This is a genomic window from Serratia sp. CoH_134_PS_4, assembly GCF_058190535.1.
On sequence record NZ_JBXWKI010000007.1, the window covers coordinates 1 to 115,343 of the forward strand.

Annotated in this window: 105 protein-coding genes and 4 tRNA genes (1 of these 109 running past the window's edge); 31 read left to right on the top strand and 78 right to left on the bottom strand. The window is 54.4% G+C overall.

What is annotated here, in order from left to right; all coding sequences use genetic code 11:
* Window positions 1-69: 69 nt before the first annotated feature.
* The 5 genes from hemG to AC2FCQ_RS12505 all read right to left on the bottom strand — a co-directional run bounded on the left by hemG (window position 70) and on the right by AC2FCQ_RS12505 (window position 5,371).
* Window positions 70-603: a menaquinone-dependent protoporphyrinogen IX dehydrogenase gene (gene hemG / locus AC2FCQ_RS12485; RefSeq protein WP_265556371.1), complete on the bottom strand. Its 534-nt coding sequence runs from the start codon at window positions 601-603 to the stop codon at window positions 70-72.
* Window positions 604-625: 22 nt separating this feature from the next.
* On the bottom strand, window positions 626-2,077 hold the full coding sequence (gene trkH / locus AC2FCQ_RS12490) for a Trk system potassium transporter TrkH (protein WP_012004734.1): 1,452 nt from the start codon (window positions 2,075-2,077) through the stop codon (window positions 626-628).
* A gap of 34 nt (window positions 2,078-2,111) precedes the next feature.
* Complete coding sequence (locus tag AC2FCQ_RS12495) at window positions 2,112-2,726, bottom strand: IMPACT family protein (RefSeq protein WP_404760571.1); 615 nt, start codon at window positions 2,724-2,726, stop codon at window positions 2,112-2,114.
* Window positions 2,726-4,057 (bottom strand): Xaa-Pro dipeptidase, encoded by a 1,332-nt coding sequence (pepQ, locus tag AC2FCQ_RS12500; protein ID WP_209637662.1) that lies wholly within the window; start codon window positions 4,055-4,057, stop codon window positions 2,726-2,728. Before pepQ ends, AC2FCQ_RS12495 begins: the two co-directional genes overlap by 1 nt.
* Before the next feature lie 117 nt (window positions 4,058-4,174).
* On the bottom strand, window positions 4,175-5,371 hold the full coding sequence (locus tag AC2FCQ_RS12505; RefSeq protein WP_490308335.1) for an MFS transporter: 1,197 nt from the start codon (window positions 5,369-5,371) through the stop codon (window positions 4,175-4,177).
* 233 nt (window positions 5,372-5,604) lie between these two features.
* Between AC2FCQ_RS12505 and fadB the strand changes: the two genes are divergently transcribed.
* Together fadB and fadA are read left to right on the top strand one after the other, a co-directional pair.
* Window positions 5,605-7,794 carry a fatty acid oxidation complex subunit alpha FadB gene (fadB, locus tag AC2FCQ_RS12510; RefSeq protein ID WP_209637666.1) on the top strand — a complete coding sequence of 730 codons (2,190 nt, stop codon included), beginning with the start codon at window positions 5,605-5,607 and terminating at the stop codon, window positions 7,792-7,794.
* Between the two features lie 10 nt (window positions 7,795-7,804).
* Complete coding sequence (fadA, locus tag AC2FCQ_RS12515) at window positions 7,805-8,968, top strand: acetyl-CoA C-acyltransferase FadA (protein ID WP_209637668.1); 1,164 nt, start codon at window positions 7,805-7,807, stop codon at window positions 8,966-8,968.
* Between the two features lie 171 nt (window positions 8,969-9,139).
* On the opposite strand, the gene fre is transcribed toward fadA, so the two are convergent.
* The 3 genes from fre to pepE all read right to left on the bottom strand — a co-directional run bounded on the left by fre (window position 9,140) and on the right by pepE (window position 12,202).
* On the bottom strand, window positions 9,140-9,841 hold the full coding sequence (gene fre, locus AC2FCQ_RS12520) for an NAD(P)H-flavin reductase (protein WP_209637670.1): 702 nt from the start codon (window positions 9,839-9,841) through the stop codon (window positions 9,140-9,142).
* Between the two features lie 50 nt (window positions 9,842-9,891).
* Window positions 9,892-11,412, bottom strand: a complete 1,521-nt coding sequence (ubiD, locus tag AC2FCQ_RS12525; RefSeq protein ID WP_209637672.1) for a 4-hydroxy-3-polyprenylbenzoate decarboxylase — start codon at window positions 11,410-11,412, stop codon at window positions 9,892-9,894.
* Between the two features lie 64 nt (window positions 11,413-11,476).
* On the bottom strand, window positions 11,477-12,202 hold the full coding sequence (gene pepE / locus AC2FCQ_RS12530; RefSeq protein ID WP_490308336.1) for a dipeptidase PepE: 726 nt from the start codon (window positions 12,200-12,202) through the stop codon (window positions 11,477-11,479).
* Window positions 12,203-12,446: 244 nt separating this feature from the next.
* On the opposite strand from pepE, the gene rfaH reads away from it, so the two are divergent.
* Complete coding sequence (gene rfaH / locus AC2FCQ_RS12535; RefSeq protein WP_490308337.1) at window positions 12,447-12,935, top strand: transcription/translation regulatory transformer protein RfaH; 489 nt, start codon at window positions 12,447-12,449, stop codon at window positions 12,933-12,935.
* 46 nt (window positions 12,936-12,981) lie between these two features.
* Here rfaH and hemB read toward each other — a convergent pair whose 3' ends face one another.
* From hemB to udp, 12 genes are all read right to left on the bottom strand, one after another.
* Complete coding sequence (gene hemB, locus AC2FCQ_RS12540; protein ID WP_209637678.1) at window positions 12,982-14,004, bottom strand: porphobilinogen synthase; 1,023 nt, start codon at window positions 14,002-14,004, stop codon at window positions 12,982-12,984.
* Window positions 14,005-14,018: 14 nt separating this feature from the next.
* Window positions 14,019-14,801 (bottom strand): 3'-5' ssDNA/RNA exonuclease TatD, encoded by a 783-nt coding sequence (gene tatD / locus AC2FCQ_RS12545; protein ID WP_265556380.1) that lies wholly within the window; start codon window positions 14,799-14,801, stop codon window positions 14,019-14,021.
* Window positions 14,802-14,852: 51 nt separating this feature from the next.
* Complete coding sequence (gene tatC, locus AC2FCQ_RS12550; protein ID WP_404760575.1) at window positions 14,853-15,623, bottom strand: Sec-independent protein translocase subunit TatC; 771 nt, start codon at window positions 15,621-15,623, stop codon at window positions 14,853-14,855.
* 3 nt (window positions 15,624-15,626) lie between these two features.
* The gene (tatB, locus tag AC2FCQ_RS12555; protein WP_490308338.1) at window positions 15,627-16,187 is read right to left on the bottom strand and encodes a Sec-independent protein translocase protein TatB; all 561 of its coding nucleotides are present in this window, start codon (window positions 16,185-16,187) and stop codon (window positions 15,627-15,629) included.
* 3 nt (window positions 16,188-16,190) lie between these two features.
* A complete protein-coding gene (tatA, locus tag AC2FCQ_RS12560; protein WP_020824842.1) occupies window positions 16,191-16,454 on the bottom strand; it encodes a Sec-independent protein translocase subunit TatA in 264 nt (87 codons plus the stop codon).
* An 80-nt stretch (window positions 16,455-16,534) separates the two neighbouring features.
* The gene (gene ubiB, locus AC2FCQ_RS12565; RefSeq protein ID WP_037423531.1) at window positions 16,535-18,166 is read right to left on the bottom strand and encodes a ubiquinone biosynthesis regulatory protein kinase UbiB; all 1,632 of its coding nucleotides are present in this window, start codon (window positions 18,164-18,166) and stop codon (window positions 16,535-16,537) included.
* Window positions 18,163-18,771, bottom strand: a complete 609-nt coding sequence (gene ubiJ, locus AC2FCQ_RS12570; protein ID WP_209638124.1) for a ubiquinone biosynthesis protein UbiJ — start codon at window positions 18,769-18,771, stop codon at window positions 18,163-18,165. Before ubiJ ends, ubiB begins: the two co-directional genes overlap by 4 nt.
* Window positions 18,772-18,784: 13 nt before the next feature.
* The gene (gene ubiE, locus AC2FCQ_RS12575; RefSeq protein WP_209637686.1) at window positions 18,785-19,540 is read right to left on the bottom strand and encodes a bifunctional demethylmenaquinone methyltransferase/2-methoxy-6-polyprenyl-1,4-benzoquinol methylase UbiE; all 756 of its coding nucleotides are present in this window, start codon (window positions 19,538-19,540) and stop codon (window positions 18,785-18,787) included.
* A gap of 79 nt (window positions 19,541-19,619) precedes the next feature.
* Window positions 19,620-21,167, bottom strand: a complete 1,548-nt coding sequence (rmuC, locus tag AC2FCQ_RS12580) for a DNA recombination protein RmuC (RefSeq protein WP_209637688.1) — start codon at window positions 21,165-21,167, stop codon at window positions 19,620-19,622.
* A 140-nt stretch (window positions 21,168-21,307) separates the two neighbouring features.
* Entirely contained in the window at window positions 21,308-21,838 is a 531-nt protein-coding gene (locus tag AC2FCQ_RS12585) for a DedA family protein (RefSeq protein WP_209637691.1), read from the bottom strand.
* 86 nt (window positions 21,839-21,924) lie between these two features.
* Window positions 21,925-22,707, bottom strand: coding sequence for a tyrosine-protein phosphatase (locus AC2FCQ_RS12590; protein WP_209637693.1), 783 nt, complete (start codon window positions 22,705-22,707; stop codon window positions 21,925-21,927).
* Window positions 22,708-23,025: 318 nt separating this feature from the next.
* The gene (gene udp, locus AC2FCQ_RS12595) at window positions 23,026-23,787 is read right to left on the bottom strand and encodes a uridine phosphorylase (protein WP_209637694.1); all 762 of its coding nucleotides are present in this window, start codon (window positions 23,785-23,787) and stop codon (window positions 23,026-23,028) included.
* A 508-nt stretch (window positions 23,788-24,295) separates the two neighbouring features.
* Between udp and AC2FCQ_RS12600 the strand changes: the two genes are divergently transcribed.
* The gene (locus AC2FCQ_RS12600; protein WP_209637696.1) at window positions 24,296-25,132 is read left to right on the top strand and encodes a dienelactone hydrolase family protein; all 837 of its coding nucleotides are present in this window, start codon (window positions 24,296-24,298) and stop codon (window positions 25,130-25,132) included.
* Window positions 25,133-25,226: 94 nt separating this feature from the next.
* On the opposite strand, the gene metE is transcribed toward AC2FCQ_RS12600, so the two are convergent.
* On the bottom strand, window positions 25,227-27,518 hold the full coding sequence (gene metE / locus AC2FCQ_RS12605; protein ID WP_490308339.1) for a 5-methyltetrahydropteroyltriglutamate--homocysteine S-methyltransferase: 2,292 nt from the start codon (window positions 27,516-27,518) through the stop codon (window positions 25,227-25,229).
* A gap of 90 nt (window positions 27,519-27,608) precedes the next feature.
* Between metE and metR the strand changes: the two genes are divergently transcribed.
* On the top strand, window positions 27,609-28,559 hold the full coding sequence (gene metR, locus AC2FCQ_RS12610) for an HTH-type transcriptional regulator MetR (protein ID WP_209637700.1): 951 nt from the start codon (window positions 27,609-27,611) through the stop codon (window positions 28,557-28,559).
* Between the two features lie 33 nt (window positions 28,560-28,592).
* On the opposite strand, the gene AC2FCQ_RS12615 is transcribed toward metR, so the two are convergent.
* Window positions 28,593-29,456 (bottom strand): carboxylate/amino acid/amine transporter, encoded by an 864-nt coding sequence (locus AC2FCQ_RS12615; protein ID WP_209637702.1) that lies wholly within the window; start codon window positions 29,454-29,456, stop codon window positions 28,593-28,595.
* Between the two features lie 155 nt (window positions 29,457-29,611).
* Here AC2FCQ_RS12615 and AC2FCQ_RS12620 point away from each other — a divergent pair, with 155 nt between their 5' ends.
* On the top strand, window positions 29,612-29,941 hold the full coding sequence (locus tag AC2FCQ_RS12620) for a hypothetical protein (RefSeq protein ID WP_209637703.1): 330 nt from the start codon (window positions 29,612-29,614) through the stop codon (window positions 29,939-29,941).
* Here the strand turns inward: AC2FCQ_RS12620 and ugpQ are convergent.
* From ugpQ to AC2FCQ_RS12675, 11 genes are all read right to left on the bottom strand, one after another.
* A complete protein-coding gene (gene ugpQ / locus AC2FCQ_RS12625) occupies window positions 29,938-30,684 on the bottom strand; it encodes a glycerophosphodiester phosphodiesterase (RefSeq protein ID WP_209637705.1) in 747 nt (248 codons plus the stop codon). The two genes, AC2FCQ_RS12620 and ugpQ, sit on opposite strands and share 4 nt — an antisense overlap.
* Window positions 30,681-31,757: a sn-glycerol-3-phosphate import ATP-binding protein UgpC gene (locus AC2FCQ_RS12630; protein WP_490308340.1), complete on the bottom strand. Its 1,077-nt coding sequence runs from the start codon at window positions 31,755-31,757 to the stop codon at window positions 30,681-30,683. Before AC2FCQ_RS12630 ends, ugpQ begins: the two co-directional genes overlap by 4 nt.
* A gap of 16 nt (window positions 31,758-31,773) precedes the next feature.
* A complete protein-coding gene (gene ugpE / locus AC2FCQ_RS12635) occupies window positions 31,774-32,619 on the bottom strand; it encodes a sn-glycerol-3-phosphate ABC transporter permease UgpE (protein ID WP_209637709.1) in 846 nt (281 codons plus the stop codon).
* The gene (gene ugpA / locus AC2FCQ_RS12640) at window positions 32,616-33,503 is read right to left on the bottom strand and encodes a sn-glycerol-3-phosphate ABC transporter permease UgpA (protein WP_209637710.1); all 888 of its coding nucleotides are present in this window, start codon (window positions 33,501-33,503) and stop codon (window positions 32,616-32,618) included. Before ugpA ends, ugpE begins: the two co-directional genes overlap by 4 nt.
* A gap of 162 nt (window positions 33,504-33,665) precedes the next feature.
* Window positions 33,666-34,985: a sn-glycerol-3-phosphate ABC transporter substrate-binding protein UgpB gene (gene ugpB, locus AC2FCQ_RS12645; RefSeq protein ID WP_209637712.1), complete on the bottom strand. Its 1,320-nt coding sequence runs from the start codon at window positions 34,983-34,985 to the stop codon at window positions 33,666-33,668.
* Window positions 34,986-35,300: 315 nt separating this feature from the next.
* A complete protein-coding gene (locus AC2FCQ_RS12650; RefSeq protein WP_490308341.1) occupies window positions 35,301-36,488 on the bottom strand; it encodes an aminotransferase-like domain-containing protein in 1,188 nt (395 codons plus the stop codon).
* A gap of 102 nt (window positions 36,489-36,590) precedes the next feature.
* Window positions 36,591-37,292: a high-affinity branched-chain amino acid ABC transporter ATP-binding protein LivF gene (gene livF, locus AC2FCQ_RS12655; RefSeq protein ID WP_209637716.1), complete on the bottom strand. Its 702-nt coding sequence runs from the start codon at window positions 37,290-37,292 to the stop codon at window positions 36,591-36,593.
* Window positions 37,292-38,062, bottom strand: a complete 771-nt coding sequence (gene livG, locus AC2FCQ_RS12660; protein WP_209637718.1) for a high-affinity branched-chain amino acid ABC transporter ATP-binding protein LivG — start codon at window positions 38,060-38,062, stop codon at window positions 37,292-37,294. The genes livF and livG overlap by 1 nt, the downstream gene beginning before the upstream one ends.
* Complete coding sequence (locus AC2FCQ_RS12665; protein WP_209637720.1) at window positions 38,059-39,342, bottom strand: high-affinity branched-chain amino acid ABC transporter permease LivM; 1,284 nt, start codon at window positions 39,340-39,342, stop codon at window positions 38,059-38,061. Before AC2FCQ_RS12665 ends, livG begins: the two co-directional genes overlap by 4 nt.
* Window positions 39,339-40,265 (bottom strand): high-affinity branched-chain amino acid ABC transporter permease LivH, encoded by a 927-nt coding sequence (livH, locus tag AC2FCQ_RS12670; protein ID WP_209637722.1) that lies wholly within the window; start codon window positions 40,263-40,265, stop codon window positions 39,339-39,341. Before livH ends, AC2FCQ_RS12665 begins: the two co-directional genes overlap by 4 nt.
* Before the next feature lie 309 nt (window positions 40,266-40,574).
* The gene (locus tag AC2FCQ_RS12675) at window positions 40,575-41,690 is read right to left on the bottom strand and encodes a branched-chain amino acid ABC transporter substrate-binding protein (RefSeq protein WP_209637724.1); all 1,116 of its coding nucleotides are present in this window, start codon (window positions 41,688-41,690) and stop codon (window positions 40,575-40,577) included.
* 406 nt (window positions 41,691-42,096) lie between these two features.
* On the opposite strand from AC2FCQ_RS12675, the gene panM reads away from it, so the two are divergent.
* From panM to AC2FCQ_RS12690, 3 genes are read left to right on the top strand one after another with little or no spacing between them, the layout of a single operon-like run.
* Complete coding sequence (gene panM, locus AC2FCQ_RS12680; protein WP_209637732.1) at window positions 42,097-42,489, top strand: aspartate 1-decarboxylase autocleavage activator PanM; 393 nt, start codon at window positions 42,097-42,099, stop codon at window positions 42,487-42,489.
* On the top strand, window positions 42,486-43,703 hold the full coding sequence (locus tag AC2FCQ_RS12685) for a DUF3142 domain-containing protein (protein WP_490308342.1): 1,218 nt from the start codon (window positions 42,486-42,488) through the stop codon (window positions 43,701-43,703). Before panM ends, AC2FCQ_RS12685 begins: the two co-directional genes overlap by 4 nt.
* Window positions 43,690-45,771: a hypothetical protein gene (locus AC2FCQ_RS12690; RefSeq protein ID WP_490308343.1), complete on the top strand. Its 2,082-nt coding sequence runs from the start codon at window positions 43,690-43,692 to the stop codon at window positions 45,769-45,771. The genes AC2FCQ_RS12685 and AC2FCQ_RS12690 overlap by 14 nt, the downstream gene beginning before the upstream one ends.
* 59 nt (window positions 45,772-45,830) lie before the next feature.
* On the opposite strand, the gene rpoH is transcribed toward AC2FCQ_RS12690, so the two are convergent.
* The 4 genes from rpoH to ftsY form a co-directional block, all read right to left on the bottom strand.
* Window positions 45,831-46,688, bottom strand: coding sequence for an RNA polymerase sigma factor RpoH (gene rpoH / locus AC2FCQ_RS12695; protein WP_020824815.1), 858 nt, complete (start codon window positions 46,686-46,688; stop codon window positions 45,831-45,833).
* 315 nt (window positions 46,689-47,003) lie between these two features.
* Window positions 47,004-47,957 (bottom strand): permease-like cell division protein FtsX, encoded by a 954-nt coding sequence (ftsX, locus tag AC2FCQ_RS12700; RefSeq protein WP_490308344.1) that lies wholly within the window; start codon window positions 47,955-47,957, stop codon window positions 47,004-47,006.
* Complete coding sequence (ftsE, locus tag AC2FCQ_RS12705; protein WP_020824813.1) at window positions 47,947-48,618, bottom strand: cell division ATP-binding protein FtsE; 672 nt, start codon at window positions 48,616-48,618, stop codon at window positions 47,947-47,949. The genes ftsX and ftsE overlap by 11 nt, the downstream gene beginning before the upstream one ends.
* Before the next feature lie 5 nt (window positions 48,619-48,623).
* Window positions 48,624-50,318, bottom strand: coding sequence for a signal recognition particle-docking protein FtsY (ftsY, locus tag AC2FCQ_RS12710; RefSeq protein WP_490308345.1), 1,695 nt, complete (start codon window positions 50,316-50,318; stop codon window positions 48,624-48,626).
* A gap of 222 nt (window positions 50,319-50,540) precedes the next feature.
* Between ftsY and rsmD the strand changes: the two genes are divergently transcribed.
* Together rsmD and AC2FCQ_RS12720 are read left to right on the top strand one after the other, a co-directional pair.
* Complete coding sequence (gene rsmD, locus AC2FCQ_RS12715; RefSeq protein ID WP_209637743.1) at window positions 50,541-51,161, top strand: 16S rRNA (guanine(966)-N(2))-methyltransferase; 621 nt, start codon at window positions 50,541-50,543, stop codon at window positions 51,159-51,161.
* Window positions 51,151-51,423 (top strand): DUF1145 family protein, encoded by a 273-nt coding sequence (locus AC2FCQ_RS12720; protein ID WP_006317223.1) that lies wholly within the window; start codon window positions 51,151-51,153, stop codon window positions 51,421-51,423. The genes rsmD and AC2FCQ_RS12720 overlap by 11 nt, the downstream gene beginning before the upstream one ends.
* On the opposite strand, the gene AC2FCQ_RS12725 is transcribed toward AC2FCQ_RS12720, so the two are convergent.
* Window positions 51,424-51,789: a DUF2500 domain-containing protein gene (locus tag AC2FCQ_RS12725; RefSeq protein ID WP_265556394.1), complete on the bottom strand. Its 366-nt coding sequence runs from the start codon at window positions 51,787-51,789 to the stop codon at window positions 51,424-51,426.
* A gap of 161 nt (window positions 51,790-51,950) precedes the next feature.
* On the opposite strand from AC2FCQ_RS12725, the gene AC2FCQ_RS12730 reads away from it, so the two are divergent.
* Window positions 51,951-52,577, top strand: coding sequence for a lysoplasmalogenase (locus AC2FCQ_RS12730; protein ID WP_490308346.1), 627 nt, complete (start codon window positions 51,951-51,953; stop codon window positions 52,575-52,577).
* A gap of 35 nt (window positions 52,578-52,612) precedes the next feature.
* Here the strand turns inward: AC2FCQ_RS12730 and AC2FCQ_RS12735 are convergent, their stop codons facing one another.
* A complete protein-coding gene (locus tag AC2FCQ_RS12735) occupies window positions 52,613-52,990 on the bottom strand; it encodes an AprI/Inh family metalloprotease inhibitor (protein WP_490308347.1) in 378 nt (125 codons plus the stop codon).
* A gap of 55 nt (window positions 52,991-53,045) precedes the next feature.
* Window positions 53,046-54,509 carry a serralysin family metalloprotease gene (locus AC2FCQ_RS12740; protein WP_209637755.1) on the bottom strand — a complete coding sequence of 488 codons (1,464 nt, stop codon included), beginning with the start codon at window positions 54,507-54,509 and terminating at the stop codon, window positions 53,046-53,048.
* Between the two features lie 670 nt (window positions 54,510-55,179).
* On the opposite strand from AC2FCQ_RS12740, the gene AC2FCQ_RS12745 reads away from it, so the two are divergent.
* The gene (locus AC2FCQ_RS12745) at window positions 55,180-57,495 is read left to right on the top strand and encodes a zinc/cadmium/mercury/lead-transporting ATPase (protein ID WP_209637757.1); all 2,316 of its coding nucleotides are present in this window, start codon (window positions 55,180-55,182) and stop codon (window positions 57,493-57,495) included.
* Window positions 57,496-57,559: 64 nt separating this feature from the next.
* Here AC2FCQ_RS12745 and tusA read toward each other — a convergent pair whose 3' ends face one another.
* Complete coding sequence (tusA, locus tag AC2FCQ_RS12750) at window positions 57,560-57,805, bottom strand: sulfurtransferase TusA (protein ID WP_209637759.1); 246 nt, start codon at window positions 57,803-57,805, stop codon at window positions 57,560-57,562.
* A 399-nt stretch (window positions 57,806-58,204) separates the two neighbouring features.
* Here tusA and AC2FCQ_RS12755 point away from each other — a divergent pair, with 399 nt between their 5' ends.
* From AC2FCQ_RS12755 to AC2FCQ_RS12765, 3 genes are all read left to right on the top strand, one after another.
* Window positions 58,205-58,870 carry a 7-cyano-7-deazaguanine/7-aminomethyl-7-deazaguanine transporter gene (locus AC2FCQ_RS12755; protein ID WP_209637761.1) on the top strand — a complete coding sequence of 222 codons (666 nt, stop codon included), beginning with the start codon at window positions 58,205-58,207 and terminating at the stop codon, window positions 58,868-58,870.
* Window positions 58,871-58,913: 43 nt separating this feature from the next.
* On the top strand, window positions 58,914-59,348 hold the full coding sequence (locus AC2FCQ_RS12760; protein WP_490308348.1) for a GNAT family N-acetyltransferase: 435 nt from the start codon (window positions 58,914-58,916) through the stop codon (window positions 59,346-59,348).
* An 80-nt stretch (window positions 59,349-59,428) separates the two neighbouring features.
* Window positions 59,429-59,992, top strand: coding sequence for a DcrB family lipoprotein (locus tag AC2FCQ_RS12765; RefSeq protein ID WP_209637766.1), 564 nt, complete (start codon window positions 59,429-59,431; stop codon window positions 59,990-59,992).
* 52 nt (window positions 59,993-60,044) lie between these two features.
* Here AC2FCQ_RS12765 and glpC read toward each other — a convergent pair whose 3' ends face one another.
* The 3 genes from glpC to glpA are packed head-to-tail and all read right to left on the bottom strand — an operon-like array spanning window position 60,045 to window position 64,145.
* Entirely contained in the window at window positions 60,045-61,244 is a 1,200-nt protein-coding gene (glpC, locus tag AC2FCQ_RS12770) for an anaerobic glycerol-3-phosphate dehydrogenase subunit GlpC (RefSeq protein ID WP_404760591.1), read from the bottom strand.
* Complete coding sequence (gene glpB / locus AC2FCQ_RS12775; RefSeq protein ID WP_490308411.1) at window positions 61,241-62,512, bottom strand: glycerol-3-phosphate dehydrogenase subunit GlpB; 1,272 nt, start codon at window positions 62,510-62,512, stop codon at window positions 61,241-61,243. The genes glpC and glpB overlap by 4 nt, the downstream gene beginning before the upstream one ends.
* Window positions 62,502-64,145, bottom strand: a complete 1,644-nt coding sequence (gene glpA / locus AC2FCQ_RS12780) for an anaerobic glycerol-3-phosphate dehydrogenase subunit A (RefSeq protein ID WP_404760592.1) — start codon at window positions 64,143-64,145, stop codon at window positions 62,502-62,504. The genes glpB and glpA overlap by 11 nt, the downstream gene beginning before the upstream one ends.
* A 365-nt stretch (window positions 64,146-64,510) precedes the next feature.
* Here glpA and glpT point away from each other — a divergent pair, with 365 nt between their 5' ends.
* Both glpT and glpQ read left to right on the top strand, forming a co-directional pair.
* Entirely contained in the window at window positions 64,511-65,866 is a 1,356-nt protein-coding gene (gene glpT, locus AC2FCQ_RS12785; protein ID WP_037426293.1) for a glycerol-3-phosphate transporter, read from the top strand.
* A gap of 231 nt (window positions 65,867-66,097) precedes the next feature.
* Window positions 66,098-67,177 carry a glycerophosphodiester phosphodiesterase gene (gene glpQ, locus AC2FCQ_RS12790; RefSeq protein ID WP_209637771.1) on the top strand — a complete coding sequence of 360 codons (1,080 nt, stop codon included), beginning with the start codon at window positions 66,098-66,100 and terminating at the stop codon, window positions 67,175-67,177.
* 152 nt (window positions 67,178-67,329) lie between these two features.
* On the opposite strand, the gene yigL is transcribed toward glpQ, so the two are convergent.
* On the bottom strand, window positions 67,330-68,130 hold the full coding sequence (yigL, locus tag AC2FCQ_RS12795; protein WP_209637773.1) for a sugar/pyridoxal phosphate phosphatase YigL: 801 nt from the start codon (window positions 68,128-68,130) through the stop codon (window positions 67,330-67,332).
* An 11-nt stretch (window positions 68,131-68,141) separates the two neighbouring features.
* Window positions 68,142-69,179, bottom strand: coding sequence for a lysophospholipase L2 (gene pldB, locus AC2FCQ_RS12800; protein ID WP_265556400.1), 1,038 nt, complete (start codon window positions 69,177-69,179; stop codon window positions 68,142-68,144).
* A 135-nt stretch (window positions 69,180-69,314) separates the two neighbouring features.
* On the opposite strand from pldB, the gene rhtB reads away from it, so the two are divergent.
* The gene (rhtB, locus tag AC2FCQ_RS12805; protein WP_209637778.1) at window positions 69,315-69,935 is read left to right on the top strand and encodes a homoserine/homoserine lactone efflux protein; all 621 of its coding nucleotides are present in this window, start codon (window positions 69,315-69,317) and stop codon (window positions 69,933-69,935) included.
* A gap of 125 nt (window positions 69,936-70,060) precedes the next feature.
* Here the strand turns inward: rhtB and rhtC are convergent, their stop codons facing one another.
* The 3 genes from rhtC to pldA all read right to left on the bottom strand — a co-directional run bounded on the left by rhtC (window position 70,061) and on the right by pldA (window position 73,561).
* Window positions 70,061-70,687 (bottom strand): threonine export protein RhtC, encoded by a 627-nt coding sequence (gene rhtC / locus AC2FCQ_RS12810; protein ID WP_209637779.1) that lies wholly within the window; start codon window positions 70,685-70,687, stop codon window positions 70,061-70,063.
* Between the two features lie 12 nt (window positions 70,688-70,699).
* A complete protein-coding gene (recQ, locus tag AC2FCQ_RS12815) occupies window positions 70,700-72,532 on the bottom strand; it encodes an ATP-dependent DNA helicase RecQ (protein WP_314590897.1) in 1,833 nt (610 codons plus the stop codon).
* A gap of 150 nt (window positions 72,533-72,682) precedes the next feature.
* Complete coding sequence (gene pldA / locus AC2FCQ_RS12820) at window positions 72,683-73,561, bottom strand: phospholipase A (protein ID WP_209637783.1); 879 nt, start codon at window positions 73,559-73,561, stop codon at window positions 72,683-72,685.
* 201 nt (window positions 73,562-73,762) lie between these two features.
* Between pldA and AC2FCQ_RS12825 the strand changes: the two genes are divergently transcribed.
* Both AC2FCQ_RS12825 and rarD read left to right on the top strand, forming a co-directional pair.
* Entirely contained in the window at window positions 73,763-74,233 is a 471-nt protein-coding gene (locus AC2FCQ_RS12825) for a thioesterase family protein (RefSeq protein ID WP_037426267.1), read from the top strand.
* A gap of 64 nt (window positions 74,234-74,297) precedes the next feature.
* A complete protein-coding gene (rarD, locus tag AC2FCQ_RS12830; RefSeq protein WP_209637787.1) occupies window positions 74,298-75,185 on the top strand; it encodes an EamA family transporter RarD in 888 nt (295 codons plus the stop codon).
* An 8-nt stretch (window positions 75,186-75,193) separates the two neighbouring features.
* Here the strand turns inward: rarD and AC2FCQ_RS12835 are convergent, their stop codons facing one another.
* A complete protein-coding gene (locus AC2FCQ_RS12835; protein ID WP_490308349.1) occupies window positions 75,194-76,252 on the bottom strand; it encodes an AbrB family transcriptional regulator in 1,059 nt (352 codons plus the stop codon).
* 110 nt (window positions 76,253-76,362) lie between these two features.
* A complete protein-coding gene (gene corA, locus AC2FCQ_RS12840; protein ID WP_265556405.1) occupies window positions 76,363-77,313 on the bottom strand; it encodes a magnesium/cobalt transporter CorA in 951 nt (316 codons plus the stop codon).
* A gap of 445 nt (window positions 77,314-77,758) precedes the next feature.
* Between corA and AC2FCQ_RS12845 the strand changes: the two genes are divergently transcribed.
* Entirely contained in the window at window positions 77,759-78,232 is a 474-nt protein-coding gene (locus tag AC2FCQ_RS12845) for a WbuC family cupin fold metalloprotein (RefSeq protein WP_209637794.1), read from the top strand.
* Window positions 78,233-78,370: 138 nt separating this feature from the next.
* Here AC2FCQ_RS12845 and uvrD read toward each other — a convergent pair whose 3' ends face one another.
* The 6 genes from uvrD to lptM all read right to left on the bottom strand — a co-directional run bounded on the left by uvrD (window position 78,371) and on the right by lptM (window position 84,118).
* Window positions 78,371-80,533, bottom strand: coding sequence for a DNA helicase II (gene uvrD / locus AC2FCQ_RS12850; protein WP_209637796.1), 2,163 nt, complete (start codon window positions 80,531-80,533; stop codon window positions 78,371-78,373).
* 179 nt (window positions 80,534-80,712) lie between these two features.
* Window positions 80,713-81,429: a 5-amino-6-(5-phospho-D-ribitylamino)uracil phosphatase YigB gene (gene yigB, locus AC2FCQ_RS12855; RefSeq protein ID WP_490308351.1), complete on the bottom strand. Its 717-nt coding sequence runs from the start codon at window positions 81,427-81,429 to the stop codon at window positions 80,713-80,715.
* A complete protein-coding gene (gene xerC / locus AC2FCQ_RS12860) occupies window positions 81,429-82,340 on the bottom strand; it encodes a tyrosine recombinase XerC (protein ID WP_490308352.1) in 912 nt (303 codons plus the stop codon). Before xerC ends, yigB begins: the two co-directional genes overlap by 1 nt.
* Window positions 82,337-83,041 (bottom strand): DUF484 domain-containing protein, encoded by a 705-nt coding sequence (locus tag AC2FCQ_RS12865; RefSeq protein WP_209637801.1) that lies wholly within the window; start codon window positions 83,039-83,041, stop codon window positions 82,337-82,339. The genes xerC and AC2FCQ_RS12865 overlap by 4 nt, the downstream gene beginning before the upstream one ends.
* Window positions 83,038-83,862, bottom strand: a complete 825-nt coding sequence (dapF, locus tag AC2FCQ_RS12870) for a diaminopimelate epimerase (RefSeq protein WP_209637803.1) — start codon at window positions 83,860-83,862, stop codon at window positions 83,038-83,040. The genes AC2FCQ_RS12865 and dapF overlap by 4 nt, the downstream gene beginning before the upstream one ends.
* A gap of 58 nt (window positions 83,863-83,920) precedes the next feature.
* Window positions 83,921-84,118, bottom strand: coding sequence for an LPS translocon maturation chaperone LptM (lptM, locus tag AC2FCQ_RS12875; protein WP_314590912.1), 198 nt, complete (start codon window positions 84,116-84,118; stop codon window positions 83,921-83,923).
* 78 nt (window positions 84,119-84,196) lie between these two features.
* Here lptM and cyaY point away from each other — a divergent pair, with 78 nt between their 5' ends.
* Entirely contained in the window at window positions 84,197-84,517 is a 321-nt protein-coding gene (cyaY, locus tag AC2FCQ_RS12880; RefSeq protein WP_209637807.1) for an iron donor protein CyaY, read from the top strand.
* A gap of 46 nt (window positions 84,518-84,563) precedes the next feature.
* On the opposite strand, the gene AC2FCQ_RS12885 is transcribed toward cyaY, so the two are convergent.
* Window positions 84,564-87,116 (bottom strand): class I adenylate cyclase, encoded by a 2,553-nt coding sequence (locus AC2FCQ_RS12885; RefSeq protein ID WP_209637809.1) that lies wholly within the window; start codon window positions 87,114-87,116, stop codon window positions 84,564-84,566.
* Window positions 87,117-87,432: 316 nt separating this feature from the next.
* Between AC2FCQ_RS12885 and hemC the strand changes: the two genes are divergently transcribed.
* The 5 genes from hemC (at window position 87,433) to AC2FCQ_RS12910 (ending at window position 92,302) form a co-directional block, all read left to right on the top strand.
* The gene (hemC, locus tag AC2FCQ_RS12890; protein WP_490308353.1) at window positions 87,433-88,374 is read left to right on the top strand and encodes a hydroxymethylbilane synthase; all 942 of its coding nucleotides are present in this window, start codon (window positions 87,433-87,435) and stop codon (window positions 88,372-88,374) included.
* On the top strand, window positions 88,371-89,111 hold the full coding sequence (gene hemD / locus AC2FCQ_RS12895) for a uroporphyrinogen-III synthase (protein ID WP_490308354.1): 741 nt from the start codon (window positions 88,371-88,373) through the stop codon (window positions 89,109-89,111). Before hemC ends, hemD begins: the two co-directional genes overlap by 4 nt.
* A 23-nt stretch (window positions 89,112-89,134) precedes the next feature.
* A complete protein-coding gene (gene hemX / locus AC2FCQ_RS12900) occupies window positions 89,135-90,259 on the top strand; it encodes a uroporphyrinogen-III C-methyltransferase (RefSeq protein ID WP_209637814.1) in 1,125 nt (374 codons plus the stop codon).
* Between the two features lie 3 nt (window positions 90,260-90,262).
* The gene (gene hemY / locus AC2FCQ_RS12905) at window positions 90,263-91,456 is read left to right on the top strand and encodes a protoheme IX biogenesis protein HemY (RefSeq protein WP_265556408.1); all 1,194 of its coding nucleotides are present in this window, start codon (window positions 90,263-90,265) and stop codon (window positions 91,454-91,456) included.
* Window positions 91,457-92,059: 603 nt separating this feature from the next.
* Window positions 92,060-92,302: a hypothetical protein gene (locus AC2FCQ_RS12910; RefSeq protein WP_265556409.1), complete on the top strand. Its 243-nt coding sequence runs from the start codon at window positions 92,060-92,062 to the stop codon at window positions 92,300-92,302.
* Between the two features lie 31 nt (window positions 92,303-92,333).
* Here AC2FCQ_RS12910 and AC2FCQ_RS12915 read toward each other — a convergent pair.
* From AC2FCQ_RS12915 to trxA, 19 genes are all read right to left on the bottom strand, one after another.
* Window positions 92,334-92,410 (bottom strand) — tRNA-Pro (locus tag AC2FCQ_RS12915).
* Between the two features lie 76 nt (window positions 92,411-92,486).
* A tRNA-Leu gene (locus tag AC2FCQ_RS12920) sits at window positions 92,487-92,573 on the bottom strand.
* A gap of 43 nt (window positions 92,574-92,616) precedes the next feature.
* A tRNA-His gene (locus AC2FCQ_RS12925) sits at window positions 92,617-92,692 on the bottom strand.
* A gap of 64 nt (window positions 92,693-92,756) precedes the next feature.
* Window positions 92,757-92,833 (bottom strand) — tRNA-Arg (locus AC2FCQ_RS12930).
* A gap of 135 nt (window positions 92,834-92,968) precedes the next feature.
* A complete protein-coding gene (gene thrP, locus AC2FCQ_RS12935) occupies window positions 92,969-94,372 on the bottom strand; it encodes a bifunctional threonine/serine APC transporter ThrP (protein WP_209637818.1) in 1,404 nt (467 codons plus the stop codon).
* Between the two features lie 370 nt (window positions 94,373-94,742).
* Window positions 94,743-95,483 (bottom strand): lipopolysaccharide N-acetylmannosaminouronosyltransferase, encoded by a 741-nt coding sequence (gene wecG / locus AC2FCQ_RS12940; protein WP_209637820.1) that lies wholly within the window; start codon window positions 95,481-95,483, stop codon window positions 94,743-94,745.
* A gap of 18 nt (window positions 95,484-95,501) precedes the next feature.
* A complete protein-coding gene (gene wzyE / locus AC2FCQ_RS12945; RefSeq protein ID WP_490308355.1) occupies window positions 95,502-96,878 on the bottom strand; it encodes an ECA oligosaccharide polymerase in 1,377 nt (458 codons plus the stop codon).
* Window positions 96,875-97,960 (bottom strand): TDP-N-acetylfucosamine:lipid II N-acetylfucosaminyltransferase, encoded by a 1,086-nt coding sequence (locus AC2FCQ_RS12950; RefSeq protein WP_490308356.1) that lies wholly within the window; start codon window positions 97,958-97,960, stop codon window positions 96,875-96,877. Before AC2FCQ_RS12950 ends, wzyE begins: the two co-directional genes overlap by 4 nt.
* Complete coding sequence (wzxE, locus tag AC2FCQ_RS12955; RefSeq protein WP_209637827.1) at window positions 97,957-99,207, bottom strand: lipid III flippase WzxE; 1,251 nt, start codon at window positions 99,205-99,207, stop codon at window positions 97,957-97,959. The genes AC2FCQ_RS12950 and wzxE overlap by 4 nt, the downstream gene beginning before the upstream one ends.
* Before the next feature lies 1 nt (window position 99,208).
* The gene (gene rffA / locus AC2FCQ_RS12960; protein ID WP_209637829.1) at window positions 99,209-100,339 is read right to left on the bottom strand and encodes a dTDP-4-amino-4,6-dideoxygalactose transaminase; all 1,131 of its coding nucleotides are present in this window, start codon (window positions 100,337-100,339) and stop codon (window positions 99,209-99,211) included.
* The gene (gene rffC, locus AC2FCQ_RS12965; protein ID WP_490308357.1) at window positions 100,326-101,051 is read right to left on the bottom strand and encodes a dTDP-4-amino-4,6-dideoxy-D-galactose acyltransferase; all 726 of its coding nucleotides are present in this window, start codon (window positions 101,049-101,051) and stop codon (window positions 100,326-100,328) included. The genes rffA and rffC overlap by 14 nt, the downstream gene beginning before the upstream one ends.
* A complete protein-coding gene (gene rfbA / locus AC2FCQ_RS12970; RefSeq protein ID WP_490308358.1) occupies window positions 101,029-101,910 on the bottom strand; it encodes a glucose-1-phosphate thymidylyltransferase RfbA in 882 nt (293 codons plus the stop codon). The genes rffC and rfbA overlap by 23 nt, the downstream gene beginning before the upstream one ends.
* A 51-nt stretch (window positions 101,911-101,961) precedes the next feature.
* Window positions 101,962-103,035, bottom strand: coding sequence for a dTDP-glucose 4,6-dehydratase (rffG, locus tag AC2FCQ_RS12975; protein WP_209637835.1), 1,074 nt, complete (start codon window positions 103,033-103,035; stop codon window positions 101,962-101,964).
* The gene (gene wecC / locus AC2FCQ_RS12980) at window positions 103,026-104,288 is read right to left on the bottom strand and encodes a UDP-N-acetyl-D-mannosamine dehydrogenase (RefSeq protein WP_490308359.1); all 1,263 of its coding nucleotides are present in this window, start codon (window positions 104,286-104,288) and stop codon (window positions 103,026-103,028) included. Before wecC ends, rffG begins: the two co-directional genes overlap by 10 nt.
* The gene (wecB, locus tag AC2FCQ_RS12985) at window positions 104,285-105,415 is read right to left on the bottom strand and encodes a non-hydrolyzing UDP-N-acetylglucosamine 2-epimerase (protein WP_209637839.1); all 1,131 of its coding nucleotides are present in this window, start codon (window positions 105,413-105,415) and stop codon (window positions 104,285-104,287) included. Before wecB ends, wecC begins: the two co-directional genes overlap by 4 nt.
* A gap of 84 nt (window positions 105,416-105,499) precedes the next feature.
* Window positions 105,500-106,552, bottom strand: a complete 1,053-nt coding sequence (gene wzzE / locus AC2FCQ_RS12990; protein ID WP_209637841.1) for an ECA polysaccharide chain length modulation protein — start codon at window positions 106,550-106,552, stop codon at window positions 105,500-105,502.
* A gap of 20 nt (window positions 106,553-106,572) precedes the next feature.
* Window positions 106,573-107,670: a UDP-N-acetylglucosamine--undecaprenyl-phosphate N-acetylglucosaminephosphotransferase gene (gene wecA, locus AC2FCQ_RS12995; RefSeq protein WP_265556419.1), complete on the bottom strand. Its 1,098-nt coding sequence runs from the start codon at window positions 107,668-107,670 to the stop codon at window positions 106,573-106,575.
* 314 nt (window positions 107,671-107,984) lie between these two features.
* Entirely contained in the window at window positions 107,985-109,244 is a 1,260-nt protein-coding gene (gene rho, locus AC2FCQ_RS13000) for a transcription termination factor Rho (RefSeq protein WP_037422810.1), read from the bottom strand.
* 578 nt (window positions 109,245-109,822) lie between these two features.
* Complete coding sequence (gene trxA, locus AC2FCQ_RS13005; RefSeq protein WP_209637845.1) at window positions 109,823-110,149, bottom strand: thioredoxin TrxA; 327 nt, start codon at window positions 110,147-110,149, stop codon at window positions 109,823-109,825.
* A gap of 117 nt (window positions 110,150-110,266) precedes the next feature.
* Here trxA and rhlB point away from each other — a divergent pair, with 117 nt between their 5' ends.
* Window positions 110,267-111,553: an ATP-dependent RNA helicase RhlB gene (gene rhlB, locus AC2FCQ_RS13010; RefSeq protein WP_209637847.1), complete on the top strand. Its 1,287-nt coding sequence runs from the start codon at window positions 110,267-110,269 to the stop codon at window positions 111,551-111,553.
* Window positions 111,554-111,559: 6 nt separating this feature from the next.
* Entirely contained in the window at window positions 111,560-113,056 is a 1,497-nt protein-coding gene (gene ppx / locus AC2FCQ_RS13015; protein ID WP_209637850.1) for an exopolyphosphatase, read from the top strand.
* Between the two features lie 31 nt (window positions 113,057-113,087).
* On the opposite strand, the gene rep is transcribed toward ppx, so the two are convergent.
* Entirely contained in the window at window positions 113,088-115,112 is a 2,025-nt protein-coding gene (gene rep, locus AC2FCQ_RS13020) for a DNA helicase Rep (RefSeq protein WP_490308360.1), read from the bottom strand.
* Window positions 115,113-115,330: 218 nt separating this feature from the next.
* Here rep and ppiC point away from each other — a divergent pair, with 218 nt between their 5' ends.
* Window positions 115,331-115,343 carry the beginning of a peptidylprolyl isomerase PpiC gene (gene ppiC / locus AC2FCQ_RS13025; RefSeq protein ID WP_037422904.1) on the top strand. The gene runs 269 nt beyond the window's last position, so the window shows 13 of its 282 coding nt (coding positions 1-13); its start codon is at window positions 115,331-115,333; its stop codon lies beyond the right edge, outside the window.

Here is a 115,343-nt window from a genome sequence, read left to right on the forward strand (position 1 = left end):
CCCCTAAATGCAAAAAACTTTTCAAGCGCGTTTTTTTTCAACAAAGCGCTGAACAAGTCAGCGTTTTCGTCACTTTTCATACTGAATTTGCCCAAACTCCTGAGCAAAACGGTCCACCATTTGCCAATCGGTATACTCAACTTCTTTACTGGTATCTGTTTCGCCGCCTGTCATACGCATAATAAGTTGGATCATGACGCGATCGAACCAGCGATAACGTGGATAGCGTAGTGCACCGGCAAACACGACACACTGTTTTGGCTGCCAGGGTGAGGACAACAGAAACTTGCGGGTATAAGCATTGGTCTGAGGCGAACGCTTGTCCGCCTTGCGCGCTGTCAGGTTGACACTAAAGAATGCACTTGGCATCTGGTTCAGCTGCTCGGCATGTTGCTTAACAAACTTAGCCAACGTCGGATGGAAATGGCCATAGCGTATTGAGGCACCAATCAACACCTGCTGATACTGGTTAAGGTCAACATCATCCGCTTGTTGCAAGTCAATCACGTCGCAGCGCAAGGTGTCCTGCAATTTGTTTGCTATATAAGAAGCGATAGAGCGTGTTTGCCCATCGCGGCTGGAATAAAGAATCAGTGCCTTCACGGCGTTACTCCTTCTATCAGGATCATTCGCGCCAGAACGTCGGCGTAAACAGAACCAGTAGTGTAAAGACTTCAAGGCGCCCGAACAGCATTGTCAGAACCAGGATCCACTTCGCCGGCGCAGGCATAGTCGTAAAGTTATCCGCCACCACCCCCAACCCCGGCCCCAGATTGTTCAACGTCGCGGTTACTGCAGCAAAAGCAGAGAAATCATCAACGCCGGTAGCAATGATTGCCAGCATGCTGACGATAAAGACCAACGCATAAGCCGAGAAGAAACCCCATACCGCTTCAAGGATACGTTCCGGCAACGCCCGGTTACCCAACTTGATGGTGTAAACAGCATTGGGATGCACCAACCTTTTGAGCTCACGTGAACCTTGTAGATACAGTAACAAAATACGGATCACTTTCAGCCCGCCACCTGTTGAACCGGCACAGCCACCAATAAATGCAGAGCACAGCAACAACATCGGCAGGAATAACGGCCATTTGGCAATGCTGTCCGTGGTGAAACCCGCCGTTGTCGCCATCGACACGACTTGGAAGAACGCCTGGTTGACCGTTTCCATACCGGTTTTGTATACACCATGCCCCCATAGCACCGCGGTGCACACCACCACCAACGTCAGTTGCACAGCAATAAACATACGGAACTCAGGATCGCGCCAATAGACTTTCAGGCTGCGGCCACTCAGTAAGGCAAAATGCAAACCGTAGTTACAACCAGAGATAAGCAGGAAAATAGCAATAATGGTGTTAATGGTTGGACTGGCGTAATAACCAATACTGGCATCATGGGTAGAAAAACCCCCAATGGCGATAGTCGAGAAACTGTGGCCGATGGCGTCGAATACCGACATACCCGCCCCCCACAACGCCAATGCGCAGGCGATAGTCAGTAACACGTAGATCAGCCACAGAGTTTTAGCTGTTTCTGCAATACGCGGACGCATCTTGTTGTCTTTCAGCGGGCCGGGCATTTCTGCACGGTATAACTGCATGCCGCCGACGCCAAGGATTGGCAGTATCGCGACTGCCAACACGATGATCCCCATCCCGCCCATCCACTGCAACATCTGGCGGTAGAACAAAATGGCTTTTGGCAGTGAGTCCAGCCCCACCAGCGTGGTGGCACCTGTCGTTGTTAAGCCGGAGAAGGATTCAAAGAAAGCGTCGGTCAACGACAGGTTAGGCCGTTCCGAGAATAAAAATGGTAATGCCCCCACGCTGCCCAGCACGGTCCAGAATAGCACCACGATCAAAAAGCCTTCGCGTGGCTTCAACTCATGCTTTTGTTTGCGATTGGGCCACCACAGCATCAACCCAATGGTCACCGCCACAAAGAAGGTCTGGCTGAATGCCCGCCCTGCCCCATCGCGGTAAATCAATGCCACCAGACCAGGAATAAACATCGTCCCGGAGAACAGGATGACCAACAGACCAACGATACGGGTTATAGCGCGAAAATGCATTTCAGCACGATCCTTAGCAATTCAGTTGGGGGAATTATTGCGAAATGGGGGTTAATTGCAAATTACCGCGACTGAGATCACGTAATTTATTCCCAAACGCTTCAACCACGGTTACCGGTAAGGTCAAATGCAACAGGACGGAAGCACCATACTCCCCCTGCACAATCCGCCCTTCAAATTGCTGCAACAGATTCTCTACCAATGCCAACTGCGCATAGTCGCATTGCAAAGTATATTCGGCCTGCGGGATCTTGTAACTGACGGCTAACTGCTTTAATGCTTGCTGCACACCACTGCCGTAGGCGCGTACCAACCCCCCCGTACCTAACTTGATACCGCCATAGTAACGTACTACCACAGCGGTGATTTCCCCTATACCACTGCCCATCAACTGCGCAAGAATAGGTTTACCCGCAGTACCGGAAGGTTCGCCGTCGTCGGAAAACCCTAACTGTTGTGAGTCAGTCGGAGGCCCGGCGACAAATGCCCAACAATGATGACGGGCTGTCGGGTGTTCATCACGAACCTGCTGGATAAACGCCTTGGCCTCATCAACCCCACCAGTCGGTGCCAGCAGGGTGATAAAACGGCTCTTCTTTATTTCCTCGCTGACGCTAACGGGGCCTGCAGGGATCGGATAAGGCTGCATCAGGCCAGGTTCAGATCACGTGTCATGTTCTCGATACGCTTTTCGTGGATCACGATATTGTCTTCAATACGGATACCACCATAAGGTTTCAGAGCATCGATGCGATCCCAGGCAAAGTGCTGGCTGAATTCGCCGCTACGCCATGGCGCTAACAGTGACTCAATAAAATACATGCCCGGTTCAATGGTCAATACCATGCCCGGTTGCAATACACGGGTGCAACGCAGGTACGGATATTTGGATGGTGCAGCCAAGTGAGTGCCCTGTTCATCCTGCATGAAACCCGCAGAGTCATGTACCTGCAGACCCAGTGGATGGCCCAAACCATGTGGCAAGAACGGCGTAGTCAGCCCCTGCTCTACCATCGCCTCTTCACTTATGCCACTCACCAGCTTGTGACTCTTGAGTAATTTGGCGATGCGTTGATGCATCTGAACATGGTAATCGGTGTAGCGTACGCCCGCTTTGATGGTATCCATCAACGCCAGTTGTTCGTGGTTGAGATCTTTTACCAGCTGAGCGAAGTCACTGCCGCTCTGGCCTGCGTAAGTTCGCGTCAGATCAGCGGCGTAGCCGTTATATTCCGCACCGGCGTCAATCAGGAAACTCAGCACGTCGGCCGGAGGCTGGTGATCCAGCGTGGTGTAATGCAGCACCGACGCATGTTCATTCAACGCGACAATGTTGTCATAAGGTACATCGGTGTCACGATGCCCAGTTGCCGTGAGGTAAGCCAGGTTGATATCAAACTCGCTCATACCCGAAAGGAAAGCTTCATGGGCAGCGCGGTGCCCCATCACTGCGGTTTTCTGCGCCTCACGCATGCAGGCCAGTTCATAACCGGTTTTGATTGAACGATGGAAGTCGAGGTAGTTCAACACGGCTTTCGGGTTGATGTTTTCCGCAGAGATGCCGAGATCGCGAGCACGCTGTTGTGCATAGCCAATATAACCCACACGTTCACGCTGGGCAGGCAGTTGCTGCCCGATGTCATCGGCATTGGCCAGCGGCATCAACTCAACGGATTTGGTCCAGAAACTCTCAGGCAATGGCTCAACACTGTGCCAATAATCGACCGGCGAATAGAACCACAGCTTCGGTTTGTTAACGCCGTCTACCCACAGCCAGCAGTTTGGAACTGAGGTAACCGGCACCCAGGCTTTAAAATGCGCATTCACTTTGAACGGGTAACTGCGGTCATCCTGGAAAATCCGTTGCAGTTCTCCAGAGTGGATCAGCAGCGCGTCCAGTTTATTGCGCGTTAACACTTCACGTGCCCGTTTTTGCAGCTCTGCCAGGTGGTCGTTATACAAAGAAGCCAATGTTTCCATCACAATACCCTTTTACATACCATTAGAACGGAATGCCTCATCTTAGCACACCGTTCCAACGCACCAACCTCATCACTTCGGGCATGCGGGGCGGTTCGCAAATCGTTGTAAACGTCGTTACATCCGTAGCTTAACAATTAGCCAGGCGATCAGACCAAGCAACGCGATCGCCATAGTCCACAGGCCGTGATGTTCGAGAAAAACCGCGCCGGCAGCAGCAATACCCGCCAGACACTGCTGTAGAAAACCACACAACGCCATGGCATAGGCACCCTGTTCTTTGGCATCGCTGACGGCCATCGCCATGCTATTAGGAAACAGCACCGCCTGGCCAAAAATCGTCAGGCAATACAGCGCGATGAAGATCGTCATACCGGAAAGCCCAATCAGCACACCGCTCCACCACAGCAGCATTATCGCGGCGGTCGTTACGGCGACGATGCTCGTCCCCACCTGCATCAGCCGTTTACCGCCAAAGCGTGCTACCGTCCGGTTTACTGCCATTGCTCCGGTAAAGTAAGCCACGCCGACCACCAACCCCAACGCGCCAAAAGCGGTAACGTTCAGACCAAACCCCTGCTGCATGATGAACGGGCTCACCTCCTGCAACGTTACCGTGGTAGCAAACCCCAATCCGCCGACAATGGCTGGCCACAAGAACCCTGGGCGACGCAGAATGTGCCAATAGGTTGCTGCCATCACCGGACGCTGGCCCCCAGAACGACCCGCTTCCAGCGGTAACGTCACCATCAGCAACAGGATCGCCAGCCCGGTCAGCCCCATCAAGATAAAGCCCATTTGCCAGTGTGAATACTCGCTTAGCAACCCGCCAATAAACTGCCCGCCACCCAACGCGACGATAAAGGCTATCGACAGTACCGAGAGGCGCCTTGCCAACTCATCACCACTCCAGTTATCACGAACAATAATGCGCGCAATGATCGCAGCACCACCGGCGGCAACCCCCTGCAGCGCCCGCAGCACCAATAACTGAGTGCCGTTACTGCAAAACGCCAGCAGTACGCTGCAACTGATAAATATCCCCAAAGACAATGTCAGCGGTAAACGGCGGCCAAAGCGATCGGCCGCAGCGCCCCAGAACAATACCGGCAGGGCAGCACCAAGCACGAATATGGATATCGAAAGCTCGGTGGCGCGGCGCGTCATCGCCAGTTCCTGCATCACCGTCGGTAATGAAGGCAAATACACCGTCGTCGCCATTTGCGCCATAAACACCAGCAGACAGGCCAGCGTCATGGTTCTGGCAGGAATACTCCAGAAACCACTGTGTTTTACACATACCGCTTTACTCATTTCTCACCTCTGCTTGGATAACACCCTGCACCGGCAAGTCTATGAGGGCTTTTACACTCCGACAAATCACCATAATGCATAAAATATAATTTATTTTTAAATCATCAACCTACCTCAGAGCCATGTGATCCGCCCTGCAAATATGCAATCTCTCATTTGCATATTGTTAACATAAAAACCACACTCCTCATCATCTGGTCATACCAGATCAAACGCTGATTCAGGAGATAGACATGCTCTACCAAGGCGAAACATTACAACTGCACTGGCTCGACAACGGCATCGCCGAGTTGGTGTTCAATGCCCCAGGTTCTGTAAACAAGCTTGATACTCGCACCGTTGCCAGCCTGGGCGAAGCGCTCGCGGTGCTGGAAAAGCAGACTGAGCTGAAAGGCCTGCTGCTGCGTTCCACAAAAGCCGCATTTATTGTCGGCGCCGATATCACCGAATTCCTTTCACTGTTTGCTGCCCCGGCTGAAAAGCTGCAGGAATGGTTGGTCTTTGCCAATAGCATCTTTAACCGGTTGGAAGATTTGCCGGTACCGACCCTTTCGGCCATTAACGGCTATGCGCTCGGCGGCGGCTGCGAATGCATTCTGGCTACGGACTTCCGCATCGCTTCACCGGATGCACGCATCGGCCTGCCAGAAACCAAACTGGGTATTATGCCGGGCTTCGGCGGCTCTGTTCGTCTGCCGCGCCTGTTGGGTAACGACAGCGCACTGGAAATCATCGCCGCGGGTAAAGATGTCAGTGCCAAAGACGCACTGAAAGTCGGCCTGGTGGATGCGGTGGTTGCACCGGAAAAGTTGGTCGACGCTGCCCTTAAAATGTTGCAGCAGGCGATTGACGGCAAACTGGACTGGCGCGCCTATCGTCAGCCTAAGCTTGAGCCGCTGAAACTCAGCCCAATCGAAGCTGCCATGAGCTTTACTACCGCCAAAGGCATGGTGATGCAAACTGCCGGTAAACATTATCCGGCCCCGATGACTGCGGTCAAAACCATTGAGGCTGCGGCCAAGCTGGGCCGCGATGAAGCGCTGAAACTGGAGACCGCCAGCTTTGTGCCATTGGCGCGTTCCAAAGAGGCTCGTGCGCTCGTCGGTATTTTCCTTAATGATCAGTTTGTAAAAAGTCAGGCGAAGAAGCTCGCGAAGAACGTTGAAGCACCGAAGCAAGCTGCGGTGTTGGGTGCCGGTATCATGGGTGGCGGTATCGCCTACCAGTCCGCGCTGAAAGGCGTACCGGTGATCATGAAAGACATCAGCGACAAATCCCTGACGCTCGGCATGAATGAAGCCGCCAAGCTGCTTAACAAGCAGTTGGAACGTGGCAAGCTGGACGGCATGAAGATGGCTCAGGTGCTGTCGACCATTCAACCGACGCTGGATTATGCGGGTATCGAACGTGCGCAGGTGATCGTCGAAGCCGTTGTCGAGAATCCGAAGGTTAAGGCTGCGGTACTGTCCGAAGTGGAAGGCCTGATCGGCGAAGATGCCGTCCTGGCGTCTAATACGTCGACCATTCCAATTAACCACTTAGCAAAATCCTTGAAGCGCCCGCAAAACTTCTGCGGTATGCACTTCTTTAACCCGGTACATCGCATGCCACTGGTAGAAATCATCCGTGGCGAGCAGACCAGTGACAGCACCATCGCTGCCGTAGTGGCTTACGCCAGCCGCATGGGCAAAACGCCAATTGTGGTTAACGACTGCCCAGGGTTCTTCGTCAACCGCGTGTTATTCCCGTATTTTGCCGGTTTCAGCATGCTGCTGCGCGACGGTGCGGACTTCCGTCAAATCGACAAAGTGATGGAAAAACAGTTTGGTTGGCCGATGGGCCCAGCTTATCTGCTCGACGTCGTCGGTATCGATACGGCACACCACGCTCAAGCGGTCATGGCCACAGGCTTCCCAGAGCGCATGAGTAAAGATTACCGCGACGCCATCGATGTAATGTTCGATAACCAGCGTTTCGGTCAGAAAAACCAGTTGGGCTTCTATCGCTACAGCCAGGACAACAAAGGCAAGCCGCGTAAAGACAACGATGAGCAAACTGATGCGTTGCTGGCGACCGTCAGCCAACCGCGCCAGACCATCAGCGACGAAGAAATTATCGCTCGGATGATGATCCCAATGATCAATGAAGTCGTGCGCTGCCTGGAAGAAAACATCATCGCCAGCCCGGCCGAGGCCGACATGGCATTGGTCTACGGTATCGGTTTCCCTCCATTCCACGGCGGGGCGTTCCGTTATCTGGATACGCTGGGCACCAGCAATTATGTAGAACTGGCGCAACGTTATGCACATCTTGGCGCCCTGTATCAGGTGCCTGCCGGCCTGCGCGCCAAAGCTGAACGCAATGAAAGCTACTACCCGGTGGCAGCGCCGCTGTCTGATGTCTCCACTGGCCAACCGGCATGAGGTCATAAAGATGGAAAACGTAGTTATTGTTGATGCCGTACGCACACCGATGGGCCGCTCTAAGGGCGGCGCCTTCCGCCAGGTACGTGCCGAAGATCTTTCCGCCCACCTGATGCGCGCGGTACTGAGCCGTAATCCGTCACTGGATGCGGCCGAAATTGACGATATTTATTGGGGTTGTGTACAGCAGACCCTGGAGCAAGGTTTTAACATCGCCCGTAACGCCTCATTGCTGGCCGAGATCCCGCATACTGTACCTGCGGTTACCGTTAACCGGCTGTGTGGTTCTTCCATGCAAGCGCTGCACGATGCAGCACGCGCCATTATGGTGGGCGACGCGCATGTCAGTTTGATTGGCGGCGTAGAGCATATGGGCCACGTACCCATGAACCACGGTGTGGATTTCCACCCAGGTTTGAGCCGCAGCGTGGCAAAAGCTGCCGGGATGATGGGCCTGACCGCCGAGATGCTGGCCAAGATACACAATATCAGCCGCCAGATGCAGGATGAGTTCGCCGCACGCTCGCACCAACGCGCGCATGCCGCCACCTTAGCCGGCTATTTCAAGAATGAAATCATCCCAACTACCGGGCATGATGCCGACGGTGTACTGACCCGTTATGACTTCGACGAAGTGATTCGTCCAGAAACGACCGTCGCCAGCCTTGCTGCATTGCGCCCGGCATTCGATCCCGTCAACGGTACAGTGACGGCCGGTACCTCTTCGGCATTGTCCGACGGTGCATCCGCCATGCTGTTGATGAGCGAATCACGTGCCAAAGCGCTCGGTCTGAAAGCCCGTGCCCGTATACGTTCGATGGCCGTCGTCGGCTGCGACCCATCCATCATGGGTTATGGGCCAGTGCCTGCCAGCAAACTGGCGCTGAAACGCGCTGGACTGACCGTGCAGGACATTGATTTGTTCGAACTGAATGAAGCCTTTGCCGCCCAGTCGCTGCCTTGCATCAAGGATCTGGGGTTATTGGACAGCATCGACGACAAGATTAACCTGAACGGCGGTGCCATTGCTTTAGGCCACCCGTTGGGCTGCTCAGGCTCACGCATCTCGACCACCCTGCTGAACAACATGGAACGCCGTGACGTGCAGTTTGGTCTGGCGACCATGTGTATTGGTTTGGGCCAGGGGATCGCTACCGTCTTTGAACGCGTTTAGCTGTGTCTACTTGGGATGACTGCGTCACTTTTTAAACCGCAGCATCCCACCACGTTTAGTTGCCGTACTTCCCGCCTGTCAGGGGCGGGTTTTTTTATGCCTGTTATTCACCGGCCCCCAAATAAAAACGGGGCGGCCACCGGCCACCCCGCTTTCCGCCTATCCCGCAGATCAGATAAACGAGAAAGCATCCCCGAACATGTGCGCTTCCAACGCGCCACGTTCGGCACAGAAACGCTCGCGAGCGATTTTTGCCATTTCGAAACGCCCGGCAATATAAATATCGTGCTCCGCCAGGGTACCGAAATCCTGCAATACCGCGCTGAGCACAGTGCCACTACGGCCACGCCAGTCTTCTTCCGGTTGCTCAACTACCGGGATCACTTTCAGATTAGGGTGTTGCACCGACAGTGCTTCCAGCTCACTCAAATCATACAGGTGCTTGAGCTCACGTCCGCCCCAATAGATAGAGATATCGCGATTCGGCTGTTGCTCCAACGCGGCCAACAGAATCGAGCGAGCATAGGAGAAACCTGTACCACCGGCAATCAACACCAGCGGACGGCTGCCTTCCTGACGCAACCACGCGTCACCGTGTGGCATATCAACGGTAATCGCCTGTTCTTTCAGAATGCGATCCATCACCGCCATGGCGTACAGATTCAGTTCCGAAGCGCCGATGTGCAGCTCAATATAGTCCTGCTCTGTCGGGGTCGATGCCAGTGAGAACGGACGCTTGTCACGCTCATCCATCACCACCATCAAATACTGCCCTGCCTTGAAAGAAAACGGCGCCTCTGGCACCAAACGTACCCGATAAACCGTATCGGTAATGGCCTCTACGGAGGTCACTTTACAGCTCAATATTGTCATGCGTTCCCTCTGTCGGGTCATCAATGCAAAACTGAGAACAAAGCCTGTCGCTATAGCGTCGGTTCTCTGTCACTGAAAATTGCAAGCTCATCCCAGATGTCATCGATACGCGCACGCACCTTTTCATCCATCTGAATCGGACGGCCCCATTCGCGCTGGGTTTCACCCGGCCATTTATTCGTGGCATCCAGCCCCATCTTCGATCCCAAACCGGAAACCGGCGAGGCGAAGTCCAAATAGTCGATCGGCGTATTTTCCACCATAACGGTATCCCTTGCCGGATCCATTCTGGTGGTAATTGCCCAGATCACATCATTCCAGTCGCGTGCATTGACGTCATCGTCACAGACGATAACGAACTTGGTGTACATAAACTGCCGTAGGAATGACCAGACCCCCATCATTACGCGTTTGGCATGACCGGCATACTGTTTCTTGATAGTCACCACCGCCAGGCGGTAAGAACAGCCTTCAGGCGGCAGATAGAAATCGACAATTTCCGGGAATTGCTTTTGCAATATAGGCACAAATACTTCGTTCAACGCCACGCCTAACACCGCTGGCTCATCCGGCGGACGGCCAGTGTAGGTCGAGTGATAAATAGCGTCGCGGCGTTGAGTGATGTGGGTGACGGTGAAGACTGGGAAGTGATCTATCTCGTTGTAGTAACCGGTATGATCGCCATAGGGACCTTCCGGTGCCATTTCACCCGGCTCAATATAACCTTCCAACACGATTTCCGCACTGGCAGGTACTTCCAGGTCGCAAGAGATACACTTGACCACTTCGGTCTTATTGCCGCGCAGCAGCCCCGCAAAGGCATATTCAGACAGGGTATCCGGCACTGGCGTCACTGCACCGAGAATAGTGGCAGGGTCCGCACCTAAGGCAACGGCAACCGGGAAACGCTCCCCGGGATGCGCCTGGCACCATTCAAGATAATCCAGCGCGCCGCCGCGATGCGACAACCAGCGCATGATGACTTTATTCTTGCTCAGTACCTGTTGGCGATAGATACCCAGGTTTTGCCGTTCTTTCTGCGGCCCGCGGGTAACGGTCAATCCCCATGTGATGAGCGGCGCAGCATCTTCCGGCCAGCAGTGCATCACCGGGATACGGCTGAGATCGACATCATCGCCCTGCCATACCTGTTCCTGGCAAGGTGCTGAACCCAATACCTTAGTCGGCATGTTCAACACTTGCTTGAACTTCGGCAGCTTATCAAACAGATCGCGAAAGCCCTTTGGTGGCTCTGGCTCTTTCAGGAACGCCAGCAATTTGCCGACTTCGCGCAACGAGCTGACATCCTCCTGCCCCATACCCATCGCAACGCGATTGGCGGTGCCGAACAGATTGCACAACACCGGCATGTCGTACCCCTTGGGGTTTTCGAATAGCAGCGCCGGGCCGCCCGCACGTAAAGTACGATCGGCAATTTCTGTCATTTCCAGATAGGGATCAATCGGCTGGCTGATGCGTTTTAGTTCCCCTCTCTTTTCCAGCAACGAGAGGAAATCGCGTAAGTCACGGTATTTCATGCTGATCATTATAACGGCCAGTGAGGAGGGCATTATAAGCCCTCTTCACGGTTGTTGCTGCACTTTTGTTAAACACCGGTAAAGACATCGCCGGTTCTCAGTGACACGTGAACGGCACCAACGGTTGTAACGCCTGCGTATCATGATGCTCCTGGGTCTCCACGCCGTGGCGGAACACCTTGAAACCTTGATTTCTGGCACTCAAGTAACGTAAATCATTCCCCTCAATGTGCAGCAGACTGCCTTCACGCAACGCCACGACAGACTCACTTGGATTGACCGCGCAAAACTCCGCCAGGCGCTCATCACGCGTTTCGCCCATGTGGCCACTGATATGGGCATCAATGTAGTGCGGGTTGATCTGCACCGGGAACAGGTTCAATGCCGGCAGCACGACGCTGTTGCGCACCGGCATGTCATTGGTGGTACGAATGCTCGGCGTAGCAACGTTGCAACCGGCGCTCCAGCCCACATAGGGTATGCTACGTTCACGCACAGCCCGTTGGATAGGGATGATCAAACCCTTCTCGTGCAACATCTGGTTTAACATCCAGGTATTGCCGCCGCTGACCAAAATGCACTCCGCCTGTTCAACCGCGGCAGCGGGAGACTCGGCATGGTGAATGCTGGTCACTTTGATACCCAACGTTTGCGACAGCTCCTGCGCACGCTGATCGTAATCACTGCGGATCATGGCATAAGGGATAAATACGGCAGACGTGATACCGCGACGTGCGATCATCGCCAAAAGGTGGTTCTTGGCATAGCCCAGCAGCTCATCCTCACCGGACAGCTTGCCGTTACTCAACAGAAACAACTCCATTTCTCCCCCTCAATCAAAAACGATGAATAGCGTCACATCTGGCAATCTCATGCCAAGGCATACTGCGACGGTAACAAATTTTTAGCCCTCTGTTATACCCGAGCCGTGCGAATAAGTGTGTGACTCTTCGCTAATTGCTAATGATTCATGTAGATAGCGGCAGTTACATGCTGAAACTTGCACCACTATGTATCCGTAATGGCTTTTGATATGCTTACCGGCTGGCAGAAAGGCATGTGAAATTATGGAATCTTGGTACTTACTGTATTGTAAACGCGGCCAACTTTTACGGGCGCAGGAACATCTGGAGCGGCAGGAAGTGAAGTGCCTGAGCCCAATCATTACGTTGGAAAAGATCGTACGCGGCAAACGCATTGCGGTCAGCGAACCCCTGTTCCCCAACTACCTGTTTGTGGAATTCAATCCGGAATGCATCCATACCACGACCATCAGCGCAACACGTGGTGTCAGCCACTTCGTGCGCTTTGGCTCAATGCCGGCCACCATCCCGAAGAAGGTCATCGAAGAGCTGCAGACGCATACCTGCGAAACCTACGTTGATCCGGAAACACCGCAACCGGGCGATAGCGTGTTGATCGTCGACGGCATGTTTGAAGGGCTCAAAGCCATTTACACTGAGCCTGACGGCGAGGCACGTTCAATGTTGCTACTGAACCTGATAAACAAGCAGGTTACCCAGAGTATCGATAACCGGCAGTTTCAAAAGTTGTAATGCAAAAAGGCGCCCAGGGCGCCTTTGTTTTTTGCTTACTGCTGTCTTAGCGTTGCATCGCGTCGTCATGCATCCACTGAGCGACTCGCTTGGCAAAGTAGGTCAGCACACCGTCAGCCCCAGCGCGTTTAAAGCACATCAGCGATTCCATCACCGCTGGCTGTTCCTGCAACCAACCATTCTGAATCGCTGCCATGTGCATCGCATATTCACCAGACACCTGATAGGCAAAAGTCGGCACACCAAAGGTATCCTTCACTCGGCGCACAACGTCCAGATAAGGCATACCCGGCTTAACCATGACCATATCTGCGCCTTCCTGCAGGTCTTGCGCAATTTCCTGTAACGCTTCGTCGCTGTTGGCAGGGTCCATCTGGTAGGTTTTCTTGTTGCCGCCTTTCAGATTGCCGCTTGAGCCCAGTGCATCGCGGAATGGGCCATAGTAGCAAGAGGCATATTTTGCAGAGTAAGCCATGATCTGAGTATTAATCAGGCCCTGATGCTCCAACCGATCGCGAATCGCACCAATACGGCCATCCATCATGTCGCTTGGCGCCACGATTTCTGCCCCGGCTTCCGCATGAGACAATGCCTGACGGACCAGAATTTCTTTGGTGATATCGTTGATGACATAACCCTGCTCATCAATGATGCCGTCCTGACCGTGAGTGGTGTAAGGATCAAGCGCTACGTCGGTCAAAATACCCAACTCAGGCACCGCGTCTTTCAACGCGCGCACCGTACGCTGCACCAAACCGTCTGGATTATAGGCTTCTTCCGCATGCAGTGACTTCAGGCCTGGCTCAATAACCGGGAACAGGGAGATCACTGGCACACCCAGCTTGGCGATGGTTTCCGCTTCCTTAATCAGCAGATCGATGCTCATGCGTGATACACCGGGCATGGATGATACGGCTTCCTGACGGTTATTGCCTTCCATGACAAATACCGGGTAGATCAGATCGTTAACCGTCAGTTGATTCTCCGCCACCAGGCGACGGCTGAAATCATGACGGCGCACGCGGCGCATACGACGACCTGGGAAGGTACCCGGAAATGCATAGCTCATAGTTTTCTCCTAACTCATTCCAGCCGGAACAGCCGGCGGGCGTTCTCATCAGTTTTCTGCCCCAGCCATTCGGGGTCTTCGTGTCGCCAGGTGGCCACCTGCCGGACGATATGAGGCAAAAAACAGGGTTCGTTGCGGCGAGATGCAGGTTTCGGATGTAAATCTCGGGGCAACAGATAGGGGGCGTCGGTTTCCAACAACAGACGCTCAGCCGGGATCTGCGGTAGCAGTGCACGCAATTCCAAGCCACGCCGTTCATCACAGACCCAACCGGTAATACCGATCGACAAGCCTAGCGACAAACAGCCTTCTAATTCTTCAGCAGTACCCGTAAAACAGTGCACCACTGCCGCGGGCAGTTTATCTAACCAGGGTGCCAACAGCGCGGCAAAACGTGCGTGCGCATCGCGGCAATGAAGAAATACCGGCATCGCCAGCTCTGCGGCCAACGCAAGTTGAGCGCTGAATGCCTTTTCTTGTTGCTCTGGCGTGGAAAAGTTACGGTTAAAATCCAAACCACATTCACCCACTGCCGCGACGTGCGGCCGAGAGGCCAATTCATGTATGTGTTCAGCAACCCGCTCGTCCCAACTGCTGGCATGATGTGGATGCACGCCCGCGGTGGACCAACAATAGCCGGTATGTAACAGGGCCAGCTCACTGGCGGCCTGACTCTCCGGCAGATCCGTACCGGTAATCAGCATCCCTTTCACGCCGGCGACGCGTGCGCGCTCCAGCACGGCTGAGCGGTCTTTGGCAAACTGTGAACTGGTGAGATTGACGCCGATATCAAACATGGTTTTCCCAAAGTAAAAGCCGCCCAGCGGGCGGCTTTAGACAAACAGAAATCAAGATGCAGGGGGCTCATCGCCCTCATCTTCTTCTTCCGGCTGCGGACGACGTTTACCCGTATAGAAACGGGCAAAGAACACACCCACTTCAAACAACAGATACATCGGTATCGCCAGCAGGGTTTGCGAGAACACATCCGGTGGCGTCAACAACATGCCAACCACGAAAGCCCCTACCAACACGTACGGACGTTTCTTTTTCAAATCTTCCGGTGAAGTGACGCCACTCCAACACAGCAGAATAATGGCAACAGGCACCTCAAACGCAACGCCAAACGCCATAAACAGCGCCATGACGAAATCAAGGTAGTTATTGATATCGGTCGCAATCATCACCCCGGCGGGTGCGGTCTTGGCAAAAAAACCAAACGCCAACGGGAACACGATAAAGTAGGCAAACGCCATGCCGAGATAAAACAGCAGGCTGCTCGACACCAACAAGGGCATCATCAATCGACGTTCATGCTTGTATAACGCCGGTGCGATAAATGACCAAACCTGATACAGAATCACAGGTGCAGCGACAAACACCGAAACGATCATGGTCAACTTGATCGGCGTGAAGAACGGTGAGGCCACGTCGGTGGCGATCATGCTCGCGCCGGCAGGTAGCTGCTTGATCAACGGTGCAGACACCAGTTGATAGATGTCATTGGCGAAAAACACCAGCACCAGGAAGATCGCCAGTATGCTGATAATTGAGTTTAACAACCGCTTACGCAGTTCTATCAGATGACTGATAAGGGGTTGGGTATCTTCAACAGCCATGTTTTAACGATCGCCACTAGGTTGGTGAGACGCGGGGGTTTTATCCGCAACAGGTTCTGGGTTTGCCTGAACGGCTGACGCTACCGGTTGTTTAGCGGGCGTGATTGCCGGCTGTTCAACCAGCGGCGTTGCCGTAACCGCCGGCTCCGGTACTGCAGCCGGAGACGACGCAACAGCCGCAGCCTCTGCCGGCGTCACGCCATCATGAATGGCTTCCGGGTCGGTGACCAGAGGGTTATGAATAGTGTGTGCTGGCTCGGTCTTGCTGTCGCCCTGATAAGAACGTTTCAGCGATTCCGCCGCGTCTTTCAGCTCATCCATTGACGCCTTTAACTCTGGCGACAAATTCTGCATGCCTGCCTTCTCTACCTTTTTCAGGCTGTCCTGCAGTTCCTGCAGTTTCAGTTCCTGAGTAAGTTCGTTCTGCACCGAAGCCGCCAACGAACGCAGCGCGCGGATCCAGCCCGAAACTGTTCTTACCGCTACCGGTAGCCGTTCCGGCCCGAGTACCACCAGGCCAATAACCAGAACCAGCAACAGTTCACTAAACCCAATGTCAAACACGGTTTATACCTGCTCTTTGTTCTTCGACTCTTCCGCTTTCACTTCCGGCTGCTTATCGGTAATAGGCTTGGCCGTGAAGTCAGCGTCATCCAGGCTGCTTTTCTCAGCCGTGTTGGTCGGCGGCGTGTTGTCATCGCCGATCGCCTTTTTGAAACCCTTGATTGATGCACCGAGATCGGACCCCAGGGTACGGAGCTTTTTGGTACCAAACAGCAGCACCACGATCACTGCGATGATCAACAATTGCGTAATACTAATACCGCCCATTGCAATTACCTCTATTTTTACAGGGTTTTTTCAAAATCCGTCGCATTATACGGCAGATTTTACCAGAGTTTCTAACCAATTCAGGCAGTTCGCTTCCAGCCTATCAGCCAGGAAACAATGCCGGCTGCTATCAGCCATGCGGGGAATACAGCAACCTCGCCCAATAGCAAAATCGTACCGCTGACTATCAGTGTAGCGCCAACGCCGAACAAATAACGCGATTGTCCCTGACGAACACGCTGGGCCTGCATCTGATTAGTCAGCTTATCAACACTTTGTTGCAACAGCTTATGCTGCTGCAGACTATCGTAAAATAATTCAGGCAGTTCAGGCAGTTTCTCTGCCCAAAACGGCGCTTTTTCTTTCAGGGCGCGGATCACTGCCGGTATACCGACCTGGTCACGCATCCAGCTTTCCAGGAACGGCTTGGCCGTCGTCCACAAATCCAACTGTGGGTAAAGCTGTCGGCCCAGACCTTCAACATACAGCAAGGTCTTCTGCAATAACACCAGTTGGGGTTGCACTTCCATATTGAATCGACGCGCGGTATTGAACAGGTTCAACAGCACGTTGCCAAACGAAATTTCCTCCAACGGCTTCTCGAAGATCGGCTCACACACGGTACGGATAGCGAACTCAAAATCCTCGACGTTGGTATCGCGCGGTACCCAGCCAGAATCAACATGCAACTCCGCAACCTTGCGGTAATCACGATTGAAGAAGGCAATAAAGTTTTCCGCCAGATAGCGTTTATCGTCCTTGTTCAACGAGCCAACAATACCGCAGTCGATGCCGATATAGCAGGGGTCTTCAGGATGTTCATAGCTGACGAAAATATTACCGGGATGCATGTCTGCATGGAAGAAGCTGTCACGGAAGACCTGGGTAAAGAATACCTGAACCCCACGTTCAGCCAACAGTTTCATGTTGGTGCCCTGCTTTTCCAGCGTCTCAATATCCGAAACAGGGATGCCGTAAATGCGTTCCATGACCAGCACGCTTTCGCGGCAGTAGTCCGAATACACTTCCGGCACGTACAACATAGGACTGCCGTCGAAATTGCGACGCAACTGGATGGCGTTAGCCGCTTCACGCAGCAGATTCAGCTCGTCCAGCAAAGTCTTTTCATACTCGCGCACCACTTCACGCGGACGCAGGCGTCGACCATCCGGCATCAGCTTGGGCACCCAAGCCGCTAAACGATACATCAGGCGCACATCGGCCTTGATGATTGGCCCGATATCCGGCCGAATCACCTTCAGCACCACTTCCTGCCCGGTCGTTTTTAGCCGCGCGGTATGCACCTGGGCTATCGATGCCGAGGCCAGCGCCTGTTGGTCAAAATCATCAAACCAAGTTTCCAGCGGGCCGCCCATCGCCAATTCAATATGCTTACGCGCTAGCGCACCGTCGAAAGGAGCAACCCGGTCCTGCAACAACGTCAGTTGATCGGCGATCTGTGGTGGGAACAGGTCGCGACGAGTAGACATCATCTGGCCAAACTTAATCCATACCGGCCCCAACTCCTGCAAAGCCAGACGTAGACGCTCACCCAAGGGTTTATCTGCATGGCGGTTTGGCATCCAGAAAAGCAGGCGGCGGCCAAATCGCAGTGGCCACGTCAAACGCATCTTGGGGATCAGTTCATCCAGGCCATAGCTGAGAAAAACGCGGACGATCAAATACAGGCGGCGTAGTTCGCCAGGGGTCATCGTTTACCCTCCAACTTGTCCATACGGGCAATCAGCGCATCGGCGTTGCGAACGGTGGCATCAACCTCTTCATTGAACCACACAACTTCCAATGGGCCCGGTGCCACACGCCACTCTTCCGTCAGTGTTTCAGCCACATAATGCTGCTGACGCTGTAAGCCTGCTTTCAGCAGGTTCGCGCCCTTGCCCAGAACCTGCGTGACACCCTGCGCGGCAATATCGCCAATGTAAGGTGCCAGCCATTCCGCCGGATCCCACTCTGCCAGATCAAGCAACCCAACCAGTTGTTGCACGACCTGAATGTCGCCTTCGACAATCAAGTCGCCGCTGCGCATCAATGGCGAAAGCTGTTGGCGATCCCGCAATTTAAGCAGCACCGAAATACGGCTGCGCACCGTGCAGTCGGCAGTGTCATCAGACTGACCAAGCACATCCACACGCTGTTCACTGAAGATCAACACCAGCGGAGAGGCAAGTTCCTGCAGCTCAATACGTAAAACCTTGCCGGCCAGCCGCTGACGAGCCGCCTTCATGCTGCGATCGCGGAACAGCAGACTGTTGAGGGATGTTTCCAGTACGCCGGTCAACAACGGGGTTAACAGCATCGGCATATCCATATCAGAACTTGAAGCCACGGTGCAGGGCCACAATACCGCCGGTCAGGTTAAAATAGGTCACGTTGTCAAAACCGGCGGCCCCCATCATGCCCTTCAGCGTTTCCTGATCGGGATGCATGCGGATCGACTCGGCGAGATAGCGGTAGCTTTCCGGATCCTTGACCACCAGCTCGCCGATTTTCGGCAGCACGTGGAACGAGTAGGCGTCATAGGCTTTGCTCAGTGGTGCCAGCAAGGGTTTGGAGAACTCCAACACCAACAGACGGCCACCTGGCTTGAGCACACGGAACATCGAGCGCAGCGCTTTGTCTTTGTCGGTGACGTTGCGCAGGCCAAAGGAAATGGTGATGCAGTCAAAATAGTTATCAGGGAACGGCAACGCTTCGGCATTGGCCTGTACGTAGCTGATGTTGCCGACAATGCCGCGATCGCGCAGTTTCTCGCGCCCCATCTTCAGCATGGAATCGTTAATGTCCGCCAGCACCACCTGCCCCTGTTCACCGACCATGCGAGAGAACTTGGCGGCCAGGTCACCGGTGCCACCGGCCAGATCCAACACCCGCTGCCCACGGCGCACGCCGCTGCAATCAATGGTAAAACGCTTCCAGATACGGTGGATGCCAAACGACATCAGGTCGTTCATCACGTCATACTTTGCGGCTACCGAATGAAAAACGTCTGCCACCATGGCCTGCTTTTCGTCTCGAGCTACGGTGCGAAAACCGAAATCGGTGGTTTCCTGCGGTTGATCTGCCATTGTCCTGCCTGCTATTCAGTCAATTTAGTGTGGTGGAGTGTACCAGAACCCCACGGAATACCCCACCTCGCAGCGGTTGTCATCCCTGCGATGCGGAGCGTGGCTCCTCGACGGCGTCGTCGCCTTCCGCCTCCGGCAGCGCGTCAACGTTATCGTCGTCCGCCGCCTCAAATTCTTCATCATGCTGCGCACTGGCCTGCTGAGCCAGCAGCGGATTGATCGGCCTTTTCACCTCAACCCCCAGTGCGCGGAACCCCTCGGTCTGCCCGATAAGATTACCACGGCCTTCGCTCAGTTTGTTCATCGCCAGACGATAACTCCCCTGGGCCTTGTCCAGGCTCTGTCCCAGCGACGACATATCATCAACGAACAGCCGCATTTTGTCATACAGCCGTGCCGCCCGGTCAGCAATGCGTTGTGCATTCTGGCTTTGATGCTCATAGCGCCAAAGATTGGTGATGGTGCGTAATGCCACCAATAGCGTGGTTGGGCTGACCAGCATGATGTTGTGTTTTAGTGCATCGCTAATCAGCTCCGGCTCACGGTCGATAGCCAACAGGAAGGCCGGCTCCACTGGAATAAACATCAGCACGTAGTCCAGCGAACGCAGGCCAGGCAATTGCTGGTAATCCTTGCGTCCAAGCAGGCGGATATGGCCGCGCAACGAAGCAATATGTTCATTCAACGCCGCCTCACGCTCTGCTTCATCTTCACTATTGAAGTAACGTTCGTAGGCCACCAACGACATTTTTGCATCGATCACCACGTCCTTGCCCTGAGGCAAACGTACGATCACATCGGGTTGCATGCGGCTCTGGTGATCCACCCGCACGTTAACCTGGGTTTCATACTCATGTCCCTCACGCAGGCCAGAGGCTTCGAGCACCCGGCTCAGTACCACCTCACCCCAGTTACCCTGAGTTTTATTATCCCCTTTCAAAGCCTTGGTGAGGTTGATGGCTTCGCGCGCCATCTGCGCATTGAGCTGCTGCAGATTACGTATTTCGTGGGTCAAAGTATGGCGTTCGCGTGCTTCCTGGCCGAAACTGTCCTGCACCTGACGGCGGAAACCGTCCAGTTGCTCACGCAGTGGCAGCAACAGGCGATCCAAGCTTTGCTTATTCTGTTCGTCCACCTTGCGCCCGCTATGTTCAAAAATGCGGTTGGCCAAATTTTCGAATTGGGTGGTGAGTCGTTGTTCGCTGTTAATCAATAGACGCTGTTTTTCCTCCGCCGCCATACGGGTTTCTTCCAGACGGATTGTCACCTCACGCAACTCGGCTTCCTGAGCGCTGTTCACTTCACGTTGGGCTCGCAGTTCCTGGTTCAACTGCTCACATTCGGTACGCCAGTGATTAAGCTGCTGAAGCTTTTCATGCCCGGCCGCCAACTGACTGTGCAGATTACGTAATTCCAGCTCAGTCTGGCGCATGTGTTGCTCATTACGCTGCAGTACTTCCTGTCGGGATGCGGTTTCCTGCTGCGCCTGTTGCAGCGATTGTTCCAGCAGTCGTAGCTCGGTTTCATGCTGTGCCTGTGTCTGTTGCACACGCAAGCTGGCAATAAGCCACCCCAATAGCAGACCGATAGCTACCCCACCTATACCGTAAATTAAACTGGTATCCACCCTGCCTCCTGTTACACCTGACTGTTCCGGCTTTTTATACGCCTATTGCCCGTCACGTTAAGGGGAGGCTGTATGGATGTCCAGCTTGATTGTGTCTCGATGGCGTAATATTGCGAAACGCTGCGCAACTCAGCTAAAGATTAGCTAAACCACTGGCTTAACCATTTAATGCCAAACGCACCCGGCGCGAGGATACCGAACGCCCAGATCATCGCCGACGTGACATTGGCCACCTGGAAATAACGCTGGGGCATGCCGCAAATGCCACCAACCAGCGGTACCACGGCACGCAATGGGCCGAAAAAGCGACCGATGAAAATACCCAGGACACCCCAACGTTCAAAAAACGCATGGCCCCGCGTCAATAATTGCGGATTGCGCGATAGCGGCCACATGTGCGCAACGCGATCCTGATAGTGGTAACCAATCCAGTAAGAAAGCCAATCGCCGAAGAATGCACCGGCAGCAGCAGCAGCCCAAATCGGCCAAAATGCGATGCCGCTTTCGCCAATCAGCGCCCCCAAGGCGAGCAAAATCACCGTAGCCGGTAACAACAGCGACAAGAAAGCCAGCGATTCGCCAAATGCCAAGAAGAAGATAATCGGGATGGCCCAGTTTTCGTGCTGGCGCACGGTTTCGCTGACCCAGTGGATAATGTCATTGAGGCTCAATACAGGCTCCTGATATGGGATTTATCCCCCAAGAATACTGAATGCCAGCCGGGGCAGATTAAACCCCGGTTAAACATCAGCACGGTTTACTCGAGGTAAAACGCCTGCAGCGCTTCACGCTGTTCCTGGCCCAAGCCGTATTCCGCTTCAAGCCAACGATCGGTAGAGCCATGTTGCTCACGAATACAACTCAGTGCAGTCATCAGGAACTCTTCACGGGCGCTGAGCACGTAAGCAAACTGTTTCAACGCAGAATCATTCAGGCGAATCGACAGTTGATCCAGCATGTGTTCACGGAACGTTGCCAGCGTGGTTTCAGTTAACAGGTAATCTTCCACAACCGTCGCTTCATCAGCTCCCAGTGCAAATAACACCAACGCCGATCCTATCCCCGTGCGATCCTTGCCGACCGCACAATGCTGGACGATCGCCCCGTGATCCGCCTTGCTCAGCAGTTGTGCCAACTGTTTATACGCCGCATTGCCGAACGGTAATCGGCGGTACAGTTCCAGCATAAACATTTGGGCATCGAAACCGGCGAGCGTTTCACTGTTTAGCTTTTCCAAATTGGCGTTGACTTCATTGCTCAGCGGGTTGGCCGGGAAATGATGATAATCGGCACCGCGCCACAGAACATCAGGCTTGGCCTGCACTTCATCGGCATCACGGTAATCCAGCACCGAACGAACAGGCACGCCGGCCAAGAAAGTGCAGTCATTTTCCGTCAGGCGCTCTAGCGAGCCGGAACGAAACAACAGGCCACGTTTGATACGGCGACCATCGGTGACGCTATTGCCCCCAAGATCACGAAAATTAATGCCGCCATCAAGCGGTGCCAATGAAGGATGAAGCAGGATCTGAGCGGTCATAGACGTCCTCGTTGTTACTGTCTGAAAAAACGCAACCTCTGATAGCATCGGTAGAACCGGGCTCAACGGATTAAAGAGGTGGCCAGGTCGGGCACCCTCAGGCGCTTACTCAGGTAAGTCACTGGGGTGACAAATCTGCCGGGAGCAGACTTGAACGCTGCTCGCAGCGGCCCCGTAAGGGGTTTGACCCAAGAACGGGCCACATAACTGACGGCAGCCAACAACGCTGCAACGTGAAAGACGATGGGTTATAACCGTAACAGATTACGACTGAATGACAAAACGGGCCGCGGGACGGCCCGTTGAATTGCAGAGGAATTACAGCAGGCGGCGTGCCGCATCAACCACGATCTGCACCGCTTTGCTTTCGGTGTTTTTCATGGTTTCCGCGTTCGGGATTTCTTGCTGGGTGCGGTTAACGATCACACCGGCAACCATACCCGCACGCAGACCTTGGCTTGCACACATGGTCAGCAGCGTGGCCGATTCCATTTCATAGTTCATTACACCCATCGACTGCCACTCTTCCATCGAGCCTTTGAAACGGCTAACAACCCGGCCGGAGTAGGTATCGTAACGTTCCTGACCTGGATAGAAGGTATCGGAAGACGCGGTAACGCCAATGTGCGTGGTCGCACCCGCAGCTTTAGCCGCTTCGACCAATGCCGTGGTACAGGTGAAATCGGCCACGGCCGGGAATTCCATCGGTGCAAAGTGCAAGCTTGCGCCATCAAGGCGAACTGCCGCAGTGGTCACCAGCACGTCACCGACATTGATGTTTGACTGGATCGCGCCCGTGGTGCCGATACGCAAGAAGGTCCGGATACCCAACTGCGCCAGCTCTTCAACGGCGATAGACGTAGACGGGCCACCGATACCGGTGGAGCAGACGATAACGGCCTTACCGTCCAGCTCTGCACGCCATGAGGTAAATTCACGATGGGAAGCCAGATGCACCGGATTTTCCATCAGCTTGGCAATTTTCTCTACGCGCTGTGGATCGCCAGGAACGATGGCAAGCTGGGCCCCTTGTAAATCGTTTTTAGTGAGGCCGAGATGAAAAACGTCAGATTGAGACATGCGAGACTCCTCATAGATCATGTTTATTGGGAGGAACAAAAAAGTACTCTACTGAAAATCGCCACTCAATTTAGTGACGACCATCACTTTGAATAAAGAAACAAAATGCAATCTACATAATTTTCGTGACTATGGTCACAAAAATAAGCCAAAAGGCCGATATATGCACCTCAGTTGCCACAAGTCTAGCTGACAAACTGTACGGCCGTTTCCCGCGGTGCGTCTCCGATCGCAAAGGCCTGTTCTCTAGCCCACTATTTACGCGACCTCAGAAAATACGCCCCGTTTATCGGCAACTTAGCCATATAAACGGCAGCTAACGCACCTTATGGCACTCCTAGGTGTCAACATGCGTAATAGCATGATAAAAAGACAACAAAAATGCAGTAAAGCCAGATAATTAACCGTTTTTTACAGACTTGACCGAAAATGCTCAACTCGATGCCAATAACGCGTAATCTTTCCTATAGTTAATCTCAGCGCTTTTCTCTATTGCACGGAGACCGCAATGAAAACCGATCATGTGATGACATTAAAACAGGCTCAGGGGGGATTCACCCCTGCCGTAACACCGTTGGCTGCCTCAACCATTCTTACCGATGAACAAGGCATTCATGCAGGGGAAACCACCATTCCTTCGCAGGGCGACAATCTGCCGGCCTATATCGCCAAACCGGCAGATCACAGTGGCCCATTCCCGGTTGTGCTGGTGGTACAGGAAATTTTTGGCGTCCATGAACATATCCAGGACGTGTGCCGTCGTTTGGCAAAGCAAGGCTATCTGGCGATTGCACCTGAGCTGTATTTCCGTCAGGGGGATGCCAAAGATTACACCGACATCGGTGAACTGTTTCAAAAGCTGGTGAACAAAGTGCCAGATCGCCAGGTATTGGCGGATTTGGATCATGCAGCACATTGGGCGACCCGTCACGGCGGGGACGCAGGCAAGTTGGCCATTACCGGTTTTTGCTGGGGCGGGCGTATTACCTGGCTGTATGCGGCCCATAACCCGCAGTTAAAGGCTGCCGTCGCTTGGTATGGCAAACTGGTGGGTGAAAAAACGCTTAACTCGCCAAAGTTTCCGGTCGATATCGCCACGCAGCTCTCCGCCCCCGTGCTTGGGCTGTACGGCGGTCAGGACAGCAGTATCCCACTGGATACCGTAGAGAGCATGCGACAGGCGATCCGTGCGGCTAACGCCAGCGCAGAAATCGTGGTTTACCCTGAAGCCGGCCACGCCTTCAATGCCGACTACCGTCCAAGTTATGACGCCGAAGCGGCAGAAGATGGCTGGCAGCGCATGCTGGCATGGTTTGCTCAGCATGGCGTACCTGGCATTAAATAACGCCCAGTCCCTCAGCAACGGCTGAGGGCATAAGAAAGGGCGCCGAGGCGCCCTGAATCATCACATCAAACCCTCACTCCATTTTTTGCGACGATTAATCCTGCAGCTCACGCAAGCGCTGTGCAGCCAACACCATGTTGGCCAATGATTGGCGGGTTTCCGGCCAACCGCGGGTTTTCAGGCCGCAGTCTGGGTTAACCCACAGGCGCTCTGCCGGGATGTTCTGCGCGGCCTTACGCAACAACGCTTCGATCCATTCCACGCTTGGCACGTTTGGCGAGTGAATGTCATACACGCCCGGCCCGATTTCGTTTGGATACTCAAACTCTTTGAAGGCTTCCAACAGGTCCATATCGGAACGCGAGGTTTCGATGGTGATCACGTCAGCATCCAACGCGGCAATCGAATCCATGATGTCGTTAAACTCGCAGTAACACATGTGGGTGTGGATCTGCGTGTCATCTTGCGCCACAGCGGCATTCAGTTTAAACGCATCTACCGCCCAGTTCAGGTAAGCTGCCCAGTCAGATTGACGCAGCGGCAGACCTTCACGCAGTGCAGGTTCATCAATCTGGATGATACCGATACCGGCCTTTTCCAGATCTTCCACTTCATCACGCAGCGCCAGAGCGATCTGTTTGGCAATCACTTCACGGGTCACGTCCTCACGCGGGAATGACCAGCAAAGAATGGTCACCGGACCGGTCAACATGCCTTTTACCGGCTTGTCTGTCAGCGACTGGGCATACTTCGCCCACTCAACGGTGATGGCTTGCGGTCGGCTGATATCTCCGATGATGACTGGCGGCTTCACGCAACGGGAACCGTAGCTTTGCACCCAGCCGTTTTGCGTGAAGACGAAGCCGTCGAGGTTCTCGCCGAAATATTCCACCATGTCATTACGCTCGGCTTCGCCGTGTACCAACACATCCAGACCCAGACGTTCTTGTTCAACGATCGCCTGTTTGATGTGTTCGCTGATGCTGGTGCGGTAGTTGCTGCCGTCCAGGCGCCCCTGCTTGAAGTCCAAACGCAGGCCACGAATTTCGGTAGTTTGTGGGAATGAACCAATAGTGGTTGTCGGCCAGGCCGGCAGATTGAAGCGCTCACGCTGTGCCTGAGCACGTTCGGCGTAAGGGCGCTGGCGTTCGCTGTCCTGTGCGGTAATCGCAGCCAGACGCTGGCCTACCTGCGCATTGTGCACGCGGCTGGACTGACGGCGAGCACGGATTGGCGCGCTGTAGGCGTCCAGCTCAGCCTGTTTGGCGGCGCCAGGCGCATTCAGTGCCGCGCTCAACAGAGCCACTTCGGCACATTTTTGCAGGGCGAAGGCAAACCAGCTTTTCACTTCTTCATCCAGGCGGGTTTCCACGCTGAGATCGATTGGGCTGTGCAGCAGTGAACAAGAGGTACCAATCCACAACGGGCGGCTGCCAACCAAGGGGTGCAGGCGTTCGAACCAGGTGCTCAGATCGGAGCGCCAAACGTTGCGCCCATTAATGACGCCCAGAGATAATAGCCACTCTTTTGGCAGAGCCTGGTTTAAGGCGGCGATATCATCGTGCCCGGCAACCAGATCAACATGCAGCCCCTGTACCGGCAGTTCACGGACGGTATCCAGGTTGTGACCAATGCTGTCGAAGTAGGTCGTCAGCAACAGTTTGACCTGGCCCTGCAGCGCGTCATAAGCCGGTTTGAAGGCATTTAGCCATTCTGGTGGCAGTTCAAGCACCAGCGCAGGTTCGTCGATCTGCACCCATTCAACGCCGCGTTTTGCCAGTTCCGCCAACACCTGCTGATAAACCGGCAGGATCTCTTTCAGCAGCGACAGGCGGTCAAACTGCTCGCCCTTCACTTTGCCCAACCACAGGTAGGTTACCGGGCCCAGCAGCACCGGTTTAATTTTGTGGCCCAAGGCCAAGGCTTCGTCAACTTCGTCCAGTAATTGAGTCCAACCCAATTTGAACTGCTGGCCTTTATGGAACTCAGGCACCATGTAGTGGTAGTTGGTATTAAACCATTTGGTCATTTCCGCCGCTGCTGCCGGTTCCCCGGTCGGCGCGCGACCACGGCCAAGACGGAACAAGGTATCGAGATCGATGGAACCGTCTTGATTCTGATGACGCGCCGGTACGTTCCCCAGCAGTAAACTGGTGGTTAATACATGGTCGTACCAAGCGAAATCGCCGACCGGCACCAAATCCACCCCGGCCTGCTGTTGCTGTTGCCAATGACGAGCACGCAGCTCGCGGCCAACTGCCAGCAGTTCTTCCTGCGTTGAGCTGCCTGCCCAGTAGCTTTCCTGTGCTTTTTTCAATTCACGTCGTAGCCCAACGCGAGGAAAACCCAGTGTGTGATTTAAAATTGCCATCGTCATATTCCCCATTTAGCCGTCCAGATGTTTACACATCCATAATCCGCAGGTACTGTATTCACCACAAGCGCAATTTATTCACTGTCACTGTGAAGGACTCTCATGATCGAACTGAAACACTTACGGACGCTGCAGGCTCTGCGCAATACCGGTTCGCTAGCGGCCGCCGCGGCCCAACTCCATCAGACACAGTCTGCACTGTCACATCAGTTCAGCGATCTGGAGCAACGTCTGGGCTTCAAACTGTTCGTTCGCAAGAGCCAACCGCTGCGCTTTACCGCGCAGGGAGAGATCCTGTTGCAGCTGGCAGAACAGGTGCTGCCGCAAATTCAGCAGGCGTTGCAGGCGTGTCACGAACCTCATCAGACAACGTTGCGTATCGCCATCGAGTGCCACAGTTGTATTCAGTGGCTAACGCCAGCGTTGGATAATTTCCGTCAGAGCTGGCCGCAGGTCGTGATGGACTTCAAGTCTGGCGTCACCTTTGATCCTCAACCCGCCTTGCAACAGGGTGAACTGGATCTGGTACTGACCTCCGATATTCTGCCGCGCAGCGGTCTGCACTATTCGCCGATGTTTGATTTCGAAGTGCGACTGGTGTTGGCACCGGATCATCCGCTGGCCAGCAAGTTGCACATTACGCCTGAGGATTTGAGCGACGAAACGTTGATGATTTATCCGGTACAGCGCCAACGGTTGGATATCTGGCGCCATTTCCTGCAACCGGCAGGCATTAACCCGGCATTGAAAAACGTGGATAACACCCTGTTGCTTATCCAGATGGTGTCAGCACGGATGGGGATTGCAGCGTTGCCGCACTGGGTGGTGGAAAGCTTTGAGCGCCAGGGATTGGTTGTGACCAAAACCCTGGGCGACGGTCTGTGGAGCCGCTTGTATGCCGCCGTGCGCGACGGGGAGCAACGGCAGGCAGTAACGGAAGCCTTTATCCGTTCGGCACGCCAGCACGCCTGTAATCATCTGCCTTTCGTGCGTGATGCCGAACGCCCAGGCGCCGGTGTCACCAGCGTTAAACCGCTGGCTTCACAACCTTGACGATAAGGGCTTCCTGCGCTTGAGGAGCCCTGTCTATTTACTGATTATTTTGGGCGCCACCCAACGGCGATGTACCCACAGGGAAGCAACAATCACTGCCCCACCGATAATAAAACTTGGCCAGTGTGGCTGTTGCTGCCAGATGGCTAGATTTACCAGCAACCCAGCAGGCACATGCATGTTATTCATGATACCCAGGGTTCCTGCATCCACCTGCGTTGCGCCGTAGTTCCACATGAAATAACCCAGCCCGGAGGCCACCACGCCCAGCCACACCAGAATGCCCCATTGCAGATTGGTCGTCGGTAACTGATTTGGGTTGCCCCACAAGCACCAGGCTACCACCGCCACCACTAACGCCCCCAGGTAGAACCAGGAAAACGCGGTATGCTGTGGCAACGGGTGCACTTCCATCAAGCGCTTGTAACCCACCATGCCGATGGCAAAGCTGATATTCGCCGCCTGCACCAGCAGTAATCCCCACCAGAAATGTTCACTCAGTTGATGGTAGCGGATGATCGCCGCCCCCAATACCGCCAGCAATGCACTGAGCACATAGCTCCAGCGCAAGCGTTGACCGCTGATCAGATCGTAAATCAGCGTGACATACAGCGGCGTCAGTACGGTAAACAGCAAGAATTCTGGCACAGTTAAATACATGTACGCACGGAAGCTGAACAGGTACATGATGCCAAGCTGACAGGCCCCCACCAGCATGTACATCAGAATTACTTTCGGTTTTATATTGCGCCAACGCAGGAAAGGCAGGAACACCAGTGCCGCAAGGCCAATGCGCATCAGCACCGAGAACCAGCTGTCGACATGGCCCGCCAGATATTCGCCAATGAGGCTGAAAGAGAACGCCCACAGGATGGTAGTAATTACCAGAAGCAGCACGATGGGTTCACCCTAGAAAGTCGGAAAGGGCGATTGTAACGGAAGGCGGGACAGGTCGCGACGAAAAGGCAGTTTACATCTGCGCAAAATACAAACTATCAGCAAGTTTTCACCAATAGGTTAGGCTTAATGAAAACGAAGTCGAGGTAAATGCCATGAAAAGCTATCACATGCTGTACAACCTGTTATTAGTGTCAGGATTGGCCACTGCGGCCAACGGTGTCACCGATCTCAGCTCGCAGCAGCAGTTTCTCAACCAACGTAATCAACACGTACAACAACAGCGTATGCTGAATAACCAGCAGTTGGATCAGCGCCGTTTGCAGCAACAGCGGCAATTTGACAACAACCAACAACAATTGCTGCGAAATTCGCCGAACGGTGGCCAACTGCTGCCAAATGGTAACCAACCGCGCAACCCGTTCGATCGCACCACACCTTCGGTACCCCAGGCGCCGCTGCCGACGCCTGTCAACAGAGGTTAACCGTTTGGAAAATCAGGCCCGATTAAATCGATCCGGTCAGTACAAATGCAATCAACGCCCCAGTTCAACAGCAGGCGCGCACGCGCCGGCTGGTTAACGGTATAAACCAGAATGCGCAAGCCTGCGGCTTTCAGTGCCGCAACGCGTTCGGCAGTCAGCTCTTTATGGTTGATGTGTAATGACACACAACCCAACCGTTGTGTCAGCGCTTGCCAGTTGTCATCCCACTCATCCAGCAACAAACCACGCGGCAATTCCGGTACGGTGCGTTGTGCCGCCTCAAGCGCTTCAACCGAGAACGAAGAGAGCAAAGGATCGGTCTGCCCCTGCCACAGCAGGCGTGCCGCCAGCGCCACCACCCGACCTGTTTCGTCGTCACTGCCAGTAGTGGGTTTGATTTCAATGTTCGCCATCATGCCATGCTGCAAACAGCGTTCAGCCACCTCAGACAACAAAGGCAAACGTTCGCCCTTGTAGGCGGAGTTATACCAGTTGCCGGCATCGAGTTGAACCAGCTTGTCCCAAGGTAACTCACCCGCCACACCCCAGCCGTTGCTGGTGCGATCCAGGGTATCGTCATGCAAGAGAAAAATTTGCCCGTCCTGCGCCAGCTTCGCGTCGAACTCAATCATTTTGTGGCCGTGACGCGCGCCAACGTCGATCGCCGCGAGGGTATTTTCCGGCGCCAGAGAACCGCCGCCGCGATGGGCGACAATATGTGGATAAGGCCAGGCTGTGGTCATTGTTCCATCCGTAATCCGCTATCGGTATCAAAAAAGTGCAGCGCCTGTGCAGGCAGATGCAAATATAGCGTGCTGCCCGCTGCCGGCATAGCCTCATGCGAAAGCCGGGCGATCACACTGTGCCCGCCCCACTGCCCATGAGCCAAATTGTCCGCCCCCAACAGCTCCAGCGTTTGCATCGTCAAGGGCACGCCACCCTGTTCATCAGGGGCCAGTTGAATATGCTCCGGGCGGATGCCGAGCGTCAACTGGCGTCCCCCCCACTGTGCTTTTGCCTGCGGTAATTTCAGCATCATGCCATCCGCCAACCGCAGCTGGCTGCCGTCAGCGCTCAACGTTCCGGTCAACAGGTTCATGGCCGGTGACCCAATAAAACTGGCGACAAACAACGATGCCGGGCGCTGATAAACCTCGCTCGGTGTACCAATTTGCTCCGCCACGCCTTTGTTCATCACAATCACCCGCTGCGCCAGCGTCATCGCTTCCACCTGATCGTGCGTCACGTACAGGCTGGTGGTTTTCAGTCGGCGGTGCAATTGCTGCAATTCCAGACGCATCTGCACGCGCAGTTTGGCATCCAGGTTAGACAATGGCTCATCAAACAGAAACACCGCGGGCTCACGCACGATAGCACGCCCCATGGCCACCCGTTGACGCTGGCCACCGGAAAGCTCACGCGGTTTGCGTTGCAACAGCGGCTCCAGCTCCAAAATACGTGCCGCGTCTTCGACCCGTTGTTGGATATGCTGTTTGCCAAAACCGCGAATTTTCAGGCCATAGGCCATGTTGTCATACACGCTCATGTGTGGATACAGCGCGTAGTTTTGGAACACCATCGCGATGCCGCGATCTTTGGGCTCCATATCCGTCACGCGCTGGCTGTCGATGTAAATATCGCCGCTGGTGGTACGTTCCAACCCGGCGACCATGCGCAATAGCGTCGATTTACCGCAGCCGGACGGACCGACCATCACGATAAATTCACCGTCCGCCACGTCGAGATCGATCTGCTTAATCACCGGCGTTTTTCCGTCGTAGGATTTGGTGACTGCCTGTAGTTTTAAACCTGCCATGTGAACATTTCTCTCATTACTTCTCGCTGTCGACGAGACCGCGCACAAACCAGCGCTGCATCAGAAGAACCACCGCCAACGGTGGGATTAAAGTCAGAATCATCGCCGCCATAACCTGATTCCACTGGGTCGGGGCACCAGAGGTGGAGATCATGCTTTTGATGCCCGCCACCGCAGTACCCATTGAGGCATCGCTGGTGATCAGGATCGGCCACAGGTACTGGTTCCAGCCGTAGATAAAGGTAATGACAAACAACGCCGCCAGGTTGGTCTTCGACAGAGGCAGTACGATGTCCCAAAAGAAGCGCATCGGCCCAGCGCCATCAATACGCGCGGCTTCCAGCAGCTCGTCCGGTAGCGTCATAAAGAATTGTCGCAGCAGGAAGGTGGCCGTCGCCGATGCCATCAGCGGCAGCGTCAGGCCGGTGTAGCTGTCCAACAGATTGAGGTTGGAGATCACCTCTACCGTTGGGAAAATGCGCACTTCCACCGGCAGCATCAGGGTGAGGAATATCAGCCAGAAAAACAGGCTGCGTAGCGGGAAACGGAAATACACGATGGCGTAGGCCGACAGCACCGACACCACAATTTTGCCGAAGGTGATGGCCAACGCCATGATCACGCTATTGAGCAACAGCAGCGAAAACGGCACCTTAAGGTTGCCCACACCGCCCTGCCAAATGTTGCTGATGTTTTCCCACAGATGCCCCCCCGGGATAAGGGTCATCGGCACTTGAAACACCTCTTTATCGTCCAACGTAGCGGCGACAAAGGCCACGTACAGCGGGAACAACACCACCAGCACGCCGATAATCAGCATTACGTGGCTGAAGATATCCAGCCCGCGTCGGTTCTCAATCATTGGTAACGCACCTTACGTTCGACAAAACGGAACTGGATCACCGTCAGACCAATCACCAACAGCATCAGGATCACCGACTGCGCCGCTGAGCTGGACAGATCCAGGCCCGCAAAGCCTTCGCGGTAGATCTTGTAGATCAACGTGGTCGTGGACTGTACAGGCCCGCCGCCAGTCGCGGCATCGATCACCGGGAAGGTATCGAAGAAGGCATACACCAGGTTCACGACCAGCAGGAAAAAGCTCACCGGCGTGATCAACGGCAATACCAGGTTGAAGAAACGACGTACCGGGCCAGCACCGTCAATGGCTGCCGCTTCGACCAGAGAGCGCGGAATGGACTGTAACGCCGCCAGGAAAAACAGAAAGTTATAGCTGATTTGCTGCCATACCGACGCCAGCACTACCAAGAACATCGCTTGTCCGCTGTTCTGCGCATGGTTCCAGTTGTAGCCCACCCCATTGAGGAAGTGGGTAATCAACCCCAGACCCGGGTTAAACAGGAAGATCCACAGCACCGCCGCCACCGCAGGGGCCACGGCATAAGGCAAAATCATCAGCGTCCGGTAAATCCGGCTACCGCGCAGCACATAATCCACCAACGCGGCGAAGAACAACGACACCACCAGCCCGATACCTGCGACCAGGAAACTGAAAATCAGCGTGGTATAAAACGAATCGAGGTAGTACGGGTCGTGGAACAACTGAGTAAAGTTATCCAGCCCGACAAACTGGCTGGACAGACCAAACGGATCGAGGCTTTGCACTGAATACCACAGCGCCTCACCGGCAGGCCACAGGAAGAAGATTGCGGTAATCAACAGCTGCGGCAGCACCAATACATAGGGCAACCAGCTACAGCCGAAACCGGGACGATGTGAGCTCATAATCAGGGACTCATGAAGACAAAAGACGGGCGACTCGGCCCATGGCGTCGCGAGCAAAGCCAGTCTGGGTACGGACAGCGCACGGCTTCCGGAGCGGACACAACGTCCACGAGGAAAGCGAGCACTGCCCAATCCCAGAATGGCGAAACGCAGTAGCCGTTATTACTTAGTCTGAGACTCGAAACGGCGCAGCAGGACATCACCACGCTGCACAGCGGCATCCAGCGCCTGTTGTGGCGTTTTCTTGCCGGTCCACACGCTTTCCAGCTCTTCATCCACGACGGTACGGATCTGCGGCATGTTACCCAGACGCAGGCCCTTGGTGAACGGCAATGGCGGCTTGTTCAGCATCTGACGCGTTGCTACATCAGCCCCAGGGTTCTTCTCATAGAAGCCCTGTTGCTTGGTCAGGTCGTACGCTGCGGTTGTGATCGGCAGATAACCGGTTTTCTGATGCCATTCGGCAGCGATTTCCGGTTGGGCCAGATACTGCAGGAATTCAGCGACACCCTTGTAAGTAGCGGCATCTTTGCCGTTCATCACCCACAAACTCGCGCCACCAATGATGGCGTTCTGTGGTGCATTTTTGGCATCAGCGTCATAAGGCATCATGCCTACACCGTAGTTAAATTTGGCGTAGTGCTTAATATCTGCCAGCGAACCGGAGGAGGCGGTAGTAATGGCGCAATCACCGCTGTAGAACTTCTCGGTAGATTCGTCTTTACGGCCAAAGTAGGTGAAATCACCCTTCTTGTTCATGTCTTCCAGCAGTTGGATATGCTTGACCTGAAGCGGTTTGTTGAACGTCAACTGAGCGCTGGTGCCACCGAACCCGTTATTTTCCGTGGCGAACGGCACACCGTGCCAGGCACTGAAGTTCTCGAGTTGGATCCAACCCTGCCAGCCACTCGCGTAGCCGCACTTCATACCGGCTTCACGCAGTTTAGCGGTATCCGCAGCCAGCTCTTGCCACGTTTTTGGTGGCTGGTCCGGGTTCAGGCCAGCCTTTTTGAAGGCATCTTTGTTGTAATACAGTACCGGGGTAGAGCTGTTGAACGGCTGAGACAGCAGGTGACCGCTCTTGTTGTCGGTGTAATAACCTGCCACCGTCGGCACGAACACCGACTCATCAAAATTGATACCGGCATCTTTAAACACTTCATACACTGGCTTGATCGCCTTACTGGCCATCATGGTTGCCGTGCCCACCTCATACACCTGCAAAATCGCCGGCGCTTTACCAGAGCGATAGGCTGCGATGCCCGCCGCCAGGTTCTGTTCGTAGTTACCTTTATAAACCGGAACAATTTTGACGTCGGGATGCGATTGGTTAAAGCGGTCCGCCAGGGAGTCCACTTCTTTACCCAGTTCGCCTTCCATCGAATGCCAGAACGGGATTTCGGTCGCCGCCAGTGCATGAGTGCTGACCGCCAGGGTCAACGCGACGCACAGCGTAGTTTTGCGAATAGCGTAGGTGAGCATGCCTAACTCCTGAAAAAAGCTGGTGTATCCCCTGCATCTTTCCAGTTGCCGCTGCGTTGGCTTCCCTTCATCACTCCTGTCACTTACCTCTGTAAGCTCCAGGGAATTATGGCGGTTGCCGCCTTGCTGCAACGTGAAATCTATTGGGGCAATAAGCGCGTGAGCGAAAAGAATCAGTTTTTTGTTCGGAAGCTAACATGCCATGTTCGAATGACAGAAAAATAACCGTGAGATGACAGTAATGTGACGAGAGGGTGAAGTGCAGGTTGCGGTTTGATGTCAGCGGCAGGGAATACTCCCCCGCCGCCGCGGGAATTACAGTGAGCGACGCAGGCGGGCTACAGCTTCTTGCATCTGCTGTTCAGTGGCCGTGGCAAACGACAGGCGGAAAGTCGAACGGTCCGGGTTGTCAGAGAAGAAGTATTCTCCTGGCACAAATACCACGCCCTGTTGCAGAGTGGTTTTCAGCCATTCGGTGGCGTTGAACGGCTGACGGAAACGCGCCCACAGAAACATTCCGCCTTTCGGCATATCGAAGCTGATATGCTCGCCCAACTCTTTCTCCACCAGGCCAGCCAGGATCTCACCTTTTTGCTTGTACGCCGCACGGATCTTTTCTATCTGCGCCGGTAAACGATCCAGTCCCAGATAACATTCTACAATGCTCTGTGACAACGCACTGGCATGCAGATCTGCCGCCTGCTTGATGATCGCCACTTTATGCAGCAAAAACGGCGGCAAAATCGCCCAACCCAAACGCAAGCCCGGTGCCAGGATCTTGGAGAAGGTCGAGGTGTAGATAATATTATCGGTATGGCCCAGCAGCTGTTGGGAAATCTGGTGCAAGGTGGCGTTACGCTCGTCGGTGAAACGCAGCTCACCGTACGGGTCATCCTCAATAATCAGGAAGTTGTGCTCGGCCGCCAGCTTCACTAACAGCTCGCGGCGCGGTGCACTCAGCGTAATGCCGCTTGGGTTGCCGAAATTAGGCACAACGTACACACCTTTAATGCGCTGTGTCTTGAGCAGTTCTGCCAGTTCTTCAACCACCATGCCATCACTGTCGGATGACACCGACATGATGTTGGCCTCTGCCAGTTCCAGCGTCTGTAATGCCGCCAGATACGTCGGGCGCTCCACCACAAACACGTCGCCTGGGTTAACGATGGCACGCATCACCAGATCCAGCGCCTGCTGGGAACCCGCAGTCACCATCACTTCGTCGGCGGTAGCAGAAACACCGCGCTGGGCGCACAGCGCACAGATACGCTCGCGCAGCACTGGGCTACCTTCGGTCAAGCCATACTGGAAGGCACTCTTCGGTTGCTCAGTGATTGCCTGATGGGTTGCGATACTCAACCCTTCGAAATCAAACAGGGCATCAGAGGGGATGCCGCCCGCCAGCGAAATGACATTTTCCATCTTACTGTGCTTGAGCAATTCACGAATTGCCGAGCTTTTTACTTTTACGATGCGCTGCGCGAGTAACCCTTCTGTGTTCATTTCTTCTTCTCGTAATCGTTAAAAACTTTGTAGGGGCGCTGTATATTGCGCCCGAATCACTCGGGACGAATATATTCGTCCCCTACGGCTTTGACGGGTATTTCAACCGCCCAGATACGCCGACCTAACTGCTTCGTTTGCTAACAATGCGGCTCCCGTATCTTCCAACACCACGCGCCCGTTTTCCAGTACATAACCACGATCGGCCAATTTCAGCGCCTGATTGGCGTTTTGCTCCACCAGGAAGATCGTCATACCCTCTTCGCGCAGTTGCTGAATAATGTCAAAAATCTGCTGAATGATGATCGGCGCCAACCCCAGAGACGGTTCATCGAGCAACAGTAACTTCGGCTGGCTCATCAGCGCACGACCAATCGCCAACATCTGCTGTTCACCGCCAGACATGGTGCCAGAGCGCTGAGTACGGCGCTCCAACAGGCGCGGGAACAGGCTGAATACCCGTTCAATTCGCTGCTGATACTGATGACGATCGGCAAAGAAACCGCCCATCGCCAGATTCTCTTCCACGGTCATGCGCGAAAACACCCGCCGCCCTTCAGGCACAATCGCCACGGCCTCACGCATGATGCGCGACGTTTGCCACTGGGTAATGTCCTGATCGAGAAAAGTGATACTCCCCTCGCTGGCACGCGGTTCACCGCACAGCGTGCCGAGTAACGTGGTTTTACCGGCACCGTTCGCGCCAATCAGGGTGACAATCTCACCCTGATTGATGTTCAGGCTAACCTGATGCAACGCCTGGATTTTGCCGTAATGGGCGGACACCTGATTAAATGACAACATTAAGCTTCCCCCAAATACGCCCGGATCACGTCCGGGTTGTTACGAATTTCTGCCGGAGTGCCCTGTGCCAGCGGCGTACCCTGGTTTACCACGTAGATGCGATCGGAAATGCCCATCACCAACTTCATATCGTGTTCAATCAGCAACACCGAGACCTTATGCTGATGACGCAGTTCGATAATCAGGTGATCCAGTTCGTCGGTTTCCTTCGGGTTCAGACCCGCCGCCGGCTCATCCAGCATCAGCAACTCCGGCCGTGTAACCATGCAGCGCGCAATCTCCAAGCGACGTTGTTGGCCGTACGCCAGGTTACCTGCAGACCGGTTAGCCATCTCTAACAGGCCAACCCGTTGCAGCCACACCGAGGCACGTTCCAGCGCGTCGGCTTCGGCGCGGCGAAAGGCCGGGGTTTTCAACAGCCCGGCGAAAACGCCGCTTTTCAGATGTTGATGCTGTGCAACTAACAGGTTTTCAATCACGGTCATTTCACGGAACAGCCGCACGTGCTGGAAAGTTCGCACTACGCCCATACGGGCAATCGTCTGGCCAGGTAACCCTTCCAGATGGCGTTCGCGCAGTTTGATGGTGCCGCCGGTCGGGCGGTAGAAACCGGTCAGGCAGTTAAACACCGTGGTTTTACCCGCGCCATTCGGGCCGATGAGCGAAACAATCTCGCCTTCATTGAGCTCCAGCGCCACGTTATTGACCGCCAATAAGCCGCCGAAACGCATCGACAACCCTTCGACCTTCAGTAAAGGTTGCATGCTCATGCTTGCTCCCCCTTACCTGCGTGGATATCCGCCGTCTTCAGTTTTAACTGTGGCCGCTTCATCGGCAGCAGCCCCTGCGGCCGCCAAATCATCATCAACACCATCAGGGCACCCAGCAGCAACATGCTGTATTCGTTAAGATCCCGCATCAATTCGCGCGACACAACCAGCAGAATCGCCGCCAGGATCACGGCAAACTGCGACCCCATGCCGCCCAATACCACGATCGCCAAAACAAAGGCCGACTCGACGAAGGTAAAGGATTCCGGGCTGACAAAGCCCTGACGCGCGGCAAACAGCGTACCGGCAAAACCGGCGAAGGCGGCGCTGATGGTAAAGGCGGTCAGCTTGATTTTGGTCGGGCTGAGGCCCAATGAGCGGCAAGCGATTTCGTCTTCACGCAGGGCTTCCCAGGCGCGCCCAAGCGGCATGCGCAGCAGCCGGTTAATCACAAACAGCGTCAGCACCACCAGCAGCAGTGCCACCAGATACAGGAACACGATGCGATCGCTCGGATCGTATTTCAGGCCAAAGAAGTTGTGGAAGGTATCCCAACCGCCATCACGCACGCTGCGGTTGAACTCCAGCCCAAAGAAGGTCGGTTTCGGGATCTGACTGATGCCGTTAGGCCCGCCGGTGATCTCGGTGTTGTTCAACAACAGGATACGCACGATTTCACCGAAGCCCAGCGTCACAATCGCCAGGTAGTCTCCACGCAAACGCAGCACCGGGAAGCCGAGCAGGAAACCAAAGATAGCGGTAACAATGCCCGCCAGCGGCAGGCTTTCCCAAAAGCCGAGGCCATAGTAATGGTTCAACAGCGCATAGGTGTAGGCGCCTATGGCGTAGAAACCACCGTAGCCCAGCACCAGCAAGCCGGATAGCCCAACCACCACATTCAGCCCCAACCCCAGCATCACGTAGATCAGCGTCAGCGTGGCAATATCCACCGTGCCGCGCGACACCAAAAACGGCCAAGCAACCGCAGCGACAATAATCGCTGCCGCCAGCAGTTTCTGGCGTGCCGTCGTACCGTCAAAGCTCGGTAATACGAATGACGGGCCAGAGATTTTTTTCAGCCCGTGCTGCATCAGCGGGCGCAGCAACTGGAAGAAAAACACGATGACGCAGCCGATACCGATCCACATCCAGCGGACTTCCGCCGCGCCATGCACCACCAGTTTGGTACCCTCGAGGCTCAGCTGCATCCCCATCAGGAATGAAGCCATTACAAACAGCACCAGAGTGGCGATCAACGCATTGAGCAGATTGAGTTTCATACCTTCTCAACCTCCGGACGTCCAAGGATGCCGGTTGGCATGATCAACAACACGACAATCAGCAGCGCAAATGACACCACGTCTTTATATTCAGTGCTCAGGTAAGCCGAAGTCAGCGCTTCCGCCACGCCCAGAACCAAACCCCCAATCATCGCGCCGGGGATGCTGCCGATACCGCCCAGCACTGCCGCGGTAAAGGCTTTCATACCGGCCATAAAGCCGATATAGGGGTTAATCACCCCGTAGAATTGCCCGAGCAGTACACCGGCGACCGCTGCCATTACCGCACCGATAACGAAGGTCAGTGAGATCACCCGGTCGGTGTTGATGCCCAGCAAGCTGGCCATCTTCAAATCCTCGGCGCAGGCACGACAGGCGCGGCCCATACGTGAATAGCGAATAAACATCGTCAGCGCCAGCATCGCCAGGAAGGTCACGCCCCAGATAATCAACTGCATGGTGCTGATAGTGGCCGCGAAACCGTTGCTTTCACCCAGTACCCATTGGCCGGTGACCAGGCTTGGTAACGCCAGATCGCGCGATCCCTGTGTCAGGCTGACGTAGTTTTGCAGGAATATCGACATCCCGATGGCGGAAATCAGTGCGATCAGCCGCTTGGAATTACGCACCGGCTTATAGGCCACTCGTTCGATGCTCCAGCCATAGGCGCTGGCAATGACGATCGACACCAGGAAAGCGGCACCAATCAGCAACCAGCCGACGTCGATACCGAGCATCATCAGGGCGGCGATCACAATAAAGGAGACATAGCTGCCGATCATATACACCTCGCCATGGGCGAAGTTGATCATGCCGATGATGCCGTAGACCATGGTGTAACCGATGGCGATCAATGCATAGGTGCTGCCCAACGTGACGCCGTTGAACATCTGCTGCAGAAAATAGAGAACCTGCTCTGACATACTCTGACCCTTGGCTTCGCTTTTATACCCATCATACTTGAAGCTGCATCTGTGTTGGCTGCACTCACTCACCCGAATCACTTACTTAAGTAAGCTCATCGGGACTCAGTCCCTTGCCGCCTTGATGCAACTCCAATTATTTTGGGTAAAGCAAACCTGAAATGACAATCATTAAAAACGCTTATACCCAATGGATTTCGCGTTGCAGCTAGGCGGCAAGCGGGTAAATCCCTAGGAGCTTAGTAAGCTAAGTGACTGGGGTGCGCCCGTGAAGCCAACAACGCTGCAACGTGAAAGACGACGGGTATATTATTTAATCGGCGTTGATGTGCCGTCGGCATGCCATTCAAACACGCCAAATTCAAAGCCTTTCAGGTCGCCTTTTTCATCCCAGCTCAACGGCCCCATCACGGTATCCACCGGCTTACCGGTTTTCAGATCCTTGACGATATCAGCCGGTTCCTGGCTGCCACTGCGTTCCATTCCGGTGGTCAGAGATTGCAGTGCGGCGTAGGTAGTCCAGACAAACGGACCGGTCGGATCCAACTTCTTGGCTTTCAGCGCATCAACAACAGGTTTGTTGGCTGGCACCTGATCGTAGCGTTTAGGTAAGGTCACCAGCATGCCTTCAGAAGCCGCGCCGGCAATGTTAGACAGTGAAGAGTTACCCACACCTTCAGGCCCCATAAAGCGGGTCGTCAGGCCGGCTTGTTTTGCCTGGCGCAGGATTTGGCCCATTTCTGGGTAGTAGCCACCGAAGTAAACGAAATCGACGTTTTCTTTCTTCAGACGCGCCACCAGAGTGGAGAAGTCTTTATCGCCGGCCGTGATACCTTCAAACATCACCACGTCGGTACCCTGCTTTTTCAGGCTATCACGCACCGAGCGTGCCAGACCTTCACCATACTGTTGCTTGTCGTGAACCACGGCAATGCGCTTAGGCTTGATCTCACTGAGGATGTATTTCGCCGCCGTCGGGCCCTGATCGGAGTCCAGGCCGGTCGTACGCATGATCATCTTGTAACCACGGGTGGTCAGATCGGCGTTGGTGGCCGCCGGGGTAATCATGATCACGCCTTCATCTTCATAAATATCGGAAGCCGGCTGCGTCGAAGACGAGCACAGGTGGCCAATCACATAGCGAATACCGTCGTTGATCACCTTGTTAGCGACCGCGACCGCCTGTTTCGGATCACAGGCATCATCGTATTCCACACCCACCAGCTTATCGCCCTTGATACCGCCCTTGGCATTGATATCGGCAATGGCCTGACGAGCACCGGTGAACTCCATGTCGCCATATTGTGCGACTGGGCCTGACATCGCCCCAACAATGGCCACTTTAATGTCTTTCGCCATTGCCGTATGACCGATAGCCATCGCAATACAACCCGCCAACAGCGCCTTACCTTTTGTTAATTTCATCCGCAAATCCCCATCTGTCGTTGTGAACGTACCTGTTGTATTTACCCGCACCTGACCCTTATTTACTGCTTTTATTCATAAGTAATAATGATTTAGGTATTTTACAGGCAATATTTTCTAATAAGACTTTATTTTTCATATCATTAAACAGGAATTTTCTTCTGCAAATCAACTTCATTGCTCAGAAACAAGCGGTGTAAACAGGATAAAATTCGGATTAAATCCGCGCCATTTAGCCCGTGGCGTAGCGCATCGTGCTGGTTAACAATCCATTTACTAACTATTTACTCGGAAAATGGTCCGTGCAAAAAACATTTTGCGCAGTAATCGTACAGAAAAACTTACACAACGCTCTGCACAAGATCTATTACACTGTCGGCATCATTTAACTGCGCGGAAATTCTGCATGAAACTGACCATTGAGCGCCTGACCGCGCTGTCCCCGCAAGATCTTATCGACCTCGGCAAAATCTGGCCGCATCAGCAGCCGGAAGAGTGGCAGAGCTGGCTGAACGACGGCAAAGCGCTGTTCGCCGCCCGTTTTAACGAGCGACTGTTAGGCGCAGTGAAAATTGCGATAGAGGGTGAAAAGGCCGAGTTACGGGATCTGCTGGTGCGCGAAGTCACACGCCGCCGTGGGGTTGGCCTCTATCTGGTGCAGGACGCGCAGCGCCAATTGCCGCAGATAACGCACTGGCAGCTTTCAACTGCAGGCCTGACGCCCCGCGAACGCGGTGAGGTGGATAACTTTATGCGCGCCTGCGGTTTCACTCAGCAAGGCGAACTCTGGCAGCAATGAAGCGGGGGCTAATAACGCTATTCGTACTGGCGCTGGCGTTAACCTCATGGTTCGGTGGCCGTCATCAGGCGCTAGGGTTATCACAACCTTGGGATAACCAGGTTTATGTCTGGCAACGGGTCTGGACCCCACAGCATGCCGCCGCATTGGCGCAAAGCCGTGATTTGTTCCCCGTGTTGCGGGTGCTGGGAATGCAGGCCCACCCGCGTGAAGGCTGGCGGGAAATCCCGGTTAACCTCCCGTTACTGAAACAAGATGGCCGCCCGTTGTGGCTGGTGGTCCGTCTGGACGGGCAGTTGGCGCAACTGGATGAGTCTGCCATTCGCCAGCGTCTACTCGAAACAGTGCAGCAGTGGCAACGCGCCGGGCTGCGGGTCATCGGCGTTGAAATAGATCATGACGCCGCAACCGCTCGACTGCCCGCGTATCAACATTTCTTGCAGCAACTGCGTCAGCAATTGCCCCATACCTTAGCGCTAGGCATCACGGCATTACCGACCTGGATCGGCTCAGCCGCGTTGCCAGGTGTATTGCAACAAGTCGACAGTTCGGTACTGCAAGTGCATGCGGTGCTGTCGCCTCAGCAAGGGCTCTTCGTCAGCCCGCTGGCACTGCGTTGGGTAAATCAATACGCGAAAATCACGCCAAAACCTTTCCGGGTGGCATTACCAGCCTACGGTATGGGTCTGATGGGGATCGATGCTCAGGGTGCCCAGGTTGAAAGCGAAGCATCATTGCGCGTTGCGGGCACATCGCGTGAGTTAACCGTTGCACCGCAACAGGTGGCTGATTTTCTGCATCAACTGAATTCGCGGACCACGCCGCGCTTGCGTGGGATTATCTGGTTCCGACTGCCCTTGGCTGACGATCGCCGCGCCTGGTCGCTGGCTACGCTGCGGGCGGTAATAGAAAAGCAACCGCTCGACGCCAGCTGGCAGGTAAAATTTAGCCCTCAACCACAGCAAAATGGGCTAAATGATCTGATAATTCACAATAACGGCCCTGTTGACGCCCCATTGCCACATGAAATCATCATCACCGCGGGTGAGTGCCTGGCGGCGGACGCGGCAGGCAACTACCGGCTGGAAAGCGAGCCTCAACGGCAACGCTTTGTGCTCATTCACAGCGACCAGCTTCGCGCCGGACAATCCCGGCCGCTGGGCTGGCTGCGATGCCAACAACTGATGCCAGGAGGCACCCTTGTCATACCTTAATGCGCACGCCGGACGGAGTCTCTGCGGACGTTCTCTCTCTCTGGCAGCCCTGATCGGTTCTGCGTTGGCGATGCCGATTAACAGCTATGCTTGCGGGCCGGACTTCCCTAATCGCCTGCTGGTCGATCGCAACGGCACACTGCTGTACATGCCGGAAGGTAACTTCGCTTTTGAAGCAGGCCGTCTGGTCGCCGTGGATAAGCAGCTACCGCTGTGGAAAGCGCCACCGCCGGCCATGCCGCCGAAACCTATGCCACTGTCACCGGAAACCCTCATCATCGATAAAATGCGGGCGGCCAAGACCGTTGAAGAGGCCGATGCCGTCAATACTCAAGGGTTATCTGACGCCGCCCGTCTTTATCAACTGGGCGCAGTGGCTTTTGCCGGTGAAGACCCACGCGCGGGTGAGTATTTCCAGCAGGTACTGGCGCTACCCGCCGCAGGCCAGGGCGACTGGGGACTGCGGGCACAATATTCACTCGGCCGGTTGCTAATGGGTGATCACGGCACGCCAGAGAATGAAACTGGCGCATCGGCCGTGGCGGTCAAACACCCTGGTAATCCGCAGCTCGAGCAAGCGTTAGCCGCATTCCAGCAGGTGATTGAGCGGGTGAAAAGCGGCACGACTGACCCTGATCAACTGGCGCTAAGCAGCCTTGGCCAGCAAGCACGTATCCACCTGTGGTTGGGTGAGGTCGCTCAAGCGGCTCATCTGTATGCGCAGCAGGCGGCACAAGGCGACCAAGACGGTGGGTTGTCGTTGCAGTACGTCTCCAGCTATCTGGTCAACCCTGACCACTTCGATGTGCTTAAACAGACCATTACCGATCCGTTGATCCAACAGTTGGTGACCATTGAACTGTTTGCCCGCAGCAGTAATTTGCAAATGGCAGACACTGACGGCACCGGCAGCCGTTCCACACAGATTGTCAGCCAAATTCTGACGCTGTTGGATGCCTCGGTGAAAAGCGGTTTCAGCGGCAGCGATCGACTGGCGGCACTCGCGTACCGCGCAGGGCAATATCCGATGGCAGCCAGCCTGCTGAAACACGCCGGAGACAGCGGCCTGGCCTGGTGGCTCCGTGCCAAGATGGCGTTGCGGGACGGGGATGTTAAAACCGCTACCGCAGACTACGCCAAAGCAGCAGCCGCTTTCCCATCCAGTGAAAGCTGGGGTGAACAGCGCAATGCGGACTTTACGCCAGAAACCCTCGTACCCGAGTGCCGGGTTGCGGGGGAACAGGCCATTCTGGCCCTGGATCGCGGTGACTATCTGCAAGCCATGGACTTCTTGTATCGCGGCAAAGATATTTACTGGGCGGACGTCGCCGACGTGGCGGAGCGCGTGCTTACCGTCGACGAACTTAAAGGCTTTGTCGATAAGCATGTGCCGGCACCTGCTACACCGCTGAAACCTGTTAATCCGGACGAGTATAACGGCCAAACGCTTACACCGGACGTGCAACTACGCGAACTGCTGGCGCGGCGGCTGATGCGTGCCCAACGCCCCCAAGAGGCAATGGGCTATTTTGACATCCCTAACTACCGTCAGGTTGCCCAACAGTACGCAGATACGCTGAAAACAGCCCAGGACAAAACTGCCGACAAACTGGTGCGGGCCAAAGCCTATTATCAAGCCGCAACGCTGCTGCGCACCCAAGGGCTGGTGTTTACCGGTTATGAAATGACACCGGATTACGCCATTTATGACGCAGGTTATTCCTATCTGGGCGATGCCTTTGATACCCGAGCGCTGAAGCATAAAAGTTGGATCAGCAGCGCAGAAGCCGCGCGAGCTAAAGCAGCATTGCCGTCGCAAGACAATCGCTTCCTGCACTACCGTTGGCAAGCGGTCGATCTGGCTCAACAGGCGGCCGACTTGCTGCCACCGGCGAGCCAAGCCTATGCCGCCGTGCTGTGTAATGCTGCCGGGTGGGTGATCAAACGTGATGCCAAAACGGGTCGGGCGTTGTATCAGCGCTATATCACTACCGGGACCCGGTATAGCTGGGCCAACAAATTTGGTTATGACTGCCCTGCACCGGACTTCTCCGCCGTAACGCGATAACGCCGAATTTCAGGCACAAAAAAGCCCGGCTAGCCGGGCTTTTTAACGCTTATGCGGAATTAGGCTTCGATCGCCATTTTCAGTTTCTTCATGGCGTTCTTTTCTAGCTGACGCACACGTTCAGCGGAAACGCCGTACTGATCGGCCAGCTCTTGCAGCGTAGACTTGTTGTCGTCATCCAACCAACGGGCGCGGATGATATGCTGGCTACGCTCGTCCAGACCTTCCAGCGCATAGGCCAGTTTGTCTGCTGCGTTGCTTTCCCAGTTATCTTCCTCGATACCCTCGGCGAAGTCCGAGCTTTTATCCTGCAGGTACAGCACAGGTGCCATCGATTGACCATCACGGGCTTCATCATCCGGTGTTGGATCGAAAGTCATATCCTGCGCCGCCATGCGGGATTCCATCTCACGCACGTCTTTACTGGTCACACCCAATTCACGGGCCACCAGTTCCACTTCATCCTGATTGAACCAGCCCAAACGCTGCTTGGTTTTACGCAGGTTAAAGAACAGCTTACGCTGAGCCTTAGTCGTGGCAACTTTGACGATACGCCAGTTACGCAGTACGTACTCGTGAATTTCTGCCTTGATCCAGTGCACAGCAAAGGAAACCAAACGCACCCCAACCTCTGGGTTGAAGCGGCGAACAGCTTTCATCAGGCCGATATTACCTTCCTGGATCAAGTCCGCCTGCGGCAAGCCATAACCAGAATAATTCCGGGCAATATGAGCGACAAAGCGCAGGTGAGACAGGATCAGCTGCTTAGCGGCTTCCAGATCGCCCTGATAATGCAGCCGTTCAGCCAGCTCCCGCTCTTCCTCTGCCGTCAGCATAGGATAGGTGTTGGCGGCCCGAATATAGGCTTCCAAACTGCCCTGGGGCACTAAAGCTAAAGTTTGCATTTCTTTGGTCATTCAAACCCTCTCTTGAAAAAACAGGTCATGCAGGTGATTATCACGGCGGGGAAATGATTGATTCTACGGCAGTTGCTATTGCAAAAGCGGTCCACACGCCGGGCACCATAACATTTTGCTGCAGATTTTGACCGCGTTCCGCCCTATTAGTTCACAGTTTTTCGATCACGCTGTGCATGACAATACGTGACGAAGACTTAAGCCGATAGGGAATTTGTGCGCAAAGAAGAGACTGGATGATGCTTAAGTTATTGTCGGTAACTCTTCTCCCGCAACACGCTCAGAGCAGCAGAAGAAGAGTATACCAAAAAAACGTTATTGTGGTGTAAATCGACGTAAATGTTGCACGGTGGCTAACCAGGCGGCGATCCAGCCGATCATCGCAGAGACAATCAGCAGCAACAAGGCTTCATCCCAACCTAAACCGTGTAACGTAAAGGTGGTACCAAAGACCTTGGCCACGCCGGTCACTACCGACTCCAACCGCCACACCATCGCACCGGACAAGAACAGCGACAGCAATGCGCCGAAGAAACCCAGCATCGCACCGCCATTCAGGAACGGCCGCAGAATAAAGCCGTCGGTCGCGCCGATCAGTTTCATCACGTTTATGGTGTCGCGACGGCTGAAGATGCTCAACCGCACGCTGTTGCCGATCACCAGGAAGACCGCCACAATCATCAGCACGCCGATCATCGCGGCCACTTGCCCCACCAGCCCGGTCAGTGCGGCCAGACGGGCAAACCAGCTGTCATCCATCCGCACTTCATCCACACCCTGTACCACTGCCACGCGATCGCGCAGGGTATTAAGGGTATCTGAACTTTGGAAGCTCATTTTCGGCGTGATAATCGCGACCGCCGGCAATGGGTTCTCTTCCAGCATATCCAGTGCGCCGCCAAAGCCGGACCAGTTGCGGAATTCGCCCCGGGCCTCTTCACGCGACAGGTAATTCACTTTCTCTACGCCGGCTTCCGCCTTGATGGCGTCGAGCACTTTCACCGCCGCGTCGTCATCGAGGGATTTATCCAGATACACCGTCAACTGCGGCGTTGGGTACCACTGGGTCGCCGCGGTGCTGACGTTTTTCCACACGATGTAGCACACACTCGGTAACGTCAGGGAAATGGCGATCACCATTACCGTCAGCAACGTCGCCAACGGCTGACGCAGCATATCCTTGATGGCGTTCATCCACGCGTAGCGCCATTGTTCACGCCAGCCGCCGCGCAGCGCTTTGCTCTTGGCGGTTTTTGCATTATTCGCCATGATGCGCTCCTCCAGCCATGCGGCCCTGACTCAGACGCAGAATACGGTAATTGCGACGAGCAATCAGCCCGGTATCGTGGGTGGCCATCAGTACGGTAACGCCGACACGGTTAAATTCCTCAAACAGACGCAGAATGCCTTCAGACAGCGCATCGTCCAGGTTACCGGTTGGCTCATCCGCCAACAGCACGGCAGGCTTGTTCACCACCGCACGGGCGATGCCCACACGTTGTTGTTCACCACCCGAAAGTTGAATGGGGAAGTTTTTCGCCTTATCCAACAGCCCAACCTTATCCAACGCAGCGGAAACGCGGCGGCGAATGTCTTCGGTGCTGGCACCCGCGATGATCAGTGGCATTGCCACGTTGTCATACACCGTGCGATCCAGCAGCAGATGGTGATCCTGGAAAATCATGCCGATCTGGCGGCGCAGGAACGGCACCTCACGGTTTTTTAACCGACTGATGTCGTGCCCACCAAACCAGATATGGCCGGCGCTTGGCCTTTCGATACCACAAATCAGTTTAAGCAGGGTACTTTTACCCGCGCCGGAATGGCCGGTCAGAAACGCCATCTCTGCCGGGCGCAGATGGAAATCTACCCCCTGCAGTGCCTGCCGTCCGCCCAGATAAGCTTTACTGACCTGTTCAAAGCGAATCATCCGTATTAATCCTCTCGGGCAAAAAGTGCCTCAATAAAATCGTCAGCCTTAAACGGCCGCAAATCTTCGATGCCTTCCCCAACGCCGATGTAACGAATCGGGATAGAGAATTGATCGGCAATGGCGAAGATCACCCCGCCCTTGGCGGTACCGTCCAATTTAGTCAGTGTGATACCGGTTAAGCCCACGGCTTCATTAAATAATTTCGCCTGGCTGACAGCATTCTGTCCGGTGCTGGCATCTAGAGTCAGCATAACCTCATGGGGGGCCTGGTCGTCCAGTTTTTTCATGACGCGGACGATCTTCTTCAGCTCTTCCATCAGGTGCGCTTTGTTCTGCAAACGCCCCGCCGTATCGGCAAGCAGTACGTCGATACCACGGGCTTTGGCGGCCTGCACAGCATCGTAAATCACCGAGGCAGAGTCCGCGCCAGTATGCTGCGCCACAACCGGAATACGGTTACGTTCACCCCACACCTGAAGTTGCTCCACGGCCGCCGCACGGAAGGTATCCCCTGCCGCCAGCATCACCGATTTGCCTTCAGCCTGGAATTGGCGAGCCAGTTTACCGATAGTGGTGGTTTTACCGACGCCGTTCACCCCAACCATCAGAATGACATACGGGTTTTTACCGCCAACATCCAGTGGCTGATCAACTTTAGCCAGAATTTCAGACATTTCCTCCTTCAACTTACCGTACAACGCCTCGGCGTCTTTCAGTTGCTTGCGGCTGGCATGTTGAGTCAGGGATGTAATGATTTTACGCGTGGTTTCCACGCCAACGTCGGCAACCAACAATTGCTCTTCCAATTCTTCAAAGAGATCGTCGTCGATTTTCTTGCCGCGGAACAGGCCGATGAAGCCTGAACCCAAATTTTGCTTGGTTTTTACCAGGCTGCGTTTCAGGCGGGCAAAGAAGCCTTCTTTGGTCGGGCGCTCTTGCTCCTGAGTCACTACAGGTGCCTGCAGCTCAGGTTCTTTTTCTTCTTCAACGTCTTCTGCAACGACCGGGGCGGCGATAATCGGCTCCAAAGCCACCTTAGCCGGTAAAGGCTCTGGCTCCGATGCAGTCACTTCCGGCTTAACCTCAACAACGGGCTCCGGTTCAACCACGTCCGGCGCAATCTCGATAACCGGCTCAGGCTCGACCACGTCCGGCGCAATCTCGATAACCGGCTCAGGCTCAACCACGTCCGGCGAAATCTCGATAACCGGTTCAGGCTCGACCACGTCCGGCGCAACCTCGATAACCGGCTCAGGCTCAACCACTTCGGGTTCAGGCACAATCACCGGCTCAGCTACAACCACTGCAACCGGTTCTGGCTCAACGTCAGTAATCTGCTCTGCGGTCTCTTCTACTGCTACCGGCTTCTGTTCCAAGGCCACCTGTTCAGTAACGGTAACAATGTCTTCCGCCAGCGTGTCTGCCGGTGCAGGGTGCTCGGCAACAACCGGCACGCTTTCTGCTATATGTTCACCGGTCAGGCTACCGTCCCATTCTCCTGGGGTATCTACGGAAGCGGCAGGTTCAGATTCCTGGGCGGGGAGCTGGTCATCCAGCTTGGGGGCAACCGGTTCAGCCGGCGTCTCCACGGCCTGATTATCCGCCGGTTCTACCGACGTCTCAGGTTGCTGTTGCTCTTCTTCCTTCTGGCCAAAGCCCAGCCAGGAGAAAAATCCGCGTTTCTTATCTTTTGCCATGTTATGACTCTACTCCGTACCGAAGGCTTGCTTATACTGATAATTATTCCGCCGAGTCTATCACTTTCCCTCGCGCAGCAACACGCATCCGGTATGCTTTCCGCTGTGAAATCAGGCAACAAAGTTTTACCGTTTCCCCCGGCGCGTCTCACCGGTAGAATAGAGACAACTTTTCGTTAAATCATGCGGCCTCACGGCCATAGAAAGAAATAAAGCAAACCTATGACAAGAATATCGCCACGGGCATCGGCAAAAAAACCGTCCCAGGCTGCGGCCGGGCAGATCCGTATTATCGGTGGCCAATGGCGCGGACGAAAACTGCCCGTACCGAACAGCCCGGGGCTGCGCCCGACGACCGATCGCGTTCGTGAAACCCTGTTCAACTGGCTGGCACCGGTGATCCAGGGCGCACGCTGCCTGGATTGTTTTGCCGGTAGCGGTGCACTCGGGCTGGAAGCCTTATCACGCTATGCCGGCAGCGTCACCTTGTTGGAGTTCGAACGCCCAGTGGCACAACAACTGGAGAAAAATCTGGCGCTGCTGCAAGGGAAAGGCGATGTGGTCAACACTAACGCCCTGACCTGGCTGGCACGCAATGCCCAACCCTTTGACGTGGTGTTCCTCGATCCGCCGTTTCGCAAAGGGCTGTTGGCTGAAACTATTGCGCTGCTGGAGCACCAAGGCTGGCTGGCCGATGAGGCCTGGATTTACGTAGAAGCCGAAGCCGAAAGCGCCGCAACTGACGTCCCGGCCAATTGGCAGCTACACCGTGAAAAAGTCGCCGGTCAGGTGGCTTACCGTCTTTATATCCGTTCGCAAGAGAAAACCGACAATGCTGATTAATTTGGGTCGCCTGCTGATGCTGTGCGTGTGGGGCTTTCTGCTCTCCAATCTGTTCCACCCTTTTCCCAAGCCGCTGAAGTACTTCATCGACGTGGCGCTGTTCTTTATGGTGGTGATGCACGGGCTGCAATTAGTTTTGTTGAAGTCCACTCAACCGAAAGATCAACCGATAAGCTACTGGCAGGAAGCCAAGATCTTCATCTTTGGCGTTTTCGAGCTTCTGGCCTGGCAGAAAAAACAGCCCCCCATCAAAAGAAAATAGTTATTGCGGCGCAGGCTGGGCGGTAAAGGAGAGGTAACGCGTTCCTTGCATGCTCAGCATGCCCTGAGCGCCCTTTTCGATCGGATTGTATTGCCACTGTTTCAACCGTAGCCGAATCGCCTCACCGCCATCCAATGGGCTGAACACAACCTCATAGTGCATTGGTTCGTTGACCATGGTTTCACGCTGTGGCGAGCGGGTCTTGGCGACGGGAAATTCGTGCTTATCGCTCACGATGACCTGCAGATTGCGCACCGACGCGCGATCGTTCTCCGCTTCCAGCCGGCGCTGATGAAAATAGCGCTGTGTCGCCAGCACAGCGATCAATGCAATCACAGCAATAAAAAACAGTGGCGGTTTGCTCATCGTTATTCCCATTCCTTTCACAGTGAAATCGGCGTAAACATAGCATTCGCAAGAAAGCATTGTCGATTGCAGCCGTGCTGCCTACACTGCAATCAGGAAGTGACACTGGTGACAATTTAGAGCCGGATGCTGCGGCTCCCATAATGAATAAGGAAGACATAATGAGTTGGCCGTTCCTTGCCGTATTCTTTTCCGGTTGGCTGTTCGTCGATGCCTCCTACCGCGGGCCACGCTGGCAACGCTGGGTGTTTAAACCGGTTACCCTGCTATTACTGCTGCTTTTGGCCTGGCAAGCGCCAGTACTGGGTGCCGCAGGCTATCTGATTGTCCTGGGTCTGGTGGCAACACTGATCGGCGACGCCCTGTTGTTGTTGCCGCGAGAGCGCGTGCTCTACGCCATCGGGGCTTTTTTCCTGTCTAGCTTACTCTATACCCTGAGTTTCGCTAGTCAGATGACCTTCAGTCTGTTTTGGCCGCTGCCGTTGGCATTGCTGGTAATCGGCATGCTGTTATTGGCGACCATCTGGACCCGGCTGGAAGAAATGCGCTGGCCTATCGCCACGTTGGTCGCAATGACGCTGCTGATGGTGTGGTTGGCAGGTGAACAATACTTTATGCGCAGCACAGATTTCGGTTTCTCTCTGCTGGCCGGCACCTCTCTCCTGCTGCTTGCCAACATCGTGTGGTTGATTAATCGCTATCGCTTTACCTTCCGTGCAGCGGATGCGCTCGTGGCGTTCTGCTACTTTTCCGGCCATTTCCTGATCGTACGTTCGTTGTACCTGTAATGCTCAGGGCGGGTTCGGCTATCGAACCCGCTGTATTATGCCAACGCCTTCAGCGTCAAACCGTCATCTGCACCGAGTTGATTGCGATAAATATCCCCGTCTCGCGAGAAGAAGAGCAATGTGCTGCCGTCCGCCTGCAGCAAAGCGATACCATCGGGCGCAGGGCGCCAACCTACAACCTCAGCCGTAAGCACCTTTTTCAAACACCCCTGCCGATCCACCAATTGGTAGCCGTTGGTTTCACTCTGCTCGCTGGCTAAAAACGCGATCTGACACTGGTGTTCAGCATCGGCGACTTGCCACTGCCCCGCCAGAGACTGCGCGGTGGGAAGAACTAAACTGCTGGCCATAACGGTCCCCGTAACAATCATGCCCCCCGCCATCGCGGCGGCACAGGCTACGCTGCCTTTCATATCGACTCCTGCATAACGCCCGGCCAGAGTGCACCGGGCGCTATTATCTTCACTGTTACACGATAAAGTCAGTGGCAACGTCTACCTGGCCCACGATCTTCACCAGGAAGTCCGGTGCCTGATGGCCACCGATGTTCAATGCCAGATCGCTGACGTTATTTGACGCATTGTAGGACAGTAAAGCTTCCCCCGCTGCGCCGCTGAAATGATCAACAAAGTGGATCTGATCGCTGCTCGATACACCCTGATTGAAGAATGACAGATCGATCTTATCGATGCCTTTCTGGAAGTCCTTGATCCAGTCAGACGCACCTGGCGTAGAGTCGCTGACCGCAGAGAAGACAAAAATATCCTTGCCCGCACCGCCCCACAGCTCATCGGCCCCACCACCGCCGAACAGAATGTCGTTGCCCGCGCCGCCTTTCAGCACGTTGTTGGCCGCATTGCCGACGATCACATCATTGCCCGAACCACCAATCGCATTTTCAATCGTCACGCCGGCGGCGATAGACACGTTACCTTTCAGCCCGCCCACGTCGGAGAAGGACTTTTCGTTCAGGTTAATGCGCTGATTAGCGGTGTAACCGGAGAAATCGAAGGTGTCATTGCCACCCGCATCCCAGGCCGCAAAGATCACTTTTTGCGAATTGCTGGTCGTACTGAGGAAATCACGGCCGGTATTGGAGTTGAAGCCATACACCGTGTCACCGGTACGGGTCGACAGGTTAGCGCCATACAGGTGCTGAATGGCTGAAATGTCATCCAGCAACGGTGCCGCAGCGTAGTGACCGCCGTTATCACCGCCGGTATTGGTTTCACTCCAGTAGCTCATCAGACTGAACCCGCGAGTATCCTCGGCATAACTGGCGTTGTTATAGGTTGGATTGCCTTCTCCGGCGTTGTAATCACCCGGATGGCTCAGGCCCAATGCATGGCCAATCTCGTGAGTAAACGTCTGGCGGCCATAATCTTCGCTGGCGGGATGCTTAACGTTGGACTGGTTGACGTTGTACCAAGTCTGACCACCCAGATCCTGCCCTTGGTAGATCGTGTTCGGCAAGAACGCATACGCCTGCGTGCCGTAGTCGTAATGACCAGGGCGATCCTGGCTGTAGTTGCCAAACGTGATATTGGCCTTTTGGCCGGCGGCAACTTCAGTAAAAGTGATATTGGCCACGTCAGACCACGACTGCAGCGACAGTTTGGCCTGCTGCTGCTGTTCCGCGCTGAACTTGCTCAGCCCGGTATCGCCGGCAACGTTGGTGGAAGAGAATTTATAGTCCGGGAAAGAGAAAGTTAATTTAACCGACTGGTCAAAAACTTTATAACCGTTCCAGGTTTGGTTGGTGCGGGTAATAAACAGCCCAGCTTGTTCGGTAGAAAATGAGTCCTTGCCATTAACCTGAATCCCGTTGCCACGTTCGTGGTAATGCAACAGATCGTCTACAGCATTATAGCCGGAGCCGGTCGCCGCGAGAGCCGATTCAGTAACTTCAATTGCCTTTTTAGTAGATTGCATTGGTTCGATTCCACTCATTAGCTGATCGTTATCAATCAGACAGATAGACATAACCTGCCCGTCAGCGACGGAGAACGATCCGGCAACTAGCGGGAAGGGACTTATGCGCCGTTACCGGCAGTGTGTTAGACAGAATTAATGCATATATATCAGCAAATAAGATTACCGCCATAAATGGTAATCGATTCCAATTATAGGCAGGGGTTGGAAACTGAACATAAAATAATCAGCTATATATTCATGTAACGAAGGAGAGTTATGCTGGTTTTTACCGTTATTTACAATGTAAATGAAACTTAAACTTCATAAGTTGGCAACAAACTTCAACAAAAATGCGGCCTGTAGGTTCAAGCGGATCGTGCTGGCATTTAAGTGACATAAAGTTAAATTTAGCTAAAGAGTTATAGATTAATAACTCTTTATTATTAGCCGACGGGACTTTTTAGTTTGTATAGGAATAACATTTTCTTATTTTGACTAACGGCCGTGTTTCACCAGACCGAAATGTGCTTATTAAGCCAGTCAATACGTTGAAACGTACGTCACTGACGTAAAAACCCCCTCCGTCTCACAGTTAGCAATAATTCTCATCCCCTGCTTGACTCTGGAGTTGGCTCCAGGGTGTAGAGTCTGCCCAATGAACTTCATTAACGGCCCGGAGGGGGACGCTATGACTCACCATGAAAACCATAATCATCAAGAACACCATCATGCGGAAGGCGGTTGTGGGTGCAATCACAGCCACAGTAAAACCCAGCACGGTTGCAGCAGTGAAAAACAGAGTGGCGACAGCCACAGCGGACATACGCACGCACATGATCATGGCGCTGGAAGTTGCAGCACGGAAGATCATGAGGATCCGGATGAGGAAAGTGACAGGCTAGCTGCCGCCCCTCTCTCCGGAAGTCAGCGCTATAGCTGGAAAGTCACAGGTATGGACTGCCCAAGCTGCGCCAAAAAAATTGAAAACGCGGTGACCGCCATCCCCGGCGTCGACAACGCTCGCGTGCTGTTCGCCACAGAAAAATTGGTTGTCGACGCGCAATCCGATATTAGCCTGCGTATTCAGGACGCGGTAAAACAAGCCGGATTTACCCTGCTCGGGGCGCAAACAGCCCAAGCCGAACAGCCAAAATCGTCGCGCCTTGGCGAGTTCGGTCCGCTACTGCTGCTTACCACGCTGATGATCGTCAGTTGGGCGCTCAGCATGGTCAACCCTGAACTGAGCCGCATTGCTTTTATCGCCACCACATTGGTAGGTCTGGCACCGGTCGCGACCAAAGCGGTTCGACTGATCCGCTCCGGTACGCCATTTGCCATTGAAACGCTGATGAGCGTGGCCGCCATCGGAGCACTGTTTATCGGTGCAACGGCCGAAGCGGCGATGGTGCTGCTGCTGTTTATGGTCGGTGAAATGCTGGAGTCCTATGCCGCTAACCGCGCGCGCCGCGGCGTGAAAGCACTGATGGAATTGGTACCGGAAGACGCCCTGCTGCTTCAAGGCACGCAGCGCAAACGGGTACCGGTATCCAGCCTACGCCCTGGCGATGTGATTGAAATTGCCCCCGGTGGCCGCCTGCCGGCAGATGCCGAACTGATCAATGCGTTCGCCAGCTTCGACGAAAGCGCCCTGACCGGCGAGTCGGTGCCCGTCGAACGCCAGCAGGGTCAAAAAGTCGCTGCGGGCAGTTTGTCGGTCGATCAGGCCGCGCAGATGAAAGTGGTTTCTGAACCTGGCAAAAACGCCATCGACCGCATTCTGCAACTGATTGAAGAAGCTGAAGAACGCCGAGCACCGATCGAGCGTTTCCTCGATCGTTTCAGCCGGTACTACACCCCAGCTATCATGCTGCTGGCTATCGCAGTGATCCTGGTACCACCGTTAATGTATTCACAACCCTGGGATACCTGGATTTATCGTGGCCTGACCCTGCTGCTGATCGGTTGTCCTTGTGCACTGGTGATCTCCACCCCGGCGGCGATCACATCCGGGCTGGCCGCCGCCACCCGCCGTGGTGCGCTGATTAAAGGCGGTGCGGCGTTGGAACAATTGGGCCAGGTACAAACCATTGCTTTCGATAAAACCGGCACGCTGACTGAAGGCAAACCCACAGTCACCGATGTACTCCCGCTCAACGGCATCAGTGAACAACAATTACTGACCCTTGCCGCTGCGGTTGAAGCAGGTTCCCATCACCCGTTGGCGCAAGCAATTATCAAACGCGCCGAGCAATACGGTGCGCCTCTGCCACTGGCACAAGGCCGTCGAGCATTGGCTGGCGTAGGGGTAGAAGGTATTGTCGACGGTAAAACCCTGCTGATCAGCGCACCTGCCAAGCTGGCCGCAGGTTTGCTGCAACAACAGGGTATCCAGCAGGTGGAGCGGCTGGAAAATGCCGGTAAGACAGCGGTGGTGGTACTGGAAGAGGGTGTCCCTATCGGCCTGTTGGCGCTACGCGACACCTTGCGCAGCGACGCCAAACAGGCGATTGCCGAACTGAATGCATTGGGGATCAACGGGGTCATGTTAACCGGCGATAATCCACGTGCGGCGGCGGCAATTGCCTCTGAGCTTGGGCTGGATTACCGGGCTGGATTGTTGCCGGAAGATAAAGTGAAGGCAGTGACGGAACTGAGCGAATTGCGTCCAACAGCGATGATCGGCGACGGCATCAACGATGCCCCGGCGATGAAAGCCTCCAGCATTGGCATCGCGATGGGCAGCGGTACCGATGTGGCCCTGGAAACAGCCGATGCCGCGCTGACTCATAATCGCCTGCTGGGTGTGGCGGAAATGATCCGCATCTCACGCGCCACGCATGCCAATATCCGGCAGAACATCACCATTGCATTGGGGCTGAAAGGGGTATTTCTGATCACCACGCTGCTGGGCCTGACCGGGCTGTGGCTGGCCGTACTGGCAGACTCTGGCGCCACCGCGCTGGTCACCGCCAACGCGCTGCGGCTACTGAAGAAACGCGACTAGGCAATAACACACTGTAACCACGTGGCCCAGGAATGGGCCACGCCATCTATTCCCCGGGCAGAGGTTAGACGCCCTTACGTAACAGGTAGCGGTACGGTGCCTTATCGGTTTCCTGCGCCACCAGCGTATGTTCCATAAAACGGCAGAACCCCGGAATGTCGCGGGTTGTCGCCGGATCGTCAGCAATAATCAACAAGGTTTCACCGTTATCCATATGGCGCACGGTTTTGCGCACCATCATTACCGGTTCTGGACAGCGCAATCCCAGCGCATCAAGCGTCTGGTCAGCCTGGGAAAATAAGTCAGTCATGCATTTTTTCTCGTTCAAAAACGATCGGCGAACGCTCGCCGCATCTCATTAGCGCCTAGTTTACGCCGGTAGTTTTTCTGCGCAAGATGCGTTAACGTTTGCGTTAAAGAGGCTGCGTCTCCCGATGAAATGTGGTGCCGTCACTGCCCCCAACTGCCGTTATCACGGCGGAGGGTGCAGCCCATAGTGGGCACCTGACAACACAGAGAACGGTTGTTGGAGGCGTGACCTTTCAGGCTGGGGCCAAATCACAGTGCTGCTGCATTATTCGCCGCTTATTTGGCCCACTAACCGTTGCATTGGTTGCGCAAACGCGTATCATGCGCCCGCGCAGCTTATTTCGTTGCACAGACAAGACATTTTTGGGTTCCCTCACCCCATTATTAAAAAGGCTACAACATGTATTCGTTTACTGCTCAGCAGCGCTTTACCGCGTTGGTCTGGCTATCGCTGTTCCATATTGTCATCATTACCTCCAGCAACTACCTGGTGCAGTTGCCGATGTCCATTTTCGGCTTTCATACCACCTGGGGTGCATTCACCTTCCCGTTTATTTTCCTGGCTACCGATCTGACAGTACGTATTTTTGGCGCATCACTGGCGCGGCGTATCATTCTTTCGGTGATGGTGCCGGCGCTGTTTATTTCGTACGTGATCTCCACGGTGACCTATCAGGGCGAGTGGCAGGGTTTTGCCGCGTTGGGCAGCTTTAATCTGTTTGTTGCGCGTATCGCCGTCGCCAGCTTTATGGCTTACGTACTCGGTCAGATCCTTGACGTCCACGTATTCAACCGCCTGCGTCAACGCAGCGCCTGGTGGGTTGCTCCCGCTGCGGCCATGTTCCTCGGCAATATCAGTGATACCCTGTCGTTCTTCTTTATTGCTTTCTACAAGAGCAGCGACGCCTTTATGGCCAATAACTGGGTTGAAATTGCCCTGGTGGATTACAGCTTCAAAGTGCTGATCTGCATGCTGTTCTTCCTGCCAATGTACGGCGTATTGTTGAACATGCTGCTTAAGCGCATCGCTGCACGTCAAAACGACGGTAGCCTGCAACCGAGTTAACCCGTGTTATCATTGGCGGCCTGCACTTACCCGGAGGCCGCCAATGACAGTGACCACCCGCTACGCCACCCTCGAAGAAATTCATCGCCTGTACCAAGGCATCCCTGAGTTCGGTAACTTACACAGTCTGGCTGATTTGCAGCAACGTATTGGATCTGCCTCGGCTAACGCACTGATCGCCGAGATCGACGGCCAACCCGCAGGGTTCAAACTCGGTTATCAACAGCAGGAAAAGGTGTTCTACAGCTGGCTGGGCGGCGTATTGCCGAGGTTTCGCCGTTATGGTGTCGCACAGGCTTTACTCGTGGAGCAAGAGCAGTGGGCACGGGCTCGGGGTTATCGACTGTTGGTGGTAAAAACGCGCAATCAGTTCCGTGCAATGCTGATGATGCTCATCAGTCATCACTATCAGATTGTTCAGCTGGAAAAGAAAGGCGAAGTGGCTGATTATCGGCTATTACTTGAGAAAACCTTGTGACAACATCTGCCTTGCATTTCACCCTGGAATAGGGTGCGATAAGGCAGTGAAACCCTACCTGAAAGGAAAAAGGAAGCCCAATGCGTAAAGTAGCAAAATTGATGGGTATCAGCCTGTTAGTGCTTGGCCTGGCGGCCTGTGACGGCGACACCAAAGACACCAAGGCATCAGCGGCTGATGCTGCTGCCAGCGCCCCGGCGGGGCAACAGGTAAGCTTGCTGGAGGGTACGCTGGCCTTCACCCTGCCCGTTGGCATGGCGGACCAAAGTGGCAAACTGGGCAATCAGGCAAACAACATGCATGTCTACGCCGACAGCACCGGTCAACGTGCGCTGATCGTGATCCTCGGCGACAAAACCCCCGACAGCCTGGAAACGCTGAGCAAACGTCTGGAAGATACCCAACGTGCGCGTGATGCCAACCTGCAGGTGGTCACCAACAAAGCCATCGACGTTGACGGCGTGCCACTGCGTCAGTTAGACAGCATCATCACCAGCAGCGGCGAGAAAGCCTACTCTTCTATATTGATTGGCACGCTGAACAACAACATGCTGACTATTCAGGTGACCCTGCCGGCGGATAACCAACAGCAGGCTCAGGCTGAAGCCGAAGGCATCATCAAAACGCTGAAGCTGAAAAAATAAATACGCGACTGTGTCCCTCCATTGAACCTGGAGGGACACAGCCTGCGGTGCCTTACGCCAATGCCTGCGCCAGCAGAGTGATCGGATGTTCGCAGCGCTTGCTGGTCGACATTTCGATTTGCCATTTGCAGGTTTCGCAGTCGGTGACCACGACATCCACGCCACTTTCCTCTATCTGGCGGAACAGCGATGCACCGATCCCCTGTGAGGTCGCATAGTTTTCCGATTTAAAACCGTAGGTGCCGGCAATCCCACAGCACTGCGAGTCCAGCACGATCAGCTCCAGCCCCGGGATTTGCCGCAACAATTCCAGCGTATAAGCAGTCCAGCCCATTTTCTCCATATGGCAAGGTGTATGGTAAGCCACCCGTAATGGCATGTTTTTCAATGGCAACTGACGTCCTTGATTGATCAGGCGATACAGATAACGTGTCGCCAGCTCTACCCGTTCACGCACTGCCGAGGTATCCACCTCCAGCAAATGCGGATATTCATCGCGCAGAGTAAAAGTACAGCTCGACGACGTTGCCACGACAGGAATACCGCGCTCCAGCACCGCTTCATGCAGCGACTCTGCATTCACCTTGGCCTGCTTTTTGGCCTGGGCGATAAAGCCGTTGGCGATTAGCGGCACGCCGCAGCATTTTTCACGCTTTAGCAGCTGCACGCCGATATCCATCGCATTAAAGACCTTGATCAGATCCTTACCCAGTTGCGGATGGTTGTAATTGACGAAGCAGCCGTGGAAAAACGCCACCTGCTCAGCGTAACGCTGCTGGACCTGCGCTTGCTGGCGGTACCAGCGACGGAAGGTGCCAAACGAATATTTAGGCAGTTCGCGACGATGGTCAATTTTTAACGCTTTATCCAGTAAAGCGCGTACCGGTTTCAACCCGGTAGCTGCATTAACGATCGGTGCAAACGGCGTCGATAGCGAGCCCATAATATCGGTGTGGCTCAGGATGGCATCGCGCAACGTAGGTTTGCTTTGGGCATAGTCGGCGCGAGCCCGTTGAATGATATCGCCGATTTTGACGTCTGACGGGCAAGCCACCTCACAGCGTTTGCAGTTAGTGCAATACTTAAGCGCTTCGTCGTACAACGCCGGATCCTTGAGCCTCAGACGTTCACCGTCAGGCCCCGCCTGCTTTGGCCCCGGATAGAGTGGGTTGACTTTGGCCACGGGACAATAGGTGGTGCACACCGTACACTTGATGCAGTTCTCAAAACTATTGTCTTTCTGTAGGCTCATGGTTGCTCCTCCTGCGCTGCAATCTGTTGCGCAACATGCAGCGCTCCAATCAGCGAAACACCCGCGCCGCAACCCTGCTGCAGCGGATCGTAGCCACCAGTCACCGCACCAATCGCGAACAGGTTGCTCACTGGCTCCCCGTGTCTTATTGCCCGTAACTGGCTATCGGTACGTACCCCAAATTGCAGATAGGGTTGCGGAGCAAACAGATCGCTATGGCACCAATCTGCGCGATCGGTTCGGCTGTCGACATCCAACCCCAATACCGGTTCACGTATACCGTCGAAGTCCGCCACCAGCCCATTACTGAAAAAGCTGCCGCTGGCCAGCACCACGTGTTGCGCAATGAGCGGAATATCGGTGTGGTTGCGGGTATAGAGACCCGTCACACGCCCAGCGTCGATATCTGCCCGCAGTACGCTGTCACCTGGCATAAAAACGCCGCCCAGCTGCTGTAAACGCGATCGCAGAGCCTGGTGCAAGCGCATGCCCAACACCGAAGGGGGGAGCGTCGGCAACACGCGGATAGGTTTCCCCACCGCCGCCTGCAGCGCCGCCAGCGGCTTATCGTCTTCCAACCCCAAGCAGGCGGGCAAGAAAATCGCCTCGGCATCCCCGGCAAGTCGACGCACTTCATCCGCCATCAATGTCAGGTTCTCAGCAAGATCCAGCACTCTGGCAATATTCACCGCCCGAAACTCACTGGGGTTGTTACGCAACCGGTCCAGCACAGGCAGGTGCATATGAGCCACTTCGGCCTTGATCGCCAACGCCTGCGTCAAGGAACTGGCAACCAGCTGAGGCTGAAAATCTAAAAATCCTTCGATACCAATTACCGCGATGTTTTGCCATGGAAGCTCCCCTTCCAGCGGCGTGACGGGTATCGCCTGCGGGCTTAGCCAAGTGGCTCGGCGCGTGCCAAGCGGCGTAACGCGCAGATGATTACGTTCGCTGCCCCCCTGCAAACTGAGGCCACAGCGATGCAGCAACCGTGCTGCTTCGTCAGACAACGTGGCTACCCGTTCCGCCCCCATCAGTGAATAGGGGTGCTGAGGGGCTTGTATGGCAAGCGCAGGCAACGCTGCCAGGGGAGCCTCTACCGGCGTGCCGTCGGGTAACTGTGCCAGCAGATCAAGCGAGCCGGAGGAGAAATAGAGGGCACTCTGGCCTGAACTGACGACGGCACAACGCTTGCCTTGCTCCGACAAGCGAATCGCACAGGTCATGCCCGCCAACCCGCCGCCAATCACCACTACGTCAAATCGCATCATCGGCCTCCTGTTCCTCCCGGGCATCAAGCCCGCACAATCCTTGGTAAACCCAACTGGTAAATTCGCTTTCACGTAGCGCATCCCCCCAAGCGATAGGTCGTACCCCTTTCCAACGCTCATTGAGGAAATGTGATAACTGATCGATAGACTGCTGCGGGGTGGTGACGTTAAAACGCGTGAGTAGCCCAGCGGCACGACAGGCGCAAAGCTCACCTTGGCAGGTGCCCATACCAACGCGGGTACGACGGCGCAGATCGACCAGATTATTGACGGTGAGCGTGTTCACCGCATAACGCACCTCGCCAGCGGTAACGGCTTCACATTCGCACACCAGGCTGTTATCCAGCCGATCGCCAGCCGGTACCCGACTGGCACGGTCACCGTGACGATAAACCGCCGAACCGCGAATGCTGGCGGGGAGAGAAACCACGCTGCGTACGGTTTCTTCCGCCGACTGGCGGGAACCCGGTAGGGCCTCTTGCGCAGTGGTGCAGGGGCTAGTTAACCCGAGCTTTTCGCATACTTTATCGGTGGCCCACTGTGCCATCAGCCGGTAGGTCATCAGTTTGCCGCCGGTGATGGTGATAAACCCTTCCAACCCGTCACGGCTGGCATGATCTAGCAGCACAATGCCACGGCTGACGTTACGGCCACTCGGATCATCATCACTGGCCACCAGTGGACGCACGCCGGCATAAGCTCGCAGAATACGGGTCTGCGCCAGCTCCGGTGCCAATAACGCGCCTTCACGTATCAGGATGTCCACTTCTTGTGGTGTCACCTGCATGTTGTCAATCTGGTCATAGTCAATGTGGGTGGACGTTGTGCCAATCAACGAAATGGTGTCACCCGGAACCAGAATGTCGGCATCTGCGGGCTTGCGGCAACGGTTGATCACCATGTTATTGATGCGATGCCCGAGGATCAGCAAAGCACCTTTCGCCGGGAACATACGAATACGCAAATCGGCATATTCCGCAATCTGCTGGCCCCAAATGCCGGCGGCGTTAACCACCATTTCGGCATGAATATCGTAGCGGCGCGCAGATTTATGGTCGAAAACGCGCACGCCTGTCACGCGATCGCCCACACGAATCAAACCAACCACCTGATGATAGGTCAGAATTTGCGCCCCGTGCTCACGGGCATCGAGCATATTCGCGGCGGTTAGTCGGAACGGATCAACAGTGCCATCGGGTACGCGCACCGCACCTATCAATGTTGGATTCGCCGCGGGCTCCAGGCGCAGTGCCAACTGTGGGTCAATCGCTTCGGCGTTGATGCCGGCACTGTGACAGGCGGCAATAAACTCTTGTTGGTAGGCCAACGAATCCTGCGGCAACGTAATAAACAGCCCATCGGTACGCTCAATGCAGTGATGTGCAATGCGTTTGAGGATACGGTTTTCTTCTATACACTCGCGTGCCGACTCGCCGTCGGTCACCGCATAACGCGCACCACTGTGCAGCAGGCCATGGTTGCGGCCCGTCGCGCCAGTCGCGATGTCGTGGCGCTCAAGCAGTATGCAACGCAGTCCACGGCGCGCACAGTCACGCGCAATGCCCGCGCCGGTCGCGCCACCGCCGATGATGATCACATCCGTTTCGTTAGCCGGTGAATGGCTGCTCATGACACTCCCTCATGATCCGTGGTTATGCGTCTATTGAGCCACAGTCACTGGGGTCTTTGTTTGATAAGGAACAATAACGAACCTGAAACGAAAACATAATGTCCACAAAAAACCATGAATGTGATCATAATCACGATTTTTGGGTGTTTTTCTATTTCATAACGTTAACGAATCGCTCAAAATTCGCCGGTGCTTCATAAAAGTGTAACAATTGCGCCATTCATCACAGCGACACCAGGCTGATTTGACTAGGATGGCGCTCGTTATGGAACATAAAAACACCACATTCGATATCCGCTCAATCATCAAATGAACGTACAAGATCATATTGATGTGATAACTAGATAAAGCCATCGGAGGCGCTCATGTTGAGTATTTTTAAGCCGGCAGCACACATTTCCCGTGTGCCGGTCGACAAAGTCGACCCGCTGTACCGTAAATTGCGCTGGCAAATTTTTATGGGGATTTTCTTCGGTTATGCCGCCTATTACCTGGTGCGCAAGAACTTCACCCTGGCCATGCCTTATTTGATTGACCAAGGTTTCAGCCGCGGTGACCTCGGTTTCGCGCTGTCCGGTATTTCTATCGCCTACGGTTTTTCCAAATTCATCATGGGGTCGGTGTCTGACCGCTCCAACCCTCGCGTATTCCTGCCCGCCGGCTTGATTTTGGCCGCAGCAGTGATGTTGTTCATGGGCTTCGTGCCTTGGGCAACGTCTAGCATCGCTGTCATGTTCGTGCTGCTGTTCCTGTGCGGTTGGTTCCAGGGAATGGGCTGGCCGCCGTGTGGCCGAACCATGGTGCACTGGTGGTCGCAGAAAGAACGCGGCGGTATTGTTTCGGTCTGGAACTGTGCCCACAACGTAGGTGGTGGTCTGCCGCCACTGCTGTTCCTGCTCGGTATGGCATGGTTCAACGACTGGCATGCTGCGCTGTATATGCCGGCCTTCGGTGCCATCCTGGTCGCCCTGATCGCCTTTGCCCTAATGCGTGACACCCCACAATCTTGTGGCCTGCCACCGATCGAAGAATACAAAAACGATTACCCGGACGATTACAGCGATAAAGCGGAAGAAGAGCTGACTGCCAAGCAAATCTTCATGCAATACATTCTGCCGAACAAGCTGTTGTGGTACATCGCCGTGGCCAACGTGTTCGTCTACCTGTTGCGTTACGGCATCCTGGACTGGTCACCGACCTACCTGAAAGAAGTGAAGCATTTTGCGCTGGACAAGTCTTCCTGGGCTTACTTCCTGTACGAATATGCCGGTATTCCGGGCACCCTGCTGTGCGGCTGGATGTCGGACAAGGTGTTCAAAGGTAACCGCGGTGCAACGGGCGTGTTCTTTATGACCCTGGTGACCATCGCCACCGTGGTTTACTGGCTGAACCCGGTCGGTAATCCTGGCATCGATATGGCCTGTATGATCACCATCGGCTTCCTGATTTATGGCCCGGTGATGTTGATCGGTCTGCACGCATTGGAGCTGGCGCCGAAGAAAGCAGCCGGTACCGCTGCGGGCTTCACCGGTCTGTTCGGTTACCTGGGGGGTTCCGTCGCAGCCAGCGCCATCGTCGGCTATACCGTTGACTACTTCGGTTGGGACGGCGGCTTCATGGTGATGATTGGCGGCAGCATCGGTGCGGTAGTCCTGTTGTTGCTGACCATGATGAGCGAGAAAAAGCACCACGCAGAAATCGCTGCCAATAAACGCGGTTAAGTTTCATATCACTGTCGCATTATTTAAAGGCCGCATTGCGGCCTTACACTGCTGACAAAGCCTGTTATTAGGGAAAGGGTGCCGATGGGGTCGTAGCGGCTTGTCCGCCGGAGCGCCCCTCGGCGCGCTAAGCCCGGGCATCTCGGGTTCAAAAACCACTTTGTCATCAAACTCAGGCCGCATTGCGGCCTTTTTACTCCCCTCTGCCCCTACAACACGGAGAACAACAACATGCGGACTCAAGTCAAAGCCCTGCTGACAGGGATCATCCTGGCGACCTCAATGGTCAGCGCGGCGCACGCCGCCGACAAGGTAGTCATTGCCCACCGTGGCGCCAGCGGTTATCTGCCGGAACACACGCTGCCCGCGAAGGCCATGGCCTATGCGCAGGGGGCAGACTTCCTCGAGCAGGATCTGGTGATGACCAAAGACAACGAGTTGGTGGTGTTGCATGACCACTATCTCGATCGCGTCACCGATGTGGCAGAACGTTTCCCAGACCGTGCGCGCAAAGATGGTCGCTATTACGCCATCGACTTCACGTTACCGGAAATTAAATCGCTGAAGTTTACCGAAGGCTTTGAGATAGAAAACGGCAAGAAGGTACAGGGATACCCAGGCCGTTTCCCGATGGGCAAATCCGACTTCCGTGTTCATACCTTCCAGGAAGAGATCGAGTTTGTTCAGGGCCTGAACCATTCAACCGGTAAAAACATCGGTATCTACCCGGAAATCAAAGCACCCTGGTTCCACAAGCAGGAAGGCAAAGACATCTCCAGCAAGGTGCTGTCAGTCCTGAAGCAGTATGGTTATACCGGCAAAGGCGATAACGTCTATCTGCAATGCTTCGACGCCAACGAACTGAAGCGAATTAAAACCGAGCTTGAACCGAAGATGGGTATGGATCTGAAACTGATCCAACTGATTGCCTATAACAAGTGGCAGGAAACCTATGAGCAAAAGGCCGATGGCAAGTGGGTGGAATACGACTATGACTGGATGTTCAAACCAGGCGCGATGAAGCAAATTGCTCAGTACGCCGACGGTATCGGACCGGACTACCACATGCTGGTGGTAGCGGAGAAATCCAAGCCCGGCAAGGTGGTATTGACCGACATGGTGAAGGAAGCCCATGCCAATAAACTGGCGGTGCACCCATTCACCATCCGTGCAGATGCGCTACCGAACTACGTCACCGACGTGAACCAACTGTATGACGTGATTTACAACCAAGCAGGCGTTGACGGCGTATTCACCGACTTCCCTGACAAGGGCGTGCAATTCCTGCAAAAGCAGGGCCAGCACAAGTAACCATCAGGGCGCCGCAAGGCGCCCCATGATAAGTCACAACCCAATGGATTTCGCGTCCCGGCGAGGCTGACAAGTAAACGCATCCCCGGGAGCTTACTCAAGTCAGTGACTGGGGTAAGTGCGCGTAGCCAACAATGCTAAACGAAGGGTTATCAGGCCAGGAACATCTTACGCAGATAGTGCGGTACCGCGTCGTCGACGTTGGAGCCAATCACTTCCAGCTCAGGCAGCTTGTCTTTCAGACGCTGGTGCGCGTCGCGCATGATGCAGCCTTTACCGGCCATCGACAGCATTTCCAGATCATTCATACCGTCGCCAAAGGCAATGCACTCTTTCAGCGTATAGCCGATGATCTTGGCCACTTCTTCCAGCGCATGCCCTTTTGACACACCGCCCGCCATCACTTCCAGACAGGTTGGAAACGAGAAACTGACGTTAACCCGATCGCCCCAACGCGCATTGATGGCATCTTCCAGCGGCAGCAGTTTTTCGTGATCGTCACAGGTGAAGTACACCTTGCACACACCGTCGGTTTCCAGCAGGCCTGGCTCGAACAGCTGGTAGGTGAAGATCGACTCGCGGAAGAATTCCTCCTGCTCCGGGCTTTCGCGGTTGATGTACCAGTCGTCGTTACGGTAGACGTTGGTGGTGATGTCCGCATCGTCATGCAGCATGCCGTAGAGATCACGGGCAATGTCTTCGGCCAGATTATGGCTGAAAATCAGCTCGCCGTCGGTATTGTGCACTCGAGCGCCGTTAGAGGTGATCATAAAGGCATTGATATCGAGGCTATCGCGGATCTGCGCAACGTCGATATGGTGGCGGCCGGTAGCAAAAACAAAATGCACGCCACGCTGGGTCAGCAGCTTCAAGGTCTCTTTGGCGTAAGGTGACAGCGTATGGTCAGGTGATAGCAGCGTGCCATCTAAATCGGAAGCAACGACGTGATACATAGCGGTATGTTCTAACCTCTGATGGAGTGGTCGGCGGTAGGTGCACCACCTAAGTGTTGAGCAAAGAAACGCAGGATTGCGCTCAATGCTTCGGCGCGCATCGCGTCCCGCTCAAACAGGATCTCATGCCGTGCGCCTTCGATAACCTGCGGTTTACCCCCTTCACAGGGATGACCCGCGTCTGACAATGCCTGACAAAAAGCCTGGTGGGAACGGTTGTCGACCACCCGTTCTTCCCCGGCCTGTAATAATAATAGCGGCGTGGTTATTTTAGCCGCTTGAGCAATAATCTCTCGCCCAGCCTGCAGGCTTTCCCTTACCCAATGGTAAGTCGGCCCGCCCACTTGTAACTCGGGATAATCGGCGTAATAACGCAAACAGCGCCGATAGCGTTCCCGGCTGTGGGTCAATACATTGACGACATAGGGCAGTGGCCGCCACTGGCCAGTGCCTATTGCATAGTAGTCGCGTACTACGGGGTATTTCTCCGCCCAATTCAGGATACGGTTTGCCATCCAGTCGGGCATTGGCAAATAAATACCGAACATGGGCGCACAAAACGCAGCTGCGTCAAAGCTCTGAGGCTGGCGTACCAGAAACTGCGCCAGGATCGCTCCCCCCATCGAATGGGCCAACGCAAAACGTTGCCGGTAGCCACCTGGTGCCACTTCTTGCTGATAGAATTGCGCGAAATCGTCAACGTAATCGGCAAAGTTTATCACATGACCCCGGTGCGTATCTGCCAGCAAACGGCCTGAACGGCCTTGCCCGCGGTGATCCAGAATCATTACGTCATAGCCGCAATGAAACAGATCGTAAGCAACCTCAGGATATTTAACGTAACTTTCGATGCGGCCGGGGCTGATCACCACCACCCGCTGGTGACGTGCAGAGCGGAAACGTACGAAACGGATTGGCACACCGCCAACCCCGCTGAACTCGCCTTCTTCACGCAGCCGCCAAAAATCCAGCAGCGGTCCGGTGGCGAAGGCAGCGAACTGCGTTTCACGCGTTAACCAGTCATCAGTGCTGAGAGTAAACGACGTCATCAAGAGCTTTTCCCTGAGCCGCCAGCGGCAAAAATGTGACTTCTGGCACAAGAAATAATACTAGCGTATTGTGATTCAATTCTTACAAAAACCGAACCATTTTGGCACAAATTGGCGCTTTCAGGGAGCACTGCGATGACCTTAGACTGGTGGTTAACCTATCTGCTAACAACCCTTATCCTCAGCCTGTCACCCGGTTCAGGGGCGATCAACACCATGAGCACCGGCATCAGCCACGGTTATCGTGGCGCGGCAGCATCGATCGCCGGCCTGCAGGTTGGGCTGAGTTTGCATATCGTTCTGGTCGGCATTGGCCTGGGCGCGTTGGTGTCACAATCGCTGATGGCGTTTGAATTGCTGAAATGGCTGGGTGCTGCTTATCTCGTGTGGCTCGGTATTCAGCAGTGGCGCGCCGCCGGTGCCCTGGACCTGCATACGCTGGCGGGTACGATGCCGCGCCGCCGCCTGTTCCGCCGTGCGGTGCTGGTAAATCTGACCAACCCAAAAAGCATCGTGTTTCTGGCCGCGCTGTTCCCACAGTTTATTTTGCCCAACCAGCCGCAGGCCGAACAGTACCTGGTGCTGGGTGTCACCACCGTGGTAGTGGATATCATCGTGATGATTGGCTACGCCACGCTGGCAACCCGCATTGCAGGTTGGCTAAAAACGCCGCGCCAAATGCAGCTGCTGAACCGCATCTTCGGTTCGCTGTTTATTCTGGTGGCCGGGTTGCTCGCCACGGCAAGAAAAGCCTGATAGCGCATTCTACGCCTAATTATCGCAAACAGGTTGGAGAGGATCAGCGCATAAGACCCGGAGCCTACACGGAGTACGTGAGGCTCCTGAGCACTGCTCGGGCCCAACCTGGCAAGTAAAATAGCCTAGCGGGTAAAAATCAGGTGCAAGCCGAAGCCGGTGAACAATACGCCCGCCAGCCCGTCGATCCACTTAGCCAGCCGCTGATAGCCGCGGCGCATCGCTGGCAGCGCAAACACCACCGCAACCAGGCTGAACCAAACAAACGTCTCAGCGATGATCAACAAAAACAGGCCCCAGCGCGCACCGGCCCCCACATCGTCACCCACAAACAGTGAAAACACGCTGCCGAAATAGATAACCGCCTTCGGATTAGACAGGTTAGTCAGGAAACCACGAATAAAGCTGCGTCCCGGCTTGGGCAAGGCGACTTTCACTTCCGGTGCCAGCGCAGATTGCGCGTTTTGGGCGCGAGCGGAACGCAGCAGCTGCCAGCCCATCCAGCACAGGTAAATCCCACCGCCGACCATAATAATCTGATGCAGCCAGGCCATTTTTTGCAGGATCAAGTGCAGGCCCATCAGCGCCACCCCCGCCCACACCACGATGCCGAGCGAAATGCCCACCACGCCCATCATCGCCTCACGGCGCGAACGGCTGGCGGCGGTTTGCGACACAAAAAAGAAGTCTGGGCCCGGGCTCATCAGCGCAATCAGGTGCACCAGAGCCACGGTTAGAAATAGCATCAACATGATTTATTGCCCTTAATCTTCGTCATTATCGAGGTGATCGCGGATCATCGCCATAAACGGGGCGCCAAAACGCTCCAGCTTGCGCTGACCGACACCGTTAACACTCAACAGGTCACCGGCCTTAATTGGCATCTGTTCCGCCATTTCCAGCAGCGTAGCATCGTTGAATACCACGTAAGGGGGGATATTTTCTTCGTCGGCAATCGACTTACGCAGCTTGCGCAGTTTAGCGAACAATTTGCGATCGTAATTACCACCGTAGGATTTTTGGTTAGCGCTACTGCGGACCTTCAGGCTCTGGATGCGCGGTACCGCCAGTTGCAGCTCCAGCTCACCACGCAGTACCGGGCGTGCGGCCTCGGTCAGTTGCAGCGCCGAATGCATAGCGATGTTCTGAGTGATAAAACCCAGGTGGATCAACTGACGCAGTACGCTCGTCCAATGCTCGGTGGTTTGATCGCGACCAATGCCGTATACCGGCAACTTTTCATGCCCGTATTCACGGATACGCTGGTTATTGGAGCCGCGCAACACTTCGACAATATAGCCCAGCCCGAAACGCTGGCCGACACGATACACGCAGGACAACGCCTTGCGGGCATCTTCCAGTCCGTCATAGCGCTTGGGCGGATCCAGGCAGATATCGCAGTTGCCGCAGTTCTGGTGTTTACCTTCACCAAAATAGTTGAGTAACACCAATCGGCGACAGGTTTGCGCTTCAGCAAACGCGCCCATGGCATTGAGCTTATGTCGTTCAATATCCAGCTGCTGCCCGGCCGGTTTTTCTTCCAGACAGCGACGCAGCCAGGCCATGTCCGCCGGGTCATACAACAAAATGGCTTCAGCCGGCAGGCCGTCGCGACCGGCGCGACCGGTTTCCTGGTAATAAGATTCGATATTGCGTGGAATATCAAAGTGAACCACGAAACGCACGTTGGGTTTGTTGATGCCCATGCCGAAGGCAACGGTAGCCACCACCACCTGCAAATCGTCACGTTGGAAGGCTTCCTGCACCTGTGCGCGGCGCTCATTATCCAGCCCTGCGTGGTAGGCTCCCACGCTTAGGCCACGGCTTTGCAGGCGCGCGGTGGTGTCTTCAACCTTGGCGCGGCTGTTGCAGTAAATAATACCGCTCTTACCCCGTTGGTCCTGCACAAAGCGCCACAGCTGATCGAGCGGTTTGAACTTCTCCACCAGCGTGTAACGAATATTCGGTCTGTCAAAGCTGCTGACCTGGACGAGCGGATCCTGCAGCGCCAACAGACGCACGATATCGCCACGCGTCGACTCATCTGCGGTCGCGGTCAGGGCAATCACCGGCATATCTGGGAAGCGTTGCTTCAGCAGCCCCAGCGCGCGGTATTCTGGACGGAAATCGTGACCCCACTGAGAAATACAATGCGCTTCATCCACCGCCAACAGGGCCGGTGGATAGCCCCCGAGCTGATCGAGGAAACTGTCCATCATCAATCTTTCAGGGGCGATATACAGCATTTTGATCTGGCCATTGCGGCAACCCGCCATCACTTCAAGCTGTTGCTCGCGTGTCTGAGTCGAGTTATAGCAAGCGGCAGAGACGCCATAGGCCAGCAGTTGATCAACCTGATCTTTCATCAATGAGATCAATGGGGAAACCACTAATGTCAGGCCGTCCATCACCAGCGCCGGGATTTGATAGCACAACGATTTACCGCCACCGGTCGGCATAACAACCAGGCAATCCTGCCCAGCGATCGCCGTATTGATAATCGTTTGTTGACCCGGTCGGAATTGCTGGTAGCCGAAGGTATCGCGTAATACCTGCTCTGCCAGCAACTCTTTGTTTATCACTGCTGCGGTTGACACACACTTCCCCACTTTGAACGGTATTCCCAAAGTCATTGGAGCTGCGGCAAGGCGGCCAGTAGGTGAATCCCCGGGAGCTTGGCCAACCAAGTGAGCGGGGGTGAGTCTACGCAGCCAACACAGCAGCAGCTTCAAGTACGCAGGGTATGATTACATAATATCGTTTAGCATGACACCAACGCCAACCCGTGTCTGCCGGAAGTTGTAATCAATCAAGGATTCGCCGTAGCCGCTGAACACCTGAGTGTAGAAACGCACGTGCTTGCCGATCGGGTAGCTCCAGCCCATTTCCGCGCCGCCGTAGCCGCTGTTCCAGTTATAATGGCTGTCGACGCTGAATATGCTGTCACCCCAGGCATAACCGACTTTCAGGCGGTAGTAACCCATGTATTTGGTGATATCCGGGTTGTCGTCGCTGCTGTCGCTTTCCGAGAAACGGAACCAGGGTTTGAGATCCACCTGCCAGTTGCCATTTTGCGCCATAAAGCGCGCGTAACCGCGGTTCCAACTGCGAGAAGTGGGATCAGAGCGGCCGTTGGATTGGTGGTTAAGACCAACTTCAACGTCACGCAGTGTCCAACCGGCAAAGCTGTAATCCGTCGCCCAGCCCAAGAATACCTGTGGTTCATAGTTGGTCTCACGGAAGGGCGATGACTCACTGTGGTTGGAAAGCTGCCACCATGAGCGTTGCGTGTAAGAAGCGCCCAGCACAGAGTTGTCGCCGGCAATACCGCGCCACAGTGGAAACGCCAGGCTGAGCTGGTATTTCACTTCATCCTTGCGTGCATTTTCGGCCCAGTTATAGGACTTGATGGCTTCTTTGTTGATATTGCTGGTATCGGTGTACAACACGTAGTTGGTATCGTACGGGTACAGCGTAAATGGGTTGTCGTGATCCTGCAGCATGTTGGCAATAATGCTGCCGCGCACCGCCGGTTTATCATGAATTTGCTGCTCTTTGGCCTCTTCCGCCTGAACCACCAGCGGCACCGCCAGCGTGGCTAAAACGATCCCTGACAAAATGCGCATAACGTTCCTCACCCCAACAAAAAATGACAAACTCTGAAATAAAAACAGGCCATTTTACACACAAAGGCGGCTTTACAGCAGCGTGACGTGTATTTATTGGATTAGTCTGGAAAGCAACAAAATATAGGCATAATATCAACAAACAGTTAACCTGGACTGACCAGTTACCTTCCCTACTACACAGAACAAGCATAGGTATTTATGTCTACCACACCACTGACTCTCGAAGCCGCACGCCAGAAAATTGGCGAAATCTTTGTTTATCACATGCCGTTTAACCGCGAGCTGGGCCTTGAGCTCCGCCGCTTTGACGACGACTACGTGGAGCTGAGTTTCACCAACCAGCCCAAGTTGGTGGGCAACGCTGCCCAGAAGATCCTGCACGGTGGCGTAATCGCGTCGGTACTGGACGTCGCCGCAGGGTTGGCGTGCGCCGGCAGTGTGTTGATGCGTCTGGATCCTCTGCTCGAAGAAGAAGTCGCTACTCGCCTGTCACGCATGGGGACTATCGATCTGCGCGTTGACTATCTACGCCCGGGTCGCGGTGAGCACTTCGTGGCTGCGGCCAGCGTCTTGCGCAGCGGCAACAAAGTTGCTGTCGCCCGCGTTGAACTGCATAACCACGATGGCCTGCATATTGCCAGTGCCACCGCCACCTACCTGGTCGGGTGATTGTATGCGGTGAGCGTCTTCAGTACACTCACCGCACCTCCGTTTTACCCATCTGAGTATCGTCATGGACGCACAGCAAACGCGGCAGGGCATCTTCTTTGCTCTTGCTGCCTATTTTATTTGGGGCATTGCTCCGGCCTATTTCAAACTGATCCAACAGGTCCCTGCCGATGAGATCCTCACTCACAGGGTCATTTGGTCATTCTTCTTTATGCTGGCGCTGATCTCACTGGGCCGCAATTGGCCACAGGTGCGTGCCGCCTGCCACAACCGCAAACGGCTGTTGCTGCTGGCGGTGACAGCACTGCTGATCGGCGGCAACTGGTTGCTGTTTATCTGGGCGGTGAATAACCACCATATGCTGGAGGCCAGCCTGGGGTATTTCATTAACCCGCTGGTGAACGTGCTGTTGGGGATGTTGTTCCTGGGGGAGCGTTTCCGCCGAATGCAGTGGCTGGCGGTGGTATTGGCGTTCGCCGGCGTACTGATTCAGCTATGGCAATTTGGCTCTCTGCCAATTATTGGCCTGGGGCTGGCGTTCAGCTTTGCGTTCTACGGCTTGCTTCGCAAGAAAATTGCCATAGACGCACAGACCGGTATGTTGATTGAAACCCTGTGGCTACTGCCCGTGGCGGCGGCGTATCTGTTCCTGTTTGCCGACAGCCCGACCAGCCACCTGGGCGCTAACCCTGGGTCGTTAAACCTGCTGCTGGTGGCTGCCGGTATCGTCACCACCGTGCCGCTGCTGTTCTTTACTGCCGCAGCGACCCGCCTACGCCTGTCGACACTTGGCTTTTTCCAGTACCTCGGCCCCACGCTGATGTTTCTGCTGGCCGTCACCTTCTACGGTGAAACTGTGGGTCAGGACAAACTGGTGACCTTCGGCTTTATCTGGGCAGCGTTGATTCTGTTTATCATGGATGCGCTTTACACCCAACGCAAACTACGCTGAAACAAACGTCAGGTTGATGCCGGCGCGGCGCGGTTGGAAATAAACCGCGCCATCGCCGGCCCCGTCAGCAAAATGGTGAAAAGCCGCAGTGTCTGCATCGCCATCACAAAAGACATATCTACCCGGCTGCCTGCGGCAATGATCGCCACGGTATCCAACCCGCCAGGGCTGGTTGCCAGATAGGCCGTCATCATATCCACCGGCAGGAAATGCGTCAGCATCCATGCCAGCAGGCCGCAAATCAGCATCAGCGCGACGATCGACACCACCATTTGCGGCAAGGTACGCAGCGCCAACAAAAATATCGGCCGGGTGAAACGTAGCCCAACACTCCAGCCAATCAGAGTATAGGCCAACGCCAGTAGCCATTCCGGCACCTGCAGGGCCATCGTCCCGCTGGAATGCAGCGCCGCACCGACGATCATCGGCAACAGCAATGCACCAGAGGGAATACGCAGCCGGGGCCCCAACCACGCGCCGATCATAGCCACTCCCAACGTCGCCAGAAAGCGCCAATCCAGCGACGGGAACCATTCCAATGCTGCGCTACCCTGGCCCGCTTCATCCCCCAAACCAATACGGGCCACTAACGCTGCCGCCGTCGCGACAAACAGCACCCGCAAGTACTGCATGAATGCCACCAGCCGGACATCTGCACCAAAATCTCCGGCCATCGCCACCATCGCCGACGCACCGCCGGGCGATGAGCCCCAGGCCCCCGTAGGCCCCGGCAAACCGCTAAAGCGCACCAGGCACCAACCGGAAATACCACTCGCCAACAGCGTCGCGATCAGTACCAACAGCACCAGAGGCCAATCATCGAGTAACGGCGTGAGAATCGCAGGGGAAAGGCTTTGCGCAATCATGCAGCCCAGTACCGCCTGCGCAGCGATAAAAAGGGCGCTGGGAATACGTACCGTGGCACCCAATAGCCCCATCGCCACACCGACAATCATCGGCCCCAGCAACAGCGCAGCGGGAATATGAAAGGTTTGCAGGCCAAACCCCAGCACCAGCGAGGCCAGCAGCAGGATTGACCATTGAATCAAACGGGGGGACTTCTCCATCAAAACTCACGCCTTACAGACAGATAAGCTGAGGGAGCATTCTACCCCTTTTTTGCAGGCTAAGACTGGGGTTAGGCAGAAATATCGGGCGAACAAGTTCGCCCCTCAGGTTAAAGCCAGTTCTTGCGCTTGAAGTACAGATAGGGGGCTAACCCTGCCAGGATCATCAGGCTGATAGCACCAGGGTAGCCAAACGACCACTTCAGCTCTGGCATAAACTCAAAGTTCATCCCGTAGCTTGAGGCCACCAGCGTTGGCGGCAGGAACACCACGGACACCACCGAGAAGATCTTGATGATGCGGTTCTGCTCAATATTGATAAAGCCCATCGCTGCCTGCATCAGGAAGTTCACTTTCTGGAACAGCGATTCGTTGTGCGGCAGCAGGGATTCGATATCACGCAGCACTTCACGCGCCTGTTCCAACTGACCGGTCGGTAACCGCGCCTTACGCACCAGGAAGTTCAGAGCACGTTGGGTATCCATCAAACACAGGCGCACTTTCCAGCCGATATCTTCCAGCTCTGCCAGCGTTGACAGCGCTTCGTCGTATTCGTCACCCTGATGGCCTTCCATGATCACCCGGCTGAGTTTTTCCAGATCGCTGTAGACGTTTTCGATCTCGTCGGCTAACTGTTCGATCTTGGTTTCGAACAGATCCAGCAATAGCTCGTAGGCATTGCCGTCGACCATCGTCAGGTTACGGGCACGCATACGATACAGGCGAAACGCCGGCAGCTCGCGCTCACGCAGGGTATACAAGCGGCCATCACGAATGGTGAAGGCCACCGTGGAGTTACCGGCATGATCTTCCGCATCTTCAAAATAGAAGAAGGAGTGGATATGCAAACCGTCTTCGTCTTCGAAAAAACGCGCGGAGGCTTCGATATCGTCTAGCTCCGGGCGTGTCGCCAGGCTTTGGCCCAGCTCGCTTTGAACGCGCTCACGCTCGCCTTCTTCCGGCTCAACCAGATCAACCCACAATGATGTGGTCAGATCATCGGATTCATCCAACTCCAGACGGGACAGGCGGCTGTTATCTAATTTAAACGCGCTTAGCATGTGCCAAACTCCCTTAGGGTGACAGGGGTAAACAACGCGTGGAAGCACAGAAACAGAGGGGGTGTTGCATCACCAGCTTGTTTCAGACCATGAAGGATCTGACTCGTAGCGACACTTAAGAGGTCGCCGACAACCACGAAGGCTATCAGCTCAATAGGATAGCCTTAGAAGTTGTACCTGTTGTTGTCCAGGTCAGTGAGCCAGTATCTACTGGGTGTGTCCAAGGCGTATGTCCTCATTGATAATAGTGCGCGCATGTTACGCCGAGAAGAAAAAGTCTGTCAACACGTTAGGCACGATAATTGCGCAACAATTCATCGCTATGACGAATAGGATAAATTCGGCTTAATCCGCGATAAACGGTAACGAAAAAGTCGCGGCGATCTCTGACCACGCCCAAGAATGTTGCTAAGATTACGCCACGATAAGCTTGCGGACTTTACGAATGAAACAGATTACTGCCCACGACCTGACCACCATGAGTGAACAGGCCGCCAAAGTGGCACGCCTGCGCGCGCACCGCACGTTACACGACGAGTTGAGCGATCCGGTACAACGATTGGCGATTGCCATGGAACCCGGCACCTATATCCGCCCACACCGTCATCCGCAAACCTGGGAACTGTTAACCCCGCTGCGCGGACGCTTTGTAGTACTGCAATTTAACGAAGAGGGCGTCGTCACCCAGCGAACCCTGCTCGGTGAAGAAACCAAAGTGCTGGAAATGCCGGCATATACCTGGCATGCCGTGCTGTCGGTTGATCCAGGTGGTGTGGTTTTTGAGGTGAAACAAGGGCCTTATCAGGCGCTGTCTGAAGAAGACTGCATGCAGTGGGCACCGCAAGAAGGGGCTGAAGGCACCGAAGCGGTGATGCGTTGGTATGCCACTGCGCAAGTGGGTGACCGTTTCGCTCACTGAGGCGGTTCTTCAAACCGCCGCAATATGCTCGGCTTAATTCGAGTCGCATGAAGGCCGCGAGACCCTGAATCCCCAGGCGTTGAGTGAACCACGTGCCTGGGGTAAAACAGGTGCAGCCAGCAGTATAACGAGTATAAGTTACACCGTTTCCAGGCGGGCGTAGGCGGCGACAAGCCACTTAATCCCTTCCCCTGGAAACGCAATCTGCAGCCGGCTGTGTTCACCACTGCCTTCCAGATTGACGATGGTCCCTTCACCAAACTTGGGGTGACGCACTCGCTGGCCCAGCTTATAACCGGTGTCGTTTTCACTGATCGGCGTACCCATACGGCGATGACTCACCGGCCGCGAGACACTGGCGCGCAAACGCACTTCTTCCACACAATCTTCCGGCAGTTCACCGATGAAACGTGAAGGGCGGTGATAAACCTCTTTGCCGTACAGGCGGCGTGTTTCGGCGTAGGTCAGCGTCAATTTCTGCATGGCACGCGTCAAGCCAACGTAGGCCAGACGGCGTTCTTCTTCCAAGCGCCCACCTTCATCCAGCGACATTTGGCTTGGGAACATCCCCTCTTCCATACCGACGATAAACACCAGCGGAAACTCCAGCCCCTTGGCCGAGTGCAGGGTCATCAACTGCACCGCATCCTGATAAGCATCGGCCTGCCCCTCACCCGCTTCAAGTGCCGCATGTGAAAGAAATGCCTGCAGCGGCATCAGATCCTGATCTTCATCCTGATAGCTGTACTGGCGCGTTGCGGTTACCAGTTCCTCGAGGTTTTCGATACGCGCCTGGCCTTTTTCGCCCTTCTCCTGTTCATACATAATGAACAGGCCCGAATCACGGATCACCCGGTCAGTCTGAACGTGCAGCGGCATATCGGCGGTTTCGTGCGCCAGTGCGTCCACCAGTTCGGTAAAACGTTGCAACGCAGATGCCGCGCGCCCAGCCAGCACTTTGTCCTGCAACAGCGCACGGGTGGCCTGCCACAACGTCAGTTGGCGATCGCGTGCTGTACGACGCACTTCGTCCAGCGTCCGGTCACCAATGCCACGCGTTGGGGTATTTACCACACGTTCAAACGCCGCATCGTCGTTACGATTGGCGATCAACCGCAGGTAGGCCAATGCGTCCTTGATCTCCTGACGCTCGAAGAAGCGTTGTCCGCCGTAAATGCGGTACGGCATTGCCGTTTGCAATAACGCTTCTTCCAATACACGTGACTGGGCATTGCTGCGGTAAAGAATGGCACAGTCATTCAGTGCGCCACCGTTCTCCTGCCAGGCCTTGATGCGGCCAACCACAAAGCGCGACTCGTCGAGTTCGTTGAAGGCACAATAGATGGAAATGGGTTCACCATCCCCGCCTTCGGTCCACAGGTTTTTACCCATGCGCCCGCCGTTATTGGCGATCAGGGTGTTGGCTGCTTTCAGAATATTGCTGGTCGAACGGTAGTTTTGCTCCAGAAGGACGCTCTGGGCACCAGGGAAATCCTTCAAGAAACGTTGGATGTTCTCCACCTGAGCGCCACGCCATCCATAGATGGACTGGTCGTCATCACCCACGATCATCACGTTGCTGTTATTGCCGGCCAGCAAGCGGATCCAGGCATATTGGATACTGTTGGTGTCCTGGAACTCGTCCACCAATATGTTGGTGAAGCGTTCGCGGTAATGATTGAGGATATGCGGCTTGTTCAGCCACAGCTCATGGGCACGCAACAGCAGTTCGGCAAAGTCCACCAGCCCGGCACGGTCACAGGCTTCCTGATACGCCTGATAGATACGTAGCCAGGTTGCCTCTACGGGGTTGTTATAGGTTTCAACATGCTGTGGGCGCAGGCCTTCATCTTTTTTGCCGTTGATGTACCACATCGCCTGACGCGGCGGCCACTGCTTTTCATCGATATTCAACGCTTTGACGATACGTTTGAGCAGGCGGAGTTGGTCGTCGCTGTCGAGGATTTGGAAGTCTTGTGGCAGGTTGGCGTCCAAATGATGAGCACGCAGCAGACGATGAGCCAAGCCGTGGAAAGTGCCGATCCACATCCCCCCCTGGCTGGTCCCAATCAGGTGTTCGATACGGTGGCGCATTTCCGCCGCCGCCTTGTTGGTGAAGGTCACCGCCATAATGGAATACGGCGAACAGTTCTCTACCGACAACAGCCAGGCGATGCGATGCACCAGCACTCGGGTTTTACCGCTGCCTGCGCCGGCCAGTACCAACAGGTTGCCACGTGGCGCCGCCACGGCTTCGCGTTGTTTTTCATTCAGGCTGTCGAGCAGATCGGAAACGTCCATAGGCACCATTAATTGGTAAGGGAAAGCGCGTCAAAAATGCGATTCCACTGTGAATTTATACAGAGTCAATTTGGGATTATACCCGAAATAATTGAAGTTGCAGCAAGGCGGCCAGTGTGCGAGCCCCAGGAACTGACTCCAGTCAGTGGCTGGGGTGCTGCGGTTTCAAGCATGAAGGGCTATAACAATGCTGTCAGCGATGCCAACTGAGCGATCTCAATGTGTGGCAGCAGGCGACTGTCAGCGGCCTGCATCAGGCTGCGTTGACGGTCGTTGATCCAACAGGCTTGTAAGCCGGAACGTAACGCCCCGGCGACGTCAGTGGTCAAGTCATCACCAACGTGGAGAATATATTGAGGCGCGATCCCTAACCGTTCGGCGGCCAGCTGGTACATGTCCTGATAAGGTTTGGCGCGGCCATCCGGCCCCGAACGCAACACAAACTGAAAGTAACCATCCAGCCCGCAGAGCGCAGGATCGGCATTGCCATTGGTGATCGCCACCAGCGGAAAACGTTCACCCAAGGCTTTCAACGTCGCATGGGTTGCTTCAGGCACATCAATGCGGCTACGCCACAGCGCAAAGTTCTGCATTGCCGCATCCGCCCCATCGGCGGCTTCAGCATCACGCAGCCCCTGACGGCTCAGCGCCAGGTGGATCGCCCGCCAACGCCATTGGGTGACGTCATGATAAATTTCCGGGTCCTGTTCACGCAGTTCCTGACGCAGGCGGTGAAAATCCGCCGACTGGAAGTGGTTCAATCCAGGATGGTAATTCTGCAAAAAGGCCACAGACTGCAGCTCAGTCTGTTTGATCACCGGACGGTTGTCGTACAGCGTGTCGTCCAGATCAAAGGTCAACGCCGCCAACGGCCGCAGCGGACGATAAAAATGCATCAGGATTTCCCCCGTTTGGCACGTGGATGCGCTGCATCGTACACGGTCGCCAGATGTTGAAAGTCGAGGTGGGTATAGATTTGAGTGGTGGTCAGGTTGGCGTGGCCCAGCAGTTCCTGTACCGCACGCAGATCGCCGCTCGATTCCAGCATATGGGTTGCAAACGAGTGGCGCAGTTTGTGCGGATGAATATGGCTGTTAACGCCCTGCTTGATGCCCCACTCGGCAAAACGCTTTTGCACGTTGCGGGTCGAGATACGCTTACCTTGATTAGACAGGAACATCGCATCGTCTGACGGCCCAAATAAATCGCGCATCGCCAACCAGTGTTCAAGCCAAGTCACCGCGGTGCGACCTACCGGCAGCTTGCGTTCCTTGCTGCCCTTACCCAGCACCCAAATTTCACCCGCACCCAGATCGACATGGCGGCAATCCAGCCCAACCAGTTCCGAAAGACGCAGACCGGCACCGTACATGACCTCAAGCATGGTCCGATCGCGTACCGCTAGCGGATCGTTAAGATCGATATCCAGCAACTGATTCATTTCATCGACGTCGATGTTTTTCGGCAGATGCCGACCGCTACGTGGCGTTCGGATACCTTTCGCAGGGTTAGCAATCAGCATACCCTGGCTGACCTGCCAGTCGAGAAAACTGCGTAACGCCGACAGGCGCAACGCGAGGCTAGAAGACTGTAACCCGGCACGTTTACTGCGCGCTGCCAGCATACGGACTTTGGCAGCATCCAAAGCCGGCCATTCCGTCACGCCCATCTCTTGCGTCAAGACCATCAGCGCCTGCAACTGGCGCGAATAGCTTAACTGTGTCAATGGACTGAGCTGGCGTTCCACCTTCAGATAACGCAAGAAAGCGTCCACCGGCTGTTGCAGGCTGGCCGCCAACGGGATCATGCGCGTTCGATCCAGCGTTCCAGCAGTTCAGGCAACATACGCGCCAGCTGATTGAGCATCACCGTACCCATGCCCTGCTGATAGTGTTGGGTATCACGGCTACTGAAAATCACCATGCCAAGCTCACCATTATCACCCAGCATCGACAGCGCTACCGAACCGACCAGCTTGGCCTGTGGCAGTAACAGCAACAACTCAGGACCGTTAAGGCTCCCAAGGAAATGTTGCTGATCGCCCAAGCGCTGAATACGCAACGGCTCAAATGACGAACGCGTCAGGCCAAGATGCGTAAAGTCGGAAGGCGCGCCAATTTTCCAGCTTTCTGAAAACAGACGGATATTGGCACCGGCCAGACCGAATCCGCGTGCCCAGCGTTGCAGGCGGTTGAGCATATCCTGCAAGCTACTGGCCGTGGCCAGATTGGCCTGCAAATGCAACAGGCTGGCAAACAGCGTTTCGTTCGCACTGGCCTGCTCCATCAGCAGCGTGATTTCTTCTTCCAACTGATTGATATGATTACGCTGGCGGGCCAGATGCCACTCGACCAACGACACAGTGCCGCGAACGGGATGGGGAACGCGCATCTGTTCCACCAAACGCGCATTGCGGATAAAGAAATCTGGGTTTTGCAGTAAAAACTGCATTACGGCGTCATCGTCAAGCTCAATGCCCGCGACAGCCTGGTCCTCAACGCTCTTCATAGATGAATAAATCCGTCATATACATGGGTTGCCGGACCGGTCATAAACAGCGGGCTGCCCGGTCCTTTCCAGCGAATATGCAGGCTGCCACCCGGCAGTTCTACATGCACCTCTTCTGACAGCAATTCTTGTTGAATCCCCACCGCCACTGCAGCACAAGCGCCGCTGCCGCAAGCTTGCGTTTCGCCAGCGCCACGTTCATAGACGCGCAGTTTGATATGCTCACGGCTGACAATTTGCATGAAACCGATATTGGCCCGTTCCGGGAAGCGCTCGTGCCCCTCCAGTACCGGTCCAAGCAACTCCACCTTGGCGGTTTTTACATCATCCACCTGTAAAACACAATGCGGATTGCCCATCGACACCACGCCACACAACACTGTATGTTCGGCCGCACGCATGATGTACGTCTTTTCTTCTTTGGTCGCACGAAAAGGGACGGCCTGAGGATCGAAGTTTGGCTCGCCCATATTCACACAAACCAGATCGTCATCGGTGACGCTCAGCACCATACGCCCCGTTTGGGTACTGACGCGAATATCACGCTTATTGGTCAGCCCTTTCAATCGCACAAAACGGGCGAAACAGCGGGCACCGTTACCACACTGCGCCACTTCGCTGCCGTCAGCGTTAAAAATACGGTAGTGAAAATCCAGTTCAGGATCGTAAGGCGGTTCTACCACCAGCATCTGGTCAAAGCCAACGCCCAAGTGCCGATCGGCCAAACGGCGGATCAGCTCGGGTGAAAAATAGACATTCTGTGTAACGGCATCGACCACCATAAAGTCGTTGCCCAGACCGTGCATTTTGGAGAACTGCATATCATACTCCGCTATCCGTCTTGAGTTTGCGATGGCCCACGCCGCCGCAAACAAGATGTTACTGGTCGCTCATCGACGGTTTTTGCTGAGACCCAGAAAGCTCCTGCTGATTTTTCTGTACTTGATCGCCAGTCTGAACCTGAGGTTTCTTGCTGGCCGGATCGGCTGGAGGGAAGTACAGCGGGCCTTTCAGACCGCAGCCAGAGAGCCCGGTAAACAGCACTGCCATCAGCGCATAGCGTAGTTGTTTTTTCATTTGCATTAATGCCTGTAATTCATGCGTCCAAGGTCTCTATAATCGCAGGTGGATCATGAAAAGCAATAGGAATTGAATATGAACGACAGTGAGTTTCACCAGTTGGCTGACCAACTGATGCTTAATATTGAAGAGACACTGGACGATTTTGACGGCGATGCAGACATCGATTACGAAACTAACGGCGGAGTAATGACGTTAAGCTTCGAAAATGGCACCAAAATTGTGATCAATCGCCAGGAGCCGCTGCATCAGGTTTGGCTGGCGACCAAAACCGGCGGCTACCACTTTAACTACCGTGACGGCGTGTGGGTCTGCGATCGCAGCGGTCGCGCCTTCTACCCGTTACTGAGTGAAGCGGCCAGCGCACAGGCCGGCGAAGATGTGGCATTTGCCTAAGTATGGTGGCGTTCACGGGGGCTCAGCACGTTGAGCCCCTGTGAAATCAATGCAATTGAAACTGCTGCTTCAGCGGCAGCGTTGCACCCTCGGTCAGGGGAACGCACAGGCTCGACAATACATTGCTGCGGAACGGGATGACCTGAGTGCGGCCATCGAGCTGCACGATCTGATAAAACTGGGGCAGGTTGAAGTTGATAAAGCTTGAACCGTACGTGAAGCGGTCATGTGAGGAAGAGTAGAAACGGCTGACATCGCGCACCAGCTCCTCTTTACTGCCTTCACAATGGTGGTACACCTCAACCCGGTTAGACTCATCCAGAATATAGATGTTAAAGCCTTTATCGTCCGACGTGTCTTCGAAGAAGAACTGGATGATCCCTTCACTGGCAAAGCCATCCACTACCGGAGGCAAATGCACCTGATCGGTTTCAACTTTGATCGACAGACCATGCAATTTGTTGTTCGAAATGGCGCCGTAGAATTCCACCGCATTTTCCAACTTCTGCACCGACACGCTCAGGCGCTCGAAGAACAAGCCCCATGTTTGTCCGGCAACGCGAACCGCTTTGAAACGACCCGGTTCCAGGCGTGTGCTGGACAAGCGCAGCTCAATGCATTCAGAAACCAGCTGCTGTATACGCGTACGGATGAGGCCGCGCAAATGCTGGCTATAGCAGAACACCTCGACCGACTCCGGCGGAGCGGCATCCTGATGCATTTTGCCAAGAATAGTCTTCAACGCTTCCAACACCGATTGCTCACCGCTGAAATGCAAAGTACGCACTTCGTTCCACGAATTGCGGTACAGCAGATCGATACTGCCTACCAAACATTGCTGCTGCTGGCCAAAACTGAACACATCGAGCTTACGGAAATCGAAATGCACCACCTGATTACGGAAGGCTGCGGTCGGATCGTTTTCCAGATTGACGATAATCGCCAAATGGCGGATTTCACACGGGCTGTACAGCGCTTTTGGCGTAGGCGCTGCCAGCCGCAGCGGGAAGTGGTGCGACACGTCGGCCACCAGCTCCTGCAGTTTGGCCGTGTCGCACAGGTTACCGCTTTTGATGTGCAGCCGGGTCTTCGGCGTCAGCAGGCCGTTGAAATAGGCCCAGGCCACCAATTTATTCAGATAGCGGTTATATTCGAGCGGCTGATGGCTGACGATAGAGTCCATGGCCGGAGCTTGATTGTACAGATACCAGCCGGTACGGTTGGCGCGGCCAACCGGGACATGAATGAAGGTTAAGTCGTCTTCCGACAGATCTGGCGAAATCTGCGGGTTCACCAGCGTTACCTTGCCAGGCAGGGCTTCAAACGCGGCATACAGCTTACGGGTCAGCACGCCAATATCCTGCGGGCTGGCGCTGACGCTAAGATTGTTACGACGGGCGAAACGGATCAGGTTGCGATAGCTTTGCATCATCGCGTCCAACAGTTCGTTGTGCGCTTCACGTACCCGTTCGATTTTCCAGCCGGCGCGATTATCCAGGATCGCCAGGCGCTCTTCGTCCCAGCCCCATTCGCTAACCAGCTGGCTGAGAATTTCACGACGCCAGCCAACGCAAGCATTGGCACGCGACAATTTTTCACAGACTTTGAGATAGAAGCAGCGGCGGACCAGATCGAGGCGGGTAGTGTCGTTGATTTCAGTCAGATAATGCGTGACGCGTTCAAGCATCATACAGTAAGCGTCGAGACCAAAGCAGACGATCTCGCCCTGATGCAGACGCTGCTTGATGCCCATCGCCAACAGCTGCGTATTGGGGTATTCCCAGGAATAGGCTTCCAGCAGCAGGGTTTTCAGTACCGCTTTGTACGGCGAGTCGATACTTTTATACAGTTGCCACAGGCTGGCACCAAAGTATTCCTCTGCCGACAGCGTACTCAGGCCGCCGAGATCCAGCCATTCGTTCGGCGTTAACGCCCCTTGCGAGTACAGCGACAGCACATATTCATCGTAATGCGCTTCTTCTTCGCCCGGCACCATATTCCATAAAATGCGTTTGCCGGCCAGCCGCACCGCGGTGCGATAAAACTCGTCCAACAGCAAAATATGCTGGGTAGAGCCACAGTCTTCACCACCCAGACTGCCGCTTTCGTTGTGACGGAAGCGGTTTTCGTCGATCAGGAAGAAGCTAACCTCAACCCCCATCGACGCAGCCCATTTTTCCAATAGGCTGCATTTCTGTTGCAGACGATTGCGTTCTTCGTTGTCCAGCCAAGACTGGTGGCATACCCAGATGTCGAGATCCGAACTGCAACTTTGACCGATCGACGAGGTGCTGCCCATGGAGTAAACCCCGGTAATCGGCAGTTCACCGCTGGCCAGCTTATCAAACGGGCTGCCCCATTTGTCTTCTAAATCATTGAGGTATTCTTGCTGGGTTTCATCAGGCGTGTAGAGGCAAACGCCATGGGGAACGTTACCGTTCAGATAACCTGGCATCAGTGGGTGGTGGTGGTGCAATAAGGTAGGCAGCAGACTGTATACCCGTTGGAACGCGGGCTTCATGGCCGCTAGGGCGCGATCGATTCGTAATTGATTGATCGCATCCAGTCTCTGCTTCAGTGTCTCGATGTAGAGGTACAAGACGTCTCGCCTGATTATCCCGGTGTTTAGAAAAAAACCCGTATTCCATAAGCGCCGTTAGTGTTGGAAGAATATTTGGCAACTTATTGCTGGAAACGTGATCAATTTAACACCTTGCTGATTGACCGTAAAGGAAGTAACGCTTCACTATTATTGTAGCGCCACTCTAAACGATTTACCCGCAGTGTTAACTGCCCCAAAATACATCACACGTCCCGTTGATTCCGTTGTCCTTTATCCGCCTGTGGCTTCTTGCACTGACACTTTTCGTACTCAGTGGTAGGATGAATAGCGAATTATAAAAACGGTAACAACCATGTTAGACAAAATTATTCGAATTGCCACCCGCCAAAGCCCACTCGCTCTCTGGCAAGCACATTATGTGCAGCAGCGACTGATGGCCAGCCACCCGGGCCTACAGGTCGAACTGGTGCCAATGGTTACGCGGGGCGACATTATTCTGGATACACCACTGGCGAAAGTCGGTGGTAAAGGGCTGTTTGTTAAGGAACTTGAATTGGCGTTATTGGATGGCCGTGCGGATATCGCCGTCCATTCGATGAAAGACGTCCCGGTCGATTTTCCCGAGGGTCTGGATTTGGTGACCATTTGTGAGCGTGACGATCCGCGCGACGCATTTGTTTCCAACCGTTTCGACTCGCTCGATCAACTGCCGCACGGCAGCGTAGTCGGCACGTCCAGCCTACGCCGTCAGTGCCAATTGCGTGAGCGCCGCCCGGATCTGATCGTGCGCGATCTACGCGGTAATGTCGGAACACGCCTGGCAAAACTGGATAACGGCGATTACGACGCCATTATTCTGGCCGTCGCGGGGCTGAATCGCCTGGGGCTGGAACAGCGTATCCGCAGCCCGCTGACCCCGGAAGAATGCCTTCCGGCTGTCGGTCAGGGTGCTGTCGGCATTGAGTGCCGCCTCGACGATGAAACTACCCGCGCCTTGTTGGCGCCGCTCAATCACGCGGCAACCGAAATCCGTGTGCGCGCAGAACGTGCGATGAACACCCGTTTGGAAGGCGGTTGTCAGGTACCCATCGGCAGCTATGCCGAGCTGGATGGCAATAGCCTGTGGCTACGGGCGCTGGTCGGCTCCCCCGATGGCAGCCAGATGGTACGCGGCGAGCGTCGCGGCCCGGCAGCACAAGCTGAACAGATGGGCGTTGAGCTGGCAGAAGAGCTGCTGGCGAAAGGCGCACGTGAAATTTTGCAGGATGTTTATCAGGGAAATCCCCCGGCATGACGATACTGGTGACCCGCCCCTCTCCGTCAGGAGAAGAACTGGTAAGCCGACTGCGCGCGCTCGGCCGGGTTGCCTATCATGCACCGCTGATCGATTTCGCCCCCGGCGGCGATCTGCCAAAATTGCCACAGGCATTGCAGCAGCTTAACGATGGCGATCTGGTGTTTATCCTGTCTCAGCACTCGGTGAGCTACGCCAACTCGGTGATGGGCCGCGTCGGGCTGTCATGGCCCGCCAGACTGACCTATTATGCTATCGGCCGCACCACCGCGCTGGCGATGCACCGGATCACCAGCCTGCCGGTGGAGTACCCACGTGAGCAGGAGATCAGCGAAACCTTGTTGCTACTGCCTGCCTTACAGAAACTCGACGGCAAACAGGCACTGATCCTACGCGGCAACGGTGGACGCGAGCTGCTCGGCAATACCTTGAGCGAGCGTGGCGCTGCCGTCAGCTATTATGAATGTTATCAACGTAGCCCGGTGCATTATGATGGTAGCGAACAAAGCGCCCACTGGCAGCGCGCCGGTGTTGATACACTGGTCGTCACCAGCGGTGAAATGTTACAACAGCTCTATACTTTAGTTCCTGATTACTACTGTTCTTCGTGGCTATTACGTTGCCGCCTGGTCGTCGTCAGTGAACGTTTGGCTACCCTCGCCCAGGAATTGGGCTGGAGCACAATTCGGGTAGCTGATAATGCCGATAATGACGCGCTGATCCGCGCGCTACAATAAACCTGACTATGGGATGTGCCACTATGACGGAACAAAATACCCCATCCGCACCGGTTGAAGAGCCAACCACAGCGGTTGAGAGCCCCCAGCAGCCAGACGCTGACAAGCGCAAAGGTAAAAATACCGGCCCGGTATTAGGCGCAATTGCCATCGTGCTGGTTATTGCTTTGGCCGCCGGCGGTTATTACCACACACATCGACAAGCACAGCAGCTCATTGCCGCCAATCAAACCTTGCAGCAGCAGCTTGAAGCCCTGAAACAGAGCCAACAGCAAGAAAGAGGGGCGCTGGAAGGGCTGCTGCAGCAACAGGGTAAAACGCTGGATGCTGCCGATCGTGAGCAAGCGACCCTGGCACGCCAGCTTAATGAGCTGCAAGAAAAAGTCGCCATTATTTCCGGCAGCGACGCCAAAACCTGGTTGCTGGCGCAGGCCGACTTCTTGGTGAAAATGGCCGGGCGTAAACTGTGGAGCGATCAGGACGTCACGACCGCCGCAGCCTTGCTAAAAAGCGCCGACGCCAGCCTGGCTGACATGAACGACCCAAGCCTGCTCGAGGTTCGTCGCGCCATCACCGAAGATATCAGCACGCTATCTACCCTTACCCAGGTAGATTTCGATGGCATCATTCTCAAAACCAATCAGCTCTCCAACCAGGTTGATAATCTGCGCCTGGCGGATAACGACCGTGACGAAGCGCCAATGGACCAAGACAGCACCGAGCTGTCCAGTTCTATCGGCGAATGGCGGCAAAACCTGGCGAAAAGCTGGCATAACTTTATGGCCGACTTTATTACGGTCCGCCGCCGTGATAGCAGTGCAGAGCCCTTGCTGGCACCGAATCAGGACATTTACCTGCGCGAAAATATTCGCTCACGCCTGTTAGTTGCCGCCCAGGCAATCCCACGCCATCAAAATGAAGTGTATAAACAGTCGCTGGAAACCATTTCTACGTGGGTCCGCGCGTACTTCGATACCACCGATCCCGCCACGAAAGCGTTCCTGGAAGAGTTGGATGCGCTGAGCCAGCAGTCGATCACAATGGACGTGCCGGACCACCTGAAAAGCCAGCCACTGCTGGAAAAACTGATGCAGACCCGGGTGCGTAATCTGATGGCCCAGTCCCCTGCAGCCCACCAGGAGGGATAAGCCATGTTACGCGTGCTATTTCTGTTCCTGGTGTTAATTGCCAGTGTGGTGGTTGGGCCGATGTTGGCCGGCCATCAGGGCTATGTGCTGATTCAGACCGATAACTACAACATTGAAACCAGTGTCACCGGTCTGGTGATCATGGGCGTCTTGTTGTTTGTGGTGCTGTTGGTGATCGAATGGATCCTGCGCCGCCTCTTCCGTACAGGAGCCCGTACCCGTGGCTGGTTTATCGGCCGTAAGCGCACCCGTGCTCGCAAGCAAACCAAGGCTGCACTGATCAAACTGGCCGAAGGTGATTACAAACAAGTTGAGAAACTGCTGACGCGCAACGCGGATCACGCGGAGCAGCCGGTCGTAAACTACCTCTTGGCCGCCGAAGCTGCACAGCAACGCGGCGACGACTTCCGCACCAATCAATATCTGGAACGCGCCGCCGAAGCCGCCGACACCGATCAGTTGCCGGTAGACATTACTCGCGTACGCATTCAACTCGCACAGGGTGAAAACCATGCTGCGCGTCACGGTGTCGATCGCCTGCTAAACCAAGCGCCCCGTCACCCAGAAGTGTTAAGACTGGCGGAAATGGCTTATCTGCGTACCGGTGCCTTTGCCTCATTGCTTGAGATCTTGCCATCGATGAGCAAGATCAATCTGCATACCGAAGCTGAACTGCAAGCATTGCAGCAACAGGCTTATATTGGCCTGATGAATCAGGCAATGGCAGATGAAGGCAGCGACGGCCTGAAGCGTTGGTGGAAAGATCAAAGCCGTAAAACCCGCCATGAAGTTCCGTTGCAAATTGCGATGGTAGAACATCTGATCGAATGCAATGATCACGAATTAGCACAGGAAATCGTGCTCGACAGCCTGAAACGTCAATATGACGAGCGACTGGTGTTGCTGATCCCTCGTTTGAAGTCAGGGAATCCACAGCAGCTGGAGAAAGCGTTGCGTCAGCAAGTGAAACAACACGGTGCCACACCGCTGCTAAACAGCACGCTGGGGCAGTTGTTGATGAAACACGGTGAATGGCAACAGGCCGCCGATGCATTGCGGGAAGCATTGAAACAACGCCCGGATGCCTACGATTATGCCTGGCTGGCTGACGTGCTGGATAAGCTGCACCGTTCAGATGAGGCAGCTCAGATGCGACGTGAAGGTCTAATGTTGACTCTGAAGCAAAACGGCGACTAACGCGACAATGCTTTGTCTTCAAGGCGCGCCACTCGGCGCGCTTTTTTTTATTCTCTTTATCCTATGTCTGAGGCGCACAAACGCAGCGACACAGATGCAGCTTCAAATATGAAGGGTATGGGCAAAAAAAAACACTTGCCGCGGTGGCAAGTGTATAAAAAAGCAATCAGGTCTAGGACAACAGGGGCGGTGCCTCACTCAACGTTATGCCCGGAGTGTGATGTCAGTGGCTGTAAGCAACGCTGACATCGTTCTGGTGGGCAATAGGCACCCTAAATCGGCTCTGCGTCATTCCCAGGGTTTATGAAGCCTAAGGCGAACATAAGAAGTGGAATGAGCATCTACGAGGTAGATATTGCACTTGGCGTGCCAACTTTTTCAAACAGCATCAATGTTTATAAACATTTCATCTATCACACTGAATTAAAACAGATTTAATCACACTAACATGCATCGTGCTTTCAGCCACCTGTTATCCGCTCCATCACCCTATGCCAGAAGATATGTCGCCTTATAACGACGACTTAAGCTAAAGCAATTTTTATATATATAAATCAATGTATTATATGTCTCATCCTGGCGACAATGCACCATGCGATTGTCGTGGAAAACCAACACGCCTGCGAGAGTGCGGCGAAAACATTAAACAGCGCTGGGGAAAGGGGCATACTGTTGGCCGAATGGCAGAAAGCGAAAAGCCCGCTCATTGCTGAACGGGCTTTTCTGAATATGGTCGCCGAGAGAGAATTACGCGCATCTTCGATGCTTGCCCTACGGGCCAACGCTAAAGCGCTGTTCAAAACTGTTCCAGACAGTTTTGCCTCATCCCATAAACTCCAGGCGTAAAAAAACCGACTTTCGTCGGTTTCTTTGAATGTGGTCGGCGAGAGAGGATTCGAACCTCCGACCCACTGGTCCCAAACCAGTTGCGCTACCAAGCTGCGCTACTCGCCGATTTCTTGTTGCAGATACTACTAAATTTTATCGCTTATGTCTATGTAAATATTAAATTTATTAGACATTTTGTGTGTGGTGCGAAGAGAGGGACTTGAACCCTCACGTCCGTAAGAACACTAACACCTGAAGCTAGCGCGTCTACCAATTCCGCCACCTTCGCACAGTCACAAAACAGCTTAAAATTCTTCACTTCTCTTAGGAAGTGGGGTGGCTAATGGGACTCGAACCCACGACAACTGGAATCACAATCCAGGGCTCTACCAACTGAGCTATAGCCACCATTTCTACTTCTTACTACTTCACGCGGTAATACTACCACCGCAGCTCTTGCACACAAACTTAATGGTGCGCCCGACAGGATTCGAACCTGAGACCTCTGCCTCCGGAGGGCAGCGCTCTATCCAGCTGAGCTACGGGCGCATAGCGCCGTTGCGGGAGGGGATACTACGGTTTTAACCTAATCCTGTCTAGTGCTTTTTCGCAGAAATGTTGCGTTTGATTACGCTTTGCTCACTCCTGCGCAGGAAAGGGCTATCCGTAGCCCCTTTTCACCGCTTATTGCTGGGTTTCTGTCCGTTTTTCAGCCGGATGATGTTTCTTGTGCATACCGAAAGCAAAGTAGCACAGGCTGACTGCCGCTAAGAATATCGCACCAACCAGCAGAGAAATGCGGGTATCCGGGTTAATTCCCATGCCGATCAGCACGCAGACCAGGAAAGCGATGGTCAAATAGTTCACATAGGGGAACATAATCGACTTAAAGCTGTGGGTTTTGATCGCTTCCTTATGAGCACGACGGAAATACAGTTGGCTAATCAACACCACAAACCACGGCACCATACCCGGCAGTACGCTGGCGCTATAGACATAAACGAACACCGCCTGCGGATTGGGAATCAAATAATTCAGGCCAGAGCCGACCAACAGACAGGCGATGGTCACAGCAATACAGTTCACCGGCACGCCGCTGGCAGACAACTTGGTCAGTGAGGCCGGCAGTTGACGGTTCTTGGCCAATGCGTACAGCATGCGCCCCCCGCTATACATACCGCTATTGCAGCCAGAAAGCGCAGCGGTCAACACCACGAAGTTAATGATACCCGCGGCAGCAACGATACCGATTTTGGCAAAGGTCAGTACAAACGGGCTGCCGGTGGTGCCGATACCGTTCCATGGGAAGATGGTGACAATGACGAAAATGGCACCGACGTAAAAAATCAGGATGCGCCACAGGATGTTGTTAATCGCGCGTTTTAACGTCACCTGCGGGTTCTTGGCCTCACCGGCGGTGATGCCAACCAGCTCAACCCCCTGATAGGACGCCACGACAATACAGAGCGCAAACAGGAAGCCCTTCCAGCCACCGGCAAAGAAACCGCCGTGCTCTGTCAGGTTGGCAAAGCCGATAGGCTGCCCCCCATTGCCGAAGCCAAACAAGATCACCCCCAGCCCGACCAGAATCATCACAATGATGGTGGTCACCTTAATCATGGCAAACCAAAACTCCAGCTCGCCGTACAGGCGCACCGCCGCCACGTTAGCCAGCGCGACCATCGCCACGGCAATCAGCGCGGGTATCCATTGCGGGATCTCAGGGAACCAGAACTGCACGTAGACCCCAATGGCGGTGATTTCTGAGATACCAACGGCAATCCACATAAACCAATAGCCCCAGGCCGTCAGGTAGCCAAAATACGGGCTCATGTATTTATGCGCATAAACGGCAAAAGAGCCCGCGACCGGCTCAAGGAACAGCATTTCGCCCATCGAACGCATAATAAAGAACACGAACAACCCGGCGATGATATAAGCCAATAATACCGACGGCCCGGCCCATTTCAGCGTGCTGGCGGAGCCCATAAACAGACCGACGCCAATGGTGCCACCCAGCGCAATCAGCTCGATATGCCGGGCTTCCAGCCCCCGATGTAGACCTTGCGGTTTTTCTTTGTGTGCCATAAATCCTCAGTATTATTTTTTTGATTGTGTTTGCATGCCGGCCGTTACCGGTCGTTATTGTTTTAATTAAAAATAGCGTAAATCATCTCCCGTCGCGGTGACGGACATCAACTGGCGATCGAGGCAATCTTACGGCGGAGTAAAACGTCGTTCAGTGCGGCCATATCTGGCGCCAACAGCTGGGGATAATTTCAGGGCGGTATCGTTTCGCATTTTGCCGCTATAAGCAAACCGCAATTTAAAACTTTATGGAATAAATGCAGGGGAGTTTAGGAACTGAGGTTATAGAGACGCTGGATAAACAGCCATAAAGCAGGTTATTTGAACAATTTGTTGCATCAGGGCGGAATAATCCGCCCCAACGTCGTGATTACATCTTACCGCGATAGTAGTAGCCAACAAACTTGAGCAATTTCAGCTGGCGGCCAAGGCGGCTCGGTTGGCTCAACAGCCGATACAGCCACTCCAGACCGAGGTTTTGCCAGATCTTTGGTGCACGTTTTACGTGCCCAGTAAACACGTCGTAGGTCCCGCCAACCCCCATATAGAGCGCTTTTGGATGGATCTTGCGACAGTCTCGCATCAAAATTTCCTGTTTCGGCGATCCCATGGCAACCGTCACAATGGCGGCGCCGCTGGCGCGAATCCGCTCAAACAGCGCTTCACGTTGTTCAGGTTTGAAGTAACCATCTTGGCTACCGACCAGATTAACGTTCCACTGGCTACGCAGCTTCTGTTCCGTTTCCGCCAATACCGACGGCTTGCCGCCAATCAGGAACACTGGCGTACCCTCACGCCCCGCGCGTTGCATCAATGCTTCCCATAAGTCGGCTCCCGCGACGCGAGACACATCGGCACCCGGATATTTACGACGGATAGACCGAACCATGCTGATGCCGTCGGCGTACTTATATTCCGCCTCGTCCAGCAGAGCATGGAGTTCTGCATCCTGTTCGGCCGTCAGAATCTTTTCGGCATTCATGGCAACTAACGTGCCCTGTTTTACCCGGCCACCGTCAAAGAGAAAATCCATGCACTGTGCCATATCGCGAAATCCCCAGAGGCTGAAACCGCGCAGCTCATATTTGGGGACCGAGATTTTTACTTCCATCTTATTATTACCCTTACCTTACAAAAGGCTGTCGGCCTGAACGGATGACGCGGGCGCTGTCAGCGTGCGCGAACGCAGTACACGCGCCTTAATCAAGCCGGCAGTGTCAAACAACCAGTACAGCAATTTTGCCATCAGCAAACAGGCACCAAAAATAAGGCAGAAGAACACCACGCGTGAGACAAACGAATCCACGCCCTCGCGAGCCAACACGATGATGTTGAATACCGCGCCGAAGCAGAAACTCTGCAATATGGCAGCCTTATAACGGTTCGGCTCGCTTTTGCCCATCTCATACAGCCAGTCGAACCATTTGATAATCATACCCACCAAGACCGCGCCAACCGGAATGAACAGCGCGCCCCCCATGACCACCAACGAACCGATCAGCGTCGGTGAGATTGCCAGGCCTGAATGGTTATTCAACACTTCCCAGGTGAAGTAGTTGGCGGTATTTAGCACGGTATCCGGTCGCCCCGGCCAGAGCCACGCCGGAATAAAGACGTAGAAATCACGCACTATAGGTGCCAGGCCCTGGAAATCAATCTTGTCGTAATTTTGCAGCAGTAACGCCAGGTTTTCCCACGGCGAGAACGTATCACGCGTCAGATAGAGGAACGTATAAAACGCCTCGGGGCCGCTGACGTCCAGGCTGTAGCGCTTCAACGCCAACCAGAACATACCAACGATACCAAACACCCCGGCGGCTACCAGCATCCACAACGAGATCCATCCCCGCACAATGCCGATGAACAGAAATAGCGAGAAGGCAATAATGATATTGGCGCGAGTCCCACCGACAATCACGTAGGTCAAAATGCCAAAAGCGACCGTTGCCGCCAGGAAAAAGAACCAGGCACGCAAATCTTGTTTCAGGAAGTAGACCACCAGCATAGCCGGGATAAAGAAATAGAAGAACCGCTTGAGCGCCACGCCAGAGACATCACTGGAGAAAATCTGGCTGTAGGAATTGAGCTTGAACAGCAAGAAACCGTTTTGCATAAAGAAAATGCCAACAGTGACAATGGCGACTAACGCCAGCAATACCCACGTCAGGTTGGTTTCCACCCGGTTCATGGTAAATACCGGCTTACGCGGCTGCACGCTACGCTTTCGCAACCGGGTTTTATAGCTGACGTAGTAAATCGCATAAAACGCAGTGGCGGAGAGAATGGCGTACAGCAGGAACTCCACAGGCACCACCTCAACGTCGAACTGAAACACCAGCAAGCACGTCAGTGGGAAGCCGAAGTAAAACGTCAGCAGATACAGCAGCGAAAAAAACACGTTGAAGTTAAAGCGGACGCGCCGGAACTCCTGATAGGTCAATGTCAGAACAAACAACACGCCTATCAGGTAGACAACAAATAACCCGCCAAATTGCGCCAGCGTCATGACTGCTCCCCTGCTGCCAGGGTTAATGCCTGCTGCCAGCCATCAACGTAGTTAGGATTGAAGAAGGCGATCGCCTGCTTATCCACCGATGCCAATTGGCGTTGTGCTTCTCGTACCACCGCCTCATCCAGTGAGTCGCCATAAAACAGCACCGGCAGATGCTGCTCGGCCAGATCCTGCCAGAATGGGTTCTGTCGACTCAGGACGAACGGCACACCGAACTGGATCAGCAGACACAGGGTCCCAATACCCTGCTGACGGTTAAAGATGAAGTAACCGAGATCGCACTCACGCAGGATATTCAGGTAATCGTCAAATGCCACCTGCTGCGTCAGTATCTGCAGGTTCCTGGCGCTAAATAACGCCAATCCGGCGGCGCGTACTTGCTCAATGTAAGCCTCGTTATTGGCCGGATACCCCATCGGCAAGATCACTCGAACATCGGCACCAAACTGCTGATGAATCGCTTTCAGCGCCTCCACGTGCCGGTTGGTACGATCGCCCGAATTTCCCACCAGAATGGTCATTGGGCCAGCCAGGTTTTTCTCTACGTTAATGCCGGTTAACGCCGGATCCATCCGTGTCGGGAAATACAGCAGAGAAGCAGGCACACGCGCATGGCGCTGCTGATAGTGGATGACGTCACCACGGGTGGCGAACACGTGCCCCACCCGGCCCTGCGCAATACGGCGCAGTAAATAGAACAGACGGAATTTCCAACTGGTGGCGTCTTCATAAAGATCGGCCCCCCAGATGTGCCAACTCACCTGATGCGCTTTGATCTTCCCACTTAACAATGCCAGCCACAGCGTAGGGTTAAATTGGCCATGCAGGAAGAAACGCTGGTTGCGATCGGCCTGAGCACGGGCAATGACCGCCATCGCCAGACTTTTTTTGTCCGGATAGCCTTCAATGTTCAGATCGGGGAACGACCCTAGCGCAGCGGCGTCTTTCGCCGCTACCATGAAATGGCGCGTCTGATCGGACGGCAGGCGCTTCGCCAACACGTCGTTGAAGAAACGCAGCACCGTCTGATTGTGATGCGGGATATCAGATCCCAATACGTGAATCAGTGTGGTCATACTCGTCTACGATAAAGAATAAATACGCAGCTACAGAGCGCGAAATACACGATGTAGGTTGCCATGTAAGCCTGCGTCGCGCCCAACGCACCGTGCAAGGGTATCAACCAATGCGAGAACAGCGTCAACAGCAGGAACTGACTGACTTCGGTCAGGATATAAAAACGCAGCGACGCTTTGGCAATAACCAGGTAGCCAAACACATAAGCGCCAACTTTCAATACGTCCCCCACCAGCTGCCAGGCAAACAGATCGCGCATCGCGATGAACTTGTCCGTAAACAGTAACCAGATGGCGAAATCACGTAACAGCCAGACGGTGAAACTTACCGCGGCCACCGCAGGCAGCACAAATTTAAGTGAACGCACGATCTCCTGCGAGATGGCGCTTTTTTCCTTCAACCGTGACAACGTGGGTAACAGATAAACGGTAAATGAAGCGGTGATAAACTGGAGGTAAGCATCGGAGATACTGCTCACCCCCTGCCAAATCCCCACTTCATCCCAGCTGTAATGGCTCGCCAGCAAGTTACGCATCATCACGTAGGCCACTGGCAGCGTCACCGACGTGATCAACGCCATAATAGTGAACTTGCCAAGATGGCTGGCTAATGCCTTGTCCCATGCCAGCGCCAAATAGCGCAGCGGCAGGGTTTTGCGTCGCCACAACATAAAGCCTGCGGGCAACACCACGAGTGCAGGCACCAGCGCCAACCCTGCCAGTGCGCCTTCATAACCCCCGAGCGTAAAGCACAGGTAGTACGCCACGACACCAATCAAGCTGCCGGCAATCACCGCCAGTGCGTTGCCCATCGCATCACGATAGCCCTTCAGCACCGCCATAAACAGGTTGGCGTAGGCAATGCCCATCTGTATAAACGCCACCGCCCGCACCACGTTCACATACTCAGCATGGCCGAACAACCCGATACTGATGGGTTCAGCCGCGAACAGAAACACCAGTGCCAACAGCGTGGAAAAACCCAGAACGATAGTCGATGCCGTGCCAACAGCCAGCCGCAGCCGTTGTGGATCCTGATGATATTCGGCAACGTATTTAGTGATACCGTTAAAAATCCCGGCGCCCGACAACACGCCCAACACGGTAATCAACTGGCGGAAGTTACCCGCTTGCCCAACCCCGCTGGGACCAAACGCCACTGCCAGCAGTTTCACCACCAACAGCCCTACGCCAATCTTGATTAGCGTAGAGCCGGCAGTCCAAATCGACGCTTTTGCCAGTGACATATCAAGCGCAGAAGTTAAGAATGGTATTGATCACCGTGCGTTGAGTGACATCAGACATATTGTAGAACAATGGCAAACGGACCAGACGTGCACTCTCTTGGCTGGTGAAGCGATCTTCACCGGCAAAACGACCGAAGCGATCGCCCGCTGGGCACGCGTGTAGCGGAATATAATGGAATACCGCCATGATTTCGGCTTCTTTCAAATAATTGATAAACGCCGTGCGGTCCTCAATATCGCGCAATTTGATATAGAACATATGCGCATTTTGTACGCAGCCCGTCGGGATAGTCGGCAGAACGATCCGACCCGCTTTGGCTAATGGCAGGAGGCTGTCGTGATACTGTTGCCACAACGCCAGGCGACGGTGGTTGATGCGATCGGCCGCTTCAAGTTGCCCCCAGAGATAGGCCGCTTGCAGGTCTGACATCAGGTAGCTCGAGCCAATATCACGCCAGGTGTACTTATCCACTTGACCACGGAAGAACTGGCTGCGGTTGGTGCCTTTCTCACGGATGACCTCCGCCCGGTCGATCAGCGCCGGATCGTTAATCAGCGTGGCACCGCCTTCCCCACCCGCAGTGTAATTTTTGGTTTCGTGGAAGCTAAAGCAGCCAATATGGCCGATGGTGCCAAGCGCCTTCCCTTTGTAGGTAGACATCACGCCTTGCGCGGCATCTTCCACCACGAACAGGTTATACTTTTTCGCCAGCGCCATGATGGTGTCCATTTCGCAGGCCACGCCAGCATAATGTACCGGCACAATAGCGCGGGTCTTGTCGGTGATCGCGGCTTCGATTTTAGTTTCATCGATGTTCATGGTGTCTGGACGCAGATCGACAAACACCACGGTGGCGCCTCGAAGCACAAAAGCGTTAGCCGTTGAAACAAAGGTGAAACTCGGCATGATCACTTCATCGCCCGGCTGGATATCCAGCAGGATTGCCGCCATTTCCAGCGACGCGGTGCAAGATGGCGTCAACAACACCTTCGGGCTACCAAACCGCTGTTCCATCCATTGCTGGCAGCGGCGGGTAAATCCACCGTCACCACACAGCTTGCCACTGCCCATCGCAGCCTGCATATAGTCAAGTTCGGTACCAACAACCGGTGGTGCGTTAAATGGGATCATGTTTTCCTCTGTATAACCAATACGAGGTGCTTTCAATCACAGCACCCTGTCGTTGATAGAGCCGTAATGCGGCAATGTTTCCGAGCTGGGTCGCAACCCGCAGACGCTTTAGCGACCGGCATTCAGCAATGGCCGCAGCCATCAATCGCGCGCCAATCCCTTTACCAGACGCGCCGGGGAATGCCGCCAGTAAACCGATTCGCATTTCTTGGTTGCCAATATCGCGCAGGCTGACAAACCCCTCGGGCTGTCCGGTAGCATCCAGCGCCAATAGACATTGATGGTCAAATGTCCCCAAGACCGCTTTTTCGATCCAGGCGGCATAGAAACGACCGCTGTCTTGAACATCATACCAAGGGGCACGGAAACGGCTGGCAGTGAACACGCGGGCCGCGGCAGCACGCAGCGCCGGAATATCGGTAGGCACAGCCAGGCGGATGCGCTGCGGAGACATATTTATCGATGAAGCACATTCCGTGCCGACATTCAGCACCAGGTCAACTTCACCCTCAACCAATTGAAAACCTAGCTGAGCCAGTCCGTCAGCCCACGCTGTTTGATGCGCCGGGATTTTAGCCTGTACCAAAGCCCAGCCAGCCAGATCGGCCTCGGTTAGCACTGGAGCCGTCTCGGAAAAGTTGAGTTTTGCGCTAGTAAGGGCGAAAAACTCAGATTCCCATGCTAATGGTTCAATACTGGCGTGGGCGTGCATGCAACAAATCCAGTAAGTACTTACCGTAACCGGTTTTGAGCAACGACTGTGCGGCACGTTTCACGCCCTCATCGTCCAGCCAACCGTTACGCCAGGCAATCTCTTCCAGGCAGGCGATTTTGAAGCCCTGACGTTTTTCTACCGTCTGCACAAAGCTACTGGCCTCCAGCAGGCTGTCATGAGTACCGGTATCCAGCCAGGCAAAACCACGGCCTAGCAGTTCAACGGTCAGTTCACCCCGCTCCAGATACATCTGGTTAATACTGGTGATTTCCAGTTCACCGCGCTCAGAGGGTTTTACCCGTTTGGCGAACTCCACGACTTGGTTGTCGTAAAAATACAGGCCGGTTACCGCCCAGTTGGATTTAGGGACTTTCGGTTTTTCTTCGATCGACAGCGCGCGGAAATTATCGTCAAACTCTACCACCCCGAAACGCTCAGGATCCATCACCTGATAACCGAACACAGTAGCACCTTGCGTACGCGCAGCAACGGTCTTCAGTTTTGGGCTAAAACCCTGGCCAAAATAAATATTATCGCCCAAGACCAAGCAGCTCGGCTCACCTGCCAGAAATTCTTCACCAATGATAAACGCCTGTGCCAATCCATCGGGACTCGGTTGCTCGGCATAGCTGAGATTAATGCCAAACTCTTCACCATTCCCCAACAGGCGCCTGAATGAAGGTAGATCATCGGGAGTAGAAATAATCAAAATGTCGCGGATGCCAGCCAACATCAGTACCGATAACGGATAGTAAATCATCGGTTTATCGTAAATGGGCAACAGCTGCTTAGACAAGCCACGGGTTATCGGATGTAAGCGCGTGCCAGAACCGCCAGCCAGAATAATGCCTTTCATACTCGCTCCAGACTCCACAGGGTCGCTTTGTTATCAGCGACCCCGCTATATTTAGTCGGATAAACCTAAACGTTCACCCGTATAGGAACCGTCCTGAACACGACGCCACCAGGTTTCATTGTTCAGATACCAGGAAACCGTTTTGCGGATGCCGCTTTCAAAGGTTTCCTGTGGGCGCCAGCCCAGCTCCCGATCAATTTTTCCGGCATCGATCGCATAACGCATATCGTGGCCCGGACGATCCTTGACGTAAGTAATCAGGTCACGGTATTTGTCCACGCCCTGTGGTTTATTCGGCGCCAACTCTTCCAGCAGATCGCAAATGGTATGCACGACTTCAATATTCTTGCGCTCATTGTGGCCACCGATATTGTAGGTCTCACCGACCACGCCTTCGGTAACCACCTGGTACAGTGCACGCGCATGATCTTCAACATACAGCCAATCACGCACCTGTGCGCCATCGCCATACACCGGTAAGGGTTTGCCGGCCACGGCATTGAGGATCACCAGCGGGATCAGCTTCTCCGGGAAGTGATACGGGCCGTAATTATTGGAACAGTTGGTGACCAGCGTCGGCAAGCCATAGGTACGCAACCAGGCGCGGACCAGATGATCGCTGGACGCCTTGGAGGCCGAATAGGGGCTGCTCGGCGAGTAAGGCGTGGTTTCAGTGAACAAATCGTCCGTACCGTGCAGATCGCCATACACTTCATCGGTGGAGATGTGATGAAAACGGAAACTCTGCTTCTTCTCTGCATCCAGCGGTTGCCAATAATGGCGGGCCGCCTCCAACATGGTGTAGGTACCCACCACGTTGGTTTCAATAAATGCCGCCGGGCCATCGATAGAACGGTCAACATGGCTTTCCGCCGCCAGGTGCATGATCACGTCCGGCTGATACTGGGCAAATACCCGATCCAATGCCGAACGATCGCAAATATCCACCTGTTCAAACGAATAGCGTTCGTTATCGGCAACCACCGAGAGCGACTCCAGGTTGCCCGCGTAAGTGAGTTTATCTACCACCAGAACGCTGTCCTGCGTAGCTTCAATGATATGCCTCACAACCGCGGAGCCAATAAAGCCAGCGCCACCAGTGACTAAAATACGTTTCAACGCCATACCCCTTTGGTATCCACTACCCAGGATTGCGTGATTTCTTCCGGCTTAATGGCCTTGAACTGCTTGTGATCGACCAACATCACGATCACATCTGCCTGTTGCAATGCGTCAGGCAGCGTTTTCAGCGTCACATGGCCCGCCAGTGATTTCGGCAACTGCTCAACGTTAGGCTCAACGACCAGCGTTTCACCAACGTGCCAATCGGCAATCAGGTGTGCCACTTCAACCGCAGGGCTTTCGCGCAGATCGTCGATATTTGGCTTAAAGGCTAAACCAAAGCAGGCAATTTTCACTTCGGATGCACGCTTGTCGGTCGCCGCCAGGCAGTCAGCAACCGCCGCCTTAACGCGATCCACCACCCACAGCGGTTTTCCGTCATTCACCAGGCGCGCAGTATGGATCAAACGCGCCTGCTGCGGATTTTGCGAGACAATGAACCACGGATCGACCGCGATACAATGGCCTCCAACACCAGGGCCTGGTTGCAGAATATTTACCCGCGGATGGCGATTCGCCAGCCGGATAAGCTCCCACACGTTGATGCCCTGTTCCGCGCAAATCAGCGACAGTTCATTGGCAAACGCGATGTTCACATCGCGGAAGCTGTTTTCAGTCAGCTTGCACATCTCAGCGGTGCGCGAATTGGTAATGACGCACTCACCTTCGAGGAAAATTTTATAAAGCGTGCTGGCACGCTCTGAGCATTTTGGCGTCATGCCACCAATAACGCGGTCGTTCTGAATCAGCTCAACCATCACCTGCCCTGGCAACACACGCTCTGGGCAGTAAGCGATGTTCACATCGGCAGACTCACCTGCCTGCTGAGGGAAGCTGAGATCGCTACGCGCCTCGGCCAGCCACTGGGCCATCTGTTCGGTGGCGCCGACCGGAGAGGTCGACTCCAAAATAACCAGATCGCCCTTTTTCAGCACCGGAGCCAGGGATTTTGCCGCAGCTTCGACATAAGCCAGATCCGGCTCATGATCGCCTTTAAACGGCGTTGGCACCGCGATCAAGAAAGCATCTGCGGCAAGAGGTTGAGTTACGGCTTGCAGATAACCGCCATCGACCGCGTCTTTCACCACTTTATCCAGGTCGGGTTCCACGATATGGATCGCGCCGCGATTGATGGTATCTACCGCATGTTGGTTAACATCTACGCCCACCACTTTTTTCTTACGGGAGGCGAACGCCGCCGCTGTTGGCAGGCCGATATAACCCAGGCCGATAACTGAAATAGTGTTAAAACTCATAGTGTCACCTGATGGTTCTTCAAAGCTTCAAGAATACGCTGGCAGGCATGCCCGTCACCGTAAGGGTTATGCGCCCGGCTCATGGCGTGATATTCACTTTCATCCGTCAGCAAGCGGGTTACGGCGTCGACAATTTTTGCCACGTCGGTGCCCACCAGACGCACCGTGCCCGAATCTACCGCTTCCGGCCGCTCGGTGGTGTCACGCATTACCAGCACAGGTTTGCCCAATGACGGCGCCTCTTCCTGAATGCCGCCAGAATCGGTCAGGATCAAATAGGACTTGGCCATCAGGTACACGAAGGGCAAATAATCTTGCGGATCGATCAGGATAATATTATCGATCCCTTTCAAAATGCGGTTGACCGGCTCGCTGACATTTGGATTGAGATGCACCGGATACACCACCTGCACATCGGGATGCGTGCGTGCAATTTCTGCAAGCGCGCTGCAGATCCGCTCAAAACCTCCACCAAAGCTTTCGCGGCGGTGGCCTGTTACCAGAATCAACTTCTTATTGGCATCCAGGAACGGGTAACGCTGTGCCAGGCTGTCATGCAATGCGGTATCACCCATCACCCGATCGCGTACCCAGAACAGCGCGTCTATCACCGTGTTACCGGTGACGAAAATATGATCGTCCGGCAGCAGTTCCCGCAACAGATTCTGACGCGAATTTTCCGTCGGAGCGAAGTGATACATCGCCAGATGGCCGGTCAGCTTACGGTTAGCTTCTTCTGGCCACGGCGAATAAAGGTTGCCGGTGCGCAGACCTGCCTCAACGTGCCCTACGGGAATACGCTGATAAAACGCCGCCAGACTCGTCGCTAGCGTCGTGGTAGTGTCACCATGAACCAGCACTACGTCCGGTTTGAACTCCTCGAGAACGCCTTTCAGACCTTCCAGAATACGGCAGGTAATCTCACTCAATCCCTGACCGGGCTTCATGATATTCAAGTCGTAATCAGGCACTATTTCAAATAACCGCAATACCTGATCCAACATCTCACGATGCTGTGCCGTCACGCAGACTCTTGATTCAAAGGCTTCATCCTGAGCCAGGGCATGTACCAGCGGTGCCATTTTGATGGCTTCAGGTCTGGTGCCGAAAACAGTCAACACTTTCACAGCGAATCTCTTTTGGTCGGTTAACCGCAGGCGTACCTGCGAATTGGGCGCTTACGCGCCCATCAGCGAATTATTATATTATTTTTAATTACGCGGCCGACGCACCAGGGCAACACCTGCGCCAACCAAAGCACCCATCGCGCCCCACATGATCAGCCAGAATATCCGCCGCGGGCTATCACGTTTTACCGGCTCTTCAGGCGTCCGCAAATAGCGGTAAGTCTGAAACTTTTCGTCCAACGTCGGGCCAACGTTCAATGTCGACAGCATCGCACGATTTTGATCGTAATCCAGATCGAATGTAGGCCCCGAAGCCTGTAACCCCTCCAGGCGTGCCTGCAGCATAGGTTTGCCCAGCAGGAACAGATCGGAGTCTGGCAGCTGTTCTGCCGGTGTATCGGTTTGAGTCCGGCTGATGCCCTGCGTTTCGGCAATTTTCAACGCCTGTTGAATGGTATTCAACTCGCGCTTATACACCGCCTCTGCGACCGCTTCCTGGCGCTTGACCTGCGCTTTCATCGAGGTGGTACGGGCAGCCCAAGCCCCCTGGATCTCTTCGTTCAAGTGCTGTGCTGCACGGTGGCTGGCAAAGGCGACGTACTGGCGCAGCAGACGGTTAGCATCTGCCGCCGTTTCCGCCGTCAATTTCACACCGTCGTTCGGCACTTTTTTATCATCACGCGCAGTAAACTGTATGTTGTTAATCAGTTCGTCGAGCAATGCCGCATCAGCGCCCGCATCGCCTTCCTGACGCTGCTTGTAATAATCGCTCTGCAGCCAAAAATCACGACGTGTATCGTAAGCGGCCAACTGCATAATGAATTCATTATACGCTTCGTCAGCAATGCCTGGCTGCTCACTGGCAGCGGCTGGCATGGTTCTTACATCCAGATTGCGCAGGAATTGTTGTTGGGAGTAATAACCGCCCAATGCATTTACGGTTGGCCTGTCAGTAATCGCCGTTGCACTCCATTCCTGTTTCACCAGGTAGGAAACGACCAGCGCAACCACGGCAAACAATGCCGCAATACCAATAATCCATGGTTTACCGCGCCACAGGGTACAACACAGGCCACGGATATCGAGTTCGTTATCCACTGCCGGGGCGTTCTTGTTAGACATTGTTTCTGGATTCATCACTGCCCAAAAGCCTCTGATTAAGATACTTGCTTATTGCTGTTCGAACGCCGCAGACGACGTTTGATACGCTTAATGTAACGTGCAACACGCCAGGCGCGTTTAATGCAGTAACCGTATAAGAAGAAAGCAAGCAAGAATAATGCCAACATTACCCATTCAGGGATGAAAGTAAGGCGTTCACCCAACACACCGATGGCAGCCAACAGCGCAGCTGCCAGCGTAATCAGCACAAAAGCCTGCCGCGGCGTGAAGCCCGCACGCATGATCAAATGGTGAATATGTTGACGGTCTGGGGAAAAGGGACTCATCCCCTTACGTAAGCGACGGTACATGATGGCAATCATGTCCATCAGCGGAATAGCGATAATCCACAACGCAGTGACAGGGTTAATAGAATGAGCTTTACCCTGCGAGCTTTGCAGCAGCAGCCAAATGGCGGTGAAACCGATCAACGTACTGCCGGCATCGCCCATAAACACCTTATACCGCCGACCAAGAATGCCGAGGTTAAGCAGGATATAAGGCACGATGGCGGCAATCATCGCGAAACACCAGAAGGCCAGATCAGAATGACCGCTCAGATATAACAATACGCCCAGCGCACCGAAAGAGACGCATGACAGCCCTCCCAGCAGGCCGTCAATGCCATCTACCATGTTAAAAGCATTGATGGCCGCCCAAACGGCGAACAGCGTCACCAGGTAGCCGAACGGCCCCAGCTGCATTTCCCAGTCACCCAGCACATGGCCAAAACTGCGCAAGTAGAGCCCAGCAAAGGCCATCATCGCAATGCCAACCAGTGCCTGAACCAGCGCACGAATTTTAACGCTGATGTCGAAACGATCGTCAAGCGCACCAACGAACACTAATATCCCCGCACAAGCGAGGTAGAGTTTGCCATGCGCAATCGTTTGGTCAGAAATAAGGAAGGCAAAGCACAATCCGGCATAAACAGAAATACCCCCGACCAGAGGAATGAGCCCCTGATGCCGTTTACGGTAATTCGGTTTATCAACCAGACCAATACGTTTTGCTGCTTTACGGGCAACAAAGAGAAAAGCCAAAGAAAACAGGAAAACAAATAGAATTTCAGTACTCATAGTGAGTAAGTTCACAGTTAACAAGATCTCTGTAGAAGATAAGGCAGCTTAACACGGGCGACAGGTTGCGCCATGGGATCCCGCTACCTTTCAGTCATTTCCTATGACAACAGCCACTCATTCTTATTTCACCTTGCCTGCTTGCTGTTTCGACAGTAACAAAGCGCGAACGACGAAACATCGACCGCAAATAAGATGAATTCTCAGTAAGTCACGAAAATGACTTACGTTTCCATTTCTGTTACTTATCGTATCTGCCAAAAGCAAAAAACGCCACGACTAGGCGTGGCGTTCTCTGAATTTTTTACTCAATTATGAGCGCATCGTCATTATGAGCGCTTCATCATATCGAAGAATTCATCATTGGTCTTGGTCATGGCCAACTTGTTAATGAGGAACTCCATCGCATCAATCTCACCCATTGGGTGAATGATTTTACGCAGGATCCACATTTTCTGCAGTTCTTCAGACGTGGTAAGTAATTCTTCTTTACGTGTACCAGAGCGGTTGTAGTCGATCGCAGGGAATACACGCTTCTCGGCGATTTTACGCGCCAGGTGTAATTCCATGTTGCCGGTACCTTTAAACTCTTCGTAGATAACTTCGTCCATTTTCGACCCGGTATCGACCAGCGCGGTAGCGATGATGGTCAGGCTGCCGCCTTCCTCAACGTTACGTGCCGCACCGAAGAAACGCTTAGGACGATGCAGGGCGTTGGCATCCACACCACCGGTCAACACTTTACCGGAAGCCGGTACTACGGTGTTGTAGGCACGCGCCAGACGAGTAATGGAGTCAAGCAAGATGATGACGTCTTTTTTGTGCTCGACCAGGCGCTTGGCCTTCTCGATCACCATTTCTGCAACCTGAACGTGGCGCGAGGCTGGTTCATCAAAGGTAGAAGCAATAACTTCGCCCTTAACCAGACGCTGCATCTCGGTCACTTCTTCCGGACGTTCGTCGATCAGCAGAACCATCAGCACGCAGTCTGGATGGTTGTAGGCGATGCTCTGCGCAATGTTCTGCAGCAGCATGGTTTTACCGGCTTTCGGCGGAGCAACAATCAGACCACGCTGACCACGACCAATCGGTGAAGCCAGATCCAGCACGCGTGCGGTCAAGTCTTCGGTTGAGCCGTTACCGCGTTCCATCCGCAGACGGGAGTTGGCATGCAGTGGCGTTAAGTTCTCGAACAGGATCTTGCTGCGGGCGTTTTCCGGTTTGTCGTAGTTAACTTCATTAACTTTCAACAGGGCAAAGTAACGCTCGCCTTCTTTTGGCGGACGAATCTTACCGGAAATGGTGTCACCTGTACGGAGGTTGAAACGGCGGATTTGGCTAGGGGATACGTAGATGTCGTCGGGGCCTGCAAGGTAGGAGCTGTCTCCAGAGCGGAGGAAACCAAATCCATCTTGCAATATCTCCAACACGCCATCGCCGAAGATATCTTCTCCACTTTTCGCATGCTGCTTAAGGATAGAGAAGATAATGTCCTGCTTGCGCATACGGGCAAGGTTTTCCAGCCCCATATTTTCGCCGAGAGTAATCAGCTCAGAAACCGGCGTATTCTTTAATTCGGTAAGATTCATAGTGGTGGGTTCTTAAACTCGGGGTATGTCTCGAACTTATATCGTGAATGGTATGGCAGCGGGATATATCTTTCGGCTTTCTGGTGGTTGCGTTGGCTTCCCGTGTTAACCCCAGCCACTTAGCGGACTAAGCTACGGAGATTCGTTCGGTTGCCGACTGGCCACACCCTGAAATCCATTGGATATTCGTGCCTGTTTACTGGACGTTCGATCACCGGGCGCTGAGCTGTCACGGTAAGAAATGGCTTACAGAGGACGCGCGCATTGACGGTTTAAGATCGAAGGTACCTTAAAATTGATTTTGCAAAACCGTTTGATTGTTAAAACACGGGCTGAGTTCATTTTTCTTTCAACGCCAGCGGTTCAACACAGAGTAACGCTTTAGATTTAGACTCTTTAGATTTAAAACTTCGGGCAAGTTCTATATGCAGTATGGTTAAACTTAACACGCTTCTTGGCAGGCGTCTAGCGGTGAATTGAACATCCCCGCCAGACGCCTGTATATCCCCGTTGCCTCTCACACTGCGACGTTGTGAACCGCAGTGTCAAATCCATTGGGCATACGGCTTCTCGCCCAATTACAGATTCGCGTTAAGGAAATCTTTGAGCTGGCCTTTGGACAACGCACCAACCTTGGTCGCAGCCACTTCACCGTTCTTGAACAACAACAGCGTAGGGATACCACGGATACCGTACTTAGGTGCGGTTGCCGGGTTTTGGTCGATATTCAGCTTGGTGATGGTCAGCTTGCCTTCGAACTCCTCGGCAATCTCATCCAGAATCGGAGCAATCATCTTGCACGGCCCACACCATTCAGCCCAGAAATCGACCAGGATTGGCCCTTCAGCTTTCAGCACGTCGGTGTCGAAGCTGCTGTCAGTCAGGTGAATAATTTTATCGCTCATGTTCTACTCCAAAGGATTGTGTCTACCTTGTTGGTGTAGCATTAACCAACCTAAGGTGACTTTATTTCACCGGATACGCTTTCGTAAAGCAATAGTTAGCTGATATTCTACCACACTATGAGCAAAACACACTTGACCGAACAGAAGTTTTCCGACTTCGCCCTGCACCCGTTAGTCCTTGAAGCCCTTGAAAAGAAAGGGTTTCAACATTGCACGCCTATCCAGGCGTTAGCATTGCCGCTCACGCTCTCTGGGCGTGACGTTGCAGGTCAGGCGCAAACCGGTACCGGAAAGACGCTGGCATTTTTAGCGTCTACTTTTCACTATTTGCTTTCTCACCCGGCGAAACAGGATCGCCAGACCAATCAGCCGCGCGCCTTGATCATGGCGCCAACGCGTGAGCTGGCGGTACAGATCCACTCCGACGCAGAAGCCCTGTCCAAATCTACCGGCCTGAAACTTGGCCTGGCATACGGTGGCGACGGCTACGACAAACAGCTGAAAGTGCTGGAAAGCGGCGTGGATATCCTGGTCGGTACTACCGGTCGTTTGATCGATTACGCCAAACAAAACTATATTGACCTGAGCGCAATCCAGGTTGTGGTATTGGATGAGGCCGATCGTATGTACGATCTGGGCTTTATCAAAGATATCCGCTGGTTGTTCCGTCGTATGCCTCCGGTCGATCAACGCCTGAACATGCTGTTCTCTGCCACGTTGTCTTATCGCGTACGCGAGCTGGCTTTCGAACAAATGAACAACGCTGAATATGTTGAAGTGGAACCGGAACAGAAAACCGGCCACCGCATTAAAGAAGAGTTGTTCTACCCGTCCAACGAAGAAAAAATGCGCCTGTTACAGACGCTGATCGAAGAAGAATGGCCTGACCGCTGCATCATCTTCGCCAACACCAAGCATCGCTGTGAAGACATTTGGGGCCATCTGGCCGCCGATGGTCACCGTGTAGGCCTGTTGACCGGCGATGTCGCGCAGAAGAAGCGTCTACGTATTCTGGACGATTTCACCAAGGGTAACCTGGATATTCTGGTTGCCACCGACGTCGCCGCCCGCGGTCTTCACATCCCGCTGGTTACGCACGTATTCAACTACGATCTGCCTGACGACTGCGAGGACTATGTCCACCGTATTGGTCGTACCGGTCGTGCCGGCGAAAGCGGTCACTCCATCAGTCTGGCCTGTGAAGAGTATGCGCTCAACCTGCCGGCGATCGAAACCTATACCGGCCACAGCATTCCAGTGAGCAAGTACAACAGCGATGCCTTAATGAGTGACCTGCCTGCGCCTAAGCGCCTGGCTCGCCCACGCGGTGGCAACGGCCCGCGTCGTAACTCTTCGCCACGTCGTGGCGGTGCACCGCGCAACAACCGTAAACGTTCAGGCTGATAGACAATGCTCAGTTCCAGCGCACTTTATGCCGCGATCGACCTTGGCTCCAATAGCTTCCACATGTTGGTGGTGCGCGAGGTAGCCGGCAGTATTCAAACACTGGCGCGCATTAAGCGCAAAGTGCGCCTGGCAGCCGGGCTGGATCAGAACAACCACCTGTCGCAAGAAGCCATGCAGCGCGGTTGGCAATGTTTGAAGCTGTTCTCTGAACGCCTGCAGGACATTCCCCGTGAACAGATTCGCGTAGTCGCCACGGCTACGCTGCGTCTGGCGTGCAATGCTGATGAATTCCTACAGACTGCCGAGCAGATCCTTGGTTGCCCGATCCAGGTGATCAGCGGCGAGGAAGAAGCCCGCCTGATCTACCACGGTGTTGCCCATACTACCGGTGGACCAGACCAACGTTTAGTGGTCGATATCGGTGGCGGCAGTACCGAATTAGTCACAGGTACCGGCGCACAGGCAGCCCAGCTGTATAGCCTGTCGATGGGGTGTGTCACCTGGCTGGAGCGTTTTTTCAGCGATCGCAATCTGGGGCAGGAGAATTTCGAACGGGCTGAACAGGCTGCGCGTGAAATGGTGCGCCCTATTGCGCCACAGCTGCGTCAACACGGTTGGCAGATCTGCGTCGGCGCTTCCGGCACCGTCCAGGCACTGCAGGAAATCATGGTTGCGCAGGGTATGGATGAACGAATCACCCTGTCCAAACTGCGTCAGTTGAAACAACGTGCCATTCAGTGCGGTAAGTTGGAAGAGCTGGAAATTGAAGGGCTGACGCTGGAACGCGCGCTGGTATTTCCCAGTGGGCTATCCATCCTGCTGGCGATATTCCAGGAACTGGGTATTGAAAGCATGATGCTGGCTGGCGGCGCACTGCGCGAAGGCTTGGTCTACGGCATGCTGCACCTGCCAGTGGAACAGGATATTCGCAGCCGCACGATTCGCAACCTGCAACGTCGCTATCTGTTGGACACCGAGCAGGCCGAACGCGTCAGCCAATTGGCTGCCAACTTTTCGCAGCAGGTCAGTAATGAATGGCAATTGGATGCGCGATGTCGCGAGTTATTGCACAGCGCCTGCCTGATCCACGAAATTGGCCTCAGTGTTGATTTCAAGCAAGCGCCGCAACACGCCGCTTATCTGATCCGCCATCTGGATTTACCCGGTTTTACCCCGGCGCAAAAAAAGCTGCTCGCCACCCTGCTGCAAAACCAAAGCAACACCATCGATCTGCCGCTGCTCAGCCAGCAAAACGCACTGCCACCGCGTATGGCGCAACGTTTATGCCGGATTCTGCGCTTGGCCATCATCTTTGCCAGCCGTCGTCGCGACGACACGCTGCCTGCGGTACGCCTGCGTGCCAATAATGATGACGAACTGACAGTGATCCTGCCACCGGGCTGGCTTGAACAGCATCCATTACGCGCAGAAGCGCTGGATCAGGAAAGCCATTGGCAAAGCTATGTGCACTGGCCGCTCATCCTGGAAGAACAACGTTGATATGACAAGGGCGCTTACCGCGCCCATTCTTTTAGTTTCCGCCTTTGGCCTTGGCCAACTGGGCACGAATATTGGCCAAATGGCTCTGCCCTTTTTGCATTCGCTCTTGTGGACTAACCACCTTACGTTCACTTTCCCACGCCAGATCATCCTGCGGCAGTTCTAGCAAGAAACGGCTCGGTTCCGGTCGCACCAGCTCGCCATACTGGCGACGCTCACGGCACAGCGTGAAAATCAGCTCTTTTTGGGCTCGCGTGATCCCCACATAAGCCAGGCGACGCTCTTCATCAACGTTATCCTCGTCAATGCTGCTCTGATGTGGCAACAGCCCCTCTTCCATCCCCACCAGGAAGACATAAGGGAACTCCAACCCTTTGGAGGCATGCAGTGTCATTAACTGAACCTGATCCAGCTCCTCATCACTTTCACCGCGTTCCATCATGTCCCGCAGCGTAAAGCGCGTCACCACCTGCGTCAGCGTCATGGGTTCATCCAGCTCGCTGCCTTCCAGCATTTCCGTCATCCAACCAAACAGGGTATTAACGTTTTTCATGCGCATTTCGGCGGCTTTCGGGCTGGGCGAGGTTTCAAACAGCCAGCTTTCATAGTCTACGCCATGAATTAAATCGCGTACCGCGGCTACCGGCTCGCGCTCCGCCAACTGGGCAATGCCGTCCAGCCAACGGGTGAAGCGCTGCAAAGACTCCAGCCCACGGCCGGTCAGATGCTGACTCAACCCGAGATCAAAACTGGCACGGAAAAGGCTTTTGTTACGTTGGTTAGCCCACTCTCCCAGCTTTTGCAGCGTTGCCGGGCCAATTTCACGCTTCGGCGTATTGACGATACGCAGAAACGCGCTGTCATCATCCGGGTTAGTCAGGACGCGCAGGTAGGCCAGCAGATCCTTGATTTCTGGTCGTGAGAAAAACGAGGTACCGCCGGAAATTTTGTAAGGGATACGGTTTTGCATCAGCATTTTTTCAAACAGCCGCGACTGATGGTTGCCGCGATAAAGAATCGCATAATCACCGTAATTGGTTCGTTTCACAAAGTGATGGGCAATCAGTTCCCCCACTACGCGCTCAGCCTCATGATCCTCGTTATTGGCGGTCACTACCTTCAGTTCTTCGCCATAGCCCAGCTCGGAAAATAGCCTTTTTTCAAACACGTGTGGATTGTTGGCGATCAAAATATTCGCCGCCTTCAGAATGCGCTCGCTCGAACGGTAGTTCTGTTCCAGTTTGATCACCTGCAACGCCGGGAAGTCTTCCTTCAACAGCACCAGGTTCTGCGGACGTGCACCGCGCCAGGAGTAGATCGACTGATCATCGTCCCCCACCACGGTAAAACGCGCACGGTTGCCCACCAACAGTTTCACCAGCTCGTACTGACTGGTGTTGGTATCCTGATATTCATCCACCAGCAGGTAACGAATACGGTTCTGCCAGCGTTCGCGGACCTCTTCATTACGCTGCAACAGCAAGGTTGGCAGCAGGATCAAATCGTCAAAATCCAGCACGTTACAGGCACGCATGTGCGCGTGATACAGGCCATAGCAATGCGCAAAAAGTTTGTCGCGTTCCGAACGCGCCAGTTCCATAGCCTTTTTGGGATCGACCAGGTCATTTTTCCAATTGGAGATAGTCGAGATCAGCTGCGCCACCAGCGTTTTGTCATTCTCCAGCCATTTCTCGGTCAGGTCTTTCAGCAATGCCAGCTGATCCTGATCGTCGAACAGCGAAAAGTTAGACTTCATCTGCAACGCGGCATATTCACGTTTAATGATTTCCAGGCCCAACGTGTGGAAGGTGGATATCATCAGCCCGCGCGCTTCTTTGCGCCCCATGGTTTGCGCCACACGCTCTTTCATCTCACGTGCGGCCTTATTGGTAAAGGTCACGGCGGCGATGTGCCGCGCCTGATAACCACAGTTGTGGATCAGGTGAGCGATTTTGTTGGTGATGACGCGCGTCTTGCCGGAACCTGCACCGGCCAGCACCAGGCAGGGCCCGGTAACGAATTCGACGGCTTGTTGTTGGCTGGGGTTTAATCGCATGGCGCTTTATTGCTCGACTTTATAACGTGGAAAGGGATTGTAGCAGAAAGCCCCGATGAGATTTAACGGGTATACCCGTCATACTTGAAGCTGCGCCTGTGCTGGTTGCATCCACTCCCCCGAATCACTGACCTGAGAGCGCCCTTACCGCCTTGATACACCTCCAATTATTTAGGGTATATAATCAGCGCAATTTCTGTATCGATAAAGGCAATACCATGGCAAAGACGG

What these genes read in the sequence shown, in the direction of transcription:
- trkH (WP_012004734.1), bottom strand. Translation starts at nt 2,077, where the DNA reads ATGCATTTTCGCGCTATAACCCGTATCGTTGGTCTGTTGGTCATCCTG.
- AC2FCQ_RS12495 (WP_404760571.1), bottom strand. Translation starts at nt 2,726, where the DNA reads ATGCAGCCTTATCCGATCCCTGCAGGCCCCGTTAGCGTCAGCGAGGAA.
- pepQ (WP_209637662.1), bottom strand. Translation starts at nt 4,057, where the DNA reads ATGGAAACATTGGCTTCTTTGTATAACGACCACCTGGCAGAGCTGCAA.
- AC2FCQ_RS12505 (WP_490308335.1), bottom strand. Translation starts at nt 5,371, where the DNA reads ATGAGTAAAGCGGTATGTGTAAAACACAGTGGTTTCTGGAGTATTCCT.
- fadB (WP_209637666.1), top strand. Translation starts at nt 5,605, where the DNA reads ATGCTCTACCAAGGCGAAACATTACAACTGCACTGGCTCGACAACGGC.
- fadA (WP_209637668.1), top strand. Translation starts at nt 7,805, where the DNA reads ATGGAAAACGTAGTTATTGTTGATGCCGTACGCACACCGATGGGCCGC.
- fre (WP_209637670.1), bottom strand. Translation starts at nt 9,841, where the DNA reads ATGACAATATTGAGCTGTAAAGTGACCTCCGTAGAGGCCATTACCGAT.
- ubiD (WP_209637672.1), bottom strand. Translation starts at nt 11,412, where the DNA reads ATGCCCTCCTCACTGGCCGTTATAATGATCAGCATGAAATACCGTGAC.
- pepE (WP_490308336.1), bottom strand. Translation starts at nt 12,202, where the DNA reads ATGGAGTTGTTTCTGTTGAGTAACGGCAAGCTGTCCGGTGAGGATGAG.
- rfaH (WP_490308337.1), top strand. Translation starts at nt 12,447, where the DNA reads ATGGAATCTTGGTACTTACTGTATTGTAAACGCGGCCAACTTTTACGG.
- hemB (WP_209637678.1), bottom strand. Translation starts at nt 14,004, where the DNA reads ATGAGCTATGCATTTCCGGGTACCTTCCCAGGTCGTCGTATGCGCCGC.
- tatD (WP_265556380.1), bottom strand. Translation starts at nt 14,801, where the DNA reads ATGTTTGATATCGGCGTCAATCTCACCAGTTCACAGTTTGCCAAAGAC.
- tatC (WP_404760575.1), bottom strand. Translation starts at nt 15,623, where the DNA reads ATGGCTGTTGAAGATACCCAACCCCTTATCAGTCATCTGATAGAACTG.
- tatA (WP_020824842.1), bottom strand. Translation starts at nt 16,454, where the DNA reads ATGGGCGGTATTAGTATTACGCAATTGTTGATCATCGCAGTGATCGTG.
- ubiB (WP_037423531.1), bottom strand. Translation starts at nt 18,166, where the DNA reads ATGACCCCTGGCGAACTACGCCGCCTGTATTTGATCGTCCGCGTTTTT.
- ubiJ (WP_209638124.1), bottom strand. Translation starts at nt 18,771, where the DNA reads ATGCTGTTAACCCCGTTGTTGACCGGCGTACTGGAAACATCCCTCAAC.
- ubiE (WP_209637686.1), bottom strand. Translation starts at nt 19,540, where the DNA reads ATGGCAGATCAACCGCAGGAAACCACCGATTTCGGTTTTCGCACCGTA.
- AC2FCQ_RS12590 (WP_209637693.1), bottom strand. Translation starts at nt 22,707, where the DNA reads ATGACCGCTCAGATCCTGCTTCATCCTTCATTGGCACCGCTTGATGGC.
- udp (WP_209637694.1), bottom strand. Translation starts at nt 23,787, where the DNA reads ATGTCTCAATCTGACGTTTTTCATCTCGGCCTCACTAAAAACGATTTA.
- AC2FCQ_RS12600 (WP_209637696.1), top strand. Translation starts at nt 24,296, where the DNA reads ATGAAAACCGATCATGTGATGACATTAAAACAGGCTCAGGGGGGATTC.
- metE (WP_490308339.1), bottom strand. Translation starts at nt 27,518, where the DNA reads ATGGGGAATATGACGATGGCAATTTTAAATCACACACTGGGTTTTCCT.
- metR (WP_209637700.1), top strand. Translation starts at nt 27,609, where the DNA reads ATGATCGAACTGAAACACTTACGGACGCTGCAGGCTCTGCGCAATACC.
- AC2FCQ_RS12620 (WP_209637703.1), top strand. Translation starts at nt 29,612, where the DNA reads ATGAAAAGCTATCACATGCTGTACAACCTGTTATTAGTGTCAGGATTG.
- ugpQ (WP_209637705.1), bottom strand. Translation starts at nt 30,684, where the DNA reads ATGACCACAGCCTGGCCTTATCCACATATTGTCGCCCATCGCGGCGGC.
- AC2FCQ_RS12630 (WP_490308340.1), bottom strand. Translation starts at nt 31,757, where the DNA reads ATGGCAGGTTTAAAACTACAGGCAGTCACCAAATCCTACGACGGAAAA.
- ugpE (WP_209637709.1), bottom strand. Translation starts at nt 32,619, where the DNA reads ATGATTGAGAACCGACGCGGGCTGGATATCTTCAGCCACGTAATGCTG.
- ugpA (WP_209637710.1), bottom strand. Translation starts at nt 33,503, where the DNA reads ATGAGCTCACATCGTCCCGGTTTCGGCTGTAGCTGGTTGCCCTATGTA.
- ugpB (WP_209637712.1), bottom strand. Translation starts at nt 34,985, where the DNA reads ATGCTCACCTACGCTATTCGCAAAACTACGCTGTGCGTCGCGTTGACC.
- AC2FCQ_RS12650 (WP_490308341.1), bottom strand. Translation starts at nt 36,488, where the DNA reads ATGAACACAGAAGGGTTACTCGCGCAGCGCATCGTAAAAGTAAAAAGC.
- livF (WP_209637716.1), bottom strand. Translation starts at nt 37,292, where the DNA reads ATGTTGTCATTTAATCAGGTGTCCGCCCATTACGGCAAAATCCAGGCG.
- livG (WP_209637718.1), bottom strand. Translation starts at nt 38,062, where the DNA reads ATGAGCATGCAACCTTTACTGAAGGTCGAAGGGTTGTCGATGCGTTTC.
- AC2FCQ_RS12665 (WP_209637720.1), bottom strand. Translation starts at nt 39,342, where the DNA reads ATGAAACTCAATCTGCTCAATGCGTTGATCGCCACTCTGGTGCTGTTT.
- livH (WP_209637722.1), bottom strand. Translation starts at nt 40,265, where the DNA reads ATGTCAGAGCAGGTTCTCTATTTTCTGCAGCAGATGTTCAACGGCGTC.
- AC2FCQ_RS12675 (WP_209637724.1), bottom strand. Translation starts at nt 41,690, where the DNA reads ATGAAATTAACAAAAGGTAAGGCGCTGTTGGCGGGTTGTATTGCGATG.
- panM (WP_209637732.1), top strand. Translation starts at nt 42,097, where the DNA reads ATGAAACTGACCATTGAGCGCCTGACCGCGCTGTCCCCGCAAGATCTT.
- AC2FCQ_RS12685 (WP_490308342.1), top strand. Translation starts at nt 42,486, where the DNA reads ATGAAGCGGGGGCTAATAACGCTATTCGTACTGGCGCTGGCGTTAACC.
- rpoH (WP_020824815.1), bottom strand. Translation starts at nt 46,688, where the DNA reads ATGACCAAAGAAATGCAAACTTTAGCTTTAGTGCCCCAGGGCAGTTTG.
- ftsX (WP_490308344.1), bottom strand. Translation starts at nt 47,957, where the DNA reads ATGGCGAATAATGCAAAAACCGCCAAGAGCAAAGCGCTGCGCGGCGGC.
- ftsE (WP_020824813.1), bottom strand. Translation starts at nt 48,618, where the DNA reads ATGATTCGCTTTGAACAGGTCAGTAAAGCTTATCTGGGCGGACGGCAG.
- ftsY (WP_490308345.1), bottom strand. Translation starts at nt 50,318, where the DNA reads ATGGCAAAAGATAAGAAACGCGGATTTTTCTCCTGGCTGGGCTTTGGC.
- rsmD (WP_209637743.1), top strand. Translation starts at nt 50,541, where the DNA reads ATGACAAGAATATCGCCACGGGCATCGGCAAAAAAACCGTCCCAGGCT.
- AC2FCQ_RS12720 (WP_006317223.1), top strand. Translation starts at nt 51,151, where the DNA reads ATGCTGATTAATTTGGGTCGCCTGCTGATGCTGTGCGTGTGGGGCTTT.
- AC2FCQ_RS12725 (WP_265556394.1), bottom strand. Translation starts at nt 51,789, where the DNA reads ATGAGCAAACCGCCACTGTTTTTTATTGCTGTGATTGCATTGATCGCT.
- AC2FCQ_RS12730 (WP_490308346.1), top strand. Translation starts at nt 51,951, where the DNA reads ATGAGTTGGCCGTTCCTTGCCGTATTCTTTTCCGGTTGGCTGTTCGTC.
- AC2FCQ_RS12735 (WP_490308347.1), bottom strand. Translation starts at nt 52,990, where the DNA reads ATGAAAGGCAGCGTAGCCTGTGCCGCCGCGATGGCGGGGGGCATGATT.
- AC2FCQ_RS12740 (WP_209637755.1), bottom strand. Translation starts at nt 54,509, where the DNA reads ATGCAATCTACTAAAAAGGCAATTGAAGTTACTGAATCGGCTCTCGCG.
- AC2FCQ_RS12745 (WP_209637757.1), top strand. Translation starts at nt 55,180, where the DNA reads ATGACTCACCATGAAAACCATAATCATCAAGAACACCATCATGCGGAA.
- tusA (WP_209637759.1), bottom strand. Translation starts at nt 57,805, where the DNA reads ATGACTGACTTATTTTCCCAGGCTGACCAGACGCTTGATGCGCTGGGA.
- AC2FCQ_RS12755 (WP_209637761.1), top strand. Translation starts at nt 58,205, where the DNA reads ATGTATTCGTTTACTGCTCAGCAGCGCTTTACCGCGTTGGTCTGGCTA.
- AC2FCQ_RS12760 (WP_490308348.1), top strand. Translation starts at nt 58,914, where the DNA reads ATGACAGTGACCACCCGCTACGCCACCCTCGAAGAAATTCATCGCCTG.
- AC2FCQ_RS12765 (WP_209637766.1), top strand. Translation starts at nt 59,429, where the DNA reads ATGCGTAAAGTAGCAAAATTGATGGGTATCAGCCTGTTAGTGCTTGGC.
- glpC (WP_404760591.1), bottom strand. Translation starts at nt 61,244, where the DNA reads ATGAGCCTACAGAAAGACAATAGTTTTGAGAACTGCATCAAGTGTACG.
- glpB (WP_490308411.1), bottom strand. Translation starts at nt 62,512, where the DNA reads ATGCGATTTGACGTAGTGGTGATTGGCGGCGGGTTGGCGGGCATGACC.
- glpA (WP_404760592.1), bottom strand. Translation starts at nt 64,145, where the DNA reads ATGAGCAGCCATTCACCGGCTAACGAAACGGATGTGATCATCATCGGC.
- glpT (WP_037426293.1), top strand. Translation starts at nt 64,511, where the DNA reads ATGTTGAGTATTTTTAAGCCGGCAGCACACATTTCCCGTGTGCCGGTC.
- glpQ (WP_209637771.1), top strand. Translation starts at nt 66,098, where the DNA reads ATGCGGACTCAAGTCAAAGCCCTGCTGACAGGGATCATCCTGGCGACC.
- yigL (WP_209637773.1), bottom strand. Translation starts at nt 68,130, where the DNA reads ATGTATCACGTCGTTGCTTCCGATTTAGATGGCACGCTGCTATCACCT.
- pldB (WP_265556400.1), bottom strand. Translation starts at nt 69,179, where the DNA reads ATGACGTCGTTTACTCTCAGCACTGATGACTGGTTAACGCGTGAAACG.
- rhtB (WP_209637778.1), top strand. Translation starts at nt 69,315, where the DNA reads ATGACCTTAGACTGGTGGTTAACCTATCTGCTAACAACCCTTATCCTC.
- rhtC (WP_209637779.1), bottom strand. Translation starts at nt 70,687, where the DNA reads ATGTTGATGCTATTTCTAACCGTGGCTCTGGTGCACCTGATTGCGCTG.
- pldA (WP_209637783.1), bottom strand. Translation starts at nt 73,561, where the DNA reads ATGCGCATTTTGTCAGGGATCGTTTTAGCCACGCTGGCGGTGCCGCTG.
- AC2FCQ_RS12825 (WP_037426267.1), top strand. Translation starts at nt 73,763, where the DNA reads ATGTCTACCACACCACTGACTCTCGAAGCCGCACGCCAGAAAATTGGC.
- rarD (WP_209637787.1), top strand. Translation starts at nt 74,298, where the DNA reads ATGGACGCACAGCAAACGCGGCAGGGCATCTTCTTTGCTCTTGCTGCC.
- AC2FCQ_RS12835 (WP_490308349.1), bottom strand. Translation starts at nt 76,252, where the DNA reads ATGGAGAAGTCCCCCCGTTTGATTCAATGGTCAATCCTGCTGCTGGCC.
- corA (WP_265556405.1), bottom strand. Translation starts at nt 77,313, where the DNA reads ATGCTAAGCGCGTTTAAATTAGATAACAGCCGCCTGTCCCGTCTGGAG.
- AC2FCQ_RS12845 (WP_209637794.1), top strand. Translation starts at nt 77,759, where the DNA reads ATGAAACAGATTACTGCCCACGACCTGACCACCATGAGTGAACAGGCC.
- uvrD (WP_209637796.1), bottom strand. Translation starts at nt 80,533, where the DNA reads ATGGACGTTTCCGATCTGCTCGACAGCCTGAATGAAAAACAACGCGAA.
- yigB (WP_490308351.1), bottom strand. Translation starts at nt 81,429, where the DNA reads ATGCATTTTTATCGTCCGCTGCGGCCGTTGGCGGCGTTGACCTTTGAT.
- xerC (WP_490308352.1), bottom strand. Translation starts at nt 82,340, where the DNA reads ATGATCCCGTTGGCGGCCAGCCTGCAACAGCCGGTGGACGCTTTCTTG.
- AC2FCQ_RS12865 (WP_209637801.1), bottom strand. Translation starts at nt 83,041, where the DNA reads ATGAAGAGCGTTGAGGACCAGGCTGTCGCGGGCATTGAGCTTGACGAT.
- dapF (WP_209637803.1), bottom strand. Translation starts at nt 83,862, where the DNA reads ATGCAGTTCTCCAAAATGCACGGTCTGGGCAACGACTTTATGGTGGTC.
- lptM (WP_314590912.1), bottom strand. Translation starts at nt 84,118, where the DNA reads ATGAAAAAACAACTACGCTATGCGCTGATGGCAGTGCTGTTTACCGGG.
- cyaY (WP_209637807.1), top strand. Translation starts at nt 84,197, where the DNA reads ATGAACGACAGTGAGTTTCACCAGTTGGCTGACCAACTGATGCTTAAT.
- hemC (WP_490308353.1), top strand. Translation starts at nt 87,433, where the DNA reads ATGTTAGACAAAATTATTCGAATTGCCACCCGCCAAAGCCCACTCGCT.
- hemD (WP_490308354.1), top strand. Translation starts at nt 88,371, where the DNA reads ATGACGATACTGGTGACCCGCCCCTCTCCGTCAGGAGAAGAACTGGTA.
- hemX (WP_209637814.1), top strand. Translation starts at nt 89,135, where the DNA reads ATGACGGAACAAAATACCCCATCCGCACCGGTTGAAGAGCCAACCACA.
- hemY (WP_265556408.1), top strand. Translation starts at nt 90,263, where the DNA reads ATGTTACGCGTGCTATTTCTGTTCCTGGTGTTAATTGCCAGTGTGGTG.
- thrP (WP_209637818.1), bottom strand. Translation starts at nt 94,372, where the DNA reads ATGGCACACAAAGAAAAACCGCAAGGTCTACATCGGGGGCTGGAAGCC.
- wecG (WP_209637820.1), bottom strand. Translation starts at nt 95,483, where the DNA reads ATGGAAGTAAAAATCTCGGTCCCCAAATATGAGCTGCGCGGTTTCAGC.
- wzyE (WP_490308355.1), bottom strand. Translation starts at nt 96,878, where the DNA reads ATGACGCTGGCGCAATTTGGCGGGTTATTTGTTGTCTACCTGATAGGC.
- AC2FCQ_RS12950 (WP_490308356.1), bottom strand. Translation starts at nt 97,960, where the DNA reads ATGACCACACTGATTCACGTATTGGGATCTGATATCCCGCATCACAAT.
- wzxE (WP_209637827.1), bottom strand. Translation starts at nt 99,207, where the DNA reads ATGTCACTGGCAAAAGCGTCGATTTGGACTGCCGGCTCTACGCTAATC.
- rffA (WP_209637829.1), bottom strand. Translation starts at nt 100,339, where the DNA reads ATGATCCCATTTAACGCACCACCGGTTGTTGGTACCGAACTTGACTAT.
- rffC (WP_490308357.1), bottom strand. Translation starts at nt 101,051, where the DNA reads ATGCACGCCCACGCCAGTATTGAACCATTAGCATGGGAATCTGAGTTT.
- rfbA (WP_490308358.1), bottom strand. Translation starts at nt 101,910, where the DNA reads ATGAAAGGCATTATTCTGGCTGGCGGTTCTGGCACGCGCTTACATCCG.
- rffG (WP_209637835.1), bottom strand. Translation starts at nt 103,035, where the DNA reads ATGGCGTTGAAACGTATTTTAGTCACTGGTGGCGCTGGCTTTATTGGC.
- wecC (WP_490308359.1), bottom strand. Translation starts at nt 104,288, where the DNA reads ATGAGTTTTAACACTATTTCAGTTATCGGCCTGGGTTATATCGGCCTG.
- wzzE (WP_209637841.1), bottom strand. Translation starts at nt 106,552, where the DNA reads ATGAATCCAGAAACAATGTCTAACAAGAACGCCCCGGCAGTGGATAAC.
- rho (WP_037422810.1), bottom strand. Translation starts at nt 109,244, where the DNA reads ATGAATCTTACCGAATTAAAGAATACGCCGGTTTCTGAGCTGATTACT.
- trxA (WP_209637845.1), bottom strand. Translation starts at nt 110,149, where the DNA reads ATGAGCGATAAAATTATTCACCTGACTGACAGCAGCTTCGACACCGAC.
- rhlB (WP_209637847.1), top strand. Translation starts at nt 110,267, where the DNA reads ATGAGCAAAACACACTTGACCGAACAGAAGTTTTCCGACTTCGCCCTG.
- ppx (WP_209637850.1), top strand. Translation starts at nt 111,560, where the DNA reads ATGCTCAGTTCCAGCGCACTTTATGCCGCGATCGACCTTGGCTCCAAT.
- rep (WP_490308360.1), bottom strand. Translation starts at nt 115,112, where the DNA reads ATGCGATTAAACCCCAGCCAACAACAAGCCGTCGAATTCGTTACCGGG.